Source organism: Streptomyces sp. NRRL S-37 (assembly GCF_000721605.1).
Lineage (GTDB): Bacteria > Actinomycetota > Actinomycetes > Streptomycetales > Streptomycetaceae > Streptomyces.
In genome coordinates this window covers 1-113,074 of the sequence record NZ_JOIZ01000029.1, presented here as the reverse complement: position 1 = coordinate 113,074, position 113,074 = coordinate 1, and the positions used below count along the sequence as shown (strand labels likewise).

At 71.8% G+C, this 113,074-nt stretch carries 88 protein-coding genes, 1 tRNA gene, 1 rRNA gene and 2 pseudogenes; 57 read left to right on the top strand and 35 right to left on the bottom strand.

Going from position 1 to position 113,074, the window contains the following annotated elements; genetic code table 11:
- The 3 genes from rrf to IH50_RS0132945 all read left to right on the top strand — a co-directional run.
- Positions 1 to 95: ribosomal RNA gene (gene rrf, locus IH50_RS38945) — 5S ribosomal RNA — on the top strand; the annotation flags it as partial.
- A gap of 100 nt (positions 96 to 195) precedes the next feature.
- Entirely contained in the window at positions 196 to 873 is a 678-nt protein-coding gene (locus IH50_RS0132950) for a DegT/DnrJ/EryC1/StrS family aminotransferase (protein ID WP_030870771.1), read from the top strand.
- A 78-nt stretch (positions 874 to 951) separates the two neighbouring features.
- Positions 952 to 1,024, top strand: a tRNA-Thr gene (locus IH50_RS0132945).
- An 80-nt stretch (positions 1,025 to 1,104) separates the two neighbouring features.
- Here the strand turns inward: IH50_RS0132945 and IH50_RS0132940 are convergent.
- The gene (locus IH50_RS0132940; RefSeq protein ID WP_030870768.1) at positions 1,105 to 3,858 is read right to left on the bottom strand and encodes a SpoIIE family protein phosphatase; all 2,754 of its coding nucleotides are present in this window, start codon (positions 3,856 to 3,858) and stop codon (positions 1,105 to 1,107) included.
- A 416-nt stretch (positions 3,859 to 4,274) separates the two neighbouring features.
- Between IH50_RS0132940 and IH50_RS0132935 the strand changes: the two genes are divergently transcribed.
- The 10 genes from IH50_RS0132935 (at position 4,275) to IH50_RS0132890 (ending at position 19,279) form a co-directional block, all read left to right on the top strand.
- Positions 4,275 to 9,746 (top strand): HAMP domain-containing protein, encoded by a 5,472-nt coding sequence (locus IH50_RS0132935; RefSeq protein ID WP_030870766.1) that lies wholly within the window; start codon positions 4,275 to 4,277, stop codon positions 9,744 to 9,746.
- Between the two features lie 307 nt (positions 9,747 to 10,053).
- Positions 10,054 to 10,731, top strand: coding sequence for a response regulator (locus tag IH50_RS0132930; protein ID WP_030870763.1), 678 nt, complete (start codon positions 10,054 to 10,056; stop codon positions 10,729 to 10,731).
- 156 nt (positions 10,732 to 10,887) lie between these two features.
- Positions 10,888 to 13,665 (top strand): DNA translocase FtsK, encoded by a 2,778-nt coding sequence (locus IH50_RS0132925; protein ID WP_030870761.1) that lies wholly within the window; start codon positions 10,888 to 10,890, stop codon positions 13,663 to 13,665.
- A 252-nt stretch (positions 13,666 to 13,917) separates the two neighbouring features.
- Positions 13,918 to 14,760, top strand: coding sequence for a helix-turn-helix domain-containing protein (locus IH50_RS0132920; protein WP_030870757.1), 843 nt, complete (start codon positions 13,918 to 13,920; stop codon positions 14,758 to 14,760).
- Between the two features lie 93 nt (positions 14,761 to 14,853).
- Complete coding sequence (gene rimO, locus IH50_RS0132915) at positions 14,854 to 16,329, top strand: 30S ribosomal protein S12 methylthiotransferase RimO (protein WP_078914181.1); 1,476 nt, start codon at positions 14,854 to 14,856, stop codon at positions 16,327 to 16,329.
- Complete coding sequence (pgsA, locus tag IH50_RS0132910) at positions 16,326 to 17,210, top strand: CDP-diacylglycerol--glycerol-3-phosphate 3-phosphatidyltransferase (RefSeq protein ID WP_030870752.1); 885 nt, start codon at positions 16,326 to 16,328, stop codon at positions 17,208 to 17,210. The genes rimO and pgsA overlap by 4 nt, the downstream gene beginning before the upstream one ends.
- Positions 17,207 to 17,752 (top strand): CinA family protein, encoded by a 546-nt coding sequence (locus tag IH50_RS0132905; RefSeq protein ID WP_030870750.1) that lies wholly within the window; start codon positions 17,207 to 17,209, stop codon positions 17,750 to 17,752. The genes pgsA and IH50_RS0132905 overlap by 4 nt, the downstream gene beginning before the upstream one ends.
- Before the next feature lie 109 nt (positions 17,753 to 17,861).
- On the top strand, positions 17,862 to 18,242 hold the full coding sequence (locus tag IH50_RS0132900; protein WP_030825954.1) for a helix-turn-helix domain-containing protein: 381 nt from the start codon (positions 17,862 to 17,864) through the stop codon (positions 18,240 to 18,242).
- A gap of 185 nt (positions 18,243 to 18,427) precedes the next feature.
- Positions 18,428 to 18,898 carry a Dps family protein gene (locus IH50_RS0132895; RefSeq protein WP_030870748.1) on the top strand — a complete coding sequence of 157 codons (471 nt, stop codon included), beginning with the start codon at positions 18,428 to 18,430 and terminating at the stop codon, positions 18,896 to 18,898.
- Positions 18,899 to 19,039: 141 nt separating this feature from the next.
- Positions 19,040 to 19,279, top strand: coding sequence for a hypothetical protein (locus IH50_RS0132890; RefSeq protein ID WP_030870746.1), 240 nt, complete (start codon positions 19,040 to 19,042; stop codon positions 19,277 to 19,279).
- Here IH50_RS0132890 and IH50_RS0132885 read toward each other — a convergent pair.
- Positions 19,263 to 20,072 carry an Fpg/Nei family DNA glycosylase gene (locus IH50_RS0132885; protein WP_030870744.1) on the bottom strand — a complete coding sequence of 270 codons (810 nt, stop codon included), beginning with the start codon at positions 20,070 to 20,072 and terminating at the stop codon, positions 19,263 to 19,265. The genes IH50_RS0132890 and IH50_RS0132885 overlap by 17 nt on opposite strands.
- A gap of 511 nt (positions 20,073 to 20,583) precedes the next feature.
- Positions 20,584 to 25,455, bottom strand: a complete 4,872-nt coding sequence (locus IH50_RS0132880) for an ATP-dependent helicase (protein ID WP_030870743.1) — start codon at positions 25,453 to 25,455, stop codon at positions 20,584 to 20,586.
- 73 nt (positions 25,456 to 25,528) lie between these two features.
- Here IH50_RS0132880 and IH50_RS0132875 point away from each other — a divergent pair.
- The 7 genes and pseudogenes from IH50_RS0132875 to recX all read left to right on the top strand — a co-directional run.
- Positions 25,529 to 26,365: pseudogene (locus IH50_RS0132875) on the top strand (AraC family transcriptional regulator); the annotation flags it as partial.
- Between the two features lie 29 nt (positions 26,366 to 26,394).
- The gene (locus IH50_RS0132870) at positions 26,395 to 27,144 is read left to right on the top strand and encodes an AzlC family ABC transporter permease (protein WP_030870737.1); all 750 of its coding nucleotides are present in this window, start codon (positions 26,395 to 26,397) and stop codon (positions 27,142 to 27,144) included.
- Positions 27,141 to 27,449, top strand: a complete 309-nt coding sequence (locus tag IH50_RS0132865) for an AzlD domain-containing protein (protein ID WP_030870735.1) — start codon at positions 27,141 to 27,143, stop codon at positions 27,447 to 27,449. The genes IH50_RS0132870 and IH50_RS0132865 overlap by 4 nt, the downstream gene beginning before the upstream one ends.
- Positions 27,450 to 27,561: 112 nt before the next feature.
- A complete protein-coding gene (locus IH50_RS0132860; protein WP_030870732.1) occupies positions 27,562 to 27,756 on the top strand; it encodes a DUF3046 domain-containing protein in 195 nt (64 codons plus the stop codon).
- A 58-nt stretch (positions 27,757 to 27,814) separates the two neighbouring features.
- On the top strand, positions 27,815 to 29,077 hold the full coding sequence (locus tag IH50_RS0132855; RefSeq protein WP_199822176.1) for an AI-2E family transporter: 1,263 nt from the start codon (positions 27,815 to 27,817) through the stop codon (positions 29,075 to 29,077).
- Between the two features lie 239 nt (positions 29,078 to 29,316).
- On the top strand, positions 29,317 to 30,435 hold the full coding sequence (gene recA / locus IH50_RS0132850; RefSeq protein WP_030870726.1) for a recombinase RecA: 1,119 nt from the start codon (positions 29,317 to 29,319) through the stop codon (positions 30,433 to 30,435).
- Between the two features lie 3 nt (positions 30,436 to 30,438).
- Positions 30,439 to 31,224: a recombination regulator RecX gene (gene recX / locus IH50_RS0132845; RefSeq protein ID WP_030870724.1), complete on the top strand. Its 786-nt coding sequence runs from the start codon at positions 30,439 to 30,441 to the stop codon at positions 31,222 to 31,224.
- 148 nt (positions 31,225 to 31,372) lie between these two features.
- On the opposite strand, the gene IH50_RS0132840 is transcribed toward recX, so the two are convergent.
- The 8 genes from IH50_RS0132840 to IH50_RS0132810 form a co-directional block, all read right to left on the bottom strand.
- Entirely contained in the window at positions 31,373 to 31,771 is a 399-nt protein-coding gene (locus tag IH50_RS0132840; protein WP_030870722.1) for a rhodanese-like domain-containing protein, read from the bottom strand.
- A complete protein-coding gene (locus IH50_RS0132835) occupies positions 31,762 to 32,289 on the bottom strand; it encodes a cysteine dioxygenase (RefSeq protein ID WP_030870718.1) in 528 nt (175 codons plus the stop codon). The genes IH50_RS0132840 and IH50_RS0132835 overlap by 10 nt, the downstream gene beginning before the upstream one ends.
- A gap of 88 nt (positions 32,290 to 32,377) precedes the next feature.
- The gene (locus tag IH50_RS43370; protein WP_311710492.1) at positions 32,378 to 32,449 is read right to left on the bottom strand and encodes a putative leader peptide; all 72 of its coding nucleotides are present in this window, start codon (positions 32,447 to 32,449) and stop codon (positions 32,378 to 32,380) included.
- A gap of 104 nt (positions 32,450 to 32,553) precedes the next feature.
- Positions 32,554 to 34,164, bottom strand: coding sequence for an FAD-dependent monooxygenase (locus tag IH50_RS0132830; RefSeq protein ID WP_030870717.1), 1,611 nt, complete (start codon positions 34,162 to 34,164; stop codon positions 32,554 to 32,556).
- A 293-nt stretch (positions 34,165 to 34,457) separates the two neighbouring features.
- Positions 34,458 to 35,360: an amino acid ABC transporter permease gene (locus IH50_RS0132825; RefSeq protein WP_030870714.1), complete on the bottom strand. Its 903-nt coding sequence runs from the start codon at positions 35,358 to 35,360 to the stop codon at positions 34,458 to 34,460.
- The gene (locus IH50_RS0132820; RefSeq protein WP_030870711.1) at positions 35,357 to 36,034 is read right to left on the bottom strand and encodes an amino acid ABC transporter permease; all 678 of its coding nucleotides are present in this window, start codon (positions 36,032 to 36,034) and stop codon (positions 35,357 to 35,359) included. Before IH50_RS0132820 ends, IH50_RS0132825 begins: the two co-directional genes overlap by 4 nt.
- A gap of 132 nt (positions 36,035 to 36,166) precedes the next feature.
- Complete coding sequence (locus tag IH50_RS0132815; RefSeq protein WP_030870709.1) at positions 36,167 to 37,006, bottom strand: glutamate ABC transporter substrate-binding protein; 840 nt, start codon at positions 37,004 to 37,006, stop codon at positions 36,167 to 36,169.
- An 82-nt stretch (positions 37,007 to 37,088) separates the two neighbouring features.
- Positions 37,089 to 37,865 carry an amino acid ABC transporter ATP-binding protein gene (locus tag IH50_RS0132810; RefSeq protein ID WP_030870707.1) on the bottom strand — a complete coding sequence of 259 codons (777 nt, stop codon included), beginning with the start codon at positions 37,863 to 37,865 and terminating at the stop codon, positions 37,089 to 37,091.
- Between the two features lie 285 nt (positions 37,866 to 38,150).
- Here IH50_RS0132810 and IH50_RS0132805 point away from each other — a divergent pair, with 285 nt between their 5' ends.
- Together IH50_RS0132805 and IH50_RS0132800 are read left to right on the top strand one after the other, a co-directional pair.
- Positions 38,151 to 38,837: a response regulator transcription factor gene (locus tag IH50_RS0132805; RefSeq protein WP_030870704.1), complete on the top strand. Its 687-nt coding sequence runs from the start codon at positions 38,151 to 38,153 to the stop codon at positions 38,835 to 38,837.
- Between the two features lie 9 nt (positions 38,838 to 38,846).
- Positions 38,847 to 40,280 carry a sensor histidine kinase gene (locus IH50_RS0132800; RefSeq protein ID WP_030870701.1) on the top strand — a complete coding sequence of 478 codons (1,434 nt, stop codon included), beginning with the start codon at positions 38,847 to 38,849 and terminating at the stop codon, positions 40,278 to 40,280.
- Here IH50_RS0132800 and IH50_RS0132795 read toward each other — a convergent pair.
- Positions 40,259 to 41,254 (bottom strand): TAXI family TRAP transporter solute-binding subunit, encoded by a 996-nt coding sequence (locus IH50_RS0132795; RefSeq protein WP_030870698.1) that lies wholly within the window; start codon positions 41,252 to 41,254, stop codon positions 40,259 to 40,261. The two genes, IH50_RS0132800 and IH50_RS0132795, sit on opposite strands and share 22 nt — an antisense overlap.
- 92 nt (positions 41,255 to 41,346) lie before the next feature.
- Between IH50_RS0132795 and IH50_RS0132790 the strand changes: the two genes are divergently transcribed.
- Entirely contained in the window at positions 41,347 to 41,754 is a 408-nt protein-coding gene (locus IH50_RS0132790) for a MazG nucleotide pyrophosphohydrolase domain-containing protein (protein WP_030870696.1), read from the top strand.
- A 211-nt stretch (positions 41,755 to 41,965) separates the two neighbouring features.
- Here IH50_RS0132790 and IH50_RS0132785 read toward each other — a convergent pair whose 3' ends face one another.
- The gene (locus IH50_RS0132785; protein ID WP_037873290.1) at positions 41,966 to 43,225 is read right to left on the bottom strand and encodes an FAD-dependent monooxygenase; all 1,260 of its coding nucleotides are present in this window, start codon (positions 43,223 to 43,225) and stop codon (positions 41,966 to 41,968) included.
- 287 nt (positions 43,226 to 43,512) lie between these two features.
- Here IH50_RS0132785 and IH50_RS0132780 point away from each other — a divergent pair, with 287 nt between their 5' ends.
- From IH50_RS0132780 to IH50_RS0132770, 3 genes are all read left to right on the top strand, one after another.
- A complete protein-coding gene (locus IH50_RS0132780) occupies positions 43,513 to 44,505 on the top strand; it encodes an ABC transporter ATP-binding protein (RefSeq protein ID WP_030870689.1) in 993 nt (330 codons plus the stop codon).
- Positions 44,502 to 45,335, top strand: coding sequence for an ABC transporter permease (locus tag IH50_RS0132775; RefSeq protein WP_030870687.1), 834 nt, complete (start codon positions 44,502 to 44,504; stop codon positions 45,333 to 45,335). Before IH50_RS0132780 ends, IH50_RS0132775 begins: the two co-directional genes overlap by 4 nt.
- Positions 45,336 to 45,433: 98 nt before the next feature.
- The gene (locus tag IH50_RS0132770; protein WP_037873288.1) at positions 45,434 to 45,958 is read left to right on the top strand and encodes a YceI family protein; all 525 of its coding nucleotides are present in this window, start codon (positions 45,434 to 45,436) and stop codon (positions 45,956 to 45,958) included.
- 82 nt (positions 45,959 to 46,040) lie between these two features.
- Here the strand turns inward: IH50_RS0132770 and IH50_RS0132765 are convergent, their stop codons facing one another.
- From IH50_RS0132765 to IH50_RS0132735, 7 genes are read right to left on the bottom strand one after another with little or no spacing between them, the layout of a single operon-like run.
- Entirely contained in the window at positions 46,041 to 46,970 is a 930-nt protein-coding gene (locus tag IH50_RS0132765; protein WP_030870680.1) for a thiopeptide-type bacteriocin biosynthesis protein, read from the bottom strand.
- A gap of 44 nt (positions 46,971 to 47,014) precedes the next feature.
- A complete protein-coding gene (locus tag IH50_RS0132760; RefSeq protein WP_030870677.1) occupies positions 47,015 to 48,535 on the bottom strand; it encodes a nitroreductase family protein in 1,521 nt (506 codons plus the stop codon).
- Positions 48,532 to 50,454 (bottom strand): TOMM precursor leader peptide-binding protein, encoded by a 1,923-nt coding sequence (locus IH50_RS0132755; RefSeq protein WP_030870674.1) that lies wholly within the window; start codon positions 50,452 to 50,454, stop codon positions 48,532 to 48,534. Before IH50_RS0132755 ends, IH50_RS0132760 begins: the two co-directional genes overlap by 4 nt.
- Positions 50,441 to 51,280, bottom strand: coding sequence for a hypothetical protein (locus IH50_RS0132750; protein WP_158801354.1), 840 nt, complete (start codon positions 51,278 to 51,280; stop codon positions 50,441 to 50,443). The genes IH50_RS0132755 and IH50_RS0132750 overlap by 14 nt, the downstream gene beginning before the upstream one ends.
- Positions 51,262 to 52,329, bottom strand: coding sequence for a hypothetical protein (locus IH50_RS41795; protein WP_158801353.1), 1,068 nt, complete (start codon positions 52,327 to 52,329; stop codon positions 51,262 to 51,264). Before IH50_RS41795 ends, IH50_RS0132750 begins: the two co-directional genes overlap by 19 nt.
- Positions 52,326 to 54,935, bottom strand: a complete 2,610-nt coding sequence (locus IH50_RS0132740; protein ID WP_037873286.1) for a lantibiotic dehydratase — start codon at positions 54,933 to 54,935, stop codon at positions 52,326 to 52,328. Before IH50_RS0132740 ends, IH50_RS41795 begins: the two co-directional genes overlap by 4 nt.
- Positions 54,932 to 56,011 carry a hypothetical protein gene (locus tag IH50_RS0132735; RefSeq protein WP_199822175.1) on the bottom strand — a complete coding sequence of 360 codons (1,080 nt, stop codon included), beginning with the start codon at positions 56,009 to 56,011 and terminating at the stop codon, positions 54,932 to 54,934. Before IH50_RS0132735 ends, IH50_RS0132740 begins: the two co-directional genes overlap by 4 nt.
- A gap of 342 nt (positions 56,012 to 56,353) precedes the next feature.
- On the opposite strand from IH50_RS0132735, the gene IH50_RS0132730 reads away from it, so the two are divergent.
- Positions 56,354 to 56,950: a DUF7010 family protein gene (locus IH50_RS0132730; protein ID WP_030870661.1), complete on the top strand. Its 597-nt coding sequence runs from the start codon at positions 56,354 to 56,356 to the stop codon at positions 56,948 to 56,950.
- 109 nt (positions 56,951 to 57,059) lie between these two features.
- On the opposite strand, the gene IH50_RS42895 is transcribed toward IH50_RS0132730, so the two are convergent.
- A complete protein-coding gene (locus IH50_RS42895; protein WP_234328288.1) occupies positions 57,060 to 57,221 on the bottom strand; it encodes a hypothetical protein in 162 nt (53 codons plus the stop codon).
- A gap of 176 nt (positions 57,222 to 57,397) precedes the next feature.
- The gene (locus tag IH50_RS0132720) at positions 57,398 to 58,954 is read right to left on the bottom strand and encodes a SagB/ThcOx family dehydrogenase (RefSeq protein WP_051767541.1); all 1,557 of its coding nucleotides are present in this window, start codon (positions 58,952 to 58,954) and stop codon (positions 57,398 to 57,400) included.
- Positions 58,955 to 59,198: 244 nt separating this feature from the next.
- Here IH50_RS0132720 and IH50_RS0132715 point away from each other — a divergent pair, with 244 nt between their 5' ends.
- From IH50_RS0132715 to IH50_RS0132700, 4 genes are all read left to right on the top strand, one after another.
- Positions 59,199 to 60,674: a multicopper oxidase domain-containing protein gene (locus IH50_RS0132715; protein ID WP_030870655.1), complete on the top strand. Its 1,476-nt coding sequence runs from the start codon at positions 59,199 to 59,201 to the stop codon at positions 60,672 to 60,674.
- 91 nt (positions 60,675 to 60,765) lie between these two features.
- Positions 60,766 to 62,439, top strand: a complete 1,674-nt coding sequence (locus IH50_RS0132710) for a class I adenylate-forming enzyme family protein (protein WP_063759518.1) — start codon at positions 60,766 to 60,768, stop codon at positions 62,437 to 62,439.
- Positions 62,436 to 63,398, top strand: coding sequence for a 2-amino-3,7-dideoxy-D-threo-hept-6-ulosonate synthase (locus IH50_RS0132705; RefSeq protein ID WP_030870649.1), 963 nt, complete (start codon positions 62,436 to 62,438; stop codon positions 63,396 to 63,398). The genes IH50_RS0132710 and IH50_RS0132705 overlap by 4 nt, the downstream gene beginning before the upstream one ends.
- A complete protein-coding gene (locus IH50_RS0132700; RefSeq protein ID WP_030870644.1) occupies positions 63,370 to 64,485 on the top strand; it encodes a 3-dehydroquinate synthase II in 1,116 nt (371 codons plus the stop codon). Before IH50_RS0132705 ends, IH50_RS0132700 begins: the two co-directional genes overlap by 29 nt.
- Positions 64,486 to 64,610: 125 nt before the next feature.
- Here IH50_RS0132700 and IH50_RS0132695 read toward each other — a convergent pair whose 3' ends face one another.
- Entirely contained in the window at positions 64,611 to 65,216 is a 606-nt protein-coding gene (locus IH50_RS0132695; RefSeq protein WP_030870643.1) for a response regulator transcription factor, read from the bottom strand.
- Positions 65,217 to 65,295: 79 nt separating this feature from the next.
- The gene (locus IH50_RS38155) at positions 65,296 to 65,775 is read right to left on the bottom strand and encodes an SDR family NAD(P)-dependent oxidoreductase (RefSeq protein ID WP_037873285.1); all 480 of its coding nucleotides are present in this window, start codon (positions 65,773 to 65,775) and stop codon (positions 65,296 to 65,298) included.
- Between the two features lie 184 nt (positions 65,776 to 65,959).
- Between IH50_RS38155 and IH50_RS0132685 the strand changes: the two genes are divergently transcribed.
- Positions 65,960 to 66,946, top strand: coding sequence for a LuxR C-terminal-related transcriptional regulator (locus IH50_RS0132685; RefSeq protein WP_030870636.1), 987 nt, complete (start codon positions 65,960 to 65,962; stop codon positions 66,944 to 66,946).
- Between the two features lie 31 nt (positions 66,947 to 66,977).
- Here IH50_RS0132685 and IH50_RS0132680 read toward each other — a convergent pair whose 3' ends face one another.
- A complete protein-coding gene (locus tag IH50_RS0132680) occupies positions 66,978 to 67,238 on the bottom strand; it encodes a hypothetical protein (RefSeq protein ID WP_030870632.1) in 261 nt (86 codons plus the stop codon).
- A gap of 233 nt (positions 67,239 to 67,471) precedes the next feature.
- On the opposite strand from IH50_RS0132680, the gene miaB reads away from it, so the two are divergent.
- Both miaB and IH50_RS0132670 read left to right on the top strand, forming a co-directional pair.
- Complete coding sequence (gene miaB / locus IH50_RS0132675) at positions 67,472 to 68,989, top strand: tRNA (N6-isopentenyl adenosine(37)-C2)-methylthiotransferase MiaB (protein ID WP_030870628.1); 1,518 nt, start codon at positions 67,472 to 67,474, stop codon at positions 68,987 to 68,989.
- 110 nt (positions 68,990 to 69,099) lie between these two features.
- On the top strand, positions 69,100 to 69,813 hold the full coding sequence (locus IH50_RS0132670) for a class III extradiol dioxygenase subunit B-like domain-containing protein (RefSeq protein ID WP_030870625.1): 714 nt from the start codon (positions 69,100 to 69,102) through the stop codon (positions 69,811 to 69,813).
- A 187-nt stretch (positions 69,814 to 70,000) separates the two neighbouring features.
- Here IH50_RS0132670 and IH50_RS0132665 read toward each other — a convergent pair whose 3' ends face one another.
- Both IH50_RS0132665 and IH50_RS0132660 read right to left on the bottom strand, forming a co-directional pair.
- The gene (locus IH50_RS0132665) at positions 70,001 to 70,273 is read right to left on the bottom strand and encodes an antitoxin (protein ID WP_030870624.1); all 273 of its coding nucleotides are present in this window, start codon (positions 70,271 to 70,273) and stop codon (positions 70,001 to 70,003) included.
- A 23-nt stretch (positions 70,274 to 70,296) separates the two neighbouring features.
- A complete protein-coding gene (locus IH50_RS0132660; protein WP_030870620.1) occupies positions 70,297 to 70,566 on the bottom strand; it encodes a hypothetical protein in 270 nt (89 codons plus the stop codon).
- Positions 70,567 to 70,749: 183 nt separating this feature from the next.
- Between IH50_RS0132660 and miaA the strand changes: the two genes are divergently transcribed.
- The 6 genes from miaA to hflX all read left to right on the top strand — a co-directional run bounded on the left by miaA (position 70,750) and on the right by hflX (position 79,429).
- Complete coding sequence (miaA, locus tag IH50_RS0132655; protein ID WP_030870616.1) at positions 70,750 to 71,688, top strand: tRNA (adenosine(37)-N6)-dimethylallyltransferase MiaA; 939 nt, start codon at positions 70,750 to 70,752, stop codon at positions 71,686 to 71,688.
- A gap of 108 nt (positions 71,689 to 71,796) precedes the next feature.
- On the top strand, positions 71,797 to 72,303 hold the full coding sequence (locus IH50_RS0132650) for a hypothetical protein (RefSeq protein ID WP_030870612.1): 507 nt from the start codon (positions 71,797 to 71,799) through the stop codon (positions 72,301 to 72,303).
- A 124-nt stretch (positions 72,304 to 72,427) separates the two neighbouring features.
- Positions 72,428 to 73,297: a diaminopimelate epimerase gene (dapF, locus tag IH50_RS0132645; RefSeq protein ID WP_030870609.1), complete on the top strand. Its 870-nt coding sequence runs from the start codon at positions 72,428 to 72,430 to the stop codon at positions 73,295 to 73,297.
- A gap of 299 nt (positions 73,298 to 73,596) precedes the next feature.
- Positions 73,597 to 75,759: a RelA/SpoT family protein gene (locus IH50_RS0132640; RefSeq protein ID WP_030870606.1), complete on the top strand. Its 2,163-nt coding sequence runs from the start codon at positions 73,597 to 73,599 to the stop codon at positions 75,757 to 75,759.
- Positions 75,760 to 76,303: 544 nt separating this feature from the next.
- A complete protein-coding gene (locus IH50_RS0132635) occupies positions 76,304 to 77,776 on the top strand; it encodes a M1 family metallopeptidase (RefSeq protein WP_051767539.1) in 1,473 nt (490 codons plus the stop codon).
- A 159-nt stretch (positions 77,777 to 77,935) separates the two neighbouring features.
- The gene (gene hflX / locus IH50_RS0132630) at positions 77,936 to 79,429 is read left to right on the top strand and encodes a GTPase HflX (RefSeq protein ID WP_030870602.1); all 1,494 of its coding nucleotides are present in this window, start codon (positions 77,936 to 77,938) and stop codon (positions 79,427 to 79,429) included.
- 69 nt (positions 79,430 to 79,498) lie between these two features.
- Here hflX and IH50_RS0132625 read toward each other — a convergent pair whose 3' ends face one another.
- On the bottom strand, positions 79,499 to 80,707 hold the full coding sequence (locus IH50_RS0132625; protein WP_030870599.1) for a trypsin-like serine peptidase: 1,209 nt from the start codon (positions 80,705 to 80,707) through the stop codon (positions 79,499 to 79,501).
- A gap of 97 nt (positions 80,708 to 80,804) precedes the next feature.
- Positions 80,805 to 82,016 (bottom strand): trypsin-like serine peptidase, encoded by a 1,212-nt coding sequence (locus IH50_RS0132620; RefSeq protein ID WP_030870596.1) that lies wholly within the window; start codon positions 82,014 to 82,016, stop codon positions 80,805 to 80,807.
- Between the two features lie 553 nt (positions 82,017 to 82,569).
- On the opposite strand from IH50_RS0132620, the gene IH50_RS0132615 reads away from it, so the two are divergent.
- The 3 genes from IH50_RS0132615 to IH50_RS0132605 all read left to right on the top strand — a co-directional run bounded on the left by IH50_RS0132615 (position 82,570) and on the right by IH50_RS0132605 (position 87,209).
- A complete protein-coding gene (locus IH50_RS0132615; RefSeq protein ID WP_030870594.1) occupies positions 82,570 to 84,405 on the top strand; it encodes an IucA/IucC family protein in 1,836 nt (611 codons plus the stop codon).
- Complete coding sequence (locus IH50_RS0132610; protein WP_037873300.1) at positions 84,300 to 84,971, top strand: GNAT family N-acetyltransferase; 672 nt, start codon at positions 84,300 to 84,302, stop codon at positions 84,969 to 84,971. Before IH50_RS0132615 ends, IH50_RS0132610 begins: the two co-directional genes overlap by 106 nt.
- Before the next feature lie 249 nt (positions 84,972 to 85,220).
- Positions 85,221 to 87,209: an ATP-dependent DNA helicase gene (locus tag IH50_RS0132605; protein WP_030870593.1), complete on the top strand. Its 1,989-nt coding sequence runs from the start codon at positions 85,221 to 85,223 to the stop codon at positions 87,207 to 87,209.
- Positions 87,210 to 87,354: 145 nt separating this feature from the next.
- Here IH50_RS0132605 and lexA read toward each other — a convergent pair whose 3' ends face one another.
- Entirely contained in the window at positions 87,355 to 88,122 is a 768-nt protein-coding gene (gene lexA, locus IH50_RS0132600) for a transcriptional repressor LexA (RefSeq protein ID WP_030870592.1), read from the bottom strand.
- Between the two features lie 528 nt (positions 88,123 to 88,650).
- Here lexA and nrdR point away from each other — a divergent pair.
- Together nrdR and IH50_RS0132590 are read left to right on the top strand one after the other, a co-directional pair.
- Complete coding sequence (gene nrdR, locus IH50_RS0132595) at positions 88,651 to 89,208, top strand: transcriptional regulator NrdR (RefSeq protein WP_030870589.1); 558 nt, start codon at positions 88,651 to 88,653, stop codon at positions 89,206 to 89,208.
- A gap of 165 nt (positions 89,209 to 89,373) precedes the next feature.
- Complete coding sequence (locus tag IH50_RS0132590; RefSeq protein WP_030870588.1) at positions 89,374 to 92,268, top strand: vitamin B12-dependent ribonucleotide reductase; 2,895 nt, start codon at positions 89,374 to 89,376, stop codon at positions 92,266 to 92,268.
- A 97-nt stretch (positions 92,269 to 92,365) separates the two neighbouring features.
- On the opposite strand, the gene IH50_RS0132585 is transcribed toward IH50_RS0132590, so the two are convergent.
- Complete coding sequence (locus IH50_RS0132585) at positions 92,366 to 92,899, bottom strand: TerD family protein (protein WP_030870586.1); 534 nt, start codon at positions 92,897 to 92,899, stop codon at positions 92,366 to 92,368.
- Positions 92,900 to 93,056: 157 nt separating this feature from the next.
- On the opposite strand from IH50_RS0132585, the gene IH50_RS0132580 reads away from it, so the two are divergent.
- The 3 genes from IH50_RS0132580 (at position 93,057) to IH50_RS0132570 (ending at position 95,388) form a co-directional block, all read left to right on the top strand.
- Complete coding sequence (locus IH50_RS0132580; protein WP_078914180.1) at positions 93,057 to 93,662, top strand: YdbC family protein; 606 nt, start codon at positions 93,057 to 93,059, stop codon at positions 93,660 to 93,662.
- A gap of 127 nt (positions 93,663 to 93,789) precedes the next feature.
- Positions 93,790 to 94,467 (top strand): histidine phosphatase family protein, encoded by a 678-nt coding sequence (locus tag IH50_RS0132575; RefSeq protein WP_030870582.1) that lies wholly within the window; start codon positions 93,790 to 93,792, stop codon positions 94,465 to 94,467.
- A 12-nt stretch (positions 94,468 to 94,479) separates the two neighbouring features.
- On the top strand, positions 94,480 to 95,388 hold the full coding sequence (locus IH50_RS0132570; RefSeq protein ID WP_030870580.1) for an ADP-ribosylglycohydrolase family protein: 909 nt from the start codon (positions 94,480 to 94,482) through the stop codon (positions 95,386 to 95,388).
- A gap of 300 nt (positions 95,389 to 95,688) precedes the next feature.
- Here the strand turns inward: IH50_RS0132570 and IH50_RS0132565 are convergent, their stop codons facing one another.
- Positions 95,689 to 97,236, bottom strand: coding sequence for an MFS transporter (locus IH50_RS0132565; protein WP_030870578.1), 1,548 nt, complete (start codon positions 97,234 to 97,236; stop codon positions 95,689 to 95,691).
- 185 nt (positions 97,237 to 97,421) lie between these two features.
- Here IH50_RS0132565 and IH50_RS0132560 point away from each other — a divergent pair, with 185 nt between their 5' ends.
- From IH50_RS0132560 to IH50_RS0132550, 3 genes are all read left to right on the top strand, one after another.
- A complete protein-coding gene (locus tag IH50_RS0132560; protein WP_030870577.1) occupies positions 97,422 to 98,045 on the top strand; it encodes a TetR/AcrR family transcriptional regulator in 624 nt (207 codons plus the stop codon).
- Positions 98,046 to 98,127: 82 nt separating this feature from the next.
- Positions 98,128 to 98,829 carry a ribonuclease HII gene (locus IH50_RS0132555; RefSeq protein WP_030870575.1) on the top strand — a complete coding sequence of 234 codons (702 nt, stop codon included), beginning with the start codon at positions 98,128 to 98,130 and terminating at the stop codon, positions 98,827 to 98,829.
- Between the two features lie 67 nt (positions 98,830 to 98,896).
- Positions 98,897 to 99,496, top strand: coding sequence for a hypothetical protein (locus tag IH50_RS0132550; protein WP_078914179.1), 600 nt, complete (start codon positions 98,897 to 98,899; stop codon positions 99,494 to 99,496).
- A 234-nt stretch (positions 99,497 to 99,730) separates the two neighbouring features.
- Here the strand turns inward: IH50_RS0132550 and IH50_RS0132545 are convergent, their stop codons facing one another.
- Together IH50_RS0132545 and IH50_RS0132540 are read right to left on the bottom strand one after the other, a co-directional pair.
- On the bottom strand, positions 99,731 to 100,345 hold the full coding sequence (locus IH50_RS0132545) for a hypothetical protein (RefSeq protein ID WP_030870571.1): 615 nt from the start codon (positions 100,343 to 100,345) through the stop codon (positions 99,731 to 99,733).
- 210 nt (positions 100,346 to 100,555) lie between these two features.
- A pseudogene (locus tag IH50_RS0132540) lies at positions 100,556 to 102,334 on the bottom strand (helicase-related protein); the annotation flags it as partial.
- A 918-nt stretch (positions 102,335 to 103,252) separates the two neighbouring features.
- Here IH50_RS0132540 and IH50_RS43630 point away from each other — a divergent pair.
- The 5 genes from IH50_RS43630 to IH50_RS0132510 all read left to right on the top strand — a co-directional run bounded on the left by IH50_RS43630 (position 103,253) and on the right by IH50_RS0132510 (position 108,820).
- On the top strand, positions 103,253 to 103,915 hold the full coding sequence (locus tag IH50_RS43630; RefSeq protein WP_107062207.1) for a DUF3800 domain-containing protein: 663 nt from the start codon (positions 103,253 to 103,255) through the stop codon (positions 103,913 to 103,915).
- Between the two features lie 176 nt (positions 103,916 to 104,091).
- Positions 104,092 to 106,323, top strand: coding sequence for a hypothetical protein (locus IH50_RS0132530; protein WP_158801351.1), 2,232 nt, complete (start codon positions 104,092 to 104,094; stop codon positions 106,321 to 106,323).
- Between the two features lie 303 nt (positions 106,324 to 106,626).
- Entirely contained in the window at positions 106,627 to 107,025 is a 399-nt protein-coding gene (locus IH50_RS0132525; protein WP_030870559.1) for a hypothetical protein, read from the top strand.
- Between the two features lie 665 nt (positions 107,026 to 107,690).
- Positions 107,691 to 108,002 (top strand): CU044_2847 family protein, encoded by a 312-nt coding sequence (locus tag IH50_RS0132515; protein WP_030870552.1) that lies wholly within the window; start codon positions 107,691 to 107,693, stop codon positions 108,000 to 108,002.
- Positions 107,999 to 108,820, top strand: a complete 822-nt coding sequence (locus IH50_RS0132510) for a S1 family peptidase (RefSeq protein ID WP_030870549.1) — start codon at positions 107,999 to 108,001, stop codon at positions 108,818 to 108,820. The genes IH50_RS0132515 and IH50_RS0132510 overlap by 4 nt, the downstream gene beginning before the upstream one ends.
- A gap of 485 nt (positions 108,821 to 109,305) precedes the next feature.
- Here IH50_RS0132510 and IH50_RS42190 read toward each other — a convergent pair whose 3' ends face one another.
- Positions 109,306 to 109,599, bottom strand: coding sequence for a hypothetical protein (locus tag IH50_RS42190; RefSeq protein WP_199822177.1), 294 nt, complete (start codon positions 109,597 to 109,599; stop codon positions 109,306 to 109,308).
- A gap of 306 nt (positions 109,600 to 109,905) precedes the next feature.
- Here IH50_RS42190 and IH50_RS0132505 point away from each other — a divergent pair, with 306 nt between their 5' ends.
- A complete protein-coding gene (locus IH50_RS0132505) occupies positions 109,906 to 112,770 on the top strand; it encodes an AfsR/SARP family transcriptional regulator (protein ID WP_030870546.1) in 2,865 nt (954 codons plus the stop codon).
- The last annotated feature ends 304 nt before the right edge of the window (positions 112,771 to 113,074 follow it).

Here is a 113,074-nt window from a genome sequence, read left to right as displayed (position 1 = left end):
AAACGCCCGGTTACATTCCGAACCCGGAAGCTAAGCCTTACAGCGCCGATGGTACTGCAGGGGGGACCCTGTGGGAGAGTAGGACGCCGCCGAACAATCATTCAAAAGGGTTGGACCCCGAACTTCGGTTCCGGGTCCAACCCTTTTTTGTTCTGCGTCACTTGACGTTCACGTTGCGCAACGAGCATCCACTGCATGAGTACTGCTGCACTGCTCAGGGCCGCCGGTGTCGGAGTGGGCGACGAGGTCGTCGTACCGGCCTTCGGGAACGTGGAAGTCGCCGAAGCCGTGGCGATGGCAGGGGCACTGCCGGTGTTCGCCGACATAGACCCGGCGACGTACTGCCTGGAGCCGGCCGCGGTGGAGGCGGCCGTAACTCCGCGGACGGCAGCCGTCGTTGTCGTACACCGCTTCGGAAGGCCCGCCGACGTCGGACGGTTGCACGCGCTCGGCCGCCGGCGCGGGCTGCTGGTGCTGGAGCACGGGGAATCCGAGGCTCCGTACGACGAGATGGCTCGACGGCGGGAGCGGGCGGCGTTCCTCGACGCCAAGTTGAGGGGCGTGCGGACACCCGAGAGCGGAGTCGGGCACACCTATCAGCAGTACGTCGTGCGGGTGCCGGGGAACGGCAGGCCCGACCGGGACGCCTTCGCACGCGCCATACGGGGCAAGGGTGTTGAGTGCCGCGTACCGGTGAAGACCCCCGTGCACCGGATGCCCGAGTTCCGGCGCTGCGTGTCCCTGCCCGAGACCGAGCGGGCCGCCGACGAGACACTCGCGCTTCCCGTGGACGCGTCGCTGACCAGACGGGACATGCAGCGGATCGCGGCGGCGTGCAACGCGCTGGGCGGGCTGCTCCAGCCGACCGGCTGAGCGGCGGTTGGGAGCACGGGCCCGTTCGGGGTATGATCTATTCCGTTGGCGAGCGGAAAACCCCGCACACGGCAACAGGCCCCTATAGCTCAGTCGGTAGAGCGTCTCCATGGTAAGGAGAAGGTCAACGGTTCGATTCCGTTTGGGGGCTCGGACAGAAAGGCCCCGCCCATTCGGGCGGGGCCTTTCTCATGCCCTGCGGGGAGTGCCCTCCCCGCAGGGCAACTTCCGCTAATCCGTGTGCAGGCCCGGTACGCGCATGGCGAGGATCGCCATGTCGTCGGACGGGGGTTCGGAGGCGAAGCGTTCCACCGCACGCATGATGCGGGCCGCGACCGCGCCGGCCGTCAGTCCGGTGCAGGTGGTCAGGACGTCGGCGAGGCCGTCGTCGCCCAGCATGCGGGGACCCTCACGGCGTTCGGTGACACCGTCGGTGACGCAGAGGAGCACGTCGCCGGGATCGAGGGTGACCGTCTGCTCGTACAGTTCCAGGTCCTCGATGACGCCGAGGAGGGGCTGCGGCTCCGCCGCCGGTTCGACCGTGCCGTCCTGGCGCAGACGGAGCGGGAGAGGGTGACCGGCGCAGACCACCTTCAGTTCCGCGCTGCCGTCGTCCTGCGGGCGCATCTCGCCGTAGAGGAGGGTGAGGAAGCGGCTGCGGGCGCCCTCGTCGAGGATCGCGGAGTTGAGGCGCTCCAGGACCGCCGGGCCGCTGAGGCCCTCGCGGGCCAGCAGCCGGAGCGCGTGCCGGGCGAGACCGGTCACGGCCGCCGCGTTGGGGCCGGTGCCGCAGACGTCGCCGATGGCGAAACCGTACGCGCCGTCACTGATCGGGAAGAGGTCGTAGAAGTCGCCGCCGACCTCGTTGCCCTCGCCGGCCGCGCGGTAGATGACCTCGACCTCGACGCCGTCGATCGTCGGCAGCTCCGGCGGCAGGAGACTGCGCTGGAGGGACTGGCTGATGGCCGTGCGCTCCGAGTAGAGGCGGGCGTTGTCCAGCGCCAGGGCGGCCCGCCGGGAGAGATCCTCGGCGAGCTCCAGGATCTCCTGGCGGAAGTGCTCGTCGGTCGGCTTGCCGAGCGTCAGCATGCCGATGACCCGGTTGCGGGCGACCAGCGGCAGGACCACCGTCTCGCCTCCGACCGCGGCGGCCGTCGCGAGGGTCGGGCCGATGCCCGGGGTGACCTGACGGGTCGGACTGCCGCTGAGGCCGAGGCTGCGCATGGAGGTGCGCAGGGCCGCCTGGTGGGCGACCTCCGCGGGGGCGGACCAGATGCGGGCGCCGGGCGTGGGGACCGGGTCGGGCGGGGCGATCTTCGACAGCAGGGACTTGATGCCGTCGATCAGCTCCTCGTCCTCGTGCAGCACGTAGGAGAGATACGGCTCGGAGGCCTGGTCGGCGATCGTGTAGACGGCGCACCAGGTGGCGAGGGTCGGCACCGTCATCTGGGCCATCAGGGCCAGGGTCTGGTCCCGGTCCAGGGTGCCGGCCAGCAGGTCGGAGGCCTCGACGAGGAAGCTGAGCGAGCCGCGGCGCAGGCGCTCCAGCTCACCCAGACGGGCCGACTCGACGGCGAGCGCGATGCGGTCCGCCGCGAACTGCAGACGCAGCGCCTCCTCGTTGGAGTATCTGCCGGGTGCCTCGGCGGCGACACCGAGAGAGCCGGTGAGACGGCCCTCCACCTTCAGCGGGACGGTGACGACCGAGCGCATGCCGGTGCTGTTGAGGAGCGGCACCGCGCCGGGGAGGGCGGCCAGGTCCTCGTGGACGGCCGGCATGCGGGCGGAGCCGTAGCGGCCGGGGCCGGCCTCGACGGGGACGCGGGCGAAGCGCTGACGGGCCGAGGGCAGGCCGGTGGAGGCGCGGACCTCCAGTTCCGTCTCGTCGTCGGTGGCGAGGAGCAGGAAGGCGGAGTCGCCGTCGAGCATGTCGCGGGCGCGTTCCACCGTGCGCTGGAGCAGCCCGTCGAGGTCGTCCGGGGGCGGGGAGCCGATGAAGACCTCGAAGGGGTCGGTGCTCTGGCCCTCGGAGGTGCCGGACTTGTCGGACGCGGGGCCGCGCAGCGGGGTCTGCAGAACCGCCCGTTCGTGGTCCCGTACGAGGAGGCAGACCGTTGACGGTTCGCCGTCGGTGTCCCGTACTCGCAGGTGGGAGGCGTACACGGGGATCACCCGGCCGTGGGCGCCCCTGATGCCGTAGCTGCCCTCCCAGCGGGAGAGCTGGAGCGCGTCGGCGATGCCGGTGCCGGTGCCCGGGGTGTGCGGCCAGGCCGCGAAGTCGGTCAGCGGCTTGCCGGTGACCTGTTCGGCGGAGTAGCCGAAGAGTTCCTCGGCGTCCTCGTTCCAGGCGCTGACGGAGCCGGTCCGGTCGATCTGGACGACGGCGACGCGGACCCGGGTGTCGGCGAGCGGGAGGAGGTGGGCCGGCAGGGAGGGGCCGGCGGCGCGGGTGCCGACCGGGCGCTCGGGAAGGTCGAGCCGGAACCAGACGGTCTTGTGGGTGGGGGTGTAGTCCACGCCCCAGTGGCCGGCCAGGGCCGCGCAGAGCTGGAGCCCGCGGCCCCCCTCGCGGTCGGGGTTGCCCATGGTGACGGCGGAGCCCTGGAGCGGGATCTCCCGCTCCGGATACCGGTCGGCCACCTCGATCCGTACGCCGTCGTCGCTGCGCAGACAGAGCAGGTCGGCGGAGGTGCCGGCGTGGACCACGGCGTTGGTCACCAGTTCGCTGGTGAGGACCACGGCGTCGTCGACGATGTCGGCGAAACCCCAGCCCTGCAGGGTGTCGCGGACGAAGGACCGGGCACTCGCGACCGATCGCCCCACGGGCTCGAAGCTGGCGGCCGCGCGCGCGGTGATCACAGAACTCCTCGACCGGTTCTCGACGGGCATGGCTCCCTGGCCGGTGGGCTCGTGCCGCTGCTGCGGCAGGCCGTCAGCCGGCCGTGGGTCCGGGGGCTGCTCCCCCGGGATCAGTCCGGTGGTCATGTGTGCGGCCGCCCTCCGATGCCCGCTCGTTCCCGTGCCACCGCCCAGGCCGGGCGGACCGGCGTGGCTGGACAGCCGGATGCAAGGTTACTTACCTTCACGGTCCGAGCGAATGCCGGTCTGCTGTGTTTCCGTCCGGAGGTGTTCTTCGTCCGGCGGGTGTGCGGACGGTGTGCGAAGCTGCCGGACTGTTATCGCCTGGTTCGGCGAGGGTGAAACACTGGGCAGGCTTGTGGTGAGGGTCCGGGCGGGCCGTGTGCCTTCCGCCCCGGGTGGGCAGCAGCCCCCTTGGCGGCGCCTTCGGAACGTCGGGCAGGACATCGCGGTAGTACGGGAAGAGCACAGGAACATCGGGAACGCCCCTGGCGGTGTGCCCGGGCACAGCGGTAACGGTCGACCCCTGCGGGAGGGACACAGTGGAGTCTGGCGCAGCGACGCGGGGCACGAAGACGACGCGCGCGAAAGGCGGACGGTCCCTGGGCGAGCCGGGAAGGACACGGGGCGGGACCACGACCGTGGAGACGGCGGCTCTGAACCGGTTGATGACGGCGCTGGTGGCGATGCGGGACGGGAACTTCCGCAAGCGGCTCACGGTGTCCGGCGACGGCGTGATGGCGGAGATCGCGGCGGTCTTCAACGAGGTGGCCGACCGCAATCTCCACCTGACGGGTGAGCTGGCGCGGGTGCGCCGCATGGTCGGGCGTGAGGGAAAGCTCACGGAGCGGCTGGAGACGGGGGCCTGTGAGGGTTCCTGGGGGGTCGCGATCGACAACTCCAACGCGCTGGTGGACGACCTGGTGCGGCCCGTCTCCGAGGTGAGCCGGGTGCTGTCGGCGGTGGCGGAGGGCGATCTGTCGCCGCGCATGGAGCTGCGGACGCAGGCGGCGCCGGAAGGGGCCGGGCATCCGCTGCGGGGCGAGTTCCTGAAGGTCGCGCGGACGGTGAACAACCTGGTCGACCAGTTGTCGACGTTCACCGACGAGGTCACGCGCGTGGCCAGCGAGGTGGGCACCGAGGGCAAGCTGGGCGGTCAGGCCCAGGTGCGCGGCATGTCCGGCTCCTGGAAGGACCTGACGGACTCCGTCAACACGATGGCGGAGCGGCTGACGGCGCAGGTGCGCGACATCGCGCTGGTGACGACGGCCGTCGCGCGCGGTGATCTGTCCCGCAAGGTCACCGTGCACGTCGAGGGCGAGATGCTGGAGCTGAAGAACACCGTCAACACGATGGTGGACCAGCTCTCCGCGTTCTCCTCGGAGGTGACACGCGTCGCGCGTGAGGTGGGCACCGAGGGCGCCCTGGGCGGCCAGGCGCAGGTGCCCGGGGTGGACGGGGTGTGGAAGGAGCTCACCGACTCCGTCAACACCATGGCCGGGAACCTCACCGCTCAGGTGCGCGGGATCGCCGAGGTGACGACCGCGGTCGCCAGCGGTGATCTGTCGCGGAAGGTGACGGTGCCGGCGCGCGGCGAGGTCGCGCAGCTCGCCGAGACGATCAACCAGATGACCGAGACACTGCGGATCTTCGCGGACGAGGTCACGCGGGTCGCCAACGAGGTCGGGGCCGAGGGACGGCTGGGCGGTCAGGCGAACGTACCGGGGGCGGCGGGGACGTGGAAGGACCTGACGGACTCCGTCAACACGGTGTTCCGCAACCTCACCACTCAGGTGCGGGACATCGCCGCGGTGACGACGGCGGTCGCCAACGGTGACCTGTCGCAGAAGGTCACCGTGGACGTGGCCGGCGAGATGCTGGAGCTGAAGAACACCGTCAACACGATGGTCGACCAGCTGTCCTCCTTCGGCGCCGAGGTCACGCGCGTGGCGCGCGAGATCGGCGTCGAGGGCGAGCTGGGCGGTCAGGCGCAGGTGCCGGGGGCGGCGGGGACGTGGAAGGACCTGACGGACTCCGTCAACACGGCGTTCCGGAACCTCACCGGACAGGTGAGGAACATCGCCCAGGTGACGACGGCGGTCGCCAACGGCGATCTGTCGCAGAAGGTCACCGTGGACGTCTCCGGCGAGATGCTCCAGCTGAAGAACACCGTGAACACGATGGTGGACCAGCTGTCGAGCTTCGCCGACCAGGTCACGCGGATGGCCCGGGACGTGGGCACGGAGGGCCGGCTGGGCGGTCAGGCACGGGTGGACGGCGTGTCGGGCACCTGGAAGGAGCTCACCGACTCCGTCAACTCGATGGCGTCGAATCTGACCGGTCAGGTGCGCAACATCGCCCAGGTGACGACGGCCGTCGCGCGGGGTGACCTGTCGCAGAAGATCGACGTCGACGCGCGCGGGGAGATCCTCGAGCTGAAGAACACCATCAACACGATGGTGGACCAGCTCTCGTCGTTCGCCGACCAGGTGACCCGGGTGGCCCGGGACGTGGGTACGGAGGGCCGCCTCGGTGGTCAGGCGCAGGTGCCCGGGGTCGCCGGCGTGTGGCGGGACCTGACGGACTCCGTGAACGGCATGGCGTCCAACCTGACCGGTCAGGTGCGCAACATCGCCCAGGTGGCGACGGCGGTGGCACGTGGTGACCTGTCGCAGAAGATCACCGTGGACGCGCGCGGGGAGATCCTGGAGCTCAAGAACACGCTGAACACGATGGTGGACCAGCTGTCGTCGTTCGCCGAGGAGGTCACCCGGGTGGCCCGCGAGGTGGGCACCGAGGGCATCCTCGGCGGTCAGGCCGAGGTGCAGGGGGTCTCCGGGACCTGGAAGGACCTCACGCAGTCGGTGAACGGCATGGCGAACAACCTGACCCTCCAGGTGCGCAACATCGCCGAGGTCACCACGGCGGTCGCCAAGGGCGACCTGTCGAAGAAGATCACCGTCGACGCCAAGGGCGAGATCCTGGAGCTGGTGACCACCGTCAACACGATGGTGGACCAGCTGTCGTCGTTCGCCGAGCAGGTGACCCGGGTGGCCCGTGAGGTGGGCACCGAGGGCATCCTGGGCGGCCAGGCACACGTACCGGGTGTCACGGGCATCTGGAAGGACCTGAGCGACAACGTCAACCTGATGGCGAAGAACCTGACCACCCAGGTGCGGAACATCTCCCAGGTGTCCGCGGCCGTCGCCAACGGTGACCTGTCGCGGCAGGTCAGCATCGAGGCGCGTGGTGAGGTGGCGCAGCTCGCCGACACCATCAACATCATGGTGAAGACGCTGAGCGCGTTCGCGGAGCAGGTCACCAAGGTGGCCCGCGAGGTGGGCACGGACGGCATCCTGGGCGGGCAGGCGCACGTGCCGGGTGTGGCGGGGACGTGGAAGGACCTCACCGAGTCGGTGAACCAGATGGCGTCCAACCTGACCGGTCAGGTGCGCAACATCGCCATGGTGACGACGGCCATCGCCAAGGGTGACCTGACGAAGAAGATCGACATCGACGCGCGCGGGGAGATCCTCGAGCTGAAGACCACCATCAACACGATGGTGGACCAGCTGTCGTCGTTCGCCGAGGAGGTCACCCGCGTGGCCCGTGAGGTGGGTACCGAGGGGCAGCTCGGCGGCCAGGCACGCGTGCGGGACGTGGACGGCACCTGGCGGGATCTGACCGAGTCCGTGAACGAGATGGCCGGGAACCTGACCCGGCAGGTGCGTGCCATCGCGCGGGTGGCGACCGCGGTGACCCGCGGCGACCTGAACCTGAAGATCGACGTGGACGCGTCCGGGGAGATCCAGGAACTCCAGGACTACATCAACAAGATGATCGCCAACCTGCGCGACACCACGATCGCCAACAAGGAGCAGGACTGGCTCAAGGGCAATCTCGCCCGCATCTCCGCGCTGATGCAGGGCCGCCGCGACCTGGAGGACGTGGCCTCGCTGATCATGAGCGAGCTGACGCCGGTGGTGTCCGCGCAGCACGGCGCGTTCTTCCTGGCGATGCCGCTGGTCGACGGCGAGGACCTGAACGCCGCGGACGACGACCAGTTCGAGCTGCGCATGCTCGGCTCGTACGGCTACTCCATGGGGTCCATGCCGACGTCGTTCCGGCCCGGTGAGGGGCTCATCGGGACGGCCGCCGTGGAGAAGCGCACGATCCTCGTGCAGGACGCGCCCAGCGGCTACCTGAAGATCTCCTCGGGGCTCGGGGAGGCACCGCCGGCGCAGGTGATCGTGCTGCCGGTGCTGTTCGAGGGGAAGGTGCTCGGCGTCATCGAGCTGGCCTCGTTCACGCCGTTCACGCACATCCAGAAGGACTTCCTCAACCAGATCGCCGAGATGATCGCGACGAGCGTCAACACCATCTCGGTCAACACCAAGACCGAGCGGCTGCTCTCGCAGTCCCAGGAGCTGACCGAGCAACTGCGCGAGCGGTCGGCGGAGTTGGAGCAGCGGCAGAAGGCGCTCCAGGCGTCCAACGCCGAACTGGAGGAGAAGGCCGAGCTGCTGGCCCGGCAGAACCGGGACATCGAGGTGAAGAACACCGAGATCGAGGAGGCGCGGCAGGTCCTGGAGGAGCGCGCCGAACAGCTCGCGGTCTCCATGCGCTACAAGAGCGAGTTCCTCGCCAACATGTCGCACGAGCTGCGGACGCCGCTCAACTCGCTGCTGATCCTGGCGAAGCTGCTCGCCGACAACGCGGAGGGGAACCTCTCCCCGAAACAGGTCGAGTTCGCCGAGACCATCCACGGCGCCGGGTCCGACCTGCTGCAGCTCATCAACGACATCCTCGACCTGTCGAAGGTCGAGGCGGGCAAGATGGACGTCTCCCCGACGCGCATCGCGCTGGTCCAGCTCGTGGACTACGTGGAGGCCACCTTCCGGCCGTTGACCGCGGAGAAGGGCCTGGACCTGTCCGTGCGGGTGTCGCCGGAGCTGCCGGCCACGCTGCACACCGACGAGCAGCGGCTGCTCCAGGTGCTGCGCAACCTGCTGTCCAACGCGGTGAAGTTCACCGACTCCGGATCGGTCGAGCTGGTCATCCGGCCCGCCCGGGACGAGGTTCCGCAGGCCATCCGGGAGCAGTTGCTGGAGGCCGGTTCGCTGACCGACCCGGACGCGGACCTGATCGCGTTCTCGGTGAGCGACACGGGCATCGGCATCGCGGCCGGCAAGATGCGGGTGATCTTCGAGGCGTTCAAGCAGGCCGACGGCACCACCAGCCGCAAGTACGGCGGTACGGGTCTGGGGCTGTCCATCTCGCGGGAGATCGCGCAGCTCCTCGGCGGCGAGATCCACGCGCAGAGCGAGCCGGGCCGCGGCTCGACGTTCACGCTGTACCTGCCGCTGCACCCGAGCGAGCTGCCCCCGAACGGCTACCAGCAGCCCATGCCCGCGCTGGAGGCCGGTGACCTGGTGGCCTCGGCCGAGCCGGCCGGGCCGCAGGCCGAGACGCCGGCCGAGGTGAAGTCGTACCGGGACACCCAGAACGGTCCGGCCGCGCTGTTCCGGCGCCGCCGCAGGATCACGCTGGAGCCGCGGCCCGCTCCGGAGGCCGAGCAGTGGCCGGACGCGGAGCAGCAGGAGCCGGCTCCCCGGCCGTCGAGCCGCGGGATCCGTTTCGGCGGGCAGAAGGTGCTGATCGTCGACGACGACATCCGCAACGTCTTCGCGCTCACCAGCGTCCTGGAGCAGCACGGCCTGTCCGTGCTGTACGCGGAGAACGGCCGCGAGGGCATCGAGGTGCTGGAGCAGCACGACGACGTGGCGGTCGTCCTGATGGACATCATGATGCCCGAGATGGACGGGTACGCCACGACCACGGCGATCCGCCGGATGCCGCAGTTCGCCGGGCTCCCGATCATCGCGCTCACCGCGAAGGCGATGAAGGGCGACCGCGAGAAGGCGATCGAGTCGGGTGCCTCCGACTACGTGACCAAGCCGGTCGACCCCGATCACCTGCTGTCGGTGATGGAGCAGTGGATGCGGGGGGAGTGAGACCGGCGCCCGGAGGGGGCGCGAAGGCGACGGGAAGCCGCGGTCTTCACATGATGTTGCTGACGCGGTGTGCGCGAAGTCGTGTAGAAGTACGGGAATCGGGGAACCTTCTGGTCTCCCGCCGCGTTTCTGCTACGTGCACAGTGACATCACGGTGACAGGGTGTGGCGACGGGCGGGGTGCGGCTACGATGACCGGCACAAGGACGGGCGGCGCAAGGGAGTCGTCCCCTGGAGCGGTACCCACCGGTACGGCCCCAGGTCCTGTGGACAGGGGAGGCCCCAAGCCGGGGCGAGGAGGGCGGGCCATGGTGCAGAAGGCCAAGATCCTCCTGGTCGATGACCGGCCGGAGAATCTGCTCGCGCTGGAGGCGATCCTCTCGGCGCTCGATCAGACGCTGGTGCGGGCATCGTCCGGGGAGGAAGCGCTCAAGGCACTGCTCACGGACGATTTCGCGGTCATTCTGCTGGACGTCCAGATGCCGGGCATGGACGGTTTCGAGACCGCCGCGCACATCAAGCGGCGGGAGCGGACCCGGGACATCCCGATCATCTTCCTCACCGCGATCAACCACGGCCCGCACCACACCTTCCGCGGGTACGCGGCGGGCGCGGTCGACTACATCTCCAAGCCGTTCGACCCGTGGGTGCTGCGCGCGAAGGTCTCGGTCTTCGTCGAGCTGTACATGAAGAACTGCCAGCTACGGGAGCAGGCGGCGCTGCTGCGGCTCCAGCTGGAGGGCGGCGAGAAGGACACGGCCGAGTCCAAGGAGACGGCGGGGCTGCTCGCGGAGCTCTCGGCGCGGCTCGCGGCCGTCGAGGAGCAGGCCGAGGCGCTCACCAAGCAGCTCAACGACGAGTCGACCGACGCTGCCGCGGTGGCCACGGCCGCCCATCTGGAGCGCAAGCTCACGGGGTTGCGGCGGGCGCTGGACGCCCTGGAGCCCGGGACCGGCAGCGCGTCGTCGGTGCCGTCGCAGAACTGACGCCGAGGGCAGGGGCGTTGGCCGGGCATCCGATGCGCGGTGGAGGTGAGACCGCGTCAACCGCGCGTCAATGTCACGCCTCGACGAGAGCGACACGAACGGGTGAAGCGTTCGCCACGCGTGTCCCCAGCCGTCTCCACCGGTAACCTCACCCCCATGGCCTCACGTCCCTCCGCAGCCAAGAAGCCGCCCGCGAAGAAGGCGCCCGCTTCCGCGAAGGCTCCGGCGAAGAAGGCCGCTGCCAAGAAGGCCCCGGCGAAGAAGACGCCGGCGAAGAAGGCTCCCGCCAGGAAGGCCGCGGCGAAGAAGCCCGCGCCCGCACCGGCCGCCCCGAATCCGACCAGCGGCGTCTACCGGCTCGTACGCGCCCTGTGGCTGGGCCTCGCGCACGCGGTGGGCGCCGTCTTCCGCGGCATAGGGCAGGGCGCCAAGAACCTCGACCCCGCGCACCGCAAGGACGGCCTGGCGCTGCTGCTGCTCGCCGTCGCCCTGATCGTCGCCGCCGGCACCTGGGCCGATCTGAAGGGTCCCGTGGGCGACCTCGTGGAGATCCTGGTCGCCGGGGCCTTCGGCCGGCTCGACCTGCTGGTGCCTGTCCTGGTCGCCGTCATCGCCGTACGGCTCATCCGGCACCCGGAGAAGCCGGAGGCCAACGGACGGATCGTGATCGGTCTGTCCGCGCTCGTCATCGGCGTGCTCGGGCAGATCCACATCGGCTGCGGCTCGCCCGCGCGCGGCGACGGCATGCAGGCCATAAGGGACGCCGGCGGGCTCATCGGCTGGGGCGCGGCCACACCGCTGTCGGCGACCATGACCGACGTCCTCGCCGTGCCGCTGCTGGTGCTGCTCACCGTCTTCGGCCTGCTGGTCGTCACCGCCACCCCGGTCAACGCCATCCCGCAGCGCCTGCGGCAGCTCGGCGTGCGGCTCGGACTCGTCCGCGAACCCGAGCCGGAGGAGTTCTTCGGCGAGGACGACGAGCGTTACGAGCAGCAGTGGCGCGAGTCGCTGCCCGCGAGCCGCCGCGGCCGGCGGCCGGCGCCCGAGGAGTACGACCCGGACAGGGCGGAGGAGGAGGCGCTGTCCCGGCGCCGGGGCCGGCCCCGGCGGCCCGCGGTGCCGAGGCCCGCCATGGACCGGCCCATGGACGCCGTGGACGTGGCCGCCGCCGCTGCCGCCGCGCTGGACGGTGCCGTGCTGCACGGGATGCCGCCCTCGCCGATCGTCGCCGACCTGACCCAGGGCGTGAGCACCGGGGACCGGGAGCCGACCACACCGACGCCGGTGCCGGCCGCCCGCCCGCAGCGGGAGAAGCCGAAGGCGGACAGGTCCCAGGACGGGCCTCAGGACGGGCCGCAGCGGGACAAGCCGCCGGCCGGCGTCCTGGACATGACCAAGGAGCCGCCGCGCGAACCCCGCGATCTGCCCGCCCGCGCGGAGCAGCTCCAGCTCTCCGGCGACATCACCTACGCGCTGCCCTCCCTCGACCTGCTCGAGCGCGGCGGCCCCAGCAAGACCCGCAGCGCCGCCAACGACGCCATCGTCGACGCGCTGCGGAAGGTCTTCACGGAGTTCAAGGTGGACGCCGCCGTCACCGGCTTCACCCGCGGCCCGACGGTCACCCGCTACGTCGTGGAACTCGGCCCGGCCGTGAAGGTCGAGCGGGTGACCGCGCTGACCAAGAACATCGCGTACGCCGTCGCCAGCCCGGACGTGCGGATCATCAGCCCGATCCCCGGCAAGTCTGCCGTCGGCATCGAGATCCCCAACACCGACCGGGAGATGGTCAACCTCGGTGATGTCCTGCGGCTCGCGGAGTCCGCCGAGGACGACGACCCGATGCTGGTCGCCTTCGGCAAGGACGTCGAGGGCGGCTACGTCATGGACTCGCTGGCGAAGATGCCGCACATGCTGGTCGCCGGCGCCACCGGCTCAGGAAAGTCGTCCTGCATCAACTGCCTGATCACCTCGATCATGATGCGGGCGACCCCGGAGGACGTCCGGATGATCCTGGTCGACCCCAAGCGCGTGGAGCTGACGGCGTACGAGGGCATCCCGCACCTGATCACGCCGATCATCACCAACCCCAAGCGGGCCGCCGAGGCGCTCCAGTGGGTCGTGCGCGAGATGGACCTGCGCTACGACGACCTCGCGGCCTACGGCTACCGGCACATCGACGACTTCAACCGCGCGGTGCGCGAGGGCAAGGTCAAGCCGCCCGAGGGCAGTGAGCGCGAGCTGCAGCCGTACCCGTACCTGCTGGTGATCGTCGACGAGCTGGCCGACCTGATGATGGTCGCCCCGCGCGACGTCGAGGACTCCATCGTGCGCATCACGCAGCTCGCGCGGGCGGCCGGAATCCACCTGGTGCTCGCCACACAGCGGCCGTCCGTCGACGTGGTCACCGGTCTGATCAAGGCGAACGTGCCGTCCCGGCTGGCGTTCGCCACCTCCTCGCTCGCGGACTCGCGGGTCATCCTCGACCAGCCCGGCGCCGAGAAGCTGATCGGCAAGGGCGACGGGCTGTTCCTGCCGATGGGCGCGAACAAGCCGACCCGTCTGCAGGGCGCGTTCGTGACCGAGGAGGAGGTCGCGGCCGTCGTCCGGCACTGCAAGGAGCAGATGGCGCCCGTCTTCCGGGACGACGTCACCGTCGGGAGCAAGCAGAAGAAGGAGATCGACGAGGACATCGGCGACGACCTGGACCTGCTGTGCCAGGCGGCCGAGCTGGTCGTCTCCACCCAGTTCGGGTCGACGTCCATGCTCCAGCGCAAACTGCGCGTCGGCTTCGCCAAGGCGGGCCGGCTGATGGACCTCATGGAGTCGCGGAACATCGTCGGACCGAGCGAGGGTTCGAAGGCCCGTGACGTTCTTGTGAAGCCTGATGAACTGGATGGCGTGCTGGCGCTGATCCGGGGGGAGTCTGAAGGGTAGGCGAACGGGAGGCGGTCGTCCCCTCCGGGCACCCGGGCGGTCGATCGTGACCCACCCGTTAGGGATCACCGGGCAACTGTTTCCCTTCGGTGTACGTCAAGTTGAGCAAAGCGACAAACCGCAGTCCCATCATCGGAATGTCGGGCCATTCCGATGGCGTACAAAGTCCTACCGCCCGGTTGCCCCATCCTCTTGTACCCCTCCTAGACTGAACCTCCAGCACAGGCGGCTACACGCTCGAAAGGCGCCCCCGTGTCCATCGGCAACTCCCCTGAAGACGAGCGTCCGTTCGAAGACGTTTCCGAGGAAGCCCGCCCTTCCGTCTCCGTCGGCCGAGCGCTGCGGCAGGCGCGCATCGCCGCCGGGCTCACCGTCGACGACGTCAGTACCGCCACCCGGGTCCGCATCGCCATCGTGCACGCCATCGAGGCGGACGACTTCGCCCCCTGCGGCGGCGACGTCTACGCGCGCGGGCACATCCGGACCCTGGCCAGGGCCGTGGACCTCGACCCTGCCCCGCTGATCGCCCAGTACGAGGCCGAGCACGGCGGCGGCCGTCCGGCCCCGACCCCGGCCGCCCCGCTGTTCGAGGCGGAACGGATCCGTCCGGAGCGGCGCGGACCCAACTGGACCGCGGCCATGGTCGCCGCGATCGTCGTCGTGATCGGCTTCGTCGGATTCACGATGGTCAAGGGCGACGACGACGGAGGCAAGGCGAACGTCGCCGACGGCGCCACGCCCAGCAAGCCGGCCGCCTCGCCCACCCCGAAGTCCGAGAAGCCCGTCGCACCCGAGCCGGAACCGTCGGACAGCGCCATCGCCGCCGCACCGCAGGACAAGGTGACGGTCCAGGTCAGCGCCGCCGACGGACGCAGCTGGATCTCCGCCAAGGACCACAACGGCCGGCAGCTGTTCGACGGACTGCTCAAGCAGGGCGAATCCAAGACCTTCCAGGACAGCACCAAGATCAACCTGGTCCTCGGTGACGCCGGCGCGATCGACCTGTTCGTGAACGGCAAGAAGATCGAGGACGACTGGCAGCCGGGCGCCGTCGAGCGCCTCACCTACACCAAGGGCGACCCACAGGCCGGATGACCCGGCACAAAGGGTGCTTCGACGACGGGGTTGGCCATGATCGGCCAACCCCGTCGACGTAGGGCCTCAGCGGGACGAAGTAGTCTTGAGCCCATGCCTGAACGCCGTACCGTCGCACTCGTCACCCTTGGCTGCGCCCGTAACGAGGTGGACTCGGAGGAGCTCGCAGGCCGTTTGGAGGCGGACGGCTGGCAGCTCGTGGAGGACGCCGAGGAAGCGGACGTCGCCGTCGTCAACACCTGCGGCTTCGTCGAGGCCGCCAAGAAGGACTCCGTCGACGCCCTCCTGGAGGCCAACGACCTCAAGGGACACGGAAGAACCCAGGCCGTCGTCGCGGTGGGCTGCATGGCCGAGCGGTACGGCAAGGAACTCGCCGAGGCCCTCCCCGAGGCCGACGGCGTGCTCGGCTTCGACGACTACGCCGACATCTCCGACCGCCTCCAGACCATCCTGAACGGCGGCATCCACGCCTCCCACACCCCGCGCGACCGCCGCAAGCTGCTGCCGATCAGCCCGGCCGAGCGGCAGGACTCCGCCGCCGCCGTCGCCCTCCCGGGACACGGCCCGGCGGACCTGCCCGACGGCCTCGCCCCGGCCTCCGGCCCCCGCGCGCCGCTGCGCCGCCGGCTGGACGGCTCCCCGGTCGCCTCGGTGAAGCTCGCCTCCGGCTGCGACCGGCGCTGCTCCTTCTGCGCCATCCCGTCCTTCCGCGGCTCCTTCATCTCGCGCCGCCCCAGCGACGTGCTGAACGAGACGCGCTGGCTGGCCGAACAGGGCGTGAAGGAGATCATGCTGGTCTCCGAGAACAACACCTCCTACGGCAAGGACCTCGGCGACATCCGCCTGCTGGAGTCCCTGCTGCCCGAGCTGGCCGAGGTCGACGGCCTGGAGCGGGTGCGCGTCAGCTACCTCCAGCCGGCCGAGATGCGGCCCGGCCTGATCGACGTGCTGACCTCCACCCCGAAGGTCGCCCCCTACTTCGACCTGTCCTTCCAGCACTCCGCGCCCGACGTGCTGCGCGCGATGCGCCGCTTCGGCGACACCGACCGGTTCCTGGAACTGCTCGACACCATCCGGAGCAAGGCGCCCCAGGCCGGTGTGCGCTCCAACTTCATCGTCGGCTTCCCCGGCGAGTCCGCGGCCGACCTGGCCGAGCTGGAGCGGTTCCTGAACCACGCGCGGCTGGACGCCGTCGGCGTCTTCGGCTACTCCGACGAGGAGGGCACCGAGGCCGCGACGTACGACCGCAAGCTGGACGAGGACGTCGTCGCCGAGCGGCTGGCCCGGGTCTCCCGGCTGGCCGAGGAACTGGTCTCGCAGCGCGCCGAGGAACGGGTCGGCGAGACCGTGCACGTGCTGGTGGAGTCCGTCGACGAGACGGAGGGCGTGTACGGCCGGGCGGCGCACCAGGCCCCCGAGACGGACGGCCAGGTGCTGCTCACGAGCGGCGAAGGGCTGGCCGTCGGCCGTATGGTCGAGGCGAAGGTGATCGGCACGGAGGGTGTCGACCTGGTGGCCGAGCCGCTGTTCCAGGGTTCGCCCGCGTGGAGCGAGGAGGCGGGCAGATGACGGGTGTCCCGGCATCGGCGGCGGGAGGCCCCTCCGGCGCGAGGAGGACGGCCGGCGCTGCCCCCGGAGGCCTGCCGGCGAGCGGCCGCACGGTCGCGCGGGAGGCACGGGGCACGGCCCCGGGATCGTCCGGCGGCGGACCGGCCCGGCGCGCTGCGTCCGGCCGTGGCCCGGCCGGCGCCCGGACGCACGGCGGCGAGGCGGCACCGGCCACCGCGTCCCGTGACGGCGCCGACGCCGGGGACGGGACCAGGCCCGCGCGCGGCGCGAAGGTCGTGGCGGCGGCCGTCAACCAGGCCAGCGTCTGGAACATCGCCAACCTGCTGACCATGCTCCGGCTGCTCCTGGTGCCGGCGTTCGTCATGCTGATGCTCGCCGAGGGCGGCTACGACCCGGCGTGGCGGTCGTTCGCCTGGGCGGCCTTCGCCATCGCCATGATCACCGACCTGTTCGACGGTCATCTGGCGCGCACGTACAACCTTGTCACCGACTTCGGGAAGATCGCCGACCCCATCGCCGACAAGGCGATCATGGGAGCGGCGCTGATCTGTCTCTCCTCGCTGGGTGATCTCCCGTGGTGGGTCACCGGAGTCATCCTCGGCCGGGAACTCGGCGTCACCCTGCTGCGTTTCCTGGTCATTCGCTACGGCGTGATCCCGGCCAGCCGAGGGGGCAAGCTCAAGACGCTCACCCAGGGCATCGCCGTCGGTATGTACGTACTGGCGCTGACGGGGTGGCTGGCCACGCTGCGGTGGTGGGTGATGGCCGCGGCGGTCGTGCTGACCGTGGCGACCGGACTCGACTATGTGAAACAGGCCATTGTGCTGCGCAGGCGGGGAATCGCCGAGCGCGAGGCGGCGTTGGAGGAGACGGAAGCGTGAGTTCCGAGGCCACCGAAGTGGTGCGACTACTCACTGTGAACGGTGGAACGCTCGCTGTCGCGGAGTCGCTGACCGGTGGTCTGGTGGCGGCCGAGATCACCTCGGTCCCCGGGGCGTCCAAGGTCTTCCGGGGCTCGGTGACGGCGTACGCCACCGAACTCAAGCAGCGGCTGCTCGGTGTGGACGCCACCCTGCTGGCGCAGCACGGAGCGGTGGATCCGCAGGTGGCGGCCCAGATGGCGGCCGGCGTCCGCGAGGCACTGGGCGCCGACTGGGGCATCGCCACCACCGGCGTCGCCGGTCCGGATCCCCAGGACGGCCAGGCCGTCGGCACGGTTTTCGTGGCCGTGGACGGCCCCGCGGGGACGGGAACGGGTTCCGCCCGCGGCGGAAAAGTGCGGCATCTGCGGTTGAACGGCGACCGCGCGGAAATTCGTATGGAGAGTGTACGGAGCGTACTCGCACTGCTTCTGAGGGAGCTTGCGGGCGAACAGACCGGGAATGAGCGGGCACAGGATACGGAACGGAACGGGGGGTTTTGATGTTTGCAGCCCTGAGTGAACACGACATCGCTCCCCGCACGGCCGCGGCGCAAGGCGGTACGGTGGGGCGAGAAGGATGCGGCTACGCGGTCCGAGGAGGGAGCCACCGATGATTCTGCTCCGTCGCCTGCTGGGTGACGTGCTGCGTCGGCAGCGCCAACGCCAGGGCCGTACTCTGCGCGAAGTCTCCTCGTCCGCCCGAGTCTCACTCGGCTATCTCTCCGAGGTGGAGCGGGGGCAGAAGGAGGCTTCCTCCGAGCTGCTCTCCGCCATCTGCGACGCGCTGGACGTACGGATGTCCGAGCTCATGCGGGAAGTGAGCGACGAGCTCGCTCTCGCCGAACTGGCCCAGTCTGCTGCAGCGACGCCCAGCGAGTCCGTCCCCACGCCGGTTCGTCCGATGCTGGGTTCCGTTTCGGTGACCGGTGTGCCACCGGAGCGGGTGACCATCAAGGCGCCCGCCGAGGCGGTGGACGTCGTCGCCGCGTGAGCGTGGTGTTCCGCGCACGCGCGGTGTGAAGACAGTGGGATGCCCCGGTAGGGGCCCTTCCGGGAGATCCGGAGGGGTGCCGCCGGGGTTTTCGCGTGCCTGGGCCTTCCCCCGTGCGTTTGCCGGTGCGGCGCGTGGCGGTCATCGTTGAGGGACGAGGCGGGGGGCCTGCTACGGAGGTGCGGATGTACGTCGTGAAGAGCCCGCTGTCCGACACGAACCTGAAGACCGTGTCCGAGGCGCTGCAGGGCGCCCTGGTCGACCTGGTGGACCTCGCCCTGGTGGCCAAACAGATCCACTGGAACGTGGTCGGGCAGCGCTTCCGTTCCGTGCACCTCCAGCTCGACGAGGTCGTGGCCCTGGCGCGTACCCACTCCGACACCGTGGCGGAGCGCGCCGCGGCCCTGGGGGTCTCGCCCGACGGGCGTGCCGCGACGGTCGCCGTCGGCAGCGGCATCGGGGTGACGCCCGAGGGCTGGGTCGACGACACGGCCGCGGTGGGCGCGCTCGTGGAGGCGCTGGGCGCGGTGATCGCCCGTATGCGGGAGCGGGTCACGGCGACCGCCGAACCGGACCCGGTGAGCCAGGACATCCTGATCACGATCACCGCGGACCTCGAGAAGCAGCACTGGATGTTCCAGGCCGAGAACGGGTGACGTGACCTTTGGGGGCCGTGGGGCCCTCGTGGAGCGGCCCGGGGCCCCGGACGCGCCCGTGTGCCCTTGGCGCGCCCTGTGCGCGGGGGCGAGCGGTCTCATGGCGTCGGCGCGGGGGTGGGGGACGTGACGGCGGGGCGGATGGTGCGCCGGGGGGCCGTTCTGGGATGGGGAGTGCTGTGGTGGTGGGCAATGGCGCGGCTGCTGCTGGCGCCCGACGCAGGGTTGGTGGAAGGGGCGGTCGCGGCCGGCGGGTGGGGGCTCGGTCTGCTGCCGGTGCACTGTGTGCCCAAGGCACGGGCGGAGGGGGCGCTCGCGGCGGGACGGTGGCGGCGGGCGTGGCGGACGGGCACCGTACGCCGGTTCACCGACGGGGAGTGAACGGTGCCGGGCCCGGCTGGCAGACGGGGCACCAGTACGTGGGGCGCTCACGGGAGCCGTCGCCCTGGTCGGCGAGACGGATCGGGGTGCGGCAGCGCAGACAGGGGCGGCGGGCGCGGCCGTACACGAACAGGTCCTGGCCGCGGCGGCCCGTGGTGTTGCGGACCGGACGCTCGCGGTTGAACTCCAGCAGTTTCCGGGCGAGCACCGGAAGCTTCGCGGAACGGTCGGCGGGCAGCTCCCCCACGGGGAGCCAGGGGGTGACGCCGAGGAGGAAGCACAGCTCGCTCTTGAAGATGTTGCCGATTCCGGCGAGGTTCCGCTGGTCCAGCAGGGCCTCGCCGAGGGGGCGGGCCGGGTCCTTCAGGAGGTTGGCCAGTGCGAGGCCGGGGTCCCAGTCCGGGCCGAGGAGGTCGGGGCCGAGGTGGCCGACCGCGCGGTCCTCGTCGGTGGTGCGGATCAGTTCCAGGACGGGGAGGCGGTAGCCGACGGCCGTGCGGTCGGCGTTGCCGAGGATCGCGCGGATCTGGTGGGCGGGGCCGCCGTTCCAGCGCTGGCCGGGCGTGTACACCCGCCAGGAGCCGTCCATCCTCAGGTGCGAGTGCAGCGTCAGGCCGCCTTCGACGCGGGTCAGCAGGTGCTTGCCGCGCGGGGTGACGTCCAGCACGGTGCGGCCGGTGAGGTCGGCCGTGGCGAACCTCGGCACCCGGAGGTCGCTGCGGGTCAGCACCTGGTCGGCCAGGGCGTCGTGCAGCCGCCTCGCGGCCTGCCAGACCGTATCTCCTTCGGGCATGCGTCAAGGGTGGCACGCCGGGCGGCGGGGGCGCTCGGGCGGGCGTGTGCCGGTGGCGGGCCGGGGCGCGGGCGTGGTCGTCGGGGTGCGGAGACGAAGCCGTGGTCTCCGGGAGGGGCTTTAGTGCGGAGGTGCCGTTGACGCGCTCCGTTGTGAGCGTGCCGAGCGCCCCGGGGGGCGGCCGGGGTGCCCGGGTGGGCGTGTGCCGGTGGCGGGCCGGGGGTGCGGGCGTGGTCGTCGGGGTGCGGAGACGAAGCCGTGGTCTCCGGGAGGGGCTTCAGTGCGGAGGTGCCGTTGACGCGCTCCGTTGTGAGCGTGCCGAGCGCCCCGGGGGGCGGCCGGGGTGCCCGGGTGGGCGTGTGCCGGTGGTGGGCCGGGGGTGCGGGCGTGGTCGTCGGGAAGGGCGGCGTGGCTCGTGGTGCGCAGGAGGGGCAGGGGGTGCCGTGGGCTCCGTCGGCGCGTGTGGGGCGTCCGGGCGGTGGAGGCCGGGATCCGTCGGGGTGGCGGTGGGTCAGGCGCGCAGGCGGAGTCCTCTGGGGGTGGCGACGAAACCCGCGGTCTCCAGGAGGGTGCCCAGCGGGGAGGTCAGGGCCGAGGCGCCGTTGACGCGCTCCACCGTGACCGTGCCCAGGGAGCCCGCGCGGGCGGCCGCGGCGAGGGCCTCGGCGGCGGCCGGGAGACGCGGGTCGTCGGCGGGTTCTCCGTCGGAGCCGGCGGGCCAGGCCAGCAGCGTCTTGCCGCCGCGCTCCATGTAGAGCGTCAGCTCGCCGTCCACCAGCACCACCAGGGAGCCCGCCTTGCGGCCGGGTTTGTGCCCGGCGCCGGCCGGCGGCTCGGGCCATCCCAGAGCGGCACCGTAGGCGTTCGCCGGGTCGGCGGCGGCCAGGACCACGGCGCGTGCGGCGCGGTCCGCACCGGTACGGCGGCCGGCGAAGGGGTCGTACGCGGGACGCCCGCCATTACGCCGGGGCGCAGAGGACTGCGGGGCCAGGTCGCGCGGGGAGACGTAGTCGCCCGGCGAGAGACGGGGGTACGGCGTGTCGTCCGGGCCGGGGAAGCCGTCGTGCGCGGAGGCGGCGCCGAACGGGTCGGGCATGTCAGGACCGGGGCCGGGGGTGGCCGGGAGGCCGTCGCTCCGCTCGCGGGCGTTGGCCGCCGCGCGGAGGCGGTCCACGGCCCCGTCCATCGCGAACTGGGCGGCGCCCAGGCCCTCCACCACATAGCCGCGACGCGCCTGGCCCGTCTCCTCGAAGGCGGACAGCACCCGGTACACCGCCGAGAAGCCGCCCTCGACACCCTCCGCGGAGACGGCGCCCCGGGTCACCACACCGTGCCGGTCGAGCAGGGTGCGGGCCAGGGAGTGGGCACGGACCGTGGCATCCGTGTCCGTGTTCGTGTCCGGAAGCAGGGACCAGCGGCCGGCGACGGTCGGCGGGCCGGTGCGGGAGGCACCGCGGGCGGCCGCCGTGAGCGAGCCGTAGCGCCCGCGTGGGACGGAGCGCTTCGCGCGGTGGGCGGTGGAGCCCGCGGTGCGGCCCGAGCCCAGCAGGGAGCGCAGGGGAGCGAGCGTGTCGTTGGTCAGCCGCCCGGACCAGGCGAGGTCCCACAGGGCGTCGGCCAGTTGGGGATCGGTGGCCTCGGGGTGCGTGGTGGCGCGGACCTGGTCGGCGATCTGGCGGAAGAACAGGCCGTAGCCGCCGGAGAGGGCGTCCAGGACGGACCGGTGGAGGGCGGTCGGCTCCAGGGGGTGCGGGGGCGGCAGCAGCAGCGGGGCCGCGTCCGCGAGGTAGAGGGAGACCCAGCCGTCCTTCCCGGGCAGCGAACCGGCGCCCGCCCACACCACCTCCCCGGCGGCCGTCAGCTCGTCCAGCATCGCCGGGGCGTAGTCCGCCACCCGGGACGGCAGGACCAGCTTCTCCAGGGCGGACGCGGGCACGGACGCCCCCTGCAACTGCTCGACGGCGCGCACCAGGCCGTCGACGCCGCGCAGGGAGTGCCCCTTGCCGATGTGCTGCCACTGGGGGAGGAACTGGGCGAGCGCGGGCGGCGGCACCGGCTCCAGTTCGTGCCGCAGCGCGGCCAGGGAGCGGCGGCGCAGCCGGCGCAGTACGGTCGCGTCGCACCACTCCTGTCCGATCCCGGCCGGGTGGAACTCGCCCTGGACGACCCGGCCGACCGCCGAGAGCCGCCGCAGGGCGCCCTCGGTGACCGCCACACCCAGACCGAAACGGGCCGCTGCCGTCGCCGACGTGAACGGGCCGTGGGTGCGCGCGTACCGCGCGAGGAGGTCGCCGAGGGGGTCCTTGACCGGTTCGGTGAACGCCTCCGGCACGCCGACCGGCAGTGCCGTGCCCAGCGCGTCGCGCAGCCGGCCGGCGTCCTCGATCGCCGCCCAGTGGTCGGTGCCGGCCACCCGCACCCGGATGGCGCGCCGCGCGGAGGCGAGCTCTCGCGCCCACTGCGGCTCGGCGCCCCGCTCGGCGAGTTCGGCGTCGGTGAGCGGGCCCAGCAGCCGCAGCAGGTCGGCCACGCCCTCCGCGTCCTTGACGCGCCGGTCCTCGGTGAGCCACCGCAGCTCGCGCTCCAGCTCGGTCAGCACCTCCGCGTCGAGCAGCTCGCGCAGCTCCGCCTGGCCGAGCAGCTCGGCCAGCAGCCGCGAGTCCAGCGACAGGGCGGCGGCGCGGCGCTCGGCGAGCGGGGAGTCGCCCTCGTACAGGAACTGGGCGACGTAGCCGAAGAGGAGGGAGCGGGCGAACGGGGACGGCTCGGGGGTGGTGACCTCGACCAGGCGCACCTTGCGCGCCTCCAGGTCGCCCATCAGCTCGACGAGCCCGGGCACGTCGAAGACGTCCTGGAGGCACTCGCGGACGGCTTCCAGGACGATCGGGAACGAGCCGAACTCGCCGGCCACCTGGAGCAGTTGCGAGGCGCGCTGACGCTGCTGCCACAGCGGGGTGCGCCGGCCGGGGTTGCGGCGCGGCAGCAGCAGCGCGCGGGCCGCGCACTCGCGGAACCGGGACGCGAACAGCGCCGAGCCGCCCACCTGGTCGGTGACGACCTGGTCGACCTCGCCCTTGTCGAAGACGACGTCGGCCGCGCCCACGGGGGCCCGGTCCGCGTCGTACTCGGTGCCGGCCCGCACCGGCTCCTGGTCGAGCAGGTCGAGGCCCATCAGATCGGCGTCCGGCAGGCGCAGCACGATGCCGTCGTCGGCGTGCATCACCTGGGCGTCCATGCCGTACCGCTCGGAGAGGCGGGCGCCGAGCGCGAGCGCCCACGGGGCGTGCACCTGGGCGCCGAACGGGGAGTGCACGACGACCCGCCAGTCGCCCAGTTCGTCGCGGAAGCGCTCCACCACGATGGTGCGGTCGTCGGGGACGTGGCCGCAGGCCTCGCGCTGCTCGTCGAGGTAGGACAGGACGTTGTCGGCGGCCCAGGCGTCCAGTCCCGCCGCCAGGAGCCGCAGCCGGGCGTCGTCCTTGGACAGCGATCCCACCTCGCGCAGGAAGGCGCCCACCGCGCGGCCGAGCTCCAGCGGCCGGCCCAGCTGGTCGCCCTTCCAGAACGGCAGCCGGCCCGGCACGCCCGGCGCGGGGGAGACCAGGACCCGGTCGCGCGTGATGTCCTCGATGCGCCAGGAGCTGGTGCCGAGCGTGAAGACGTCACCCACGCGGGACTCGTAGACCATCTCCTCGTCCAGCTCGCCGACCCGTCCACCGCCCTTCTTGGGGTCGGAGCCCGCCAGGAACACCCCGAACAGGCCCCGGTCGGGGATCGTGCCGCCGGAGGTGACGGCCAGGCGCTGGGCGCCGGGGCGGCCGGTGATCTCGCCCGTGACCCGGTCCCACACCACGCGCGGACGCAGCTCCGCGAACGCGTCGGACGGGTAGCGGCCGGCGAGCATGTCCAGGACGGCCGTGAAGGCGGACTCGGGCAGGGAGGCGAAGGGTGCGGCGCGGCGGACCAGGGCGAGCAGGTCGTCGAGCTGCCAGGTGTCCATGGCCGTCATGGCGACGATCTGCTGGGCCAGCACGTCCAGGGGGTTCGCGGGGACGCGCAGGGACTCGATGGCGCCCGCGCGCATCCGCTCGGTGACCACGGCCGCCTGCACCAGGTCGCCTCGGTACTTCGGGAACACCACGCCCGTGGAGACCGCGCCCACCTGGTGCCCCGCGCGGCCGACGCGCTGGAGCCCGGAGGCGACGGACGGCGGCGACTCGACCTGGACCATCAGGTCGACGGCGCCCATGTCGATGCCCAGCTCCAGGCTGGAGGTGGCGACCACCGCGGGCAGCCGGCCCGCCTTGAGGTCCTCCTCGACCAGGGCGCGCTGCTCCTTGGACACCGAGCCGTGATGGGCGCGCGCGATGACCGCGGGCGCGCCCTGGGCGGACCCGGAGCCGCCCATCAGCTCGGCGGGGGAGTGGTGCTCGTCCAGGGGCTCTCCGGTGGCCCGCTCGTAGGCGATCTCGTTGAGCCGGTTGCACAGCCGCTCCGCGAGGCGGCGGGAGTTCGCGAACACGATCGTCGAGCGGTGCGCCTGCACCAGATCGGTGATCCGCTCCTCGACGTGCGGCCAGATCGACGGGCGCTCGGCCCCTTCCGAGCCGTCCGCGACCGGGGAGCCGCCCAGCTCGCCCAGGTCCTCGACCGGTACCACCACGGACAGGTCGAACTCCTTGCCGGACTCCGGCTGGACGATCTCCACCTTGCGGCGCGGGGAGAGGAACCGGGCGACCTCGTCGACCGGGCGCACCGTCGCCGAGAGGCCGATACGGCGGGCCGGGCGGGGCAGCAGCTCGTCCAGCCGCTCCAGGGTGAGCGCGAGATGCGCGCCGCGCTTGGTGCCGGCGACCGCGTGCACCTCGTCGAGGATCACCGTCTCCACGCCCGTCAGCGCCTCGCGCGTGGCGGACGTCAGCATCAGGAACAGCGACTCGGGCGTGGTGATCAGGATGTCCGGCGGGCGGGTGGCCAGGGCACGCCGCTCGGCGGGCGGGGTGTCACCGGAGCGGATGCCGACCTTCACCTCGGGCTCGGGCAGCCCCAGGCGCACGGACTCCTGGCGGATGCCGGTCAGCGGGCTGCGCAGATTGCGCTCGACGTCGACGGCCAGGGCCTTCAGCGGCGAGACGTACAGGACGCGGCAGCGCTTCTTGGGGTCGGCGGGCGGCGGCGTCGAGGCGAGCTGGTCCAGGGCGGCGAGGAAGGCGGCCAGGGTCTTCCCGGAACCGGTGGGGGCGACCACCAGCACGTTCGAACCCTCCCCGATGGCCCGCCACGCGCCGGCCTGGGCGGCGGTGGGCGCGGAGAACGCCCCCGTGAACCAGCCGCGGGTCGCGGGGGAGAAGCCGTCCAGGGCTCGGTGCGGATCGCTGACCATGCGTCCATCGTGCACCCGGCCACTGACAATCGGGCCGAACCGAGGGCGGACGGGGCGGCGCGACAATGGCCGTATGGCGGAATCCCGGAGGGAACGGGCGCGGCACTGGCGGTACGACGAACTGCCCGGTGTCGATCTGCTGCGTGCCCGGTACATACGGAAGACGTTCGTCCGGCACACCCACGAGCACTTCGTGATCGCCGCCATCGCCGACGGGGCGGAGGTCTTCCACCACGGCGGCGGCGACGTGTACGCAGGCGCCGGGTCCCTGGCCCTGGTGAACCCGGACACCCCGCACACCGGCCGGGCGGGTGTCCCCGAGGGCTGGCGGTACGGGGCGGTGTACCCGTCGCCCGAGGTGGTGGGCGCGATCGCCGCCGAGACCACCACACTGCGCGGCACACCGGGGTTCGTGACGCCGGTGCTCGACGATCCGTACACCGTCCGTCTGGTGCACCAGGTGCTGCGGGCCACCGACGAGGGCAACGCGCTCGCCGCCGACACCCTGCTCCGGGTCGCGGTGACCCGGCTGCTGCGGCTGAACGGCGGGACGCTGCCGCGACGCGAGGTGCGCACGGCGGGCGCCGGGATCGCGGCACGCGCGCGTGCCGTCCTGGAGGAGCGGATGGCGGATCCGCCGACCCTGGAGCGGCTGGCCGCCGAGCTGGGCACCGGCCCGTTCGCGCTGCTGCGCGCCTTCCGGGACACCTACGGGATGCCGCCGCACACTTGGCTCACCGACGCGCGTGTGCGGCGGGCACGGCGGCTGCTGGACGCGGGGACGGCGCCCTCGGAGGCGGCCGTCGCGGTCGGGTTCACCGACCAGCCGCACCTGAACCGGCACTTCGGCCGGATCGTCGGCGTGCCCCCGGGCGCCTACCAGCGCGAGCGCAAGAACGTACAAGACGCGCGGGGAGGCACGCCCGTACAGTCCGGGGTGTGACAGCGGAACGGACAGAAGTGCTCGCGGACGTACGGGACGACGGAGGAGGAAAGCCGGACGGTGCCGTCGTACGGGACGCCCTCGGTGTCGGGGTCGCCGTCGGACTCTCCGGGTTCGCCTTCGGCGTGACCTCGGCGGGCAGCGGGCTCACCCTGCTCCAGACCTGTGCGCTCAGCCTGCTGGTGTTCACCGGCGCCTCCCAGTTCGCGCTGGTGGGGGCGTTGGCGGCGGGTGGAGGGGCGTTCACGGCCGCCGCGGGGGCGTTCTTCCTGGGGGTGCGCAACGCGTTCTACGGGCTGCGGCTGTCGCAGTTGCTGGCGCTGCCCCGCGCGGTGCGGCCGTTCGCCGCGCAGTGGGTGATCGACGAGACGACGGCCGTCTCGCTCGCCCAGCCCGGCCGGCGCGCCGCGCGCATCGGGTTCGTGGTGACGGGGCTCAGTCTGTACGTCCTGTGGAACCTCACCACGCTGCTCGGCGCGCTGGGCGCCGAGGCGATCGGCGACACCGACGCGTGGGGGCTGGACGCGGCCGGGCCCGCGGTCTTCCTGGCGCTGCTCGCGCCGATGCTGCGCACCGGGACCGAGCGGACCGTCGCCGGGCTCGCCGTCCTCCTGGGGCTGGGGCTGCTGCCCGTGCTGCCGGCCGGTGTGCCGGTCCTGGTGGCCGCACTCGCGGCACCGGCCGTCCTGTGGGCGCGGGGCAGGAAGAGCACCTCGCGCGGTGACACGGCGGAGGGGGACCGTTGAACATCTGGATCGCGGTCGTCGTGACCGCCGTCGGCTGCTACGCCGTCAAGCTCGCGGGGCTGCTGGTGCCCGCCGGGGTCCTGGAACGGCCCCTCGTCAGGCGTCTCGCCGCGCTCCTTCCGGTCGCCCTGCTCGCCGCGCTGACCGCCCAGCAGACCTTCTCCGACGGCCAGGCCCTGGTCGTCGACGCGCGGGCGGCGGGTGTGGCGGCCGCCGCCGTGGCGCTGGTTCTGCGCGCTCCGTTCCTGGTCGTCGTCGGAGCCGCGGTCGTGGTGACGGCGGGGGTGCGGGCGCTGGGCGGGTGAGGTGGCGGGCACGGTGCCGCCGGACACCGTGCCCGGGGGCGGGTTTCGCTCACCCGCGCCTGCGGGGGGCGGCTTGGCTCGGGGCCGCCCCCGCAGGCGGGATACTGGGTGCATGCGGTTGACGGTTTTCTGGGAGCGGATGACGGAGCACTTCGGCGCGGGCTACGCCGACACCTTCGCGCGCGACCATGTCATGTCCGAGCTCGGCGGGCGCACCGTGCACGAGGCGCTGGCGGCCGGCTGGAGCGCCAAGGACGTCTGGCAGGTGGTCTGCGGGGTCATGGACGTCCCCGCGGAGAGGCGCTGACCGTCACAGAGACCGCCGGGAGCGCACGGCTGCCGCCGGCGTGGGCGAGACTTGGTCCGTGGCACCCACTGACGAAACCGAGCAGGCGGCCCGGCACCCCACCACGCCCGGCGCGCCGCCTCCCGCCGGGCCTCCGACCGCCCCCATATCCGGGCCGGGCGCCCGCATGCCGCGCTGGCTGCCGCGCGCCATGGTGCTCGCCCTCGCGCTGTACGCCGTCTTCCAGCTGGGCAGTTGGGCCTTCCATCAGCTCATCGGCCTGCTGATCAACGTTCTCATCGCGTTCTTCCTGGCGCTCGCCGTCGAGCCCGCGGTGAGCTGGATGGCCGCGCGCGGGGTGCGCCGGGGCCTGGGCACCTTCCTGGTCTTCCTGGGGGTGCTGATCGCGGCGGCGGGCTTCGTGACGCTGCTGGGGTCCATGCTGGCGGGACAGATCATCAAGATCGTCGAGGATTTCCCGGATTACCTCGACTCCGTGATCAACTGGATCAACACGCACTTCCACACCGAGCTGCGGCGCGTGGACATCCAGGAGGGCCTGCTGCGCTCCGACTGGCTGCGTAACTACGTCCAGAACAGCGCCACCGGTGTCCTGGACGTGTCCGCGCAGGTCCTCGGCGGCCTCTTCCAGCTGCTGACCGTCGGTCTGTTCTCGTTCTACTTCGCCGCCGACGGCCCGCGGCTGCGGCGCACCGTCTGCTCCCTGCTGCCGCCCGCCCGGCAGGCCGAGGTGCTGCGCGCGTGGGAGATCGCCGTGAACAAGACGGGCGGCTACCTCTACTCGCGCGGACTGATGGCACTGGTCTCCGGCCTGGCGCACTACGTCCTGCTGGAGTTCCTCGAGGTGCCCTACGCGCCCGTCCTCGCCGTGTGGGTGGGCCTGGTGTCGCAGTTCATCCCCACCATCGGCACCTATCTCGCGGGCGCCCTGCCCATGCTGATCGCCTTCACGGTCGACCCCTGGTACGCGCTGTGGGTACTGATCTTCGTGGTGGTCTACCAGCAGTTCGAGAACTACGTGCTGCAGCCCAAGCTGACCTCCAGGACCGTCGACATCCACCCGGCGGTCGCCTTCGGCTCGGTCGTCGCGGGCACCGCCCTGCTCGGTGCCGTGGGCGCGCTGATCGCCATCCCCGCCGTCGCCACCCTCCAGGCGTTCCTGGGTGCGTACGTGCGGCGGTACGACGTCACGGACGACCCCCGTGTGCTCGGGCACCGAGGTCCCGGCGGCGGGCCGGGCCTCCTCATGCGCGTCCGTCGTCGGTGGGCCCGCCGGCCGGGCGCGGGACGGCCACGCGACGGAGACACCGGGGCCTCCTGAGGGCGACCGCACCACGCGGCACACGGGCCGCGGTGCCGTGTGGTGCGCTTGACACGAAAATCGAACATCCATTCTCATGGAAGTGCCGATGAGGCTCAACGACAGGTGTTGTGTCCCATTTTGGATAGGAATGTACCCACGTTATCCACAGGCCGGAGGTGCGTCGGGGCGCGTTGTCAGTGGCAGGCGTTAGCGTCTTTGACGTGAAGCGATCGAATCAAGCAAATCGGGTGGAACCCATGGCAGGAACCGACCGCGAGAAGGCGCTCGACGCCGCGCTCGCACAGATTGAACGGCAATTCGGCAAGGGCGCGGTCATGCGCATGGGCGACCGGACGAACGAGCCCATCGAGGTCATTCCGACGGGATCGACCGCGCTCGACGTGGCCCTCGGCGTCGGCGGCCTGCCGCGCGGCCGTGTGGTGGAGATCTACGGACCGGAGTCCTCCGGCAAGACGACCCTGACCCTGCACGCGGTGGCGAACGCGCAGAAGGCCGGCGGCCAGGTCGCCTTCGTGGACGCGGAGCACGCCCTCGACCCCGAGTACGCGAAGAAGCTCGGCGTCGACATCGACAACCTGATCCTGTCCCAGCCGGACAACGGTGAGCAGGCCCTGGAGATCGTGGACATGCTGGTCCGCTCCGGCGCCCTCGACCTCATCGTCATCGACTCCGTCGCCGCGCTCGTCCCGCGCGCGGAGATCGAGGGCGAGATGGGTGACAGCCACGTGGGTCTGCAGGCCCGCCTGATGAGCCAGGCCCTGCGGAAGATCACCAGCGCCCTCAACCAGTCCAAGACCACCGCGATCTTCATCAACCAGCTCCGCGAGAAGATCGGCGTGATGTTCGGCTCCCCGGAGACCACGACCGGTGGCCGCGCGCTGAAGTTCTACGCCTCGGTGCGTATCGACATCCGTCGTATCGAGACCCTGAAGGACGGCACCGAGGCGGTCGGCAACCGCACCCGCTGCAAGGTCGTCAAGAACAAGGTGGCGCCGCCCTTCAAGCAGGCCGAGTTCGACATCCTCTACGGCCAGGGCATCAGCCGCGAGGGCGGCCTGATCGACATGGGCGTGGAGCACGGCTTCGTCCGCAAGGCCGGCGCCTGGTACACGTACGAGGGCGACCAGCTCGGCCAGGGCAAGGAGAACGCCCGCAACTTCCTGAAGGACAACCCCGACCTCGCCAACGAGATCGAGAAGAAGATCCTGACGAAGCTGGGCGTCGGCGTACGGCCCGAGGAGTCCGCCGCCGAGCCGGGCGCGGACGCCACGAGCACCGCCGCGGCCGAGCCGGCCGTGGTGCCGGCCCCGGCGGCCAAGGCCACCAAGTCCAAGGCCGCGGCGGCCAAGAGCTGACCCGTGACGCGACGAACCGACTGGGCCGAGTACGAGTTCGCCGCCTCCGGCGCCCCGCGGGGGAGGGGCACCGAAGGCGGCGACGGCTCAGCCGTGGACGGTGACGCGGTGCACGACGGCATCGCCGACGGGGGCGGCCCCCGCGACGGTGGCGGCGCACGGGCGGGCGGCCCGCGTGACGGCGGGCCGCGCGGTGGACGCGGGCGCAGACGCCGGACCTTCGGCGAGGCGGTCGCGGAGGACGGGGACGCCTCCTCCTCGTCGAGGGCCGAGCGGGAGGAGCCTCCGGCGGACCCGGTCGAGCGGGCGCGGGCGATCTGCCTGCGCCTGCTCACCGGGACCCCGCGCACCCGGAAGCAGCTCGCCGACGCCCTGCGCAAGCGGGAGATACCGGACGAGGCCGCCGAGGAGGTGCTGTCCCGGTTCGAGGAGGTCGGACTGATCGACGACAGCGCCTTCGCGGACGCCTGGGTGGAGTCCCGGCACCACGGCCGGGGACTCGCCCGGCGCGCGCTCGCCCGGGAGCTGCGCACCAAGGGGGTCGATCCCACGCTGATCGACGCGGCCGTCTCCCGGCTCGACTCCGAGCAGGAGGAGGAGACCGCCCGGGAGCTGGTCTCCCGCAAGCTGCGCGCCACCCGCGGACTCGACCGCGACAAGCGGCTCCGCCGCCTCGCGGGCATGCTCGCCCGCAAGGGCTACCCCGAGGGCCTCGCCCTGCGCGTCGTCCGGCAGGCGCTGGAGGAGGAGGGCGAGGACATGGAGTTCCCTGGCGACGAAGGGTTCTGAGTCGGCGCGGGGGAACGGGGCCCGCCCCGGCCGCTCCCGGTGCCACGCCCTACGCGGGCCTCGATGCCACCGGCGGCCCCGGTCTTCCGCCGGCCTGGATCCGTGGCCCGGCGGAGAGTCCGGCACCCGGCCGCTGCCCGCGCGACGCCTACGTGGGTGCGGGCACCACCGGCAGTCCCGCCTCCCGCCAGGCCTGGAAACCGCCCACCAGATCCGTGGCCCGGTGCAGGCCCAGGCGGTGGAGGGACTCCGCCGCGAGGCTGGAGGCATAGCCCTCGTTGCAGATCACCACGATCCGCAGGTCGTGGCTCGTGGCCTCCGGGAGGCGGTGGCTGCCCCGCGGGTCCAGGCGCCACTCCAGTTCGTTGCGTTCGACCACGAGGGCTTCGGGAATGAGCCCGTCCCGTTCCCGCAGGGCGGCGTAGCGGATGTCCACCAGCAGCGCCTCACCGGCCCGTGCGGCCTCGTACGCGTCCCGGGGTCCGACGCGCTCGTACCCGGCACGCACCCGCTCCAGCAACTCGTCGATGCCAACGCTCACTGCCAGTCCTCCGGGCGCTCGACCTGCTCCAGGCGGAGAATGTGGCCGCTGCGGCTGTAGCGGCGGATCCGCGGCAGCGGCGGGTAGTAGGCGTGCACGGAGATCGCGTGCCGGTCCGGGGACTCGTTGAGGACCTCGTGGACGTGATGCCGGCCGAAGGCGCGCCCCTGCCCGGTCCCCAGCCGTCGTTCCCGGTCCACGCCGTCCGTGAGTTCCAGGGTCTTCCAGCCGTCGGTGGGCAGCCGCGCGGCGAGCGAGTTCTCCTTCAGCTCGCCCGACGCGGTCATGAAGGCACCGACGGAGTCGGCGTGGTCGTGCCAGCCGGTACCGGTGCCGGGCGGCCAGCCGATCAGCCAGGCCTCGCTGCCACCGGGCCCGTCGAGCCGCACCCAGGTGCGCCCTTCGGGGTCGAGCGGAAGGGCGGCGATCAGTTCGGCGTCGGCGACGGTACGCCGTACGAAGTCGAGGAGGTCCGCCTGCGTGGGCGCGGAGACGGGAGCCGGAACAGGGGAGGAGACAGACATGTGCACCGTCCTGGAGAAGGTTCGCGGAGGCGCGCGATCACCCGTACGAGACGGCGGGCGGCGCGCGGAGAGGAACGGGAGACGCGAATCAGCAGGACGGGCGACACACGCAGCCCGCATAGCGGACGAGGTCCATATGGACCCTCCGCCACAGGTGCACGCAGGTGTCGGTCACGAGCGGAGTACACCACGGGGCCGCGCGCCGGTTCAACTCGTCGTCACCCTGTGGACCGCGGGGTGACGACGATTCGACCGGACGGCCGCTCAGCGCGACCCGGCCCCCGCGTCGGCCTTGGCCTCCGCCTCCGTGGTGGCGGGCCCGCCGACCGCCGCTTCCGCCGCCGCGTACAGATCCGCCGGGCGGACCCCGCTCAGCGCCGTCACCAGGTGACCGTCGGGGCGTACCAGCAGCACGGTGTGTGCCGCCGCCCCCGGATAGCTCTCGGCGACCAGCAGTTCGGCCCGGTGCGGCAGCGTCGAGACGGCCGCCGCCAGCCGGGGCATGATCCCGGCGGACACCCAGTGCCGCCGCTCCCACACGCCGGTACCGGGCGCGATCAGCACCACCAGCAGCGCACCCCGGCCGAACCGGTCCCGCAGCCGGACGAAGGTGCCGTCCTCCGCCGTGACCCGTACGTCCGTCACCGCGGAACCGGGAGCCGTTCCGATGGGAACCTCCCCTTCGAGGCGGCCGGGAGCGAGCGGGGAGCCGGCGTACGTCCCCGGCGCGCCCAGCGGGCCCCGCCCCAGGTGGCCGTCCATCAGCAGTGTGTCGTGTCCCCGCGCGGACCCGGGAACGTAGGAGCGCAGTCCGCCGCCGCGCACCAGCGGCAGCGCCTGGTCGGCGGCGCGCAGCCGGGCGGCGACGATCGCCCGGCGCTCGGTCTGGTAGCTGTCGAGCAGAGCCTCGTGCGGGCCGTGGTGCCAGGCCAGCGCCAGCTTCCAGGCAAGGTTGTCGGCGTCGCGGAGCCCCTCCTCCAGCCCGTGCGTGCCCAGTGAGCCGAGCAGATGGGCCGCGTCCCCGGCGAGGAACACCCGGTCGGCTCGCCAGCGCCGGGCCAGCCGGTGGTGGACGGTGTGCACCCCGGTGTCCAGCAGTTCGTACGGCGGGGTCTGGCCGCCCGCCCAGCCGGCCAGGGTCTCCCGGATGCGGCCCAGCAGCAGCTCGGGCGTGACCAGGTCCTTGCCCGGCGGCAGCAGCCAGTCCAGGCGCCACACCCCGTCCGGCAGCGGGCGCGCGGTGATCTCCCCGGCCGAGGGGCCGGACGCGCGCCACGGCGGCGTGCGGTGCAGCAGCGCCTCGTCGTACCAGGGAAGCTCGGTGCGCAGGGCGGCCACGGCGTGACGTTCCACCGCGGTGCGGCCGGGGAAGCGGATGTCCTGGAGCTTGCGCACGGTCGAGCGCGGACCGTCGCAGCCGACCAGATAACTGCCGCGCCACCAGGTGCCGGTGCCGCCGCGGGTATGGGCGGTGACGCCCGAGGGTTCCTGCTCTATGGTGTCCAGCCTGCTGTTCACGGCGATCCTGACGAGCCGTTCACCGGCGAGGGCCGCGCGCAGCGCATCCGTCAGGACGTGCTGGGCGATGTGCAGGGGCGCGGGCTCGGTGTTGCCGAAGGCGACCTCGGCCGTCACCTGCTTGCGCCGCATCGACCGCCATCCGGCCCAACGGACACCGGCGTACGCGAGCGGCACGCCGGTCAGCCGCTCCATGAGCGCGGCGGTCTCCTCGTGCAGGACGACGGTGCGCGCCGGGCGGGGTTCGTCCTTGCCCGGTCCTTCGTCGAGGACCACGCACGGCACGTCCTGGCGTGCCAGCGCCAGCGCCAGCGTGAGCCCGACGGGCCCCGCTCCGACGATGATCACCGGGTCCACGGCGCGGCGCCCCCTGCTCGAAGTGACGCCTGAAGAGGCGTGGAGGAACAGGAAGATGGAGCAGGGTGCACGATCACAGAACGTATGCAACCTATTGCCGGTGCTTGCGTCAAGTGACCGAAGGGCAGTGGCGATCATGAAGTGGGGAGGAGCCGGTCACACCACTTGACTGTTCATCACACGAGTCCGGGATGTACGGCTCCTCCGCACCGCCGACGACATCCGGCAACTCGACATGACTGTGGCCCGCCGGGATGCGGCGGGCCACAGTCATGTCGTACGTCAGGCGTGCGTCACTTCTCCGCACCGGCCCCGTGCGTGCCTCCGACCTCGGCCGCGTTGAGGTCGTCGACGTCCTCCGGGCCGAGCACCGCACCCGTGCTGCGCTTGCTGCGGCGCAGGCGCTTCTCGAGCCAGGAGGCGAACGAGGTGAGGAGGAAGTTGAGGACGATGAAGACGACCGCCACCACGATGAAGCTGGGGATGACGTTGGCGTAGTTGGCCGCCAGTGTGGCGCGCGAGTTCAGCAGCTCGGTGAAGCCGAGCATCACGCCGCCCAGCGCGGTGTCCTTCACGATGACGACCAGCTGGCTGACGATCGCAGGGAGCATCACCGTGACCGCCTGCGGCAGCAGGATGCTGCTCATCGTCTGGCTCTTGCGCAGACCGATCGCCTGGGCGGCTTCCGTCTGCCCCTTGGGCAGGGCGAGGATGCCGGCCCGGACCACCTCGGCGAGGACCGAGGCGTTGTAGAGCACCAGACCGGTGACGACCGCGTAGAGGGGCCGGTCCTCACTGGTGACGTCCGTGGAGCGGGCGAAGAACTCGTTGGCGAACAGCATCAGCAGCAGCACCGGGATGGCACGGAAGAACTCCACCACCACGGCGGCAGGGACGCGGACCCATCGGTGGTCGGACATCCGGGCGATGCCGAGCACCGCGCCCAGCGGAAGCGCGATGACCATGGCCAGCGCCGCGGCCTTCAGCGTGTCCGCGAGGCCGGGCAGCAGATAGGTCGTCCACGCCTCGGACGTGGTGAAGGGCTTCCACAGGGACCACTCCAGCTGGCCCTTGTCGTCCAGCACCTGCCAGACCCACCACAGCAGCAGGGCGAGCAGGACGAAGAAGACGACCGAGAAGATCAGGTTGCGCCGCTTGGCCTTCGGGCCGGGGGCGTCGTAGAGAACAGAAGTCATCGCTTCACCGCCAGGCGCTTGCTCAGCCAGTTGAGGAACAGGCCGGTGGGCAGGGTCAGTACCACGAACCCGAAGGCGAAGACCGCGCCGATGAGCAGCGTCTGTGCCTCGTTCTCGATCATTTCCTTCATCAGGAGCGCGGCCTCCGCCACACCGATGGTGGCCGCCACGGTGGTGTTCTTGGTCAGCGCGATCAGCACGTTGGCCAGAGGGCCGATGACCGAGCGGAACGCCTGCGGCAGCACGACGAGCGACAACACCTGGCTGAAGCTCAGTCCGAGGGCCCGTGCCGCCTCGGCCTGCCCGACGGGCACCGTGTTGATGCCGGAGCGGATCGCCTCGCACACGAAGGCCGCGGTGTAGGCGACGAGGCCGAGCACGGCCAGCCGGAAGTACTTGAGCTCGAAGTCGTCCGGCGCGCCCATCGCCAGGCCGAAGATGTCGGCGAGGCCGAGTGACGTGAAGACGATGATGACGGTCAGGGGAATGTTCCGGACGATGTTCACGTAGGCGGTGCCGAAGCCCCGCATCAGCGGTACCGGGCTGACCCGCATGGCCGCCAGCAGGGTGCCCCAGATCAGGGAGCCGATGGCCGAGAAGACGGTGAGCTGCACCGTGACCCAGAAAGCGCCCAGCAGGGACGGGTCGTCATAATCTGAAAGAAAGTCGAACACGATCTCCCGCGCTTCCGGGTGTGTGACGTACGTGGCGGACGTGGCGTGCCGCCGCCGGAGAAGTGGTGGGCGGCGGCACGTCTGCGGATCCCCGCGTCGGCCGCGGGGATCCTGCGTCGGCGGAGTCCCGCGTTACTGGACGATCTGGCCGATCTTCGGGGCGGGCTCGTTCTTGTAGTTCGCCGGGCCGAAGTTCTCCTTGACGGCCTTCTCCCACGAACCGTCGCTGACCATCTTCTCCAGCGCGTCGTTGACCTTGTTCACGGTCTCGGTGTCGCCCTTCTTGACACCGATGCCGTAGTTCTCGTTGCTCAGCTTCAGGCCGGCGAGCTTGAACTTGCCCTTGTACTGGTCCTGCGCGGCGTAGCCGGCGAGGATCGAGTCGTCGGTGGTCAGCGCGTCCACCTGGCCGTTCTGCAGAGCGGACAGGCACTCCGAGTAGCCACCGCGCGAGCTCAGCTGGGCCTTCGGTGCGAAGTCGTTCTTGACGTTCTGCGCGGAGGTGGAGCCGGTCACCGAGCAGAGCTTCTTGTCGTTCAGGTCCGTGGCCTCGCTGATGTCCGAGTCGGACTTGACCAGCAGGTCCTGGTGGGCCAGCAGGTACGGGCCGGCGAAGTCGACCTTCTCCTTGCGCTCGTCGGTGATCGAGTACGTCGCCGCGATGAGCTTCACGTCCCCGCGCGAGAGCGCGTTCTCGCGGTCGGCGCTCTTGGTCTCGACCCACTCGATCTGGTCGGGCTCGTAGCCGAGCTCCTTGGCGACGTAGGTCGCCACGTCCACGTCGAAGCCCTCGTAGCCCTGCGGCGTCTTCAGACCGAGACCCGGCTGGTCGTACTTGATACCGATCTTGATCTTGTCGCCGCCGCCCCCGGAGGAACCGTTGTCGCCGCTGTCGTCGCCACCACAGGCGGTGGCGGTCAGGGCGAGGGCGAACACGACGGCCGAGGCGGCGGTGACCTTGCGGAGCTTCATGGTGCACATCCTTTGACTCTGATGAAGTGATGCGGCCCGGGCGGTGTCCGGTGACGCGGGTCGGCGGGGCGCGGGGTGCGCCTCAGTGGTGAAGGATCTTCGACAGGAAGTCCTTGGCGCGGTCACTGCGCGGATTGCTGAAGAACTGGTCCGGCGAGGCCTGCTCGACGATGCGACCGTCCGCCATGAACACCACGCGATTGGCCGCCGAACGGGCGAATCCCATCTCGTGCGTGACGACGATCATGGTCATGCCCTCGCGGGCGAGCTGCTGCATGACCTCCAGCACCTCGTTGATCATCTCCGGGTCGAGCGCCGACGTCGGCTCGTCGAAGAGCATGACCTTGGGCTCCATCGCCAGGGCCCGCGCGATGGCGACACGCTGCTGCTGACCGCCGGAGAGCTGCGCGGGGTACTTCTCGGCCTGCGCGCCCACGCCGACCCGGTCGAGCAGGGCACGGGCCCGCTCCTCGGCCGCCTTCTTGTCCTTCTTGCGGACTTTGATCTGGCCCAGCATCACGTTCTCGAGCACGGTCTTGTGCGCGAAGAGGTTGAAGGACTGGAAGACCATGCCCACGTCGGCCCGCAGCCGGGCGAGCTCCTTGCCCTCGTGGGGCAGGGGCTTGCCGTCGATCGAGATCGACCCGGAGTCGATCGTCTCCAGACGGTTGATGGTGCGGCACAGGGTGGACTTCCCGGACCCGGAGGGTCCGATGACCACGACGACTTCGCCACGGGCGATCGTCAGGTCGATGTCCTGGAGTACGTGCAACGCGCCGAAGTGCTTGTTGACGCTCTTCAGGACGACCAGATCGCCGGTCGCGGCCACATCTTCCTTGGCCACCGATACTTCGGTCATCGCTCTCAGGCTCCGTCCTCCTCGGTTTCGGAGGACAGTAGTAACCCGTCAGACCTGCGTCATCACATCTGAGGGGAATCTGAGCATCACGATCCGATAGCAATCGGACACCTGTCGTAGCACTTGTGAGCAGGGGTGATTTCGTCCGGGTAACGGTACGGAAGAGCAACCGGAACCCTCTTGACGCCGTCCTCGTTCATCGGCGTCACTGCAAGGTGCACGCGCCCGCGTGCGCGTTTTCGTACACATGAAGAGCGTACGGCCGATGAACCGAAGGGGGCCCTGGTGAGACTGCTTCTCGTCGAGGACGACAACCACGTCGCCGCCGCCCTGTCGGCGGTGCTGGCGCGGCACGGGTTCGACGTCACCCACGCGCGCAGCGGCGAGGAGGCGCTCCAGGCGCTCGTCCCCGAGGGGGAGGGCTTCGGCGTCGTCCTGCTCGACCTGGGGCTGCCCGACCAGGACGGCTACGAGGTCTGCGGCAAGATCCGCAAGCGCACCGGCACGCCGGTGATCATGGTCACCGCGCGGTCCGACGTGCGCTCCCGCATCCACGGCCTCAACCTCGGCGCCGACGACTACGTGGTCAAGCCGTACGACACGGGAGAGCTGCTCGCGCGGATCCACGCCGTCAGCCGGCGCACCGTCCACGAGGACGCCACGGGCGGCACGGAGACCGAGCTGCGGCTCGGCCCGGTCCGCATCGAGCTGCCCACCCGCCAGGTCACCGTCAACGGCACGGCCGTCCAGCTCACCCGCAAGGAGTTCGATCTGCTCGCCCTGCTCGCCCAGCGGCCGGGGGTCGTCTTCCGCCGGGAACAGATCATCAGCGAGGTGTGGCGCACGAGCTGGGAGGGGACCGGGCGCACCCTGGAGGTGCACGTCGCCTCCCTGCGCGCCAAGCTCCGCATGCCCGCCCTCATCGAGACCGTGCGCGGCGTCGGCTACCGGCTCGTCGCGCCCACGGCGTAGCGGGGCCGGGTGCACACACGTCTGCTTCCGCTGCTCATCGTCCTGATGGCGGCCGTCCTGCTGGCCCTCGGCGTCCCGCTGGCGGTCAGTCTGGCCGGCGCGGAGCAGCAGAACGTCGTCGTCGACCGGATCGACGACACCGCGCGCTTCGCGGCCCTCGCCCAGTTCGTCACCGAGCCCACCGACCCGGCCGGCGTGGACATCAACGAGCGTCGCGAGACGCTCAGCAGCGAGCTGCACAGCTACCACAGGGTGTACGGCATCCGCGCGGGCGTCTTCTACCTCAACGACTCGCCCATGGCGCACGCGCCGGACGACTGGTTCCTGCCCGCCGAGGGCGAGGTGCGCGACGCCTTCGAGGAGGCGCTGCTCAGCCGCCGCAGCCACGACCCCGAGCAGGTGTGGCCCTGGCAGCGGCGCAGCCTGGTGGTGGCCTCACCGGTCATCCGGGACGGCGACGTCGTCGCGGTCGTGGTCACCGACTCGCCCACCGGGCCGATGCGCTCCCGCATCCTCCGGGGCTGGCTGGTCATCGCCGCGGGGGAGGCGGCCGCGATGCTGCTCGCGGTCGGCGCGGCGCTGCGGCTGACCGGCTGGGTGCTCAAGCCCGTACGGATCCTGGACGCCACCACCCACGACATCGCCACCGGACGGCTGAAGTCCCGGGTCGCGGCGGCCGGCGGGCCGCCGGAACTGAGACGCCTCGCCCGCTCGTTCAACGAGATGGCCGACAACGTCGAGAGCGTGCTGGAGCAGCAGCGGGCCTTCGTCGCCGACGCCTCGCACCAGCTCCGCAACCCGCTCTCGGCGCTGCTGCTGCGCATCGAGCTGCTCGCCCTGGAGCTGCCCGAGGGCAACGAGGAGATCGCCTCCGTGCAGGCCGAGGGCAAGCGCCTGGCGCAGGTGCTGGACGACCTGCTCGACCTCGCGCTCGCCGAGCACAGCGAGGCCAGCCTCCAGATCACCGACATCGGCGCCCTGGCCGCCGAGCGTGTCGCGGCCTGGGCGCCCACCGCCGGGGCCAAGGGCGTCCGCCTGACCGGCACCTGCCCGGCGACCACCGCGTGGGCCGACCCGGTGGCGCTGTCCAGCGCCCTGGACGCGGTCATCGACAACGCGGTGAAGTTCACCCCGGAGGGTGAGACCGTCGAGGTCGCCGTCGCCTCCAACGGTGACATGTCCACCGTCGTCGTCACCGACAACGGTCCGGGACTGACCGAGGAGGAGCTGACCCGCGTCGGCGACCGCTTCTGGCGCAGCGGACGGCACCAGAACATCAAGGGTTCGGGCCTGGGCCTGTCCATCACGCGGGCGCTGCTCGCGGCGGGCGGCGGCTCGATCGCGTACGAGCGTCACGAGCCGCACGGACTGCGGGTGACCGTGACGGTGCCGAGGAACGCTCCCGCGGGTGAGGCGACGGCTCAGGGCTTGACGGACCGGTAGTACCGGCGGGCGCCCTCGTGCAGCCGGAGCGGGTCGGTGTAGATCGCGGTGCGTACGTCGACCAGCTGGGCGGAGTGGACGTGCGCCCCGATGTTGTCCCGGCTCTTGAGCACGATGCGGGTCAGCCACTCGGTGAGCCGGGGATCGGCGTCCGCCCGGGTGATCAGGAGGTTGGACACCGCCATCGTCGCGACGGGCGCGCCGGGCCGGCTGCCCGGGTAGGCCGACTCGGGCATGTTGGTGACGCGGTAGTAGCGCGTGGCGCCGCCCTGTTCGTGCAGCTTGGAGACGAGATCGGCGTCGATCGGCACGAACCGGAGCGCGGACTGCTCGGCGAGTGTCCTCAGGCCGTCCGTGGGCAGTCCGCCGGACCAGAAGAAGGCGTCCAGGCCGTGCCCGAGCCGCTCCGGGCCGTTGTCGATGCCGTCGGAGGAGGGCTCGATGTCCGTCTCCGGGTCGATGCCGGCCGCCCGGAGCACCCGGTTGGCGATGAGCCGGACACCCGACTTGGGCGGCCCTATGGCCACCCGCTTGCCGCGCAGGTCGGCGACGGTCCTGATGCCCGAGTCGGGCGCGACGGCGAGCTGCACGTAGTCGTCGTACAGGCGTGCCACCCCGCGCAGCCGGTCGGCGCCCGGCCGGCCGCTGAGCCGGTACGTCTCCACCGCGTCGGCCGCGGCGATCGCGAAGTCGGCCTCCCCGGTCGCCACGCGGCGCACGTTCTCCTGCGACCCGGCACTCGTCTTCAGGCGTACGTCGAGGTCGGGCATGTGCTTGCCGAGTGAGCTGCGCAGGAGGACGCCGTACTTCTGGTAGACCCCCGCGCGGGTGCCCGTGCTCAGGGTGATCGTCCCGCCCGGGGGTTCCTCCTCCCAGGGCGTCAGCCACCACAGCAGCAGTCCGAGTACGACGAGACCGGCGGCGGTGCCCCGCAGGGCCCGTCGCCTGCCGATCCTGGACAGCGTGTGGGACATGCGCGCGATCCTGCCAGCCGGGGTGACCGCTGACCAGGGCGGAGCTCACAGCGGGCCGGGGAGTGTCGGTGGTGGCCGCTACAGTCGCGGGCATGAGTTCCTCGCCCGCCGATCTGGTCCGTGAATTCCACCGTGCCTTCGGGCTGGACGCCCGCGACATACCGTCCGAGGTCTCGCCGGAGCTCGCCGCGCACCGCGGCGAGCTGCTCGCCGAGGAGGCCCAGGAGGTCGCCGAGGTGTCGGTGACGGGCCCGCTCGACCGGCTCGCGCACGAGCTGGCCGACGTCGTCTACGTCGCGTACGGCACCGCGCTGGTGCACGGGATCGACCTCGACGCGGTGATCGCGGAGGTCCACCGTTCCAACATGAGCAAGCTGGGCCCCGACGGCCAGGTCAGCCGCCGCTCCGACGGCAAGGTGCTGAAGGGGGACCACTACGAGGCGCCGGATGTGGCGGGAGTGCTGCGGCGGCAGGGGTGGGTGCCGGGCGGGGCGGCTTGAGCGGCGCCCCGGGGTGCGTCGTCCGGCGTGGCCGCCGGGCGGGGGTGTTCGCGCTGCCCGGCACTTGCGGGGTGCCTCCCCCACTCTCGGCTGCGCTCGAGCGGGGGGACCCCCATCGCCCACCCGTGCCGCCCTGGGGGTACCTCCCAGGCCCTTGAGGCACTGGGGGAGGCACGATTGCCCGCGGTTGCGGTGGCATGACTGTCCGCGGCTATGCGGTGGTGACCACGGTGCGGCCTGTTTCGTGGGCGTAGAGGGGGGTGCGGTCGTGGAGGGCGGCGTGGACCGCCATGCGGGCGTCCCTGCGGCGTTGGGCGGGGCCGTCCGGGAGGTGGAGGATGCCCGCGTTGCCCCGTGAGCCGCGCTGGATCTCGGCGGTGCGCGGGATGCGCAGGGACTCGTAGCGGGCCAGGCGCTCCGGGATCGCCGAGGCGGGCGCGTCCGCCAGGCAGGCGGCCAGGTCCATCGCGTCCTCGATCGCCTGGTTGGCGCCCTGCGCCATGAACGGCAGCATCGGGTGGGCCGCGTCCCCGAGGAGCGTGATGCGGTCCGTGGACCAGGTGCGCAGCGGCGGACGGTCGTACAGGGCCCACAGGTGGGTCGAGCCGACCGCCGCGACGACGTCCGCGACGAGCCCCGTCCAGCCGCCGAAGACCGCGCGCAGCGCGTCCGGGTCGCCCGGCCGGGACCAGGACTCGCGCGGCGGGGCGCCGGTGGTCAGCGGCACGGTCGCGGCGTAGCTGAGGTACGCGCCGGACGCCACGGGATAGCAGACGAAGTGCCCGCCGGGCCCGAGCCACAGCCGTACCAGCCGTTCGCGGGCCCCCGCCGGCAGCGCGTCCGCCGGGACCAGGCCGCGGTAGATGCCCAGACCGGAGAAGACCGGCGCGTCGGTGCGCAGGGTCTCGCGGACCGTGGAGTGGATGCCGTCCGCGCCGATCACCACGTCCGCCTCGCGGACCGTACCGTCGTCGAAGGCGAGCCGTACGCCCGTACCGTCCGCCGTCTCCTCCGCCGCCCGCAGCCGTTCGCCGAGGCGCAGCCGGTCCCGGTCGGTCAGGGAGAGCAGCGCCTCGTGCAGATGAGCCCGGTGGATCGTCAGGTACGGCGCCGCGAACATCCGCTCGCACTCCGCGCCGAGCGGTGTGCGCGCGATGGGCCGGCCGTTCCAGCCGCGCACCTCCATCGCCTCGACGCGCACCCCGTGCTCCTCCAGCGCGGGTCCGAGGCCCAGCCGCAGCAGCGGGCGGACCGCGTTGGGCGAGAGCTGCACGCCCGCGCCCACCTCGGACAGCACGCGGGTCTGCTCGTGGACCACGTACGGCGTGCCGTTCGCGGCCAGCGCGCCGGCCAGGGCCAGCCCGCCGATGCCGGCGCCGACGACGGCGACCCGTGGCCGCTGTTCCCGGCCGGTGGCGTTCCCGGTGTCACCGGGCCGCCGCCGCGCTCCGCTCTCGCTCCCCAACCGCACGTCTGGACCGCCTTCCGCGTCTTCGCCCCACGCCCGTTCACCGTCACGATGGGTGCGCGGCGTGAGCGCACTGTCATCGGTCGTGTGCCGAGCATGTGCCGTGCCGCACCGTGCGGCAACGGCCCGCCGGTCCGTCACTGACAACTGTCGCCGCTTGCGTGACGGACGTCATCGGTCCCCCCGCCGGCCCTGCTGCCGGGCCCCCGCGGCCCTAACTTCCAGAAGGAGACAGCCACTACACCTGGGAGGCACGCGGTGACACGGGAACGACGACGGGAGCGGCCGCGGTGACCGCGGTGGCCGTTGACGGCCTGCTCAAGAAGTACGGGGACCACGAGGCCGTGCGCGGCGTGGACTTCGCCGTCGAGGAGGGCGAGATCTTCGCGCTCCTCGGACCGAACGGCGCCGGAAAGACCACCACCATGGAGATCCTGGAGGGCTTCCGGCAGCGGGACGGCGGCAGCGTACGGGTCCTCGGCCGCGACCCCGGGGACAAGGCCGACGGGCGGTGGCTGCGCGGGCGGATCGGGCTCGTGCTCCAGGACATCGCCGTGGAGCCGTACCTGTCGGTGCGCGAGACCGTCGCCCGCAACGCGGGCTACTACCCCGCCCCGCGCGACACCGACGAGGTCATCGACCTGGTCGGGCTGCGGGAGAAGGAGCGCGCGAAGGTCAAGGACCTGTCCGGAGGGCAGAAGCGGCGGCTCGACCTCGCCCTGGGCGTGATCGGCGACCCGAAGCTGCTGTTCCTGGACGAGCCGACCACCGGCTTCGACCCGGGGGCCCGCCGCGGCGCCTGGGACGTCGTCCGCAACCTGCGCGACGCCGGTACGACGATCATGCTGACCACGCACTACATGGACGAGGCGCAGGCGCTCGCCGACTCGGTCGCGGTGATCGCCGGCGGGCGGATCGTCGCCTCCGGCACCCCGGACACCCTGGGCGGACGGGACAGCGTGCCGGCCCGGATCCGGTTCGCGCTGCCGGCCGGCGCCGCCATCGGCGACCTGCCGATCCCGGTCAGCGACGCCGAGGACGGCCTGGTCACGGCCGAGGCGAAGGAGCCGACGGCGGTCCTGCACCGGCTCACCTCCTGGGCGCTGGAGCGCGGCACACCGCTGGAGCGGCTGACCGTGGAACAGCCCACCCTGGAGGACGTCTACCTGGGGCTGACCAGTTCGTACGCACAGCAGGACGCCTCGTCCCCGTCCGTCGGACGGGACGAGACCCCGGCGGCCCGCGGGCGCCGGGGGCGCCGACCCGGACGGAGCAGCCGATGACCAGCACCCTTCCCTCCACGACCGCCACCACCGGCAGGCGCTCCCCGCGCCCCGGTGCCGAACGGCCGGACGAACGGGGCTCGTTCGCCCTCCTCGCCCACCAGATCCGCTACGAGCAGCTGTCGTTCTGGCGCAATCCGCAGTCGATGGTGTTCACCTTCGTCCTGCCCGTCGTGATCATCGCGATCTTCGGCGCCGTGTTCGGCGGCGGCCAGGGCGAGGACTTCTTCTTCGGCATGAGCGGCATGCAGTACTACACGCCGACCATCGCCGCCGTGTCCGTACTGGGCGCCTGTTACGGCCAGTTGGCGATCGTGCTCGCCATGCGCCGGCAGACCGGCGTCCTCAAGCGGCTGCACGCCACCCCGCTGCCCGCCTGGGTGTACTTCGCGGGCCTGCTGGTGCACTGCGTCGTCGTGAGCGTCGTCGACGTCGCGCTCGTCATCGGCATCGGGCGCCTGTACGGGGTGCCGTGGCCCACCCACTGGGCCGCGCTCGCGGTCACCCTGGCGTTCGGCGCGGCCGCCTTCTGCGCGCTCGGCGTCGGGGTCGCCTCGCTCATCCGCAACTCCGAGGCGGCGCCCGCGGTCGTGCAGTTCATCCAGTTCCCGCTGGTGTTCATCTCCGGCAGCTACTTCCCCATCCACTCCGGCGCCCTCAACGAGATCGCCGGACTGCTTCCGGTGAAGCCCTTCAACGACGCCATGCTGGCGTCCTTCACCCAGGGCGCCGGCTTCCAGTGGAAGGAACTCGCGGTGCTCGCGGCCTGGGGCGTCGTCGGCGCCCTGATCGCGGTGCGCCGCTTCCGCTGGGACCCGCGCCCCGAGTAGAGCCGGACGACCGCTCCGGACCACCACATCGAGGGGGCCTCCGTGAGGCCCCCTCGCGGCTCTCCAGAAACCCCCACGACGTCGAAAGGACCCCCACCGTGTCCACGCACCACACCACCCGCCCGCGGACCGTCGACGCCCCGGCCGGCAGCTGGCACCTCGAACCGGCCGGCTCCACCGTGGAGTTCACCGGCCGCCACTTCTTCTTCCTGCCCGTACGCGGCTCACTGCCCGTGCGTTCGGGCCGCGCCGAAATCGCCGCCGACGGCACCCTGGCCGGCCTGGACGCCGCGGTCGGCGCCGCCGGCTTCGAGAGCGGCGACCCGCGGCGGGACACGGCCGTGCGCGGCCCGCGGTTCCTCGACGCGGAGCGCCACCCGGAGCTGCGCTTCACCGACGGGCGTCCCACCACCGGAGCGGGCGTCACCGGACTGCTGGAGGTCAAGGGCCGCAGGACGCCGGTGACCTTCACGGTCGACGAACTGACCACCGACGGCGAGCGGGCCACCGTACGGGCCACCGCCCGCGTCGACCGGCACGCCTGCGGTGTCGGCGCCCTGCGGGGCCTGGTCGGGGCGGAACTCCTGGTGCGGGTGCGGGCCGTCTTCGTACGCCGGCCATGAGCCGCATGACGCACGCGTGACGAGGCCCGGCCGGAGGGGGATCCGGCCGGGCCTCCGCGTCGGCGCCCACGGGGCGCGGGGGTCACCCCACGGGTACCGGGCCGGCCGCCGGCCGCCGCACCGGGAAGACGTGGGACAGCCAGGCGTAGGTGCGCAGCTCCTCCAGCAGGCTCAGGCCCAGCCGGTTGTGCAGCATGTGGGCGTGGGAGAAGAGGATCATGCCGGGGTGGGTCGTCGCGTGCCGCCGGATGTCGTCGGCATGGGCCGCCAGCCCCTCGTACCAGCCGGTGAACGGGCCGTGCGCCCCGGGTGTGATCCGCACCGCGTCCGGGTCCTGGCCGACGTGGGTGATCCGGTCGAGCAGGGCGTCGGGATGGCCGGCGTCGGACGCCCAGGCCCGCCAGGCGTCCAGGCCCCGCGCGAAGTAGTGGGCACGCTCCACGGGACCGCCGAGGGCGACGGCGGCGGACAGGGTGCCGCGCAGCGCCAGCCGGGCGCGCCGCGCCTCGTCGGTGATGTCCGGGGCGAGCCGCAGCACGAGTTCGCTGGACAGGTGGAACAGGGACTCGGCGGCCGGCATGAGGGCGTGACCGCCGTAGCGTTCGAACTCGGGGTCGTAGTCGGCCCGGTGGACGCCGGGCGGCAGCAGCGCCCGGACGGAGGAGTTGACGCCGGTCTCGCCCGCGGCGGCGAGCCGGGCCGCGCTCTCCTCGTAGGCGTCGGCGGCCAGCGGCTCCTCCCCGGGGGCGAGCCGGCCCGCCGCGGCGAGCCGGCCGCGCAGGGCGTGCTCGACGTCCGCGCGGGCGCCCGGGGCGAGGTCCGCGATCCGCAGCCGCAGATGGGGACCCGACTGCCAGTAGCGGATGAAGAACCACTCGGTGCCGGGCGGCAGCGCGCGGACCGTGGGCCCGATGACCTCGGTGAGGACGCGGTCGTGGGCGCCACGGGCGGTGGTGGCGAGGTGGAGGTGCCAGGCGTTCCAGCGCCGCGGTGCGGTGGTGGGCTCGGTCATGGGCGGGCTTCCTTGTCGTCCGGAGGGTGTGCGGAGAAGTGGGCTCAGGTGCGCAGGTCGAGCTGGTCGCCCCCGGTCTCGCGCGGTACCCCCACCACCGCCGACAGGACGATCGTCTCGTCCTCGGCCAGGCCGATGACCTCCTTGGTGGGGATCTCCTTGAACGCCCGGACGGGCCGCGCGAAGAGACCGGCCGACGCCGCCGCCAGGCACAGCCCGTGGACGGCCCAGCCACAGGCGACCTGGGCGGCGCCCCAGCCGGTGGGGCCGAAGCGGGCGAACAGTTCGCGGGGGCGGACGGAGAAGAAGACGGTGAGCGGGGCCTTGGCGATGCCGCAGCCGTTGACGGGCGACAGCCCGTAGCCGTAGCTCGCCTCCAGCCCCGCGGGGGCGGTCGGATCGGCCCTTCGCAGGTGCGCCGCGCCCTTCTCGAAGCGGTGCACCCCGGCCGCGTACCCCTCGACGTGCTGCACCACGGCGGTGACCGTGACCGCGTCGAAGGCGGCGGCCGGCACCGGGTGCGGTGGCGGGACACCGAGCCAGGCGAGGGCGGCGGCCAGGTGCCGGGCCGGGACCGGGGCGGGGCGCGGGGCCGAGTCCATGCCGTGCAGGGCGCGCGGCATACGGCCGGAGTGGCGCCGCCACAGCAGCTCCGCCCAGTCGGGCACGACCGGGCTGTCCGGCAGGCCGGCCGGGACGGCCGTGGTGAGCGGCGCCGCGCCCGCCGGGTACGTCTGCTCCCGGTTGACGCGGACGACGTCCGCCAGCGAGGGGTCGCCGCCGGGCACCGGCGCGTCCCGCCCGGCCCCCGCCGCGGGACCGGGACCGGGTCCGGCCACGTCGACGAGCCAGGGCAGCGACCACTCCCAGGTCCGCTCGAGACCCAGCTCGCGCAGGACCTCCGGTCCGCCGCCGGCGGGCGGGGTGAGGGTCGCCGGCACCCCGAACAGTTCGAGGCCGAGGCTCAGCGCCCGCAGCACCATGCCGGTCTCGATGGAGACGAGCGACCCGCGGAACCACTGGTACGCCACCGGGATCGCGGTGTAGCGGCCGGTGAGCGCGATACGGGTGGACGGCGCCGAGGTGTCCGGTCCGGTGAGGGTGTGACGGGCCGGCTCCAGCAGCCGCCACGCCGCGCCGTCGCCGTCGCCCACGAAGGCGTGGACGGGGAAGAGACAGCGCGGCGAGGCGTACGGCCGGTGCTCGTTGTACGGGTTCTCCGGTTCCCGGCGCACGGGACCGAACGTCGCCGTCAGGGCGTGCGCCAGGGCGTCCGGCGCCGCCGGACCGGAGGCGGCCGGCACCCGCGGATACGCGAGCGCCGACAGCCGCTCGGTGGTGCCCGTCGGCAGCACCCTGCCCGGCCCTGCCGGACGCGGCGGCTCCGGCGGTACGTGGCTGTCGGGCGGGGGCGTGTCCGCCCAGGTCCAGGGCGGCGGCTCCGGACGGTCGTCGCCCGCGCCGTACGCGTACCAGAGCGGCTCGCGCGCGATGCTGTTGTCGCCCGCGGGGCCCGGCAGGTCGACCGGGGCGCGTCGGGTCCACTCCGGGGCGGGGGCCGTCACGGGAACGGGTGGGGGTCGTAGGGGATCGCCCGGTGCTCCTGGTCCGTGCCGCGCAGCGCGGCCCGCAGCCGGGGCAGTCCGTCCAGGCGCTGCTGGGCGTGGCCGAAGCACATCGGCACGATGCCGGGGACGACCGCGCGGACGACCGCGATACCGGCGTCCGCGTGCTCCCGGCTGGTCTGGTCGACGACGACGACGCGGTCCAGGCCCGCGTCGGCGAACAGCGAGGCGACGTACTCGAGCGTGCCGCGCACATCGCCGCCCGCGGCCCGCTCCAGCCGGCCGGGCCAGTCGGGGAAGGCCTCCTCCAACGTGACGGCCGGGCCGCCGAGCCCCGCCAGGGCGCGGTCGCGGGTCTCGGGGATCGAGGAGAACCGCACATGGTCCTCCAGCTCCTCCACCCGCCACGGGTCCTCGGCCATCCGCTCGGCCTGCTCACGGGTCCAGTCGACCGGGTTGGTGACGAGCTGGGCCACCTCGCGCAGCGCCCCGCGGATCGCCGACTCCGGTTCGGCGCCGGAACCGGCGGAGGAGAAGGTGGCGGGGAACGGGTTCTTCTCGTTGACGGCGATGACCCACACCACCGGCAGACCGATGTCACGGGTGGCGACGAGGAGGTGGACGTCGAATCCGCGGGCCCGGATCAGCTCGACCATGGCCCGGCTGGTCGGGTCGGTGAGGGAGGCGACCGGGATGTGCGGGAGCGGGGCGGCCCGGAACCAGGACGTCAGGAACGCGTCCCGCTCCGCGAGCTCGAACAGCGAGTGCAGCGCGGCCTCTTCGTAGTTGGCGCCGACCGCGCAGCCGCTGGAGCAGTCGAAGAAGTAGTGCCGGCGGTTCGCGGCGCCCGCCACGCGCGCCGCCCGGCGGTCCCGGCGGAACGCGTACTCGTACTGGTAGAAGGCGTGGTCCGCCGGGACGAGGAGCGGACGGCCGTCGGCCAGGTCGTGCCCCCAGGCCCAGTCCATCGGGGTGTCGGCCGTGAACGGCGTCGCCCTGCTCGTCGGATGGGCGAGCTGCTCGGCGGTGTAGCGGCCGAGGGTGTCCGGGTCGACGGCGTGGCCGGCGACCTCGCGGTAGGAGCGCCGGGTCACCAGGGGGATGTCGTAGGGGTAACCGCCGAGCCGTTCGTACGCCTCCAGGACGGCGACCGGCTCGGTCTCGGCGAACGTACGGGCCCGGCCGTGGCCCATCGCCGGGGCGTCGGCGACGACGGCCATGCTCATCGCGAACGGGGCGTGGGACTCGCGCAGGACGGCCCGGACCGGTCCGAAGCGGTCGTCGACCAGGCGGTCGCGCAGGAATCCGGGCTCGACGAGCCGGCTCGCCGCGGTGCGGGTGGGGTCACCGGGGACGGCCGGACGCGAGCGGAGGGTACGGGGCGGCGGGGGCCCGGTGCTGACCAGGTCCTCGGGGGCGGGACCGCAGGCCGGGCAGTGGAAGCTGCGCGCGACGCGGTGGCGGCGGGTGCCGCGCACGGTCACCGAGTAGGCCTCGCCGGGGGCGAGGGGACGGTCCGCCAGGTGGTCCAGGCCGGTGCGCAGGAGTTCGGGCAGCAGGGGCGCGGGGGCGGCGGGGACCCGGGTGGCCCGGGTGAGGTCGCCGACGAGCGGGTGGTCGAGAACGGTGCGCTCACGCACCTCGGCGCAGGCGGCGCAGCCGGACGCGGTGCCCGGCACCCACAGCGGACCGACCATCACCTCGTCGTCGTACAGGCGTACGGAGAGGTGGGGGCCGTCCGCCGCGACGACCGGGCCGCGTTCCCAGGCGAGGTCCCAGCCTAGGTTGACGGAGACGGTCGCCCCGGTGGCGCGGGCCAGTCCGGCGAGGGCGGGCAGCCAGTCGTCGTGGGCCGTCGCGGGCAGCGCGGGGCCCGCCTGGACCGGGTTCTCGGTGGTGGTCGGGTCAGTGGTCGGCATCGGTGGGCTCCTGGGCCGTCCGGGCGGTCACCGGGCCGTGCCAGAAGGGGAGTCCGCCGAGCACGGGGTCCGTGCGGCGGGCCTGTCCCCGGATCGTGGCGAGCGCGGTGAGCTGCCTCCTCAGTGCGGTGCGGGCGGTGTCGTCGGCGGTGAGCAGGGCGTCGGTGGACAGGGCGGCGACGGCGCCGTCGGCCTGGGCGGCGGCGAGCGCCGTGCACAGCGCGGCGTACGTCGCGTCGGCGGCCGTGGGTCCCCAGCCGGCGCCGAGCGACCGGCCGTCGGCGGTGACCTCGGCCAGCGGCCAGTCGACTCCGACGGTCCGGGCCAGGGCGAGTACGGGAACGGCCGGGCCGAGCCGCGCGCGCAGGGCGGCGAGGATGCGCTCGCCCTCGGCGTGCAGCGGGGGAGCGGCGTCGGTCAGGAGCTCGAACCGGTCCCGGCGCTCGGCGAGCCACCGCAACGCGCCGTCCAGCAGCCAGTGTTCACGGGTGAGACCGGCGGCGCCGCCGACGCGGTCGCGCAGGGCGGCCAGGGCGGCGGCGACGGTCGCCGTCTCCTGGTCCGCCGCCCAGGCGGTGACCGTGTCCGTGCGGTCCGTGCGGTGCTCCGCCGCGCGCAGGGCGAGGGGCATCTGCGGCAGGTGCTCGCCCTGCGCGGAGGCGAAGAGACCGGTCCAGCGGGCGGTGAGGGCGGCGGCCTCCTCCAGTGCGGCCGCCGGTTCGGGGAGGGGTTCGGCGGGGGCGTCGTCGAGCCGGACCACGACCGCTTCGTCCACGGGGCCGCCCGTGACGGTGACGCGGTCGGCGGTCAGATCGGGGCCGTGCACGACATGGGCCTCGCCGGGCTCCGCGACACCCGTGAGGGTGTCGGCCAGGAGCTGGGCGGCAAGGGCTCCCGCGAGGGAGTGGGCGACGGGCCCGGCCGCGGGCTCGACGCCCTCGGCACCGGCCCAGACCCCGGCCCGGTCCCGGAACGCCGCCCAGACGGCGGGCGACACCCCGACCGGCCCGACGAGGACCGGCCCCGGGCCGAGCAGCACGGGCACGTGGAGCGTCCCGTGCCGCTCGGTCCAGGTCCCGTCACCGGTGAGGAACTCGATGACGGCCCGGGGCGAACCACCGGCCCCCGGAAAGTCCACCGCCGGGCCGCCGACGGGAATCGCTGCCTGGTCCCCACGTACCGCCGGGGTTCGTGCGCCGCCGGGTCGCCGGTGGGGGTGAGGGTTCCGGGCGTGTGCGCCGCCGGGTCGCCGGCGGGAGTCGAGGGTTCGTGCGCCGCCGGGTCGCCGGCGGGGGGCAGGAGGGCGGGGTCCGCGTACATCGCCGGGTCGCAGACCGGGACGAGGGGGTTCGCCGGTCCGGCGGTCGGTGGCGTGGTGGTCACGCCGGCCCGGTGCAGGCCGCGGCGGGCCGGGGCCGTCGCCGTGTCCGGCCCCCGCAGTTCCACCCGGGCCCGGCGCAGACGGGCGAACGCCGCGTACGGGTCGTCGAGGCGGGCGGCCAGGCGGGCCAGGGTGTCGGCGTAGCGGGCGCGCACCTCGGCCGGGGGCTCCGGCTCGGTGAACGCGGCCGGGTCGAGCAGCAGGCCGTTCTCCCGCAGCCGGGCGACGAGATGCCGTACGGCCGGACGGGCACGCTCCGTGCCGAACTCGGCGACCAGGGCGTCCTCCGTCGTCCCCGCCTCCAGCAGCGGTACGCAGCCGTCCGCCACCGCGTACATGAGGTCCGAGCCGCTCAGCACGAACTGCCCGCGCGTGCCGCTGAAGTAGACGCCTCCGGGTACCGGCGCGTAGTGCAGCCCGGGCCGGGCCCGCAGCGGGGCGTCCGTCCCCGGGGCCGTCGTGGCCGGGGTCCTGTCCAGATCGGTCACCGTCACGACCGGGCTCCTTCCGTTTCCGTGTGGCCGGCCGGGTCGTACACGAACCGTCCGCCGGCCGTGCGCCCGACCTCGAGCACCCATTCCGTCGCGTGCGTGCCGTCGGTGACGCCGGGCAGCGCCTCCTCCAGATAGCTCGCCCCCTCCCCGCGGCGCTCCAGCATCCGCGGCAGTACCCGCACCGCGAGGGCGCTGGACAGGTCCACGTACTGCGGCTTCTGCTGGAGCCGCTTGGACTGGACGTCCGGTGCGCCGACCGACAGCGGGCCCTCGTCCTCGGGCGCCGACTTGACGACGACCTCGTCCGGGACCCCGTGCCGGGCCCGCCACGCCGTCAGCGCGAGCAGCCGTTCGTGCTCGTCGGGCCCGGCGGCCACCGCCGTGTCCAGCTCGGCCCCGCCGTACCAGCGGCGGCGGCCGATGAGGACGTCGCCGACCGCCATGCGCGGCGCGGTGCGGGTGTGCTCGCCGTCCCACGGGGTGGCCGCGTGCCAGGAGTTGGGCAGGCTGTTGAAGAGCCGGCCGCTGATCGCGAGGCCGGAGGCCACCGACAGCGGGGGCGGGAACAGGCCCGGATGGCCCGTGCCGAGCGGCAGCACCCTCAGGGGCGCGCCGTCCGCGTCCTCGACCCGCAGCGAGTCCGTCTCCGGGTCGTGGGCCAGCCGCAGCGTGAACCAGTCCTCCGGGGTGAGGCCGCCCGGCAGCACCGGCGCGTGCGCGTTGACGTTGAGGCGGTGCAGGCCGAGGTCCTCGGTGACCCGGGCGCCGTCGTGACCGTAGAAGCGCCGCAGGTGGGCGGCGAGCCGGGGCAGCGCCCGGCCGCCCTGGCGGCGGTCGGCCTCCAGGAAACGCGCGTACAGCATGCCGTGGCCCGGCAGGCCGTCGTTGAGGACGAGCCTGCCGCCGGCCTGCTGGAGCAGCACGCCGTAGATCAGCGGGTCCCGGCGGAAGCGGTCGGGCAGCGACCGGGTCAGTTCCGCGACGTCCGCCGCGGTGAGGGCCAGGGTGTCCTCGCCGGCCCGGACGGTCTTGGTGAGGAGCGCATGCACCTCCTCGGACAGCTCGCGGCGCAGCAGGTACATGCGCTCCAGCGAGCCGTCCGCCGGGCCGATGCCGGTCAGCGCGGCCGGCTCGCCCGAGCCTTGCGGCCCGTACACGGCGGCCATCGCGGCGGCCCGCCGGGAGACCTCCCCGACGACGAACGGCGCGTGCTCGGCCAGCGGCACGTTCGCCCCGGCCCCGAACCGCTCCGTGAACGCGGCGGTCATCAGGACCCGTACGTCGTGCAGCCAGTCGAAGACCGACAGCAGCTCCACGGCGGGCCCGAGGTCGGTCAGCGGGGCGTGCCAGTCGGAGGTGACCACCTTCAGCGGCGGCATGACGTAGTCCTCCTCGACCGTGATGTGCGCCGGGCGGCCCACGGCCTGGCTGAACCGGCCGAGGTCCCCGCGCAGCCCGGCCAGGACCGCGCCCCGTTCCCCGGCGGGCGCCCCGGCCACCCGGGGCAGTCCGGTACGGACCCGCTCCGCCAGCTCCCCGACGGCGGTGTCCCGCCCGGCCGGGAGCAGGACGTCGTAGTCGGCGGAAGCCGCGCGCTCCTCCGGCTGGGTGAAGGTGCACAGCACGCCCTGCCGGAGCGCCTGCCGTACGCGCCGGCCGGCGTCCTCGGTGGAGCAGCCGGCCCGCGCGGCGACGTGCGCGACCACGGCGGGAAAGCGGCGCGGTCCCATGGACAGCGCGTCGAGCAGGTCGGCGACGGGCCCGTCGAGCGGCAGCGCGAGCCGGTGCATGCCCTGCTCGGAGAACTTCAGGAAGAACAGCTTGCCGCTCTCCGGGTCGGGTGCCGAGGTGGGCGGCAGTCCCACCCACAGGTCCGTGAGGCCGGCCTCGTCGGCGGCGGGCAGGCCGCCGAGCACGTAGTGCAGCATCACCCGGTCCAGGCCCGGTACGGCCAGCGCGCCGGTGAAGGGCACGTCGCCGGGGCGTACGGCCTCCGGGTCGCCGGCGGGGGCGGGTTCGGCGATGCCCACCGCGGTGAACCGGGAGAGCGGACTGGTGCGCACCATGGACCGGGTGACGTACTGGATCAGTCCGCGTTCCGACTTGCGGGTGCGGGCGTTGACCTTGCCGGGTCCCCCGACCGCCGCGCGGTAGCGCTCGGCCTCCTGGTGCACCTCGGGGGCGACGAGGGCGAGCGAGCGCAGCAGGTCGTCGTCGCCGAGCAGGCCCGCCAGGACGGCCCGTTCGCGGTCGGCGGCGGCCGGGTAGCCGGCGGTGACCGTGGCGCGCAGCCGCTCCCGCTCGGCCTGGACGGCCAGCCAGCGCGCCACCGACGGGAGTTGTGCCACGCGGCCCTCGGGGGCCTTGCGGGGCGCGCGGCCGTTGTGGATCGCCCGGCGCAGCGCGATCAGCTCGCGGCGCTCGGCGTCCGACTCCACGGCACCGATCCGCTCGTACAGCTCCTGCGAGCAGACCTCGGCGGCCTCGGCCAGTTCGGCCTCGGCGGCGGCGAGTGCGCCGAGCAGCCGGCGCAGTTCCGGATCGGCGAGGCGGGCCCTGCGCAGCGGGTTGACGCGCAGGAACCACTGGGGTTCGGGGCTGGTCATCGCGGGGCTCCCGTCGGCCTCGTGGTGCGGGCGGTGTGCGGGCGCTCCAGACGCTCGCGCCAGCTGCTGCCGAGTACGTCGTCGACCGTCTCGGCGATCGCGAAGCACATGTAGTAGCGCTGCATCGGTGACACGGTGAGCAGGGGAAGCTGCTGGTAGAAGAGGTTGGTCAGCAGGCGGAACGCGGCGAAGAACGGCGAGGGCGTGCTGATCGCCCCGGACCCGTGCACGGTGCGGTGGAAGTCGGTGTCCGGCTGTTCGCCGCGCGGCACCGTGGTCACGGCCCCGGGCGGTCCCATCCGTCCCCGGTCGACGCCGTCGGTCACCGAGTCGAGCAGGCCGGCGGTGAGGGTGCCCGAGGCGACCGCGCTGTCCAGCACGCCGGCGCCGTAGGCGAACGCCGTGCGCCACCGGGCGGCCGCGGGGGAGACCGCGCCGCTCAGCCGCTGTTCGACCACCGCGCGGAGCAGCGGGGCCTCCCTGGCGAGCCGCTCCTGGAAGACGGGCCGCATGTCCTTGCGGGGAGCCGCCCAGGCGAGGAACGCCTCCGCGTGCGACCGGGGGGAGAACACCCCGTACCCCGGGCCGAGGGCGTGGGTGTCGGCGAGCGCGGCGAACGCCTCCGCGAGCAACACCGTGCCGCTGCCGGGCTCCTCGGCCAGGCTCTCGATCATCGGCAGCACCGGCACGGCGAGGGCGCCGTTCACGACGGTGCGCAGCGGATCGAGGCGCGGCTCGCGGGAGCGCAGGGCCGGGTCGTCGGGAGCGACGGGCAGGACCGCGCCGTGGTCGCGCAGCGGCAGGTACGGGGGCTCCACCGCCTCGAGCCGGCCGAACTCGCGGGCCTGCTCGAGGTAGGCCTCCTCGGTCAGCGCCCGTGCCGGGTCGAGGGGGCCCGCGTCGAGCCCGGCCGCGACCGCCGTCCAGTCGGCGGCGCCGGCGGCCGGGGCGAGCAGATCGATGTGGGGTCCGTGCAGCCAGCCGCGGCGGACCTGGACGCCGGGCACGCCCCCCTCGCTCAGTTCGCGGGCGGCCGGTACGACGTACCGGGCCAGCCAGGCCGGCGTCACCGGCATCCGAGTGTGGAGTCGCACCCCCGTCAGGTCGGCGGAATCCGGCCTCACGGCAATACGCTCCGGAGCGTCAACCACCATGTCCTTCGCACCTTCCGAGACGAACGGGAAATGAATTCGGGAATGTGCTCCACATCATTGGCGCCCGGAATGCGCGGTGGAAGTGGAGAGAAGGGTGCGGCTTACATACGTCACGGTTCTCGTGACACAGGGCTCCCTTTTCCGGGAGATCCGGGAGGTGTGCGCTCCGCGGCAAAGTCTCGGAATGATCAATTCCGTTTGAGTGGGCCGGCGGGCTGGCCGAAAAACATCTGGCAACCGCGGTGATCGTTGTACTCTCCGCCAATGACGACTGATCCCCCCACCACCGGCCCTGCCCCGTCCGCCACGGACGCCGAGTGCCTGGAACTCACCCGGAAACTGCGGCGCCGGGGAACCCTCGTGCTCTCCGTGTTCGGCCTGCTGTGGGCCTTCGCCGGGGCCTCCGCGACCGGTTCGGCGACGGACGCCGTGCCGGTGTCCATAGAGGTGGCGGCCCTCGTGGTCACCGCGGCGGCGGTCTACCTGGGGCACCGCAAGGACGCCGCGCCCTCGCCCCGCACGGTGAGCCTCCCGGAGAACTGGGCGCGTGGGGTGGGTGTCGTCAACGGCATCGAGGTGCTGGCCGTCTTCGCCGTCATCGCGGGCTCCAACGCCGCCGGCCGCCCCGAGCTCATCCCGGTCGGCATCGCCCTCGTCGTGGGACTGCACTTCTTCCCCCTCGCGCGCCTGTACGACCAGTGGCAGTACCGGTGGACGGCCGGACTGATGACCGCCGTGGCGGTCGTGGGCGCGGTGCTGGTCGTGGCCGGCCTGTCGGACGAGAGCGTGCTGGTCACGGTGGGCCTGGCCTGCGCGGCGGTGCTCTGGGCCTCCGCGTACCACCTGGCCGTACGGGGCTGAGGGCCGCCGGGTCGGCCGGGGCCGGCGGGCCGCCCCGGAAACGAACGCAAGGATGTGCCGACCGGCCAGGGGGCCGGCGGCGCATCCTTGTGCGTTCACACGGTCGTGCTCAGGCGCTCACGTCGGCGACCTCGAGGGTCTCCAGCTCGTCGGCGTCGAAGCCCTCGAACGCGGTGTCGGCGTCGTCGGCGACCTCGAGGGTCTCCAGCTCGTCGGCGTCGAAGCCCTCGAACGCGGTGTCGGCGTCGTTCTTGATGTCCTTGGCGGTCATGTCGTGGTCCTTTCGGAGAAGCGGGAGTTCCCTGAACGGAATTCCCGGGGATTCATGCTCCGGAATGATTCCCGGCCGCCTTCCGGAATGTTTTTCCTTTTCCGTCCGGCTGTGACATCCATAGTGCTCGGCCACTCACCCGTGCGCCACCCCCTGCGGGTGTCGGCTGACATTTATCACGGCCCGGATGACGTTTCCCCGGTGCCCGGATTTTCGTCGAGGGCCACCGGAAGTGCCCATTCGGGGCTGTTCACCATGTGCCATTCCTCGCCCGGCTCGGCGGGCATCGCGGACTCGGGCGCCGGCGTGCCCAGCAGGAAGTCGCCGACCGAGGACTCCCGCAGGTAGTCCAGGCCCAGCACACGGGCGGACAGGTCGGCGTCGCCGTTGCCCAGCCCGCAGGGCGCCAGGCCCATCGCCGTCGCGACCAGGTACATGGTCTGGTAGAGCACACCGGTGTGCCGCAGCGTCGTCGCGTACGCCATCGCCCGGTACTTCCACGCCATGCGCTGGAACCGCGAGGTCACCGTGAAGAGCACATCGGGGCGCACGTCGAAGCCGACGGACCGTGACGCCACGCCCAGCAGCGCCCGCCGGTCGTCCTCCGCCCCGTTGACGAGGACCAGACGGTGCGCGTACGAGTCGTAGTGGTAGACGCCCGGTGCGAGCCCCCCGCAGCGCAGCACCGTGACGTACAGCTCCAGTTCGTGGAGCGAGCCCCCGGCCGGATAGGGCCGCGAGACCACCTCGTCCTCACCGGGGCCGGGCGTGTGGTGGACGCGCACCCGCTGCACCCGGTACAGGAACTCGCCCAGCTCGCGTGCCGTCAGCGCCCGTTCCCCGAAGACACGGTGGGAGCGACGGCCCTCGACGGCGGCGGTCAGGGACGGGTCGCGGGCGTCGATGTCCGCGCGCCGGGGGCGGTACAGCTCCGTCACGGGGCCGTCCGGCGCCGGCTTCACGGCGGGCAGCGGGTCGATCTGGCCCCGGTACGGGTAGGCCGCGCCGAAGGTCTCGTCGAAGCGGCCGGACCGGACGCGCGAGTGGAACAGCAGGTCGTGGAAGTCCCACTGGCGCAGCACCGGCTCGGTGTCGGACGCGAAGCCGCCGTCCGGGGCGGCGCGTTCGACGAAGCCGGTGCCGACGAGATGGGCCAGGACCGTGAGCGTCTCCGCCTCGCTCAGCCCGGTGCCCTCACCGGCCCGGACCGCCGGCCCCGGCTGCCCCAGCGCGGCGACGAGTTCACGGGCGGCCCGGTCGGCGAGCACGGCCCGGAACTTCACCAGCGGTGACTCCAGTACGAGCACGCCCCCGCGCGTCCGGCAGAGGGCGAACCGCGACAGACGGACCCGCGCGCCGGCGGGCACGGCCGCCGTACGGTGCTCGGCGTCCCGGGCCGTCGGCTCCAGCCGTACCAACTCCCGCCGCGGCGACGGCCCGTCGTGCGTGAGCACGCTGTACGCCAGCAGGTGGCCGGCCCGCGCCAGCGCGGCGTCGGCCCGCTCCCGCGCGGCGCCGCCGAGCCCCTCGTGCAACTCCTCGTACGGCACCGGGCCCCCGGCCAGTCGGCCCAGTACGGTGCGCAGGCCACCGCGCACCGGGCGCAGCACGAGTGAGCTTCCGGGGCCGCGCAGCACCGCCGTGTCCGCGGCGTCGTCGAACGTGATCCGCACGTCCGTACGCAGCGCGCGGGCCGCGAACTCGGGTGGTTTCTCCGTGGACACGGAAATCATCAGGGCCTCCGTCAGAGGGATTCGCTGGAAGAACTCGACGAAATCCACTCTGACGCCCGCTACACCCTCTCCGCCCCGGCCGGCCGCACCGCATGACAGTCGCCATTCCCGCTCATGACCGAGGTCATGGAATGCGTGACACATGACAGGGACGGACCGTCTCCGCTCGGACGATCGACGCCCGGGGCGCATGCTCGGAACAGGAATTCAACGGCCACCGCCCCAACGACAGAAGGATATTCCCGTGCTCACTCGTCGACATGCGATACGTCTCGGTATGACCACCGGCGCCGTCGGGGCGGTCGGTGCGGCGGGCGGGCTGTTCAAGACGCTCACCGCGGGCGGGCCGGCCACCGCACCCGTCGCCGCGACGGCGCCGGCGACGGTCGAGCCGTTCACGGTGCCGCTGACCGTGCCGCCGGTGCTGGCCCCGTACCGCAGAACCGGACACGCCGACTACTACCGGATCACCACGCGCCGCGCGAGCGCCGAGATCCTGCCCGGCACCCGCACCGACGTCCTGACGTACAACGGCTCCTTCACCGGCCCCACCATCCGCGCCCGCACCGGCCGCAGGACGGTGGTCCGGCACGTCAACGCGCTGGACATGCCGACCTCCGTGCACCTGCACGGCGGCAACAACCCGGTGGAACACGACGGCGGCATGATGGACACGATCGCGCCGGGACGCGGGCGCACCTACGTGTACGAGAACCGGCAGCCCGGTGCCACCCTGTGGATGCACGACCACGCCCACCACATGGAGTCCGAGCACGTCTACCGGGGCCTCTCCGGGCTGTACCTGCTGCGCGACCCCGAGGAGGACCGGCTCGGACTGCCCTCCGGGAAGTACGACATCCCCCTGGTCCTGCGCGACGCGGACTTCGACGACAGCGGCGCGATGGTCTACACGATGGACGACGCCGAGAACCGTACGACCATCCTGGTCAACGGCCGGCCCTGGCCGTATCTGAAGGTGGAGGCCCGCAAGTACCGCTTCCGGCTGGTCAACTCGTGCAACCTGCGCATCTTCGTCCTCGCGCTGTCGGACGGGTCGGCCACCCAGCACCCCGTGCGGCAGATCGGCACCGACGGCGGACTGCTCGCCGCCCCCGCCGAGACCCCGGTGCTCGTCCTGTCACCCGGCGAACGCATCGACTTCGTCGTCGACTTCTCGGCGTACGCGCCCGGAACGCGGCTCACCCTCGCCAACATGCTGGGCCCCGGCCCCACCGAACTCGTCGGCCAGGTCATGCGGTTCGACGTCGGTGAGCGGACCCCCGACCGCAGCCGGGTCCCGGACACCCTCGCCACGCTGCCGCCCCTGGCGAAGCCCACCGTCGAGCGCACCTTCGAACTGAACATGGACGAACCGGGCAGCGGAGGCCACCAGGCCTACATCAACGGAAAGACCTTCGACCCGGACCGCATCGACACCCACGTCGAGTGGGGCAGCACCGAGGTGTGGACGGTCACCAACAAGAGCGTCACCGTTCCGCACAATTTCCATACGCATCTGACGCAGTTCAGAATTATCGAACGCGACGGGCAGCCGCCGTATCCGGCCGAGACCGGATGGAAGGACACCGTGCTGCTCTTTCCCGGACAGACGGCGAAACTCCAGCTCACCTTCGATTCGCACCGCGGCGTCTATCCGTACCACTGCCACATGATCGACCACAGTGCCATGGGAATGATGGCGCAGATGAGGATCGCCTGACGTCCCCGACGAATTCCCGACGGGTCCGCGGCGAATTCTCGACGGTCTCCCACGAGTTCCCGCGAACCCCCGACGAACGGAAAGGAGGACCATGACCACCACCGGAACCCTCGCGCGCCCCTACACCCGCCGGCTGCTCGCCGCGCTGGAACGCGACCCCGCCCGGGTCGTCGTGCACCGGCCCGACGCGGCCGTGACGGCGGGAGAGCTGCGCGCGTCCCTCCTGGGCAGTGCCGCCCTGCTGCGCTCCCTGCGGGTCGGCCCCGGCACCACGGTGGCCATCCTGACCGGCCCCAACCACCCGCTGATGCTCAGCGCCCGCTACGCCGTGCACCTGCTCGGCGCGACCTCGGTGTACGTCCGCTCGATGAACCCGCGCACGGACACCGAGACCTTCTCCCTCGCCACCCAGACCGAACTGCTGCGGGACCTCGCGGTGCCGTTGCTGCTGGTGGACGAGGAGGACGAGGAGAGCGCGGCCCGCGGCAGATGGCTGGCCCGCCGCCGGCCCGGACTCACCGTGCGGGCGATCCCGCGCACGGCGGACGGCGCCGGCACCGTGCCCTCCGCGCCGCCGCCCCGGCCCGACGACCTGGCCGTCGTCGACTTCACCAGCGGCAGCACCGGCCGGCCGAAGATGGTCGCGCAGCGCCACGGCACCCGCGAACACCTCGTCGGACGGCTCGCCGACGGACTCGACCCACGAGGCCCGGCCACGCTGCTCTCCGTCACCCCGGTCAGCCACACGACCGCTCCGATGGCCGACGCCGTGCTGTGCGGAGGCGGCACGGTGGTGCTCCACGACGAGTTCGACGCCGACGCCACCCTGGCCGCCATCGCCGAACACCACGTCACCGACGCCTACCTGGCCGTACCGCACCTGTACCGGCTGCTCGACCACCCGCTGATCACCTCGTACGACCTGTCGTCGCTGCGCCGCGTCACCTACAGCGGCACCCCGGCCTCCCCGGGACGGGTCCGCGAGGCGGTACGGCTCCTCGGCGACGTCCTGATCCAGGTGTACGGCACCACGGAGGCCGGCGGCATCAGCAGCCTCACCCCGCTGGACCACCGGGAGCCCGAACTGCTCGGCTCGGTCGGCCGGCCCTTCCCCTGGGTCCGGGTGGAGATCCGCGCACCCGGCACCGGCACCCCGCTGGGGCGAGGGCAGAGCGGCGAGATCTGGGTCGACTCGCCCACCGTGTCCGCCGGTTACCTCGACGACGACCGGCTGACCGCCGACACGTACCGCGACGGCTGGCTGCGCACCGGCGACCTCGGGCACTGGGACGCGTACGGCTACCTGCGGCTGGACGGACGGGTCGGCGACGTCATCAAGCACGGCGGACTCAAGCTCGACCCGGCCGCCATCGAGGCCGCGCTGCTCCAGCACCCCCAGGTGCGGCAGGCCGCGGTGTTCGGCGTCCGCGACGACGACTTCGTGGAGCAGGTGCACGCCGCCGTCGAACTGCACTCGGGCGCCGGACACACCTCCTGCGACCTGCGGGACTACGTCGCGGCGACGCTCACCCCGGAACACGCCCCGGTCAGCGTCTCCGTCTGGCCCGAACTGCCGCTCACCCCGTCCGGCAAACCCGACCGGACCCGGCTGCGCGGCGCCACCGCACCGGTGCGCGCGGCACCCCCGCCCGCCGCCGAGACGCGCGGCACCGGCCCACCCGACCCCGGCGCCGAGGTGGACGGCCCGCCCGGACACCACGCCCGCCGGCGCACCGATCCGCGCGACAGAAAGGGCACTCCATGACCGGATACGGGCATTTCGCCAGGGCGCTGCGGCTACGGCGGCTCTACCGCCACAGCACGGCCGGCCTGATGATCACCCCTCTCGACCACTCGATCAGCGACGGGCCCGTGGTGCCCCGCGGCACGACCCTCGACCAGCTCGCCGGACAGCTCGCCGCCGGCGGCGCGGACGCGGTCGTCGTGCACAAGGGCAGCGTCCGCCACATCAGCCCGGAGCGGTTCGCCGCGATGTCGCTGATCATCCATCTCAACGCGTCCACCAGCCGGGCGCACGACCCCGACGCCAAGTACGTGGTGACCGAGGTCGAGGAGGCGCTCCGGCTCGGCGCGGACGCGGTGAGCGTCCACGTCAACGTCGGCTCGGACGACGAGCGGCAGCAGATCGGCGACCTCGGACGGATCGCCGACGCCTGCGACCGGTGGAACCTGCCGCTGCTCGCCATGGTGTACCCGCGCGGCCCGCGGGTCACCGACCCGCGCGACCCGCAACTGGTGGCACACGCCGTCACCGTCGCCTCCGACCTGGGCGCGGACCTGGTCAAGACCGTCTTCCTCGGCTCGACCGCGGAGATGCTCGACCTGACCGCCGCCTGTCCGGTGCCGGTGCTGGTCGCGGGCGGTCCCGCGATGCCCACCGAGGAGGACGTCCTCGCCTATGTCCGCGACGCCCTGGCCGGCGGCGCGGGCGGGGTGGCGATGGGCCGCAACATCTTCCAGGCCGCCGACCCCCGCAGGCTCGCCGCCAAGGTGGCCCGGCTGATCCACCACTTCCCGGAGCAGCACTTCGGCGCGGTCGCCTTCCCCTCCGGGGCCGGCGTCCACCGGGACGAACGGCTGACCCCCGACCACCTGGACGACCCGGCATCCGGTGTCTTCCCCGACAGCCCCCACCACCTCTCCGACCTTTCACACCCGACAGGAGGTCCGCATCATGACGGACGCGAAACTGTGCTGGCTTGACATCCGCGGCGCCGGCGACGCCACGGCAGCCGTCCTCGAAGAAGCCCTGCACCAGCGCATCGACGGCATCGTCGCCGCCGACCCGGCCGCCTTCGCCGGCCTGCCGCCCACCGTCCGCAAGGTCCTGCTCTTCGAGGACGGCATCGACGCCGTCCCCGCCGACCTCGGCGCCGCCGACCTGGTGGTCGTCCCCGGCCCCCGGGAGGACCGCGCCGCGCTCCAGGAGGCCCACCCGGACGTCGAGTTCGGGCGGTACGTGGAGATCGTCGACGCCGACACGCTCGAGGACGCCTGCCTCGCGGCACGGCTGGAGCCGTGGAGCGTCCTCGACTTCCGCGACCCCACCAAGATCCCGCTCGAGATCGTGATCGCGGCGGCCACCGGCGCACCCGGCTCCATCATCACCACCGCCTCCGACACCGAGGAGGCCGAGATCGTCTACGGCGTCCTCGAACTCGGCTCCGACGGTGTGCTGATGCGGGCCGACACGGTCGGTGACGCCACGGCGCTGCGTACCGCCGCGAGCGCCCGCGGCGGCGAGATCGACCTGGTGGAGCTGACCGTCACCCACACCACCCACATCGGCATGGGCGAGCGGGCCTGCGTCGACACCACCACCCACTTCCGCAAGGACGAGGGCATCCTGGTCGGTTCGCACTCCAAGGGCATGGTGCTGTGCGTCAGCGAGACCCACCCGCTGCCGTACATGCCGACCCGCCCGTTCCGGGTGAACGCCGGCGCGCTGCACTCGTACACCGTCTCCCAGGGCGGCCGCACCCACTACCTGAGCGAACTCCACGCCGGCAGCAAGGTGCTGGCCGTCGACACCAAGGGCCGCACCCGTCCGGTCAGCGTCGGCCGGGTCAAGATAGAGACGCGTCCGCTCATCTCCATCGACGCGGTCGCCCCGGGCGGACAGACCGTCAACCTGATCCTCCAGGACGACTGGCACGTACGGGTCCTCGGTCCGGACGCGGCGGTCCTCAACTCCACCGAACTCAAGCCGGGCGACACGATCCTCGGGCACCTGCCGACCGCCGACCGCCATGTCGGCTACCCGATCGACGAGTTCTGCCTGGAGAAGTGAGTCCCGTACGCGGTCCCGTACGGCCTCGCACATCCGTCGCGCCCGTGCCCGCACGAACGTGACGAGCAGGCGCACCATCCCGCCCCGCCCCGGCACCCACCGTGCCGGGGCAGGCGCGCGTCCGCTCACAGCAGACCGTGTTCCCCGGCGATGCGCGCCGCGTCGAACCGGTTGCGCCCCCCGAGCTTCTTGATGGCCGCCGACGTCAGATTGCGCACGGTGCCCGACGCCAGGTACAGCTCGCCCGCGATCTCCTTCACGGTCGCCCCGCCGGCCGTCAGCCGCAGCACGTCCACCTCCCGCACGCTCAGCGTCGTCTCCCCGACCGCCACCGGCCGCAGCAGCGACGGATCGACGGTCAGACAGCCGCCCGCCACCCCCATCAGCGTCGTCACCAGCTGGGGGAGCCGGGCGTTCTTCGGCACGACACCGAGCGCGCCGGCCGCCACCGCCCGGTCCACCACCGACGGCGTGGCCGCCCCCACCATCAGCGCGACCCCGCACTTGGGATGGTGACTGCGTACGTCGGTGGCGATGCGCAGCGCCCGGCCGGCCATCGTGGACTCGCCGAGCAGCAGCACGGTGGGCCGGTGCCGCTCCACCGCCGGCAGCACCGCGTCGCACGCCGTGGCCAGCCCCACCACCTCCAGCCCGTCGACGCCGTTGAGCGTCTCGGCGAAGGCCTCCAGGACGAGTTGGTGATCACCTGCGACGACTATCCGTATCGACATGCTGAACCCCCGTGCGGACGGACGGTAGAAGGACTCCTGGGCGGCAGGCCCGCGGCCTGCGCGCATTGCTGACGGACCGTCAGCGGGCGGGCGGCCGGGTGAACCGCCTGACCAGCCGGTCCGCGACCGAACGGGCCACCCGTTCGCGGTCGGCCTCGTCCCGGCCCGTGTCGATCTCGATGTGCTCGGCCCCGGCCGGCAGGGACGCCGCGACGACCGCCGACACGGTGCGGAAGGCCCGGGCCAGGCCCTCGCCGCCGGCGTCCGGCGGGACCACCACGAGGCACGCGGCCACCGGGCCCAGTTCGGCGGCGATCTGACGGGGCAGGGCACCGAGTGTTTCCGGCCGGGTGACGTCCACCTGGTAGGGGAGCGCCACCAGACCGACGTCGGCCAGCTCCTTGCACAGGAACGCCGCGCTGGTGGCGGCGTCGTCGTCCCGGCCCGGATGCCCCGCGCCGACCACCGCCACGGCCGCGCCGGCCGCACTCAGCCGGGTGGCCACGGTGCGGCCGACTCCGGTGGTCGCGTCTATGACGAGCACGACACGGCCGTTCAACGGAGGGACGACAAACGCGTCTGCGTGCGACACCGGAACTCCTGAGCGGGTAGCGTGGCGGGAACGTGAAGGATCTACGGGGGTGCTTCGCCGGGCGTGCGGTGCTGCCCCCGTCCCGCGCCGCGGACCGTCCCGTCCGGCGTGGAGCCGGGTCCGGGCATGTGGTTCAAGGGGGAAACACCACGTGGACGACGTATCTCCGCTCGACCAGCGAACGCTTGCCGTCTACCGCGCGATCCTGTTCCACAAGGAACACGATCCGGACAGACTCGCCGACCTCCTCGGCATCGCCACCGACGAGGTGGGGGAGGCACTCGCCCGGCTGTCCGAGCTGTCCCTCCTCGCCCCGTCCGGGGACTCGCCCGGGGCGCTGCGCGCGGTGAACCCGTCGCTCGGCCTGAAGGTCCTGCTCCAGCGGGAACAGGACGAACTGGCCTGGCGGCAACAGCGCATCGAGCAGAACCGGGCCGCGCTGGCGGCACTCGCCGCCGAGTACACGGCGTCGGGCGGGTCCGGCTCGGACGGCACGGAACAGCTCGACAACGTGGACGAGATCCGTACCCGGCTGGAGGCCCTCGCGGAGTCCTGCCGGCACGAGTCCCTGGTCTTCCACCCCGTGGGCGGGCTGTCGGAGGAGGCGATCGAGGCGTCCCGGCCGCTGAACGAGCGGGCACTCGCCCGGGGCGTCCGGTTCCGTTCGATCTACCTGGACAGCGCCGTCAACGACCGGGTGACGAGGGCGCACGCGCAGTGGATGGCCGAGCACAACAGCGAGATCCGCACGTCCCCGACCCTGCCGATGCGGCTGCTGATCGTCGACACGACCGCGGCGATCGTGGCCGGGCTGCCCGATCAGGCGGGCCCCTCGGCGCTGCTGTTCAACAGCCGGCCGGTGGTGCTCGCCATGCGGGCGCTGTTCGAGGCGTACTGGGAGCACGCGGCCCCGTTCCATGAGAAGAACTCCTCCGAGGACGATCCGCACGGGCTGACTCCGCAGGAGCGCAAGCTGCTCCAGCTGCTGTCCACCGGCCTCACCGACGAGGCGGTGGCACGGATGCTCGGCATCGGTGTGCGCACGGAGCGGCGGATCATGGCCGAGCTGATGGAACGGCTCGGTGCGTCCAGCCGCTTCGAGGCGGGAGTGCAGGCGGCCCGCCGGCAGTGGATCTGACAGGCGGCCGCCCGGCGTCACCGGCAGGTGGTCACGGCGTGACCGGCGGGGTCCAGGTGAAGTCGTCGGGGTGCGCCGGGCCCCAGGTGAAGTCGCCGGGCGTGCCGGGGAGGTACGGCCGTCCACCGCCGATCGGCTCGGTCGGCGGCGTCCAGGTGAAGTCCTGCGGTGCGGCCACCGGCCCCCGCCCGGCCCCGTCGGCGGCCTGTGCGGGCACGGCCCAGGCGAGCGTGGTGAGGACGGCGGCGGCGGTGAGCGTGACGGCCGCGGTACAACGGTTGGTACGGAACATTCGGTGTTCTCCATCCCATGCGTGACTCAGTACCGGTTGCGGTGATGCGCATGGAGCCGGTGGTGCTCGTAGCTCCCCCGGGCCGGTCCGCGTTCCCCGCGCTTTCCGGCCGCTGCCAAGAGATAACCATCACGCCACCCCCGCTGTCCGCATCCGGCCAGGCCAGGAAGCTGCCTGGCAGGGAGTTGCCCACCGGGCCGAGGCGGTCCGCGGCACCGCCTACCCTTGTGGGCATGAGCAGCATCGACCGGAGCCAGTCAGTGGGCGGCACGCGCACCTATGAAGTACGCACCTACGGGTGCCAGATGAACGTCCACGACTCCGAGCGGTTGTCCGGGCTGCTGGAGGACGCGGGCTACGTCCGCGCCCCCGAGGGCTCCGACGGCGACGCCGACGTCGTCGTCTTCAACACCTGCGCCGTCCGGGAGAACGCCGACAACAAGCTGTACGGCAACCTCGGCCACCTCGCCCCGAAGAAGGCGAGCCGCCCCGGCATGCAGATCGCGGTCGGCGGCTGCCTCGCGCAGAAGGACCGCGACACCATCGTGAAGCGGGCGCCCTGGGTCGACGTCGTCTTCGGCACGCACAACATCGGCAAGCTGCCCGTCCTCCTGGAGCGCGCCCGCGTGCAGGAGGAGGCGCAGGTCGAGATCGCCGAGTCGCTGGAGGCGTTCCCCTCCACGCTGCCCACCCGGCGCGAGAGCGCCTACGCGGCCTGGGTCTCCATCTCCGTCGGCTGCAACAACACCTGCACCTTCTGCATCGTTCCCGCGCTGCGCGGCAAGGAGAAGGACCGCCGCCCCGGCGACATCCTCGCCGAGATCGAGGCCCTGGTCGCCGAGGGCGTCTCCGAGATCACCCTGCTCGGGCAGAACGTCAACGCGTACGGGTCCGACATCGGCGACCGCGAGGCGTTCAGCAAGCTGCTGCGGGCCTGCGGCACCATTGACGGCCTGGAGCGCGTCCGCTTCACCTCGCCGCACCCGCGCGACTTCACCGACGACGTCATCGCCGCCATGGCCGAGACGCCGAACGTGATGCCGCAGCTCCACATGCCGCTCCAGTCCGGCTCCGACCCGGTCCTGAAGGCGATGCGCCGCTCCTACCGGCAGGAGCGCTACCTCGGGATCATCGAGAAGGTCCGCGCCGCCATCCCGCACGCGGCGATCAGCACCGACATCATCGTGGGCTTCCCCGGCGAGACCGAGGAGGACTTCCAGCAGACCCTGCACGTGGTGCGCGAGGCCCGCTTCGCGCAGGCGTTCACCTTCCAGTACTCCAAGCGGCCCGGCACCCCGGCCGCCGAGATGGACGGCCAGATCCCCAAGCAGGTCGTCCAGGAGCGCTACGAGCGCCTCGTCGCCCTCCAGGAGGAGATCTCCTGGGAGGAGAACAAGAAGCAGGTCGGCCGCACCCTGGAGCTGATGGTCGCCGAGGGCGAGGGCCGCAAGGACGGTGCCACCCACCGCCTCTCCGGCCGCGCCCCCGACAGTCGCCTGGTGCACTTCACCAAGCCGGAGCAGGAGGTGCGCCCCGGCGACGTGGTCACCGTCGAGATCACCTACGCCGCCCCGCACCACCTCCTCGCCGAGGGCGCGGTGCTCGACGTGCGCCGCACCCGCGCGGGGGACGCCTGGGAGAAGCGCACCACCGAGAAGGCCGCTCAGCCCTCCGGCGTACTGCTCGGTCTGCCCAAGGTGGGCGTGCCCGAGCCGCTGCCGGCGGTCACCGGGGGCTGCGCCGTCGACTGACCGGACCGGTCACCCACCGCCCGCGGTACAGCCTCACGGAGCGCGTCCGGGGCACGGACGGCCCGTGAGGCGGGGGTGCCGTTCCGGGCCTCCGCAGTAGGCTGTCGATCATGCTTGTCGCCGCCGCAGTCTGCCCGTGCCCGCCGCTGCTCGTGCCGGAGGTCGCCGCAGGGGCCGCTCCCGAGCTGGACACCGCGCGGGCCGCGTGCACGGACGCGCTGGGTGTGCTCGGCGCCGCCCGGCCCGATCTGCTCGTGGTCGTGGGACCGGGGGACGGTGCCGGGCCCGAGACCTACCCGGAGGGCACCCCGGGATCCTTCCGGGGCTTCGGCGTCGGCCTGGACGTACGGCTGGGACGGGGCGAGGGCACACCCGGGCGGGAGCTCCCGTACGGGCTGGCCGTGGGCGCCTGGCTGCTGGACCGCACCGGCTGGGCGGACACCCCCGTGGAGGGACTGGCCGTGGGGGAGTCCCTCACGGCCGAGCGGTGCGCCGAGACGGGGGAGGCCCTCGCCGGCCGGGCGGAGCGGGTCGCGCTGCTGGTGATGGGTGACGCCAGCGCCTGCCGCACACTCAAGGCACCCGGCTACCTCGACGAGCGCGCGGCCCCCTTCGACGCGGAACTCGCACGCGCGCTGGGCGCGGCCGACACCGGGGCCCTGCGAGCGCTGGACACCGGACTGGCCCGCGAACTGAAGGTCTCCGGCCGGGCCCCCTGGCAGGTACTCGCCGGCGCGGCGGCCGGAAACCCGGCCCTGAAGGGCACACTGCTCCACGAGGACGCCCCCTACGGGGTCGGCTACCTCGTGGCTGTCTGGGCATAGGCGGACTGCCGCCGGGGAGAACGCGGCGGACGGCCGGGGCCCGGGGTACGTGCTGTTTCACGAGGGCGTTTCCTGCGGGGCCGGTCACCTCGTGGCCGCCTGGGCGCAGGCGGGCTGCCGCAGGGGAGAACGCGGCGGACGGCCGGGAACCCTCGGTGTGTTCCGCGGCCGTCCGCCGGTGTGCCGCTCAGGAAGTGGGCGGCGGCCCGGCCGGCGGCGTGGTCGTGCCGCCCGCGCCCGAGCCGGGGTCGTTCTTGTGCGCGAGCCGGTCCACGGCGCCCTTGGCCTTGCCCGTACCCGTCCGGATCCGGTCGCTGTACTTTCCCTTGGTCCGCTCGTCGACGGTCCGCGCGGCCTTGTCCAGACCGTGCTGGATCCTGTCCTCGTGCTGGTGCGCGAGGTCGGAGACCTTGTCCTTGGCCGGGCCGAGTCCGGCCTTCAGATTGTCCAGGAGACCCATGATGTACCTTCCCTCACGACCCTCTACGTGCGGGCGCCCTCACCGGTCTCGCTGCCGGCCGCCTCGGCGGACTGCTGCTTGGGGATCTCGACGGTGTCGGTGCCGGTGACCTCGCCGGCCTCCTTCTCCGCCGGCCCGGTGGTCTCCGGCGCCTCGGCCGGCCCCTTCGGCTCCGCGGCCCCGGCCGCGCTCTCCGTGCCGGCCCCGGCCGCCGCCTCGCCGGCCCGGACCTCGGCGGTCCGCGTCTCCTCCGTGGCCTTCGACCTCCGAAAAAGCCGTGCAAAAACGCCCATATCCACTCCATACGTTACTCGTGCGGGCGAAATCCCGCGTCGCCCGGTGCATCCGCTCGTGTGACCCGGGCCACCGCCCCCTGTGATCCGGCGGCAGGAACCTCGCAACGGGCAACGACCCGGCGACCGTCGCGTCACGTAACCCGTTCGAGGACCGGACGGGAGGTTTGCGAGACTGGATCAGTGAGCAGCGCACCCCTCGCCCCCCGCGTCATCGCCGTCGTCGGCCCCACGGCGGCCGGAAAGTCCGATCTGGGCGTATTCCTGGCCCAGCGGCTCGGCGGCGAAGTCGTCAACGCCGACTCCATGCAGCTCTACCGGGGGATGGACATCGGCACCGCCAAGCTGACGCCCGGGGAACGCGGCGGCGTCCCGCACCACCTGCTCGACATCTGGGACGTCACCGTCACCGCGTCCGTCGCCGAGTACCAGCGGCTGGCCCGGGAGCGGATCGACGCGCTGCTCGCCGAGGGGCGCTGGCCCGTCCTCGTCGGCGGTTCCGGCCTCTACGTCCGCGGCGCCGTCGACAACCTGGAGTTCCCCGGCACCGACCCCGAGGTCAGGGCCCGCCTGGAGGAGGAGCTCACGCTGCGCGGCCCGGGGGCGCTGCACGCGCGCCTCGCCGTGGCGGACCCGGAGGCCGCGCGGGTGATCCTGCCGAGCAACGGCCGCCGCATCGTCCGCGCGCTCGAGGTCATCGAGATCACCGGAAGACCCTTCACGGCCAACCTCCCCGGCCACGACTCGGTCTACGACACCCTCCAGATCGGTGTCGACGTGGCCCGCCCCGAACTGGACGAGCGCATCGCCCGCCGGGTGGACCGGATGTGGGAGGCCGGCCTCGTGGAGGAAGTACGCGCACTGGAGGCGCAAGGGTTGCGCCAGGGGCGTACGGCGTCGCGCGCGCTCGGCTACCAGCAGGTGCTCGCGGCGCTCGCCGGGGAGTGCACCCTCGAGGAGGCGCGGTCCGAGACCGTCCGTGCCACCAAGCGCTTCGCGCGCCGTCAGGATTCATGGTTCAGGCGCGATCCCCGGGTGAACTGGTTGAGTGGGGCCGCGGCGGACCTGACGGAACTTCCGCAGCTCGCGTTGTCGTTGGTCGAACGACCGGTTACAGCCTGATCACGTCCTGGCATCGGGACGCCCAGGCCGTCATCCGGGCCTGTGGCGCCGTGCCATCATCGAGCTTCGATCGACCAGTGGAGTCCTAAGTTGGGAGGGCGCGTGGCGATGGAGGCCGGCCCTCGCGACACCGCACACGGCACCGAACACCTCACCACCGAGCGGGGTGCACCGGAGCAGGAGACGACCGACCGCCTCAGTCCGGACGGACCGGACGAGACGCAGGGCGGCGTGACCGACGACGGCCCCGAGCCGGACGAGATGTTCGCGGGCGGGGACGAGGTCGAGGTCGAGCTGCGCCCGCAGCGCCGGCTGCGCATCTGGCAGCTCGCGCCGATCGTCGGGCTGGCCGCGGTCGGCTCCCTGATGTTCGCCTTCCCGCTCGCCTTCGACTTCGGCGACAGCGGCGCCGTGATCGCCATGCTGGGGCTGCTGATCTGCTCCTGCGCGGCCGGCTGGGGCATGATGGCCGCCCGCAGGGCGGGCTCCACCTGGCCGGGCCTGCCGGCCCGCGGCTCCGGCCGCAGACCCGACTGGCGGGTGGTGACCGCCTACGTCGTGATGGTCGCCGCGGTGGTGGCCCTGGCCGTGTGGCGGGTGGCCAGGCTCCGCTGAGCAGTGCCGAGGAGGGCGGCGCCCGAAGGAAAGGGGCGCGGAACCGCGCGGCCGGCCCTCACCGGGCCCGCACGGAACCGCGTCCTCCCGGCGCCCCGACGGAGTGTTCTCGTACGATCGAGGAATGAGCACGCGGATCGCCTTCCTCAAGGGCCACGGCACGGAGAACGACTTCGTGATCGTCCCGGACCCCGAGAACGCCATCGACCTGTCCCCGGCCGCCGTCGCCGCCCTGTGCGACCGCCGCGCGGGCATCGGCGGCGACGGACTGCTGCACGTGGTGCGGTCCGCGGCCCACCCCGAGGCACGGCACATGGCGGCCGAGGCCGAGTGGTTCATGGACTACCGCAACGGCGACGGCTCGGTCGCGGAGATGTGCGGCAACGGGGTGCGGGTGTTCGCGCGCTACCTCCAGCGCGCCGGACACGTGTCCGCGGGAGACACCGCGATCGCCACGCGTGGGGGAGTGAAGACCGTCCACATCGCCAAGGACGGGGACATCACCGTCGGCATGGGCCGGGCGCTGCTCCCCGAGGGCGACGTCACCGTGAGCGTCGGCGGGCGCAGCTGGCCCGCGCGGAACGTGAACATGGGCAATCCGCACGCCGTGGCCTTCGTGGACGACCTGGCCCACGCGGGCGACCTGTCCACCCCGCCCCCCTTCAGCCCGGCCGCCGCCTACCCGGACGGCGTGAACGTGGAGTTCGTCGTCGACCGCGGCCCGCGGCACGTGGCGCTGCGGGTGCACGAGCGCGGGTCCGGCGAGACCCGCTCCTGCGGCACAGGCGCGTGCGCGGTCGCCGTGGCCGCCGCCCGCCGCGACGGTGCCGACCCGAAGGTCACCGGCACCCCCGCGACGTACACCGTCGATGTGCCCGGCGGCACCCTCGTGATCACCGAACGGCCCGACGGCGAGATCGAGATGACCGGTCCGGCGGTGATCGTCGCCGAGGGCGTGATCGAGCCCGAGTGGCTGGAGAACGCCCTGCGCTGACCGGAGCACCGGCTCAGGATCGCGGCTTCCGGCCTGCTGGACGGAAACATCCGCAGGTCCGGAAGGCTGATCGCCTTCAAGATCATGGAGGATCCCCGGTCCGATGGCGTGAAAAGGACCTCCGGCCGTCCTTCCCTCGATGGGGTGATCCGTTTCACGCTCGGCCGGAGGCGGTCAGCCCGAGGGGGTCCGGCTCGGTAGCATCAAGCACCGGCCCGGACGGGGGGCGAACGCCGTCTCCCGAGCCCGAGTCCGCCCTGGGGCGCGCCGTCCGCCGGTCCACGCAGCCGGAGGTGCCCATGAACGCGGAGGCCGTGAACCCTGCGACCCCAGGCCCTGTGACATCTGGTCACGTCACGCCCACGGGGTCGCGCAGGAAGTCCCGCCCCCGGCTCGACCTGCGCCGGCTGGGCCGTGCCGCGCTGCTCGGCCCCGCCGCCCGCGACCGGCTCCCCGACGCCATCGGACACGTGGTGGACGCCCACCGTGCCCACCATCCCGACGCCGACCTCGAACCCCTGCGCCGTGCCTACCTGTTGGCCGAGTCCTCCCATCGCGGCCAGATGCGCAAGAGCGGTGAGCCGTACATCACGCACCCGCTCGCGGTGACCCTGATCCTCGCCGAACTCGGCGCCGAGACCACGACGTTGACCGCCTCCCTGCTCCACGACACCGTCGAGGACACGGAGGTGACGCTCGATCAAGTCGGTGAGCAGTTCGGCGAGGAGGTCCGCTACCTCGTCGACGGCGTCACCAAGCTGGAGAAGGTCGACTACGGCGCCGCCGCCGAGCCCGAGACCTTCCGCAAGATGCTCGTCGCCACCGGCAACGACGTCCGCGTGATGTCGATCAAACTCGCCGACCGGCTGCACAACATGCGCACCCTCGGCGTGATGCGCCCGGAGAAACAGGAACGCATCGCCAAGGTGACACGTGACGTCCTGATCCCCCTCGCCGAACGGCTCGGCGTCCAGGCGCTCAAGACGGAACTGGAGGACCTGGTCTTCGCGATCCTCCACCCCGAGGAGTACGAGCACACACGCGAGTTGGTCGTCCGCAACGCCGCCCGCGCGGACGACCCGCTCGCCGACGTCGCCGACGACGTGCGCACGGTGCTCCGCGAGGCCGACATCACCGCCGAAGTCCTCATCCGCCCGCGCCACTTCGTCTCCGTGCACCGGGTTTCCCGCAGACGAGGGGCACTGCGCGGCGCCGACTTCGGCCGTCTGCTGGTGCTGGTGAACGAGGACGCCGACTGCTACGGCGTCCTGGGCGAGCTCCACACCTGCATGACGCCCGTGGTCTCGGAGTTCAAGGACTTCATCGCCGTACCGAAGTTCAACCTGTACCAGTCGCTGCACACCGCCGTGGCCGGTACGGACGGACAGGTCGTCGAAGTCCTCATCCGCACCCACCAGATGCACAAGGTCGCCGAGGCCGGGGTCGTCGCCCTCGGCAACCCCTACGCCGCACCGCCGGAGGAGCAGTCCGCGAGCGACGGCGAACGCGTCGACCCCACCCGGCCCGGCTGGCTCTCCCGGCTGCTGGAATGGCAGCGGGCCGCGCCCGACCCCGACACCTTCTGGTCCACCCTGCGCGAGGACCTCGCCCAGGACCGCGAGATCGCCGTGTTCCGCCCCGACGGCGGCACCCTGGGCCTGCCCGAGGGAGCGACCTGCGTGGACGCCGCCTACGCCCAGTACGGCGAGGACGCCCACGCGTGCATCGGGGCCAGGGTCAACGGCCGGCTGGCGACGCTGAGCACCGTCCTCAAGGACGGCGACACCGTTCAGTTGCTCATGGGCCAGGACGCGGCCTCCGAGCCCTCCAGGGAGTGGCTGGAGCACGCCCACACCCCCGCCGCGCGGATCGCCATCCAGCGGTGGCTGACCGCCCACCCCGCACCGGACGAGGCGGCCGGGGCCGTACCGGAGGAGGCCGCCCGGCCCCTCACCGGTGACCCCGCCCCGTCACCGGCCCCGGACGCCCCGGACCCCGGTCGTCCCACCGCCGCCCAGGTCCTGGTCGACCGGGACGGCGCGACCGTACGGCTCGCCGGCTGCTGTACGCCCGTACCGCCCGACGAGGTGACCGGTTTCGCCGTACGCGGGGGAGCGGTCACCGTGCACCGGGTGGAGTGCGCCGGGGTGGCGCGCATGAAGAGCGCGGGGCGCGCGGAGGTCGGCGTGCGCTGGGGGGAGGGTGCCGAGTGCCGGGTCACGCTGGTCGCGGAGTCCTTCGTCCGTCCGCATCTGCTCGCGGACCTCACCGAGGCCATGGCCCTCGAAGGCGCCGAGATCGTCTCCGCGACCGTCGAACCCCCGGACCGCCAGCAGGTGCGGCACACCTACACCGTGCACCTGCCGGACGCCGCCCACCTGCCCACCCTCATGCGCGCGATGCGCAACGTGGCCGGTGTGTACGACGTGAGCCGGGCCCAGCGGCAGGCGTCGGGCGCCTGACCGGGGCACGGAGCCTCCGAGCGGCGGTGTGATTACCCGATCGGGTGGGTCGAAAGCGCGCCGTCACCACACCGCACGCGCACGCTGATAGCCGTGGTGAATGCTCACCCCCCACGCCCCCGGCCCGCACGGCCGGCCGCCCGCCGACCACGACTCCCGGCCCGGGACACCCCACAGCCACCTGTCCCAGGCCCGGACGACACCCAGCCACGTCCCGTACGGCCGGCCGTCGGCGAGCCACGGCCCCCGGCCCGGGACACCCGGCAGCGACCTGTCCCCCGGCCGGGCCGCATCCAGCCAGGACCCGCACAGCCGGTCCCCACTCGACCACGGTTCCCCGGCCGGGGCCCCTGACGGCCGCGCGTCCCAGGACCGGACGGCGCACGGCCATCGCCACCAGGACCAAGCACACCAGCAGGCTGTCCGGACCCGGGCACCGCGCGGGCACGCCGTCCAGGCCCGGGCGCCCCGAGACCAGGCCGCCCGGGACCGGAGCACCCGCGCCGGAGGCGGTCACGCACGTCGGCGCCGGGCGGTCGCCGCGCTGCTCGCCTCCGCCGTCTCCGTCTGCCTGGTCGCCGCGAGTGCCCCCGCCGTTCCGCTCGGCCTCGGTGACCGGCTCTTCCCGTACCTGGGCAACCCCGGGTACGACGTGCTGTCGTACGACATCGCCCTCGACTACCCGGGCCGCAACGACCGGCCGCTCGAAGCCGTCACCACGATCGACGCCCGCCTCACCGCCGGCCTGGACCGGATCAACCTCGACTTCGCCCACGGCACGGTCCGCTCCGTCGAGGTCGACGGGGCCCGGGCCGGCTTCACCCGTGCCGGGGAGGACCTGGTGATCACACCCGAGGACCCTCTGGACGAGGGCGAGCGGGCCCGGATCACCGTCCGGCACACCAGCGACCCCGTGGCCGCCGAGGACCGCGAGGGCGGCTGGGTGCGCACCACGGACGGCCTCGCCATGGCCAACCAGGCCGACGCCGCCCACCTGGTGTTCCCGTGCAACGACCACCCCTCGGACAAGGCGGTGTTCACCTTCCGGATCACCGCCCCCGACGGCCACACGGTGGTGGCCAACGGTCTGCCGGCCGAGGTCGGCCGCACGCGCGGGGCCGCCACCTGGACGTACCGGACCCGCCACCCCATGGCCACCGAACTCGCGCAGGTCTCCATCGGCCGTTCCACCGTCCTGCACCGCGCCGGCCCGCACGGGCTGCCCCTGCGGGACGTCGTGCCCACCGCCCACCGCGCGAAGCTCGAACCCTGGCTGGCGAAGACCCCCGCCCAGATCTCCTGGATGGAGAAGAGGACCGGCCGCTACCCGTTCGAGACCTACGGCCTGCTCCTCGCCGACGCGTCCACCGGCTTCGCGCTGGAGACCCAGACCCTCTCCCTCTTCGAACGCGACCTGTTCACCGACCCGGCCCTCCCCGCCTGGTACGTCGAGTCGATCATGGTGCACGAGCTGGCCCACCAGTGGTTCGGCGACAGCGTCAGCCCCCGCACCTGGTCCGACCTGTGGCTCAACGAGGGGCACGCCACCTGGTACGAGGCGCTGTACGCGCAGGAGCGGGGCGGCAGAACCCTCGAGGCCCGGATGAAGGCCGCCTACGAGGCCTCCGACGGCTGGCGCGCGGCCGGCGGACCGCCCGCCGCGCCCAAGCCCCCGGAGCCCGGCCGGAAGATCGGCATCTTCCGGCCGAACATCTACTCCGGCGCCGCCCTCGTGCTGTACGCCCTGCGCGAGGAGATCGGCCGCACCGCCTTCGAACGCCTGGAACGCGACTGGGTCACCCGCCACCGCGACGGCACCGCCTCCACCTCCGACTTCGTCCGGCTGGCGTCCCGCACCGCCGGACGCGACCTGACCGGCTTCCTGCACCCCTGGCTGTACGGGGCCACGACCCCGCCGATGCCCGGCCACCCTGAATGGAAGTCCGCGGCCCGGTCCGCGACACCCGCCCGGCGGCCGGTCGTGCCCGTGCATCGACCGGGCGCGGGCCGGGAATAACACGGTGACGAGACGGGCCGTACCGTGCGACCATCGTCAGGTCCGCACGGCACGGGACACGGGAATCTCCCGGGCACCCCGGACGTTGTGGACAGTGACGGAGGATCCCACGGACCGGCTCCGTCGCCGCATACGGTCACCCAACGACGTAAGGACCCAATGACCTCCTCTTCTTCCCCTTCCCAGGACACCAAGCGCTTCGCGCACACCTACCCCGAGGGTCTTCGGGCCGATGCCCTGATGGAAGAGGACGTCGCCTGGAGCCTCGAGATCGACGGAGAGCGGGACGGCGACCAGTTCGACCGCTCCGAGCGTGCGGCCCTGCGCCGTGTCGCGGGCCTCTCCACCGAGCTCGAGGACGTCACCGAGGTCGAGTACCGGCAGCTCCGCCTGGAGCGGGTCGTGCTCGTCGGCGTGTGGACCTCGGGAACCGTGCAGGACGCGGAGAACTCCCTGGCCGAGCTCGCCGCCCTCGCGGAGACGGCCGGCGCCCTCGTCCTCGACGGTGTGATCCAGCGCCGCGACAAGCCCGACGCCGCCACCTACATCGGCTCCGGCAAGGCGCAGGAGCTGCGCGACATCGTGCTCGACACGGGCGCGGACACCGTCATCTGCGACGGTGAGCTCAGCCCCGGCCAGCTGATCCACCTCGAGGACGTCGTCAAGGTCAAGGTCATCGACCGCACGGCCCTGATCCTCGACATCTTCGCCCAGCACGCCAAGTCCCGCGAGGGCAAGGCGCAGGTCGCGCTCGCGCAGATGCAGTACATGCTGCCGCGACTGCGCGGCTGGGGTCAGTCGCTGTCCCGGCAGATGGGCGGCGGCAAGGGCGGCGGCCTCGCCACCCGCGGTCCCGGTGAGACCAAGATCGAGACGGACCGGCGACGGATCCGCGAGAAGATGGCGAAGATGCGCCGGGAGATCGCGGAGATGAAGACCGGCCGCGAGATCAAGCGCCAGGAACGCAGGCGCCACAAGGTGCCGTCCGTGGCCATCGCGGGCTACACCAACGCCGGCAAGTCCTCGCTGCTCAACCGCCTCACGGGCGCGGGCGTCCTGGTCGAGAACGCCCTGTTCGCGACCCTCGACCCGACCGTGCGCCGGGCCGAGACCCCCAGCGGGCGGCTGTACACGCTGGCCGACACCGTCGGATTCGTCCGGCACCTGCCGCACCACCTGGTCGAGGCGTTCCGCTCCACGATGGAGGAGGTCGGCGACGCCGACCTGATCCTGCACGTGGTGGACGGTTCGCACCCGGTCCCCGAGGAGCAGCTCGCCGCCGTGCGCGAGGTGATCAGGGACGTCGGCGCCACCGACGTACCCGAGATCGTCGTGATCAACAAGGCCGACGCGGCCGACCCGCTGACCCTCCAGCGGCTGCTGCGGACGGAGAAGCGCTCCATCGCGGTCTCGGCCCGTACCGGCCGGGGCATCACGGAGCTGCTCGCGCTGATCGACGACGAGCTGCCCCGCCCGTCCGTGGAGATCGAGGCGCTCGTGCCGTACACCCACGGCAAGCTGGTCGCCCGCGCCCATGACGAGGGCGAGGTGATCTCCGAGGAGCACACCCCGGAGGGCACCCTGCTCAAGCTCCGGGTGCACGAGGAGCTGGCGGCGGAACTCACGCCGTACGTCCCGACCCCGGCCGGCTGAGCCCACTCACGGCAGAACGAAGGCCCGCCCCCCGCTCACGGCGGGGGGCGGGCCTTCGTCATGTGCGGATCACCGACCGCCGTAGGTCCTGCTCATGTTCTGGTACAACGCCTCGGCGTCCTCACCGAGCTGCGGGCCCGCCAGCCAGGTGTTGTCCAGCGGGCCGATCGAGGTGTTGGAGACCAGCACCGTCTTGCCGTTCAGCACCCGGAACCAGCCGCCGCCGGACGAGCCGCCGGTCATGGAGCAGCCGATGCGGTACATCGTCGGCAGACCGGAGCCGAGCGAGAACCGGCCCGGAGCGTCGAGGCACTTGAACATCTGCAGGCCGTCGTAGGGCGGCGCGGCCGGGTACCCCCAGGCGCCCATCTCGCCCGCCTCCGCCGCGGACGGTGCGGAGAAGTCCACGTCCAGCGCGGCGCCGACCGTCTCCTCCAGGGACTTGGCGCCCTGCTCCGGCTTCACGTGCAGCACCGCGTAGTCGTACGCCGCTCCGTCGCCGCCGGACTGCGAACCGCCCTGGATCCAGCCGTTGGACGTCGAGGCCCAGTCCGCCCACCAGTTGCCGTAGGGAGCGATCTCGGTGGCACTCGCGCCGCTCAGGTCCGCCGAGGACCGGCCGAGGTCGTTGTAGGCCGGCACGAAGACGAGATTGCGGTACCAGCCGCCGTCGCCGCCGGCGTGGACGCAGTGTCCGGCCGTCCAGACGAGGTTGGACCTGCCCGGGTGGTTCACGTCCTTGATCACGGTGCCGGAGCAGACGGCGGGACCCTCGGGGGAGTCGAAGAACACCTTGCCGACCGGCGCCGCGTTCTCGTGGTACGGCGTCTTCTCGGCCTCCGCCCGGACCTGGTCCGGCTCCGGGTCGCTGACGCCCTGGGCCGCCGTCGCGTCCTTGACCGAGACGGTCTTGTCGGCCTCCTTCGCGGACCGCATCCGGTCGGGCTTCCACAGGCCCTCGATCACCGGGTTGACGAAGTCCTCGGCCTCACTGAGCCACTTGTCCTTGTCCCAGTCCTTCCAGGCGCCGTTCTTCCACGTGTCGACGTCGATCCCGTGCTCCTTGAGCCGGTCCGCGATGTCGGACGGGATCCTCACCTCGCCGCTGCCGCTGTCGGCGGCCTGCGAGGTGGCGGCGTCGGGCTTGTCGTCCGCCTCGTCCTTCCCGGAACCGCCGCACGCGGTCGCGGTGAGCGCCAGGGCGGCTACCAGGCCGGAGGCGGTGAGGACGGTGCGCCGGCCACGCCCGAGCGGCGCGGACGTACGTGTGGAACCCATGGTGCGATGACCCCCGTTGAAACGAATGAATGTCGTACCGCGTGCTGATGGCCCGCCCGGTCCCGCGCGCGGTGGCACACGGGACCGGGCACACCGGTCACTGCCCGGCGAACTTCCCGCTGACCGCGTCGTACACGCCCTTGGCCTCGTCACCCAGGCGCGGACCGGCCAGCCAGCCCGCCGTCACCGGGCCGATGGAGGTGTTGGACACCAGCGCCGGCTTCCCGTCCGAACCCGTCGCGACCCAGCCGCCACCGGACGAACCGGCGGTCATGCTGCACCCGATGCGGTACATCGTCGGGTCCGACGCGCTGAGCGACAGCCGGCCCGGCTCGTCCTGGCAGTTGTACAGCGTCTGGCCGTCGTACGGCGGGGCGGCCGGGTAACCGATCGCCGTGATCTCCTCCACCTCCGGCACCGCGGGAGCGTCGAAGTCCACCGGCAGCGCCGAACCGACCGTCTCCTCCAGCGACTTGCCGTCGCCGCCCTCCTCCGGCGTCACATGGATGACCGCGAAGTCGTACGGGGCGCCGTCACCGCCCGTGGAGCCGCCCTGCTCGATCCACTGGTCCGAGGTCTGCGCCCAGTCACCCCACCAGACGCCGTACGGAGCGACCTCCTCCTTCGTGGCGGTCTCCAGCTCCTTCGCCGACCTGCCCGCGTCGTTGTACGACGGCACGAAGGCGATGTTGCGGTACCAGCCGCCCTTCTTGCCCGCGTGCACACAGTGGCCCGCCGTCCACACCATGTTGGACTTGCCCGGGTTGGCCGGGTCCTGCACGACCGTGGCCGAGCAGACCATCGTGCCCTCGGGGGAGTCGAAGAACACCTTGCCCGCCGTGGGGGCGTTGGCGTGGTACGACGGGGCGATGGCCTCCGCCTGCACCGGTTCCGGAGTCGGGTCCGTCACGCCCTGGTCACCGGAGATGTCGCTCTCGTCGACCCCCTGGTCCGGTTCCTCCGCGTCCCGCATGCGGTCCGGGTCCCACAGGCCCTCGATGATCGGGTTGACGTAGTCCTGCGCCTCGCGCAGCCAGTCGTCCTTGCTCCAGTCCTTCCAGGCGCCGTTCTTCCACTTGTCGAGGTCGATCCCGTGCTCCTTGAGCCGGTCCTTGATGTCGTCCGGGATCTTGAGCTTGCCGTCGTCGGCGGCCGCGGAGGTCTCGGCGCTCGCGTCGGTGTCCCCCGACTCGCAGGCGGTGGCGGTGAGAGCGAGCGCCGAGGCGAGCGCGACAGCGGCCAGGACGGGGGAGGTACGGCGTGCGCTCCCCCCTCGACGGGCGGTGGACGACGGCCGTATGGATCGCATGATCTGACTCCCCCTGAAATGAACGGGCTTGGTGCTTCGGCCGTGGTTCCGCCCCTGGTCCGAACGGAGTTCGGGGACGCTCCCACGGACTTCGGGAACGGCACCACACACTATGCGCTCGCTGTGGGGGACGTCCGGCGGAACGGCAACGGTTCGGCTACAAGCCACCTGACCTGGCCGATCTTCCGGAGACACGCCGATGTGAGGCCGACGGGCCACAAGTCGCCGGCCCAGGGGGGCCGGTGATCCCGGAGCAACCCGTAACCCGGTGGGCGGTCCGCGGTTGGTAGCGGTGGGGGGTCCGCTGCCCGCACGCGGCTTCCCCCGTGCCGTGGTGCGGCGGGAGCGCAGGGGAGGACGGAGGACGGTGGCGGAATCCACGGACGAGGAACAGGCCGCCGCGGTCCTGGACCGGTTCGCCGACGCCCCGCACACGGCGGCTCGCGACCGCTCCGCCCGCCGCCACGACACGCACGAGGAGACCGGCGCCCCGAAGGCCGTCCCGCACGGACGGGCCGACCCCGCCACCGCACCACCCCCACGAGGACCCGCCTTGCACACGACCCCCGCACCCGCCGACCGCCCGAGCTCCCCGGTACCGCACCAGCACCGGAAACCGCCCGGCACCGACCGGCACAGAGGCACCGGCGCCTGCCCCTTGGACCATCCCGACCCGCGCGGGGCGGCCCACGCGGCGGTCACGGAGAACCTTCTGCGCTGCTGGGTACGCGAAACCGGCGTCCGCGCTCCGGGCGGTGACATCCTGTGCCTCCCCCTGCCGGCCAGTGGCACGGCCCTTCTCGTCCCCGTCCTGTACTGGTCCCCCACGGGCTGGCACCGCTTCGGCCCGCCCTGGCTGGCCGACGCCCCCGACCCCGCCCCGCCCGTCGACGCCGTTCTGCTCGCCGCCCTCCTCAGCAGGGAGAACGCCAGCATTCCGGCACCGGCCGGCGACGGCACCGACCTGGTCGCGCGGGTCGCCGACTCCGTACGGCGTACCGCCGCCTTCGTCGGTGACCGGCGGGCGGACACGGCCGACACCCCCGACCTCTTCCTCGCCGCCGAACAGTCACTCGTCCTCGGGCATCCGCTGCACCCGGACCCGAAGAGCCGCGAGGGCCTCACCGACGCCGAGGCACAGCGGTACTCGCCCGAGTCCCGCGGCTCCTTCCCGCTGCACTGGATCGCCGTCGCCCCGGCGCTGCTCGCCGCCGACTCCGCCTGGACCGAGCGCGGACGCCCCGTCACCGCGGCCCGTCTCACCGCACGTCTCGCCGGCCCCGGACTGCCGCTGCCCGACGGCTACGCGGCCCTCCCCGTCCACCCCTGGCAACTGAACCAGGTCCGCCACCGCCCCGGGACCGCCGCGCTGCTGGACGCCGGACTGCTCCGCGACCTCGGCGGCCACGGCGACCCCTGGTACCCCACCTCCTCCGTACGCACCGTCCACCGGACCGGGGCCCCGGCCATGCTCAAGCTGTCGCTGGGCCTGCGCATCACCAACTCCCGCCGGGAGAACCTCCGTAAGGAACTCCACCGAGGGGTCGAGGTCCACCGCCTGCTGCGCACCGGACTGTCCCAGCGGTGGCGGGCCGCGCACCCCGGCTTCGACATCGTCCGGGACCCGGCCTGGATCGCCGTGAACACACCGGCCGGCGACCCCGTGCCCGGACTCGACGCGGTGATCCGGCACAACCCGTTCCGGCCGTACGACGACGTCGCCTGCGTCGCCGGACTGCTCTCGCCGCGGCCCCGCCCCAGTGGCCGTACGGGATCCCGGCTGGCCGAGATCGTCACCCGTCTCGCCGCCCGCACGGGGCGGCCGTCCGGGGCCGTCGCCGCCGAGTGGTTCCTGCGGTACCTGGAACACGTGGTGCGGCCCGTGCTGTGGCTGGACGGAGAGGCCGGCATCGCCCTCGAGGCACACCAGCAGAACACCCTGCTTCTGCTGGACGCCGACGGCTGGCCCGCGGGCGGACGTTACCGGGACAACCAGGGCTACTACTTCCGCGCGTCGCGACGCGCGGAACTCGACGCCCGGCTGCCCGGCATCGGGGAACACAGCGACACCTTCGTCTCCGACGAGGTCACCGACGAACGCTTCGCCTACTACCTGGGCATCAACAACGTCCTCGGTCTCATCGGCGCCTTCGGCTCCCAGCGCCTGGCCGACGAACGGCTGCTGCTCGCCGCCCTCCGCCGGTTCCTCACCGGAGTCTCGTCCGGACCGGCCCGGACGAGCAGCACCCTGCCCTCCCGTCTGCTGGATTCACCCGTCCTGCGCTGCAAGGCGAACCTGCTGACCCGGCTGCACGGCCTCGACGAACTCGTCGGCCCGGTCGACACCCAGTCCGTCTACGTCACCATCGCCAACCCCCTGCACTCATGAGGTCCGTCCCCCTCGGTGACTGGGGCCCGGCCAGGACCCCCGCAGGCCTGTTCCAGTTGGTCCCCGTCCGTGTCGAACGCGATCTGCTCCTTTTGTCACGGTGGATGAACGACCCCGCCGTCGCCGTGTTCTGGGAACTCGCCGGACCGCCGGCCGTGACGGCCGGCCATGTGCGGTCCCAGCTCACCGGTGACGGACACAGCGTTCCGTGCCTCGGCGTCCTGGACGGAACGCCGATGAGCTACTGGGAGATCTACCGCGCGGATCTCGATCCCCTGGCCCGCCACTACCCGGCCCGACCGCACGACACCGGACTCCACGTCCTCATCGGCGCCGCCGGCGACCGGGGGCGGGGCCTCGGCAGCATCCTGCTCAGGACGGTCGCCGACCTCGCCCTCGCCAGGAGGCCCGCCTCGCCACGCGTCGTCGCGGAACCCGACCTTCGCAACATCCCCTCCGTCACCGCCTTCCTCAACGCCGGCTTCCACTTCTCGGCCGAGATCGATCTGCCCGCCAAACGGGCCGCCCTCATGGTCCGGGACCGTGCCCTGTGTCATCTGATGTAGCGCTCCGTGACCGCGTTCTCGAATGTGGTACACCGCTCACGCCACCGCGGTTTCCCTGCGCGCCGCCGCGGTTCCCGCTCACGCCGCGGCGATGTCCGGGCCGCGGGCCCCGGCAGGGTCCGTCCGTACCGAGCCCCGGCGACTCCGCAGCCCTCGCACCGCCCGACAGAGGAGCCCCGTCTTGACCACGTCCCCAGCCCCCGCCGTGATCGCACGAATGTCAGTGCCGGGCCGTAGGGTGGTCGCGCTATGACGAAGCCCTCACTCTCCGAACTCCTGCACGCCGCCGTCACCGCCGTCGGCGGCACGGAGCGTCCCGGCCAGGTGGCCATGGCCGAAGCCGTCGCCGAGGCGATCGACGACAACGCCCATCTACTGGTCCAGGCCGGTACCGGCACCGGAAAGTCGCTCGGCTATCTGGTGCCCGCGCTCGCGCAGGGGGAGCGGGTGGTGGTGGCGACGGCCACCCTGGCCCTGCAGCGCCAGCTGGTGGAGCGGGACCTGCCGCGCACGGTGGAGTCACTGCACCCGCTGCTGCGCCGCCGCCCGGAGTTCGCGATGCTCAAGGGCCGCTCCAACTACCTGTGTCTGCACCGGCTGCACGAGGGCGTGCCACAGGACGAGGAGGAGGGCCTCTTCGACCAGTTCGAGGCGGCCGCGCCCACCAGCAAGCTGGGCCAGGACCTGCTGCGCCTGCGCGACTGGTCCGACGAGACGGAGACCGGCGACCGGGACGACCTCACGCCGGGCGTGTCCGACCGGGCCTGGTCCCAGGTGTCGGTGTCGTCACGGGAGTGCCTGGGCGCCACGAAGTGCGCCTACGGCGCCGAGTGCTTCGCCGAGACGGCCCGCGAGCGCGCCAAACTGGCCGAGGTGGTCGTCACCAACCACGCTCTGCTCGCGATCGACGCCATCGAGGGCGCGCCGGTGCTTCCGCAGCACGAGGTGCTGATCGTCGACGAGGCCCACGAGCTGGTCTCCCGGGTCACCGGAGTCGCCACGGGGGAGCTCACCCCCGGGCAGGTCAACCGTGCGGTGCGGCGTGCCGCGAAGCTCGTCAACGAGAAGGCCGCCGACCAGCTCCAGACCGCCGCGGAAGGGTTCGAACGGCTGATGGAGCTGGCCCTTCCGGGCCGGCTGGAGGAGATCCCGGAGGACCTCGGATACGCGCTCATGGCGCTGCGCGACGCCTGCCGTACCGTCATCTCCGCCATCGGCAGCACCCGCGACAAGTCCGTCCAGGACGAGGACGCGGTCCGCAAACAGGCGCTGGCCTCCGTGGAGGGCGTCCACGACGTGGCGGAGCGGATCACGAACGGCTCCGAGTGGGACGTCGTCTGGTACGAGCGGCACGACCGCTTCGGAGCGTCCCTGCGGGTCGCCCCGATGTCCGTCTCGGGCCTGCTGCGGGAGAAGCTCTTCACCGACCGCTCCGTCATCCTGACCTCCGCGACGCTGAAGCTGGGCGGCGACTTCAACGGCGTGGGAGCCTCCCTGGGGCTCGGTCCCGAGGGCGCCGAAGGCGATGACCTCCCCCGGTGGAAGGGCGTCGACGTCGGTTCGCCGTTCGACTATCCCCGGCAGGGCATCCTCTACGTCGCGAAGCATCTGGCGCGCCCGGCCCGTGAAGGTGACCGCGGGGACATGCTGGACGAGCTGACCGAGCTGATCCAGGCGGCGGGCGGCCGCACCCTGGGGCTGTTCTCCTCGATGCGGGCCGCCCAGCTCGCCGCCGAGGAGCTGCGCTCCCGCATCCCGGAGTTCCCTATCCTCCTCCAGGGCGAGGAGACGCTCGGCGAACTGATCAAGAACTTCGCGGCCGACCCGAAGACCTGCCTCTTCGGCACCCTGTCGCTGTGGCAGGGGGTCGACGTACCGGGTCCGAGCTGCCAGCTGGTGGTCATGGACAAGATTCCCTTCCCGCGCCCGGACGACCCCTTGATGAGCGCCCGCCAGAAGGCCGTGGAGGAAGCCGGCGGCAACGGCTTCATGGCGGTCGCCGCCACCCACGCGGCGCTGCTGATGGCGCAGGGCGCCGGCCGTCTCGTACGCGCCTCGGGCGACCGGGGCGTGGTGGCCGTACTGGACCAGCGGCTGGCCACGGCCCGGTACGGCAGCTATCTGAAGGCTTCGCTGCCCGACTTCTGGTACACCACGGACCGTAATCAGGTCAGGAAGTCGCTGGCCGCGATCGACGCGGCGGCACAGGAGGCGGAGGCCGGGACGACGGCGCGGTGAGGGAGGTGACGTGCCGCGGCACGCCACCGACCGGCAGCGGCCGCGGTCGGGTCCGTCCGGACAGCACAGGACCCCGGAACCGGCGCAGGGGTCCCGGGGCCCGGTCAGGGGCGGGGCGGCGCTCCGGGCCGGCCCCGCGCCGTGTTCAGACGCGCCGCAGAACGGCCACCACCTTGCCCAGAATGGTCGCGTCGTCACCCGGGATGGGCTCATAGGCCGCGTTGTGCGGGAGCAGCCAGATGTGGCCGTCCTCCCGCTTGAAGCGCTTGACGGTCGCCTCGCCGTCGAGCATGGCCGCGACGATGTCCCCGTTCTCGGCGACCGGCTGGCGGCGGACCGTCACCCAGTCGCCGTCACAGATCGCGGCCTCGATCATGGAGTCGCCCACGACCTTCAGTACGAACAGCTCACCGTCACCGACGAGCTGCCGGGGCAGGGGGAAGACGTCCTCGACGGACTCCTCGGCGAGGATCGGGCCGCCGGCGGCGATACGGCCGACCAGCGGTACGTAGGACGCGGCCGGCTTGCCGGCGGTGTCCGTGGGCTGCACGGAGGCCGCCTGGTCGGAGCCCCGCACCTCGTAGGCGCGCGGGCGGTGCGGGTCGCGGCGCAGGAAGCCCTTGCGCTCCAAGGCCATCAGCTGGTGGGCCACGGAGGATGTGCTGGAGAGACCGACCGCCTGGCCGATCTCGCGCATCGACGGCGGGTAGCCACGACGCTGCACCGAGTCCCTGATGACCTCGATCACCCGGCGCTGGCGGTCGGTGAGTCCTGAGCTGTCCGCCCGGATGCCGGGAGGTCGGCCCGGCAGGGAGCGCCTGTGCCCCTCGGGATTCGTGGCTTCGTTCATCGCGTGCACCGGCTCGATCCGGCCCTGGGCAGTGATGGCGGCACTGTCTGCGGTGGTGGTCACGTCGGCCCCTCTCGATGGTCTCCCTGCAGCACAACGGTAGTTGCTTTCGAAAGGTTGCGCCAAACACACGTTCGAGTGAAAAATCGCGAATTGCTGTACGTCATCTCTCATCGAGGTGTATTGGCCGCCGCGCCTCCCGGCGGGCAGACGGGCCGATTGCTGTACCCTTCACCGCCGGGGCGGTGACCTCGCGGCGGCGGCCCTCAGTCTGCCACCGGGCACCCCGTGGGGCGCGAGGCGACCCCGCTCTCTCCGGGAGTCGCACACCTCCTCCCCGTCTCCGGTACGGCACCCCCTCATCGCGCGGCGTCCGGCGTGTCCTGCCCGCCCCGACGCGCGCGACACACGTGCATGGTGTGGATGTATGAGCCAATCCCCACATCTAGTGGTTGGATTGCGGCAGCGGCCCAGAAGTTGTGGTCCCCCGGGTCTTTGGGCCCTCCGCGATCGCCTATGCTGGTGCTGCTTCGTGAGGCCCGAGAGGCCCTGTGAGGCCATTGAGTCTGCTGTGAGGAGGGTTGGGAGTTCATGCACTGCCCCTTCTGCAGGCACCCCGACAGCCGTGTCGTCGACAGCCGTACGACCGACGACGGCACGTCGATCCGCAGGCGCCGCCAGTGTCCGGACTGCTCCCGTCGTTTCACGACCGTGGAGACGTGTTCGCTCATGGTGGTCAAGCGGTCCGGAGTCACCGAGCCCTTCAGCCGCACCAAGGTCATCAACGGTGTGCGCAAGGCGTGCCAGGGGCGGCCCGTCACCGAGGACGCCCTCGCCCAGCTCGGGCAGCGCGTAGAGGAGGCGGTGCGGGCCACCGGGAGCGCCGAGCTGACCACTCACGACGTGGGGCTGGCCATCCTCGGCCCGTTGCAGGAACTCGACCTCGTCGCCTACCTGCGGTTCGCGTCCGTCTACCGGGCGTTCGACTCGCTGGAGGACTTCGAGGCCGCGATCGCGGAACTCAGGCGGGCGGAGCGGCCCGCCGTGGGCGACGGGGACGGCGAGGGAGCCGCTCCGGGAGGCCAGGAAGACGACAGCGGGTCCGGCGGGACCGCCCAGGTCCCCGAACCCGCTCCCGCCGCCGGCTGACCGGCGGGCCGGCCCCGCGCGGCAGACGCGGGGACCGGCCGGGCGGCGGCGATGAGAAGACCTGTTGCGGGCAGGCGAGCAGGTGCCCGCAGCACCAGACAGAACACCGTGCCACGGGAACAATCGGGGCACTTCAGGGCGTTTTCGCCCGTACAGGGAGGCGGCATGACAGAGACGGCGAGCGGTCCGGCACGGAGTCCCCGAGCCAAGAGCAACAAGGCCGGCAAGGGACTGCGTATCGAGCGCATCCACACCACTCCCGGAGTCCACCCGTACGACGAGGTGGCCTGGGAACGCCGTGACGTCGTCATGACCAACTGGCGCGACGGCTCGGTCAACTTCGAGCAGCGCGGCGTGGAGTTCCCCGACTTCTGGTCGGTGAACGCGGTCAACATCGTCACCAGCAAGTACTTCCGGGGCGCCGTGGGCACCCCGCAGCGCGAGGTGAGCCTCAGGCAGCTCATCGACCGCATCGTGAAGACGTACCGGAAGGCCGGTGAGGACCACAAGTACTTCGCCTCGCCCGCCGACGCCGAGATCTTCGAGCACGAGCTGGCGTACGCCCTCCTGCACCAGATCTTCAGCTTCAACAGCCCCGTGTGGTTCAACGTGGGCACGCCCCAGCCGCAGCAGGTCTCCGCCTGCTTCATCCTGTCCGTCGACGACTCCATGGAGTCGATCCTCGACTGGTACAAGGAAGAGGGCATGATCTTCAAGGGCGGCTCCGGCGCCGGCCTGAACCTCTCCCGGATCCGCTCCTCCAAGGAGCTGCTGTCCTCCGGCGGCAACGCCTCCGGCCCGGTCTCCTTCATGCGCGGAGCCGACGCCTCCGCCGGAACGATCAAGTCCGGCGGTGCCACCCGCCGCGCGGCCAAGATGGTCGTCCTCGACGTGGACCACCCGGACATCGAGGACTTCATCGAGACCAAGGTCAAGGAAGAGGAGAAGATCCGCGTCCTGCGCGACGCGGGCTTCGACATGGACCTGGGCGGCGACGACATCGCCTCCGTCCAGTACCAGAACGCCAACAACTCGGTCCGCGTCAACGACGAGTTCATGCAGGCGGTCGAGCAGGGCGGCAAGTTCGGCCTGCGCGCCCGGATGACCGGCGAGGTCATCGAGGAGGTCGACGCCAAGGCGCTCTTCCGCAAGCTCGCCGAGGCCGCCTGGGCCTGCGCCGACCCGGGCATCCAGTACGACGGCGTCATCAACAACTGGCACACCTGCCCCGAGTCCGGCCGGATCACCGCGTCGAACCCGTGCAGCGAGTACATGCACCTGGACAACACGTCCTGCAACCTGGCCTCGCTGAACCTGATGAAGTTCCTCAAGGACGACGGCCAGGGCAACCAGTCGTTCGAGACCGAGCGCTTCCAGAAGGTCGTCGAGCTGGTCATCACCGCGATGGACATCTCGATCTGCTTCGCGGACTTCCCGACCCAGAAGATCGGCGAGAACACCCGCGCCTTCCGTCAGCTCGGCATCGGCTACGCCAACCTCGGCGCCCTGCTGATGGCGACCGGCCACGCCTACGACTCCGACGGCGGCCGCGCCCTCGCCGGCGCCATCACCTCCCTGATGACGGGTACGGCGTACCGCCGCTCCGCCGAACTCGCCGCGATCGTCGGCCCGTACGACGGCTACGCCCGCAACGCCGAGGCCCACCAGCGCGTCATGCGGCAGCACGCCGACGCCAACGGCACCGCCGTGCGCATGGACGACCTGGACACCCCGGTGTGGGCCGCCGCCACCGAGGCCTGGCAGGACGTGATCCGCGTCGGTGAGAAGAACGGATTCCGCAACGCCCAGGCGTCCGTGCTCGCCCCGACCGGCACCATCGGTCTGGCGATGTCCTGCGACACCACCGGTGTCGAGCCCGACCTGGCGCTGGTGAAGTTCAAGAAGCTGGTCGGCGGCGGCTCGATGCAGATCGTCAACGGCACCGTCCCGCAGGCCCTGCGCCGCCTGGGCTACCAGGAGGAGCAGATCGAGGCGATCGTCGCCCACATCGCCGAGAACGGCAATGTGATCGACGCCCCCGGTCTCAAGCAGGAGCACTACGAGGTGTTCGACTGCGCCATGGGCGAGCGCGCCATCTCCCCGATGGGCCACGTCCGCATGATGGCCGCGATCCAGCCCTGGATCTCCGGCGCCATCTCCAAGACGGTCAACATGCCGGAGACGGCGACCGTCGAGGAGGTCGAGGAGATCTATTTCGAGGCCTGGAAGCTGGGCGTCAAGGCGCTCGCGATCTACCGCGACAACTGCAAGGTCGGCCAGCCGCTCTCCGCGAAGACCAAGGAGAAGGAGAAGGCCGAGGTCACGGAGAAGGCCGAGGAGACGATCCGGGCCGCGGTCGAGAAGGTCGTCGAGTACCGCCCGGTCCGCAAGCGCCTGCCGAAGGGCCGCCCCGGCATCACCACCTCCTTCACGGTCGGCGGTGCCGAGGGCTACATGACCGCCAACTCCTACCCGGACGACGGTCTCGGCGAGGTCTTCCTGAAGATGTCCAAGCAGGGTTCGACGCTCGCGGGCATGATGGACGCCTTCTCCATCGCCGTCTCGGTGGGCCTCCAGTACGGCGTGCCGCTGGAGACGTACGTCTCGAAGTTCACCAACATGCGCTTCGAGCCGGCCGGCATGACGGACGACCCGGACGTGCGGATGGCGCAGTCGATCGTCGACTACATCTTCCGCCGCCTGGCGCTGGACTTCCTGCCCTTCGAGACGCGCTCCGCGCTCGGCATCCACTCCGCCGAGGAGCGTCAGCGTCACCTGGAGACCGGTTCCTACGAGCCGTCCGACGACGAGGTCGACGTCGAGGGCCTGGCCCAGTCGGCGCCGCGGGCCCAGGAGCTGAAGGCGGTGGCCACGCCGAAGGCCGGGGCGGAGGCGGCCAAGCCGGCCCCGAAGCAGGCCCACACCAGCGCCGAGCTGGTCGAGATGCAGCTGGGCATCCAGGCCGACGCCCCGCTGTGCTTCTCCTGCGGTACGAAGATGCAGCGCGCCGGTTCCTGCTACATCTGCGAGGGCTGCGGCTCGACCAGCGGTTGCAGCTGACGCGGCTGACACCCCCGGGCACCGCCCGGGGGTGAGCAACGGCCGAGGGCGGTGGCGCCGGAACACCGGCACCACCGCCCTCGGTGTTCCTCGCGGGTCAGGCCCGGCGCGACGCCCCCATCGCACGGGCGAAGTCCGCCGGATCGCCCTCGAACCCCTGGACACCGGGGCGGAACTCCCAGGCTCCCGAGCCGTCCCGGACGAATTCCGCGACCGTCGCCGCCGTGGCCCCGAGGACACCGCCGAAGTCGTCCTCGGCCAGCACGGTGTAGCCCTCGCGGACGCGCAGACCGGGGTTACCCACCCCGGAGAACGTCCGCCGCCCCTGGTGCTGTTGTATGACGACGCCGACCACCACGCGCGCGTACCGCTGGTCGAGCCGGTCCAGCTCCAGCGTCATGACCTCGTCGTAGCCGAAGCCCTGGCCGTCCTTGCTGTCCCGGTTGAGCGTGATGGTGCCGTCGGGGGAACGGCTGTCGAAGTGCACCACGTAGGCGGGAGCGCCGTGCGTCCCGCCCGCCGGATAGGGCGCGGCGACGAGGTCCAGGTCGGTGGAGGGCTGACCCGACGGACTCGGGTCCCACCTCAACGCGATCTCGACCTTGCGGATGCCCTTGTTGAGGCCGTTCACCAGTCTTCCCCTTCCCCGTGACCGTCCTGCCCGCTCACCCCGATGGCCGGGAAATCCCGGCGGGTTGTCCATCCTGCCACGCGCGTGGCGACGGACGACGGTAAGCAGTCACTCCGAGGGTGACCGGTGCCACCCTCCCTGGCCTTACGATGGCGCGGTGCTGGTCAAGTGGATTCGCTGCACCGTGGTGGACCGCCGCGGGTTCGAACGGGGGCAGCGGAAATGGGCGGGGCTTCTGGGGGAGCCGGGGTTTCGCGGGCAGGGCGGAGGCTGGAGCCGGGGGCGGCCGGACGTGGCGCACATCTTCTCCTTCTGGGAGAGCCGTGCCTTCTACGACTCGTTCATGGCCCGCTCACACGACCGGCTCGCCTCGGCCCAGTCGGGTACGTTCAAGGACGCCCAGGTCAGGCTCTTCGACCACCGCTTCGACGTGAAGACCGGCTTCGAACCGCGTTTCACGGACGCCGACCTGCTCAGGGTGGCGCTGTGCCGCGTGCACGAGGAGCGGGCGGAGCACTTCGTACTGATGCAGGAGAAGGTCTGGAACCCGGCCATGGCCGGCTCGCCCGGCATGGTCCGGGGACTGTTCGGAGAGGCTCCGGGGCACGAGTTCCTGGTGCTGTCGATGTGGCGTTCGGCCGCCGAGCACGGCAAGTACCGCACCGAACGGGTGGAGCGCCTCGCCCTGCGGGCGCAGACGGAGGCCGACGTCGCGGCCCTCGCGGGGGACATCGTGGAGATGGAACCGGCCTGGACGGTCTGATCTCCGGACGCGGAACGGTGCGTAACGGCGTGACGCGACGTGCGGGACGTGCGGGACGTGTGTGACCTACGCCGTACGGGGCCCGCACGGGTGCTCGTCCGGCCGTCACCCGATCTAGGGTTTCGGCATGGTACGACCACGGCGCATCGTCCTTGTCCGACACGGTGAATCAACGGGCAATGTTGATGACTCCGTCTATGAACGCGAACCCGATCACGCACTGGCCCTGACCGAGCGGGGCAGACTGCAGGCGGAGGAGACGGGAGAGCGGTTGCGGGAACTCTTCGGCCGTGAGCGCGTCAGCGTCTACGTCTCCCCCTACCGCCGCACGCACCAGACACTGAGTGCCTTCCGGCTCGACCCGGAGCGGATACGCGTGCGCGAGGAACCGAGGCTGCGCGAGCAGGACTGGGGCAACTGGCAGGACCGCGAGGACGTACGTCTGCAGAAGGCCTACCGGGACGCCTACGGGCACTTCTTCTACCGGTTCGCCCAGGGGGAGTCCGGAGCCGACGTCTACGACCGGGTCGGCGGCTTCCTGGAGAGCCTGTTCCGCAGCTTCGAGGCCCCCGACCACCCCCCGAACGTCCTGATCGTCACCCACGGCCTGGCCATGCGACTGTTCTGCATGCGGTGGTTCCACTGGACCGTGGCGGAGTTCGAGTCACTGTCGAACCCGGGGAACGCCGAGATGCGGATGCTCGTTCTGGGGGAGAACGGGAAGTACACCCTTGACCGGCCTTTCGAACGCTGGCGGGATCCGGAGCCCTACGGGATCACGGATGGACAGAGGGGCACCGGATAGAGTGGCAGGGCGATGACCGCTGATTCCTCTCCCGCCGGGCGCCTGGACCGCGCCCTGGCCAGCCTGCGCGGCGTGTCCGTGGGGGACGCGCTCGGTTCCCAGTTCTTCGTGCCGGTGAACTATCCGCTGCTCAAGCGCCGTGAACTGCCCCCGGCACCCTGGCAGTGGACGGACGACACGGAGATGGCGTGCTCCGTGGTCTCCGTCCTGGCCGCGCACCACCGGATCGACCAGGACGCCCTTGCGCGGTCCTTCGCGACGCATCACGACTTCGACCGGGGCTACGGGCCCGCGGTCAACCGGCTGCTGCGGCTGGTCCGCGAGGGCGGTGACTGGCGGGAACTCGCCGCCGCGCTCTTCAACGGGCAGGGGTCGTGGGGCAACGGCGCCGCGATGCGGATCGCACCGTTGGGCGCCTGGTACGCGGACGACCCGGAACAGGCCACCCATCAGGCCGAGATCTCCGCCTATCCCACGCACCAGCATCGTGAGGCCGTGGTCGGTTCCATGGCCGTCGCGGCGGCGGCCGCGCTGGTCGCCGCGCCCGGCGGGCCGCCCGGCTCGGAAGCCCTCCTCGACGGGGTCATCGCGCTGGTGCCCGCCAGGAGCGCGGTCGGCGCGGGGCTGCGCCGGGCCCGGGACATGCTCGACTACGCGGACGCGGCCACCGTCGCGGCCGTGCTCGGCTGCGGACGGCGTACGACGGCGCATGACACCGTGCCCTTCGCACTCTGGTCGGCGGCCCGGTCCCTGGGTGACTACGAGCGGGCGTTCTGGACGACCGCGCAGGTGGGCGGGGACGTCGACACGACCTGTGCGATCGTGGGCGGCGTGGTCGCCGCCGAGAAGGCGGGGGCGCCGCCCGCCGAGTGGGCCGACCGGGTCGAGCCCCTGCCGGAGTGGATGCGGGCCACGGTCTGAGGCGGAGACCGGGCGCCGCCTCGGCCCAGGGCGGAGTTCGGAACTCTCTGTGCATCGCGGGAACTCTCCGTGACCGTCCGCTCGTTCTCGAGACATCCGCCGTGTGAGGCATGAGGCCTGACACGTGTAGATGAGTCCGGGGTGCGGGAGTGGTGTGCGGGAGAGGCCGTGGTGGTGACCGTGAAAGCGTTGCTCGGGGTTCTGCTCGCCCTGACGGGGACGGGCCGGCCGGGCGTTCGCCGGCCGCGTCTGAAGACGTCGGCCGGCGAGCCGCCGGGCCGCACCCGTGGTGTTCCCTTCTCAGCCCATGCCCGGTCCGGCCGAGCCGGACAGTGCCTCCAGGTCGCTCTTGCGGACCCGGATGACGAACCACGCGGTGGCCAGGGCGAGTACGGCCATCGCGGCGGCCGGGACGAAGGCCGTGGAGATGCCCTCGGTGAGCACTTCGTGGCCCCAGGGGGCGGGCAGTTGCTGCGTCTGGGCGAACTCCGCCTTCTGCTGCACCGTCCCTTCCGCCAGGAAGCCCGGGATCTGCTTCTCCGCCTCGTCCTTGCTGGCCGTGCCGAACACCGTCGTCAGGAGGGCCAGTCCCACCGACCCGCCCACCTGCTGGGTGGCGTTGAGCAGCCCGGACGCGGCGCCGGCCTCATGCTGGGCCACGCCGGAGACGGCGGTGAGCGTCAGCGTCACGAAGTTCAGTCCCATACCGAAGCCGAAGACCAGCATGGGGCCGAGGATGCCGCCGACGTACGAGCTGTCGGAGCTGATCAGCGTCTGCCAGGCCAGTCCGACCGCGGCGAGCCCCGACCCGACGAGCATGAACGGCTTGGGGCCGAACACGGGAAGGAAGCGCTGAGACAGGCCGGCCCCGAGCGCGATCACGACCGTCACCGGCAGGAAGGCGAGACCGGCCTCGATCGGGCTGTACCCGAGCACGTTCTGCACGAAGAGGACGATGTAGAAGAACATGCCGAACATCGCCGCGGCCAGGCTGAGCATGATCACATACGTGCCCGCGCGGTTGCGGTCGGTGAACATCCGCAGCGGGGTGATCGGCTCCTTGGCCCGGGACTCGATCAGCGCGAAGGCCACCAGCAGGATCACGGCGGCCGCGAAGGAGCCGATGGTCAGCTCGTCCCGCCAGCCTTCCTCCGCCGCGCGGATGAAGCCGTAGACGAGGGAGGCCATACCGGCCGTCGAGGTCACCGCGCCCGCGATGTCGAAACGGCCGGTGTGCCGCTCGGACTCGTTGATGTACATCGGTGTGAGGACGACGATCAGCAGGCCGATCGGCACATTGACGAAGAGCACCCACCGCCAGTCGAGCCACTCGGTGAGCATGCCGCCCGCGAGGAGGCCGATGGCACCGCCGCCCGCGGAGACCGCGGCGAAGATGCCGAAGGCGCGGTTGCGTTCGGGTCCTTCCGGGAACGTGGTGGTGATGAGCGCCAGCGAGGTGGGCGAGGCGATGGCGCCGCCCACGCCCTGCAGGACGCGCGCGGCCAGCAGTTGCCACGGCTCCTGGGCGAACCCGCCGAGCAGCGAGGCGAGGGTGAACAGCAGGATGCCGGTCATGAAGACACGGCGGCGGCCGAGGATGTCGCCGGCCCGGCCGCCGAGCAGCAGCAGGCCGCCGAAGGTCAGGGTGTAGGCGCTGATCACCCAGGTGAGGTCGGTGGTGCTGAACTCGAGAGCGTTCTGGATATGCGGCAGCGCGATGTTCACAATCGTCGAGTCGAGGACCACCATGAGTTGGCAGGCCGCGATGACGGTGAGCGCGATGCCGGGACGCCCGTCCCGGCGGGCCGCACCTGGCTTCTGGGTCTGAGTCAAAGGAGAGGTTGTCACTATGGGTTCCCCACGAGTGCGTCAGTGAACGCTCGCGTTCACTGTTGCGTCAACGGTATGAGTCCCCGACAGTGAACGCAAGCGTTCACTGAATGCGTTGTCGCTCGGTGCGTCCCCCTCAGTCGCCGCGCGGCGCGTGTTTCATCCCTGAATGTCCGCTTACTCTGCTCGTTGGAGAGAGTCAGATGGTTTCTTCGAGCTGGGTGGCCGCCCAGGACCGGACGGCCGCCTCCCGCCGCCGCGGTGCCGTACTGGAGCGCGCGATCCTCGACGCCGCCCTGGAGCAGCTCAGTACGGTCGGCTGGAACGGCCTGACGATGGAGGGCGTCGCCGCGGGCGCCCAGACCGGAAAGGCCGCCGTCTACCGCCGCTGGCCGTCCAAGGAGGATCTGGTCGCGGACGCGCTGCGGGCCGGACTGCCGCAGTTCGACGAGGCGCCGGACCTGGGCAGCGTGCGCGAGGATCTGCTGGACCTGTGCCTGAGGGCGCGCGACGCGATGTTCTCCCAGCCGGGATGCGCTCTGCGTTCGGTGATTTACGAATGTGACACCCTCCAGGCCGAGCGCTTCCAGGCCGTCATCCTCGACGGGGTCGTGGAACCCACCCTCAAAATGCTGCGCGCCGTGATCGAGCGTGGGATAGAGCGGGGGGAGGTGCGTGCCGACGCGGCGAACGGGTATGTCTTCGACGCCATTCCGGCGATGATGATGTATCGCTCGAAGATGTGCGGCAGTGAATGGCCGGACGTCGATCTGGAGGAGATGATCGACCAGTTGATGGTGCCGCTGCTGCGGCCGGCCGGCTCCTGACCGCGGTTTCCCCCGAGCCGCCGGCGCCGCTCGGGGACCGGGGTGTCGCGGGCCACCGCGGGCGGCGTACGCTAAGGGCGCCATGCCGTACGAACCACCTACCCACACCGTCGAGCGCTCTCTGCGCGCCACGACCGGGGCGAAGATCGTTGCAGGTGTCGACGAGGTGGGGCGCGGCGCGTGGGCCGGCCCTGTCACCGTCTGCGCGGCGGTCACCGGACTGCGCCGGCCCCCGGGGGGTCTCACCGACTCCAAGCTCCTCACCGTCAGGCGGCGCACCGAGCTCGCCGAGACACTGCGGAGCTGGGTGACCTCGTACGCCCTGGGGCACGCCTCTCCCGAGGAGATCGACGCCCTGGGGATGACGGCCGCGCTGCGGCTGGCGGCGGTGCGTGCGCTGGAGGGGCTGCCGGTCCGGCCGGACGCGGTGATCCTCGACGGCAAGCACGACTATCTCGGCACGCCCTGGAAGGTCCGTACGGTCATCAAGGGCGACCAGTCGTGCGTGGCCGTCGCGGCGGCCTCGGTGATCGCCAAGGTTCAGCGCGACAAAATGATGGCCGAACTGGGCGTCGACCATGCAGACTTCGGTTTTGCGGACAACGCCGGGTATCCGTCGCCCGTGCACAAGGCCGCACTGGAGGTCCGGGGGCCCACCCCGTACCACCGGTTGTCGTGGGCGTATCTTGATGCGCTGCCCCAGTGGCGGCATCTCAAGAAGGTCCGCAGCTTGACGGAAGGGCGCGTTCCGGAAATCGAGGGTCAGCTCGGCTTCGATTTCTGACGGACCGCTCGCACTCATGTGCCACCCGGCGGCGCGAGCCGTACCAACGTTTGATAAAAATCAACCCATGCCTCTCATTCCCGAGGAGCCTCAGATTCACGAGAGTGCCCAGGGTCCCCGCACCGCGCCGACCCCCCGCCCCGTACCCGGTCCCCGCCCCGCGGCTCCGTCGCGTCCCGGTCGTCCCGGCCCGCCGCGGCCCGCGCCGCCGGTGCAGCGCGCGCCGCGCGACGCGGCCAAGCCCGTTCCCCCGGGCCCGTCCGCGCCCGCGGCGGCCACCCCGCAGCTCCAGTTGATCCCGGCCTCGGCCCAGGGGGCGCTCGACGCCGCCGAAGAGGCCGTTGACCTGCTGCTGGACTCGGGTCGCGCCCCCGGCGACGTGCTGGTGATCACCACCGGTGACCCGCACCCGTGGGCCACCCACGAACTGTCCTTCGGCGAAGCCTCCTACTGGGCCCAGCACGACGCCGGTGACGACGTCTTCTACGCGGACGCCAAGGCCGCCGAGCGCGCCGGTGCGCGCCCCGTCGTCGTGGTCGCCGTCAACGGGGGCCCGGAATCCGCGGCCGCCTCCGCCCTGTCGGTGGCGCACGCCCGGGCCGGCACCCTGCTGATCGTCTGCGGCGACCCGCAGCGCATCAACTCGGTGCTGGGCGCGGGCGTCTGAGCCGTCACCAAGGCGTCCGGCCGGACGCCGCGACCGCGGCGTCCGCACGACCGGGGACTCGGCGTGCCCGGGACCGGAGAGGCCGGCGCTCTCGCGTCTTCGCCGACTCGGTACCGGGCCGGGTCCGGCGTCGCGTGGACGCGCCGCGCCGTGGTGCGGCCCGCCCCGCACCGCCATGCGGGCCCCCGCACCGCCATGCGGGTCCCCGGATCGTCCGGGCGGCGTCCCGTGACGTCAGCGTGCCGCCGCGCGGCGCAGAACCTCCGACGCGGCGCCACCGGTGCGCGGTATCCGGGGCGGTGCCGCGGACGTGGCGAACGGTTCCGGCGCCGAGCCGGCGCTGGGATGACGGCCGCCACGTCCCTCGCCGAGGACCTGCCACCCGTCACGGGTCAGCGTGATGTACGCACCGCAGCGCAGCCCGTGCAGGGTGCAGGCGTCCCGCAGCCCCCACATCCACGCCCCGTCCTCCTCCGTCCAGTGCGCGTCGCCGTCACGGCAGTAGAGCAGCACGGCGGTGCGCACCGGGGTGCGGCGGCGCAGGTCGTGCGGGATCACCCGGCGCAACTGGGACAACAGCACATTGCGGAGCAACCAGCCGTCCGCGGAGGCGGTATGCCGGGTGAACGACGCGCTCGCCCGCACCCGTTCGTCCGGATCGAGCACGGCGACGACCGCGGTCGCCGGACCGGGACGGTGCCGGGCGTGCAGTCCGCTGACGATCTCCCGCGGACTGCCCAGCAGCGGGATTCCCGCGGCAGCCCACTCCGCGGGTTCGAGCACACGATGGGCGGAAGCGGCGGACGTCGACAGCGATGCCGCCGAGGACGGAGCGAATCCGAAGGTCACGGTCCTCCCTTCGGCTACGCCCGGACTGCGGGCGGGGTCGGATTCGGGGAGCGCACGCAACAGAGCCCTACCTGATCGGCGGGCGAGCCGTGCGGGTGCGTCCTTCGATTCTTCCTGTCGAACTTGGATGCGGCAACGAGCAATTGACGCAGCGGCCCGGTATCGGATGTTCCACGGCTAATATCCCCACCCGCTGGGGGGTTCGAACCATCAGCCCTGTACGGCCAGCACCAGCGGCAGCACACCCTGTGCACCGGCCCGCCGGAGCAGGCGTGCCGCGACCGCGAGGGTCCAGCCCGTCTCCGTGTAGTCGTCCACGAGGAGAACCGGGCCCGGCGCCCCGGCCAGCGCGGCGGCGAGGCCGGCGGGCACGGTCAGCGCCCCGTCGAGGGCCTTGAGGCGCTGGGCGCTGTTGCTCCGGGAGACGGAGTGCGCCTCGCCCGTGTAATCCACCGATCCCAGCAGCGGCAGCCGCCCGATCTCCGCGATGCGCGCCCCGAGTGAGTGGATCAGCTGGGGCCGGCTGCGGGAGGCGAGGGTGACCACCCCCACCGGCCGCGGCTGGGGGTCCGCCGCTCCCGGAGCCCAACCGCCGGGCCCCTTGGCCCAGTCGGCCAGCACCCCCACCACGGCCCGGGCGACATCGTCCGGCACCGGTCCGTCCGGTGCCTGCGGTGCGAACATCGGACGCAGCCGGTTGCCCCAGCCGATGTCCGACAGACGCCCCAGCGCCATGCCCCGAGCCGCCTGTTCCCCCGCCGGAATGCGCCCCTTGAGGTCCATGCCGATCGCCGGGAGCCCGGTGGGCCACATCCGCCGGGGCTCCACCTCGACGCCCGCCCGGCCGAGGTCCACGCGGGCCGCCTCGAGGGCGGTCGAGGAGGCTTCGGGGGTGTACCGCGCGCCCGCGCAGTTGTCACAGCGTCCGCAGGGCTTGGCGCCCTCGTCGTCCAACTGGCGCTGCAGGAACTCCATCCGGCAGTCCGTGCTCGCCGCGTACTCACGCATCGCCTGCTGTTCGGCCTTGCGCTGGCGCGCCACCCACGCGTACCGCTCGGCGTCGTACGTCCACGGCCGCCCGGTCGCGATCCAGCCGCCCTTGACCCGCTTCACCGCCCCGTCCACGTCGAGCACCTTGAGCATGGTCTCCAGCCGGGAGCGGCGCAGCTCCACCAGCGGTTCGAGGGCCGGCAGCGATACGGGCCGGTCGGAGTGTGCGAGGACGTCGAGCGTACGGCGCACCAGGTCCTCCGAGGGGAAGGCGAGCGACGCGAAGTACTCCCAGATCGCCTCGTCCTCCTTCCCCGGCAGCAGCAGCACCTCGGCGTGCCGGACACCGCGCCCGGCGCGGCCGACCTGCTGGTAGTAGGAGATGGGGGAGGAGGGTGAGCCGAGATGCACCACGAAGCCCAGATCGGGCTTGTCGAAGCCCATGCCGAGCGCGGAGGTGGCGACCAGGGCCTTCACCTTGTTGGCGAGCAGGTCCTCCTCGGCCTGCTGCCGGTCGGCGTTCTCCGTCCTGCCGGTGTACGAGGCGACGGTGTGCCCGCGCTGCCGCAGGAAGGCGGTGACCTCCTCGGCGGCGGCCACGGTGAGCGTGTAGACGATCCCCGAGCCCGGGAGCTCGTCCAGGTGGTCGGCGAGCCAGGCCATCCGGTGCGCGGCGTCCGGCAGGCGCAGCACGCTCAGGCTCAGGCTCTCCCGGTCCAGCGGGCCCCGCAGCACCAGCGCGTCCGACGAGCCTCCCGTGCCCAGCTGTTCCGCGACGTCGGCGGTGACACGGGCGTTGGCGGTGGCGGTGGTGGCGAGGACGGGCACGCCGTCCGGGAGGTCGGCGAGCATGGTGCGCAGCCGGCGGTAGTCCGGGCGGAAGTCGTGCCCCCAGTCCGAGATGCAGTGCGCCTCGTCGACCACCAGGAGCCCGGTCGCGGCGGAGAGCCTGGGCAGCACCTGGTCGCGGAAGTCGGGGTTGTTCAGCCGCTCCGGGCTACGGAACGGGGAGGGCATTCAAATTCCAGGCGGAAGTGCAGCCCTGACCTGGGTAAACGAGCCGGCTGAGGAACTGCAGGGGGCGAGTGATCGGCCCCTGGAAGCCCTCGACGGGTGGGTGGCGGGCGCACTCTTCGCGGCCACACCGAGGGCGATGGCGAGGGCCTGTCTATGGGTCCTGATCTGCCGATCGAGTTCGTCCCTGCGCTCCCGTGGGCCGTCACACTGGGCAACCGATGGCTCACTCTGGCAGCCGGCCCCAGCCTTGAGCCGGTCGGCGTTGCCGGTGAGGTGGGTGGCCTGGGCAACGCCGGCGCTCTCCATCGCGATGGCGACGGCCTCGTTGTAGTGCGTGTGGAGGTGGCGCGATCGCGGATTCGGGGTCGGCAAGGACGACGTCCCCGACGGTGATCGGCTTGAAGTGGGCCTTGCCGCGTAGGGCGTGGAGGGCCTCCTGTTCCAGGCGGTGAGAGGAGGTCCTGCTGTACAAGCTCTTCCAGCAACTGGACGACCGGACCTGGGCGTTGCGGATGATGAAGCTCTGGACTGCCGCCGGAGCCCTCGCGGGAGAATGGGGGCATGGTGCTCAAGTCGGCCCTTGAGTAGTAAAGTTGACGCTGTAAAAGGTACGGGTCTAACCTGGCCAGGTACGAGCCCTTCATTACCTCGCGAAACAGCAGGCGGCAGAAGGCCGAATGCCACTCGGGCACTCTGACTGGCGGACCTCACAGACTCGTTGAGTCTAAGCAGGCCACCGAGGAAGAACTCGAGGAGCGCGGTGGTGGAGAGACGCAGCGCGTATCGCCCGAATCCAATGCCCAGCCGTGTCGCAACCCGGCTGGAGCGATCAGTTCGAAGCGGTGCAGCCGCATATTGTCCTGATCACGTTCGGATTCGAGCGAAAGGCCGGGAACAGCCATCAACACCCGTCAGCCGGTCGACCATACCTTCTACGTCGACGAATCCGGCATCCCCAGCACCGGCCTCGCGCTCTACACCGCACTCGGTGTTCCCACAGGGCGTGCTCCCGAAGTCCTTCGTGCCTGGCGAGACCTACGCGATCAGTGGCATCGCGAGTACGGGGTACCCACCGACTTTGAACTGCACGCGACCAACTTTCTCTCCGGCCGAGGTCGCCCGGGCGGCCTCAACCCCGCCAAGATCGAGCGGTACCGCATGGCCCAGGCGGCCCTCGACGTCATTGGCGCGCAGCCTTCGCTCAGCATCGTGACCGTCTACACCGAGGAGCCTGCGCACTGGGGCAGGGCAAAGCGGCAGGCGTACGAGGGATTGCTCCGTCACCTCGACCGACGGCTGGCCGAGGTCGGTGAACGAGCTGCGCTGGTCGTCGACGGGGATGGCTCCGAACGCCTCTACGAGCAGGTCCATCGGCAGGTGGGCCCTCGATGCATCCCGCTCCCGGCCGCCGAAGTTCCGGCACACATCTCAGCATTGATCCAGATGGCCGACGTGGTGGCTCACAGCGCATGCCAGGCCATCGCGCGGCAGCACTCCAGGAGGTTCATGTGGAGCTGGTACAGCCGGCACCTGCCGAAAGCCCCTGCCCCGGAACGGTGCTAAGCCGGACAGCTGTATGACGAAACCCCGGCTAGAAGCCGGGGCTCGTGTAAGCAGACCTGGCGCGCGCGATCCGCGCGGCCCTGACTGCACTCTCCAGTCTAACGGCCAGGGCAGCAACCAGCCAGTAGTGCCATCGACCGATCTTTGAATCTCGGCAGGCTTTTGAAAGGAAGAACATGTCCGATGCCAACGAATCCCAGGTTCAGGGCGGAGAAGGAGTGGAGGGCGCCACTCAGTCATCCAGCCTCGTGACCCCGACGAGCGGCCCAGAAACGATCTCGTTCCGCTTCTCGGGTGAGGAGTTCACGGTCTCGGGATTCGAGCGGACACTCCCAAGTCCCTCCAGTGCCGCTGAACGCTCCCAACTCGTGAAAGCGGGTTTGGCGGCGGACGGCGCTTCGCTCGACGAGGACGCATGGCACGCCGTGGCTCGCGCCATCATTTCGCCCGAAGCGGCGGCAGCCCAGCTGCGCTCTCCCAAGGGGCAGGCGTCCGCGCTGATCGAGGAGCACGTGGAGGGAGCAACGCTCCGCTCGCTCCACACCAGAGTGTGGCTGACCGAACTGTTTCCGGGACATCAGCCGCGGACCAGCCAGGGAGCGCTCCCCGTCGACGACCCGGAGGTTTACGGCGACGTGGACGAGCACGGACGACCCTACGCCCGGGTCGTCTATCGCTACCGCGACCGCAAGCATTTGCACGCCCACCTCGCACAGACCATCGAGCAGACCCGGCACGCCAACCCGAACCCCTATGACCGATCAATCCTGGCCCGTCGTATCACTCGTGCCGTCATTGCCCACCCATGCCGGCTCGAATTCGCCGACGGCAGCGAACACATCGACGTACTTGCCGTGCGCGACGGCATCACCCGTGTGACCAGCGCATGGGCTCTCCTCACCGGGGGAGAGGCACCGTACGCCGACGACATCGCCGCGACCGCCCTCGAAGTCCTGTCCGCAGAGAAGCCGCAGCGACGCGGCGCTGCGGAGAAAGCACTCAGCCAGCGTATGGCGCTCGGCCGACAGGAAGCACTCAACGGCTTCCTCGCCGAATTCCAGCGCGGAGTGAACGAGGCGCAGCCGACGGATCGCTCGGTGCGCCTCGGGCAGACCCTCGTGGTGCCCGCTCAGATCACGGTAGGGGTTCACCGACACGGATCGGCTGGACTCTCCGCCGAAGAGGTCTTCGACGACGCAGTCCGCTCCATCCTCGCCTCGATCCACGTCGAATTCCGGCATTGGGAGGCAGCAGCGCAGAACGTGGAGGTTGGTACGCGGGCGATCAGCCGTGTCCGCCTCCCCGGACTGCCGCAGAACAATCTCCTGGATGGCATCATCGGTCTCGCACTCGGACGCCGGAAGCCCGCGGATCTGCCGGACATCTTCCACGACGGCAGCATTCCGGGAACGCCTCTGTGGCGGGCCGTCTACCTGGTGCACTTCCTTACCCGGCCCGACGTCTTCGAGCAGGTCAAGAAGTTCGCCAAGGACATCAAGGGCACCAGCAAGATGAAGACCTCCGGGTACGCGGAACTTCTCGGACCGGTCATTGACCTTCCCTGGCGGGGCTACAAGGCGGGATCGCTTCAACAGGCGAGGAATGCCTGGGCGAACGGTGGAGTACTCACCAAGGGCGTTATGAGCGACTGGCGGCCCGTCCCCACGGCGGACTTCACCGAACTCGTCAAACAGGCGTTGAACGGTAACGACAGCGCGCGGCAGACACTCGCCGTGGCGGGAGGAATCGCCCTCATCGCGGACAAGATCATCACACGCAACGTCGGCTCAGCGGTGGGCAGGACCGTGCCTTTCCGCGCCAACACGGACCAGATCATCGCCGGGCTCGCAGACTCTGAGGAGGGTCTGTGGACCCTCGCCTTCGCGGCCCGTGCCTTCGACGCCGAGCGGGAATGCCTCAATTCCTTCACCGATACGCAACTCCTGGCGCGCAACACGGCCACGATGTACTCCATCCCCGCAGTCGACCTCACAGCCGAGGACAAGATCCGCAAGGACGCGGGCGGCGTCGCCGCCGAACCTCTCGACCAGTGGCGTGTCGTGACCGTCTCCGACCCGGACAGGGCGCGCGAGGCGGAAGACAAACGGAATGAGCAGAAGGAGGACGATTCCTCTGAGCAGTCGGTTCCCGATCAGTTGGCAGCCGAGCGGCGCGCCCTACGCCAGGCCGTGGCCGACGCGAGGCAGGCGGTGAAACGGCTGATGAGTCTTGCCGATGCTCCCGAGGCGCGAGCCACCACTGTCCACCCGTTCGGATCACCCGACGAGCTGGACCGCATCATCAAGGAAGTACGCAAGCTGGCCGGGGAACTCCTCGTAAACCCCCAGGCTGCGGATCACGAGGACGATGAGCAGGAAGAGGACGAGGATATCGACGACGTCGAATAGGCCGCTTCCGCGTCGCCCGCCGGGCAGGACGGCAGCCACGTACCAGCCTGGCTGTCGCGGTACGCGGTCCTGGACCCGGGCTCCGCGGTCGCCACCCGGCACTTCGACTTCCACCAGACCGAGGACGCGTGAACTATCAACGGCCGCCCCTTCCGCGTATCGGAGGTCCTTGCCCGGCCCCGGCTCGGGACCGTGGAGCGCTAGCGGTTCGTCTCTGTTCGCCGCCGCAGGCATGACCGCGCACCGAGTTGGGGAGGGGGTGGAGCGCACGCCGTCCCACGGCAAGAGGAGGGGAAGTCGCCGATGACCAGCGCGGAGCGGATCCGCAAAGCAGCAGAGCTGGCCCAGACTGCCGAAAGCCGGTTCGGCCAGGACCAGATCACCCATACCACCGGCGAAGGATTGGCCGCCATCGCCAACGCCCTGATGGCCCTCGCCGGGCCACCGGCCTCTCCCACCGTCTGGCTGGAAGTCGGCACTGGCACCACCTCCTCCTGGATCAGATCCGACGACATCGTCGGCGCCCGGGTGCGCCAGACAGCGGGGGACGAGGAGCAGTTCTTGCTCGAGATGTTTGTGCGTGGCCTGGCTACTCCCGATGAGTGGCTGCTGGTTGCCCAAGGTTCCACGGAATGGTTCGAGCTCAACGCCGCCGAAGAACTCCTCACTGCCCTGGAAAGCTCACCGCGAACAGGACGATGACTATCCCGCGGTCTTCATCAACGTCCTCGGGGAGAAGGACAACAGCCTCACTGTCGATAGGAATTAGCCAGGTAGGTAGTGCCGCAGCGGCCCTCAGATACAGACCTTGCAGGGCCACTCTTCGGCGTCGGGTTCACTGACCCTGCTGGAAGGCGAGCGCGTCAGGGTGGTTGGTCAGCCACCAGTGACACACGTAAACCACGTCGGCGCGGTGGCCGGCGTCTCCAACGCCCCCAGTCACCGGCGTGGCTGGCGACGCCGCGGTCCTGGCCGTCTGGTTGGCCGCGCTCGCCGCTGCCGCCGACCACTTCCCCGCGTCGGTTGTCGGGAGCATGGCAATACCCTTGAGTCCGTGCTGGCAGCGGGCTTTACCGAGATCGGCGTTCTACGGGTCTGGCGTCTTCCGGATCATCGCGGCCCGCCGACCTCGCCGCTGGGCTCAACCACGCCCGCACCCATCCGCAGGCCGGCGGCGCGCTGATCCTGCGCCGGGTGCCACCAGCGCACTAAACCGCCACACCGCGGCTGGACCAGTTCCCCCCAGCCTGGCCCCATAGACCGGATCTTGCGTGTGCTGAACGGGTCGCGGACTCGGCATCTCGCTGGCTACGCTTCCAGCGGGACTGAGAACCAGTGCCACCCGCACCTCACCAACAGGGAGACACATGGCGGAAGTTCGAGTCGAGACCGTGCCTCTGGATGCCATGGGCAGCCGCCAGATCTCCAGTCGCACACGGTCCAGTGCTTCCTTGGGTGACCGTGCCGCAGAACTGGAGGAGGCCATCGTCCAAGCCTCGGCCATCGCCCAGCAGTCCCTCTCCCAGGTGCCGCGCCGGGACGGGTGGCAGGTGTCGAGCATGGACGTCACGTTCGGACTGACCTTGGCCGCAGAAGCCGGAGTCATCTTGTCTAAGGCGTCAGCCGAAGCTTCGTTCGAGGTCACTCTCACTGTGGAGCGGGTCGCGGAGACGCCGTGACCAGCACAAGCTACTGGGTCGAGATCTTCGAGTCTGAACAGCGCCTCGGAGGTGGTTTTCTGCTGACCCGTCGCTATGTGGTGACCGCACTTCATTGTCTACGGAGCCTCGCATCGCTGGACGAGCGCGTGGACATCGTTCTGGCCGACGGCAGCCGACTCGAAGGCCAGGTGTGCCGCCGCGACAAGGACGCTGATCTGGCCCTGATCATGATCTCCACCGTGCACGAAGTTAGGCTGCCGATACCTCAGGCCGGCGTAGCTCACAGCGGAGACGAGTGGCACAGCCCGTACCGTCCCGGCGCATCCGAGGTGCATCTCAGAGGACAGGTGGACAGTGGCACGGCGGAGTACCTCTGCGAGGGGGGCGCAGTCATCCAGGCACTGCAACTGACAGCGCACCAACTCCTTGGCGACTACTCCGGGTACTCCGGCGGACCAGTCGTCAGAGGCGTTCCGGAGGAGCGTGAACCCGTGATCGTGGGGATCCTTCTAGAACAGGCCCCGGACCGGGCCGAGGCCAACCGCGCGGCCAACGTCCTCTTCGCCGCCACCATCGGAGAAGCCTTGCGCCGCTTCGATCAGTTCGACGTGGGGCATCTGATGGACGTGCTGTACCCAGCCGCTTCGCCGTCCCAACGCGCCGTAAACACTGATGAGTTGACAGTAGACTCAGCCGCCGACACGGCGGAGACGTGGTTCGACCGCATCGACGAGTGGTCGCAGCGCCGGGTTTTCGACGCCACCCAGATCGCCGAACTCAAGTTCATGGCCGCAAAAGCGGCCATGGAACGTCAACTGGGCGGTGGTGGGTCATGACCGACCTGTGGCAGCAAGCCATCACCAGCGCCGAACGCGCTCTTCGTGGCGACGCCGCGGCCCGGTTGAGGGCGTCAGTGGCCGTGGTGAAGCTACACGCAGACCCTGATCCGCTTCTGCGACCGAATCTCGGCAGGGATCTTGCCTACCTGACGTCGCTGCTCGAGGCTCTGGGCCTGCTGGACCAATCACGCACCCTGCTCGAACACGTGGTCGCCCGTATCCGCTCGGATCCGAAGTCCCTCTCGCTGCCTGGGGACGTGAGGAACGAATTGGCGGCCGTCCTCGCGGACCGTGGCCTTGTCTCTGCCGCGGTCACCGTTCTGTTGCCGGCCGTCGCTCTGGGGGTGAATGACGACCGGAACCCGGCCGCAACCCGGAGCTTGGCCAACCTATCAGCGGTCAAGCTCCGCCTGGGCGATCTCACAGGGGCCACGAGCGCAGCCGAAGAGGCACTGAGCCTCAGTGCCTCCAACGACTCCCTCCTAGAACGGCTGGAAATCGAATTGCTGGCGAAGTCGGTGCTGGCGGAGGCCGTCCGCCAGCATGGACACCACGCCGAAGCGGACGACCTGGTCCACTCCTTGGCCCACACGGCTCGACAGCTGATTCACCTGCTCGGCAGCAGCCACACACAGTCGCTCGCCGCGCTGATCACCCTGGCTCGCGCCGAGTTCAGGTCGGCGATGGCGGCCGACGACCGCGAACGATGGGAGCGTGCCGCCGACGTACTCGCTGTCGCAGCGCAGAAGGCGTCGGCGACGCTCGGACCCCGCCATCCTCTGTCGCTCTCCTCTCTGGTGAGTCTCGCCACCACAGAGTTCGAGGCGGCGCAAGCCCTGGGCGATGAGCTTCGCCTTGACGGAGCGCGGGCCATGGTCGTGGCCGCTGCCCGACGTTCCGCAGGGGAACACGCCGGTACGGGGGCGACGCCCTTGCCGCCGCCTTCCTCGGCCCGAGCCGAGACAAGCGGACGACCGCCTGTTCGCTCGACCGTGCCGGAGGCGCTGGTAGGCGTACCGCATGCATCGGAGCATGGGGGTCCCAAGGAATCGGCGGCGCTCCGCTTCAGTGTGCTCGGCCCGGTGCGCGCCTGGCGCGGGACGGAGTCCTTGCCTACCGGGTCCCCGCAACAGCGGGCCTTGCTGGCGACGCTGCTGCTTCGCGAGGGCCGTACGGCTACGGCGGGAGAGCTGATCGGCGCGCTGTGGGGCGAGGAGCCGCCGTCCCAGGCACTGGCGGCGGTGCGGACGTACGCGTCGCGGCTGCGGAAGATCCTTGGCTCGGAGGTCCTAGTCAGCGAGTCGGGCGGCTACGCGATCCGCTCACTCGGCGAGGGGGCGCTGGACCTCGCCCTGGCCCAGGAGTTGGCTGCGGATGCGGAGCGAGCAAGGAGTACCTGGGACCTGTTCCAGTCGCGAGCACTGCTGAACAAGGTGCTGAGCCTGTGGGACGGCGAGACGCTGGCGAGCGTTCCAGGGCCGTACGCGGAGACGCAGCGGACGCGCCTGGAGGAGTGGCGTCTCCAACTGCTGGAGTCACGCCTGGACATGGACCTCGAACAGGGCTGCCACGCGGAGGCGGTCTCGGAACTGACGGCCCTGACCGCAACCCATCCCCTCCGGGAGAAGTTGCGCGAGCTGCTGATGCTGGCGCTGTACCGCTCGGGTCGGCAGGCGGAAGCCCTGGCCGCCTACGCGGACACCCGGCGGCTGCTGGCGGACGAACTGGGCGTGGACCCACGGCCCGATCTGCAGGTGCTCCAGCGGCGCATCCTGCAGGCGGACCCGGGCCTGGCGGAACCCTCGTCCCCACTGCCCCCGGAGCCCGCGGCGGCCCCGGATCCCCCCGCCCAACTCCCGGCGGTGGTGGCCGACTTCACCGGCCGGGCTTCCTTCGTTACGGAAGTGGGCGATGTGCTGGCCTCCGCCGAGGGCCGGGTCGTGGCGGTGTCGGCGCTGGCCGGCATCGGCGGTGTGGGCAAGACGACGCTCGCGGTGCACGTGGCGCACCAGGCCCGCGGAGCGTTCCCCGACGGGCAGTTGTATGTGGACCTGCAGGGCGCCGGGGTACGGGCGGCGGAGCCGGAGACGGTGCTGGGGATGTTCCTGAGGGCACTGGGTACCGCGGACTCGGCGATCCCGGACTTGCTGGAGGAGCGGGCGGCGCTGTTCCGGTCGGTGCTGGACGGGCGCCGGGTGCTGGTGCTGCTGGACAACGCGCGTGACGCCGCGCAGGTGCGCCCGTTGCTGCCGGGCACCGAAGGCTGCGCCGCACTGATCACCTCACGGGCCCGGATGGTGGACCTCGTCGGGGCCCACCTGGTCGACCTCGACGTAATGTCGCCCGAGGAGGCCCTTCAGCTCTTGACGAAGATCGTGGGCGCGGAGCGGATGGCGTCGGAGAGGGAGACGGCGCTGGACGTGGTGGCGGCGTGCGGCTTCCTGCCGCTGGCGATCCGCATCGCGGCCTCTTGCCTGGCCGCCCGACGGACGTGGGCCGTCTCGGTTCTCGCGGCGAAGCTCGCGGACGAACGCCAGCGGCTGGACGAGCTCCAGGCCGACGACCTCGCGGTCAAGGCGATGTTCGAGCTGGGCTATGGGCAGCTGGAGCCGGCGCAGGCGCGGGCCTTCTGCCTGCTGGGCCTCGCGGACGGGCCGGACATTTCACTGGCCGCGGCCGCCGCCGTTCTGGACATGCCGGTCGAGGAGACGGAGGACCTGCTGGAGTCGCTGGTCGACACCTCGCTGCTGGAGTCGGCCGCTCCGGGCCGGTATCGCTACCACGATCTGGTCCGGCTCTACGCGCGTGCGTGTGCGGAGCGGGACGAGCAGCCGCCCAGCGAGCGGGCCGACGCCATGTCCCGCCTGCTGGACTTCTACCTCGCCACGGCGTCGGGGGTCTACGCGATCGAGCGGCCCGGGGACCGGCTGGTGGATTACCTGGAGCCGACGGAGTACGCCGGGCTGGAGTTCGACGAGGGCCCGGCGGCCCTCGACTGGCTCTACAACGAGGCGGCTTCGCTGCTGGCCTGTGTCCGGCAGGCCGCGGGCACGGACAGGCTGCGGCGCGCTGTCGACCTCCTCTGGGCGGCCCAGGACCTGACCCAGTCGGGGGCCAACTCCCATCAGTACGAGACGACGGCAAGGGCGATGTGCGAGGCCACCGGGGTCTCGGGGGATCTTCGTGCGGAGGGCAGGGCCCGGACGATCCTCACCGACGTCCTCCTGGTCTCCGGCCATATCCAGCAGGCGGAGGAGGAGGCGCGCCTCGCCATGGACCTCGCGACCTCCGCGCACGACACCGCCACCATCAGCTGGGTGGCCAACAACCGTGGACTCATCTGCCTGCTCCAGGACCGGCCCGCGGACGGCAAGACCTATTTCAACCACGCCGTCGACGGATTCCACGCGCTGGACAACCGGCCGTTCGAGGCGATCAGCCTGTGCAACCTCTCCCGCGCCCACCTGGGGATGGGCAACACCGCCAAGGCGGTGGAGATCGCGCAGCGCGGTGTCGCCATCCACGCCGAGTTCGGCGGGACGGTACGCCTGGCCCACGGCCACTACGTCGTGGGCGTCGCCCTGCTCAGGGCCGGCCGGCACGCGGAGGCGCTCGGCCACTTCTCCGAGGCGCTGGGCATCCGCCACGACCACCGGCAGCGGCTCTGGGAGGGCACCATCCACTTTCGCATCGCCGAGGTGCACCTGGCCGCCCGTCGGCCCGCGCAGGCCGCCCAGCACGCCGAACAGGCGCTCGCGCTCAGGTGCATCGGTGGTGACCGCATGCGGGGCAACGTCCTGACGCTGCTCGGACGCGCACTCTCCGAGTTGGGGCAGGTGGACCGGGCCAAGGCTTGCTGGCGTGATGCTCTGAACCTTTTTGAGCAGACAGGAAGCGTGGAAGCAGCCGAAGTGCGTTCCCTCATCGCACCAGGAGTCAGCGCCTGACCCACCTTGCTGATACGGCCAGGCCGCCCTTGCCCTCGGCGGCCACGCATGGGAGCGTGCCGGACAGATCAGGAACGGGGTCATCAAGGGCCATCGCGTCGGCATCTCGGAACCCAACTGGACGTCTTCTGAGACCACTCGCGGCGAGCACCTGCATCGCACCGCCTACCAGGACTCCGTCCCCACCCCACTAGATCGGGCCGCACTTAGCTTGACGTTTAACCCCGCGGGTCACTCGTCCTGCTGACCTGCGGTTCTTCACGGGACAGCGGAGACGGCCGTTCTCCACGCTTCGAGATGTCGA

What these genes read in the sequence shown, in the direction of transcription:
- rimO (WP_078914181.1), top strand. Translation starts at nt 14,854, where the DNA reads ATGCCTGAACGCCGTACCGTCGCACTCGTCACCCTTGGCTGCGCCCGT.
- IH50_RS0132880 (WP_030870743.1), bottom strand. Translation starts at nt 25,455, where the DNA reads ATGGTCAGCGATCCGCACCGAGCCCTGGACGGCTTCTCCCCCGCGACC.
- IH50_RS0132900 (WP_030825954.1), top strand. Translation starts at nt 17,862, where the DNA reads ATGATTCTGCTCCGTCGCCTGCTGGGTGACGTGCTGCGTCGGCAGCGC.
- IH50_RS0132550 (WP_078914179.1), top strand. Translation starts at nt 98,897, where the DNA reads ATGCCTCTCATTCCCGAGGAGCCTCAGATTCACGAGAGTGCCCAGGGT.
- IH50_RS0132680 (WP_030870632.1), bottom strand. Translation starts at nt 67,238, where the DNA reads ATGTTCCGTACCAACCGTTGTACCGCGGCCGTCACGCTCACCGCCGCC.
- IH50_RS0132950 (WP_030870771.1), top strand. Translation starts at nt 196, where the DNA reads ATGAGTACTGCTGCACTGCTCAGGGCCGCCGGTGTCGGAGTGGGCGAC.
- dapF (WP_030870609.1), top strand. Translation starts at nt 72,428, where the DNA reads ATGAGCACGCGGATCGCCTTCCTCAAGGGCCACGGCACGGAGAACGAC.
- IH50_RS0132625 (WP_030870599.1), bottom strand. Translation starts at nt 80,707, where the DNA reads ATGGGTTCCACACGTACGTCCGCGCCGCTCGGGCGTGGCCGGCGCACC.
- IH50_RS0132890 (WP_030870746.1), top strand. Translation starts at nt 19,040, where the DNA reads ATGGTGCGCCGGGGGGCCGTTCTGGGATGGGGAGTGCTGTGGTGGTGG.
- IH50_RS0132735 (WP_199822175.1), bottom strand. Translation starts at nt 56,011, where the DNA reads ATGCCGGTGACGCCGGCCTGGCTGGCCCGGTACGTCGTACCGGCCGCC.
- miaB (WP_030870628.1), top strand. Translation starts at nt 67,472, where the DNA reads ATGAGCAGCATCGACCGGAGCCAGTCAGTGGGCGGCACGCGCACCTAT.
- IH50_RS0132605 (WP_030870593.1), top strand. Translation starts at nt 85,221, where the DNA reads ATGACGAAGCCCTCACTCTCCGAACTCCTGCACGCCGCCGTCACCGCC.
- IH50_RS0132710 (WP_063759518.1), top strand. Translation starts at nt 60,766, where the DNA reads ATGACCACCACCGGAACCCTCGCGCGCCCCTACACCCGCCGGCTGCTC.
- IH50_RS0132660 (WP_030870620.1), bottom strand. Translation starts at nt 70,566, where the DNA reads ATGGGCGTTTTTGCACGGCTTTTTCGGAGGTCGAAGGCCACGGAGGAG.
- IH50_RS0132705 (WP_030870649.1), top strand. Translation starts at nt 62,436, where the DNA reads ATGACCGGATACGGGCATTTCGCCAGGGCGCTGCGGCTACGGCGGCTC.
- IH50_RS0132740 (WP_037873286.1), bottom strand. Translation starts at nt 54,935, where the DNA reads ATGACCAGCCCCGAACCCCAGTGGTTCCTGCGCGTCAACCCGCTGCGC.
- nrdR (WP_030870589.1), top strand. Translation starts at nt 88,651, where the DNA reads ATGCACTGCCCCTTCTGCAGGCACCCCGACAGCCGTGTCGTCGACAGC.
- IH50_RS0132525 (WP_030870559.1), top strand. Translation starts at nt 106,627, where the DNA reads ATGACCAGCGCGGAGCGGATCCGCAAAGCAGCAGAGCTGGCCCAGACT.
- IH50_RS0132515 (WP_030870552.1), top strand. Translation starts at nt 107,691, where the DNA reads ATGGCGGAAGTTCGAGTCGAGACCGTGCCTCTGGATGCCATGGGCAGC.
- IH50_RS0132815 (WP_030870709.1), bottom strand. Translation starts at nt 37,006, where the DNA reads ATGAAGCTCCGCAAGGTCACCGCCGCCTCGGCCGTCGTGTTCGCCCTC.
- IH50_RS0132895 (WP_030870748.1), top strand. Translation starts at nt 18,428, where the DNA reads ATGTACGTCGTGAAGAGCCCGCTGTCCGACACGAACCTGAAGACCGTG.
- recA (WP_030870726.1), top strand. Translation starts at nt 29,317, where the DNA reads ATGGCAGGAACCGACCGCGAGAAGGCGCTCGACGCCGCGCTCGCACAG.
- pgsA (WP_030870752.1), top strand. Translation starts at nt 16,326, where the DNA reads ATGACGGGTGTCCCGGCATCGGCGGCGGGAGGCCCCTCCGGCGCGAGG.
- IH50_RS0132885 (WP_030870744.1), bottom strand. Translation starts at nt 20,072, where the DNA reads ATGCCCGAAGGAGATACGGTCTGGCAGGCCGCGAGGCGGCTGCACGAC.
- IH50_RS0132825 (WP_030870714.1), bottom strand. Translation starts at nt 35,360, where the DNA reads ATGACTTCTGTTCTCTACGACGCCCCCGGCCCGAAGGCCAAGCGGCGC.
- IH50_RS0132590 (WP_030870588.1), top strand. Translation starts at nt 89,374, where the DNA reads ATGACAGAGACGGCGAGCGGTCCGGCACGGAGTCCCCGAGCCAAGAGC.
- IH50_RS0132775 (WP_030870687.1), top strand. Translation starts at nt 44,502, where the DNA reads ATGACCAGCACCCTTCCCTCCACGACCGCCACCACCGGCAGGCGCTCC.
- IH50_RS0132795 (WP_030870698.1), bottom strand. Translation starts at nt 41,254, where the DNA reads ATGTCCCACACGCTGTCCAGGATCGGCAGGCGACGGGCCCTGCGGGGC.
- hflX (WP_030870602.1), top strand. Translation starts at nt 77,936, where the DNA reads ATGACCTCCTCTTCTTCCCCTTCCCAGGACACCAAGCGCTTCGCGCAC.
- IH50_RS0132930 (WP_030870763.1), top strand. Translation starts at nt 10,054, where the DNA reads ATGGTGCAGAAGGCCAAGATCCTCCTGGTCGATGACCGGCCGGAGAAT.
- IH50_RS0132560 (WP_030870577.1), top strand. Translation starts at nt 97,422, where the DNA reads ATGGTTTCTTCGAGCTGGGTGGCCGCCCAGGACCGGACGGCCGCCTCC.
- IH50_RS0132650 (WP_030870612.1), top strand. Translation starts at nt 71,797, where the DNA reads ATGGAGGCCGGCCCTCGCGACACCGCACACGGCACCGAACACCTCACC.
- IH50_RS0132860 (WP_030870732.1), top strand. Translation starts at nt 27,562, where the DNA reads ATGCGGTTGACGGTTTTCTGGGAGCGGATGACGGAGCACTTCGGCGCG.
- IH50_RS0132530 (WP_158801351.1), top strand. Translation starts at nt 104,092, where the DNA reads ATGTCCGATGCCAACGAATCCCAGGTTCAGGGCGGAGAAGGAGTGGAG.
- IH50_RS42190 (WP_199822177.1), bottom strand. Translation starts at nt 109,599, where the DNA reads ATGGCGGGGTCCGAGCGTCGCCGACGCCTTCTGCGCTGCGACAGCGAG.
- IH50_RS0132700 (WP_030870644.1), top strand. Translation starts at nt 63,370, where the DNA reads ATGACGGACGCGAAACTGTGCTGGCTTGACATCCGCGGCGCCGGCGAC.
- IH50_RS42895 (WP_234328288.1), bottom strand. Translation starts at nt 57,221, where the DNA reads ATGACCGCCAAGGACATCAAGAACGACGCCGACACCGCGTTCGAGGGC.
- IH50_RS0132555 (WP_030870575.1), top strand. Translation starts at nt 98,128, where the DNA reads ATGCCGTACGAACCACCTACCCACACCGTCGAGCGCTCTCTGCGCGCC.
- IH50_RS0132720 (WP_051767541.1), bottom strand. Translation starts at nt 58,954, where the DNA reads ATGATTTCCGTGTCCACGGAGAAACCACCCGAGTTCGCGGCCCGCGCG.
- IH50_RS0132575 (WP_030870582.1), top strand. Translation starts at nt 93,790, where the DNA reads ATGGTACGACCACGGCGCATCGTCCTTGTCCGACACGGTGAATCAACG.
- IH50_RS0132765 (WP_030870680.1), bottom strand. Translation starts at nt 46,970, where the DNA reads ATGACCGAGCCCACCACCGCACCGCGGCGCTGGAACGCCTGGCACCTC.
- IH50_RS0132665 (WP_030870624.1), bottom strand. Translation starts at nt 70,273, where the DNA reads ATGGGTCTCCTGGACAATCTGAAGGCCGGACTCGGCCCGGCCAAGGAC.
- IH50_RS0132620 (WP_030870596.1), bottom strand. Translation starts at nt 82,016, where the DNA reads ATGCGATCCATACGGCCGTCGTCCACCGCCCGTCGAGGGGGGAGCGCA.
- IH50_RS0132695 (WP_030870643.1), bottom strand. Translation starts at nt 65,216, where the DNA reads ATGTCGATACGGATAGTCGTCGCAGGTGATCACCAACTCGTCCTGGAG.
- IH50_RS0132810 (WP_030870707.1), bottom strand. Translation starts at nt 37,865, where the DNA reads ATGACCGAAGTATCGGTGGCCAAGGAAGATGTGGCCGCGACCGGCGAT.
- IH50_RS0132670 (WP_030870625.1), top strand. Translation starts at nt 69,100, where the DNA reads ATGCTTGTCGCCGCCGCAGTCTGCCCGTGCCCGCCGCTGCTCGTGCCG.
- IH50_RS0132790 (WP_030870696.1), top strand. Translation starts at nt 41,347, where the DNA reads ATGAGTTCCTCGCCCGCCGATCTGGTCCGTGAATTCCACCGTGCCTTC.
- IH50_RS0132940 (WP_030870768.1), bottom strand. Translation starts at nt 3,858, where the DNA reads ATGACCACCGGACTGATCCCGGGGGAGCAGCCCCCGGACCCACGGCCG.
- IH50_RS0132755 (WP_030870674.1), bottom strand. Translation starts at nt 50,454, where the DNA reads ATGCCGACCACTGACCCGACCACCACCGAGAACCCGGTCCAGGCGGGC.
- IH50_RS0132640 (WP_030870606.1), top strand. Translation starts at nt 73,597, where the DNA reads ATGAACGCGGAGGCCGTGAACCCTGCGACCCCAGGCCCTGTGACATCT.
- IH50_RS0132925 (WP_030870761.1), top strand. Translation starts at nt 10,888, where the DNA reads ATGGCCTCACGTCCCTCCGCAGCCAAGAAGCCGCCCGCGAAGAAGGCG.
- IH50_RS0132835 (WP_030870718.1), bottom strand. Translation starts at nt 32,289, where the DNA reads ATGTCTGTCTCCTCCCCTGTTCCGGCTCCCGTCTCCGCGCCCACGCAG.
- IH50_RS0132730 (WP_030870661.1), top strand. Translation starts at nt 56,354, where the DNA reads ATGACGACTGATCCCCCCACCACCGGCCCTGCCCCGTCCGCCACGGAC.
- IH50_RS0132570 (WP_030870580.1), top strand. Translation starts at nt 94,480, where the DNA reads ATGACCGCTGATTCCTCTCCCGCCGGGCGCCTGGACCGCGCCCTGGCC.